At 37.9% G+C, this 115,343-nt stretch carries 115 protein-coding genes and 1 pseudogene (2 of these 116 cut by a window edge); 112 read left to right on the plus strand and 4 right to left on the minus strand.

The annotated features are described in order from the left end of the window. The 85 genes and pseudogenes from rpsP to GJU32_RS02085 form a co-directional block, all read left to right on the plus strand. Window positions 1-215: the 3' portion of a 30S ribosomal protein S16 gene (rpsP, locus tag GJU32_RS01665; RefSeq protein ID WP_053483320.1), read on the plus strand. The gene continues 58 nt to the left of window position 1, outside the view; 215 of the gene's 273 nt are visible here — the last part of the coding sequence; its start codon lies off the left edge, out of view; it ends in the stop codon at window positions 213-215. A gap of 15 nt (window positions 216-230) precedes the next feature. Continuing rightward, a complete protein-coding gene (locus GJU32_RS01670; RefSeq protein WP_134018983.1) occupies window positions 231-464 on the plus strand; it encodes a KH domain-containing protein in 234 nt (77 codons plus the stop codon). Window positions 465-856: 392 nt separating this feature from the next. Beyond that, entirely contained in the window at window positions 857-1,372 is a 516-nt protein-coding gene (gene rimM / locus GJU32_RS01675; RefSeq protein ID WP_155590210.1) for a ribosome maturation factor RimM, read from the plus strand. After that, a complete protein-coding gene (trmD, locus tag GJU32_RS01680) occupies window positions 1,372-2,109 on the plus strand; it encodes a tRNA (guanosine(37)-N1)-methyltransferase TrmD (protein ID WP_155590698.1) in 738 nt (245 codons plus the stop codon). Before rimM ends, trmD begins: the two co-directional genes overlap by 1 nt. 116 nt (window positions 2,110-2,225) lie before the next feature. Continuing rightward, window positions 2,226-2,570, plus strand: a complete 345-nt coding sequence (gene rplS, locus GJU32_RS01685) for a 50S ribosomal protein L19 (protein ID WP_155590211.1) — start codon at window positions 2,226-2,228, stop codon at window positions 2,568-2,570. Between the two features lie 104 nt (window positions 2,571-2,674). Further along, window positions 2,675-3,238, plus strand: coding sequence for a signal peptidase I (gene lepB, locus GJU32_RS01690; protein WP_155590212.1), 564 nt, complete (start codon window positions 2,675-2,677; stop codon window positions 3,236-3,238). Window positions 3,239-3,294: 56 nt separating this feature from the next. After that, window positions 3,295-4,170 carry a ribosome biogenesis GTPase YlqF gene (gene ylqF / locus GJU32_RS01695; protein ID WP_155590213.1) on the plus strand — a complete coding sequence of 292 codons (876 nt, stop codon included), beginning with the start codon at window positions 3,295-3,297 and terminating at the stop codon, window positions 4,168-4,170. A 165-nt stretch (window positions 4,171-4,335) separates the two neighbouring features. Further along, entirely contained in the window at window positions 4,336-5,097 is a 762-nt protein-coding gene (locus GJU32_RS01700; RefSeq protein WP_155590214.1) for a ribonuclease HII, read from the plus strand. Window positions 5,098-5,155: 58 nt separating this feature from the next. Further along, window positions 5,156-7,045, plus strand: coding sequence for a hypothetical protein (locus GJU32_RS01705; RefSeq protein ID WP_155590215.1), 1,890 nt, complete (start codon window positions 5,156-5,158; stop codon window positions 7,043-7,045). After that, on the plus strand, window positions 7,042-7,344 hold the full coding sequence (locus GJU32_RS01710; RefSeq protein ID WP_155590216.1) for an EscU/YscU/HrcU family type III secretion system export apparatus switch protein: 303 nt from the start codon (window positions 7,042-7,044) through the stop codon (window positions 7,342-7,344). The genes GJU32_RS01705 and GJU32_RS01710 overlap by 4 nt, the downstream gene beginning before the upstream one ends. A 162-nt stretch (window positions 7,345-7,506) precedes the next feature. After that, window positions 7,507-8,667 carry an ADP-forming succinate--CoA ligase subunit beta gene (gene sucC, locus GJU32_RS01715; protein ID WP_155590217.1) on the plus strand — a complete coding sequence of 387 codons (1,161 nt, stop codon included), beginning with the start codon at window positions 7,507-7,509 and terminating at the stop codon, window positions 8,665-8,667. 17 nt (window positions 8,668-8,684) lie between these two features. Continuing rightward, window positions 8,685-9,587, plus strand: coding sequence for a succinate--CoA ligase subunit alpha (gene sucD / locus GJU32_RS01720; RefSeq protein ID WP_054610302.1), 903 nt, complete (start codon window positions 8,685-8,687; stop codon window positions 9,585-9,587). A gap of 199 nt (window positions 9,588-9,786) precedes the next feature. Beyond that, complete coding sequence (gene dprA, locus GJU32_RS01725; protein WP_155590218.1) at window positions 9,787-10,683, plus strand: DNA-processing protein DprA; 897 nt, start codon at window positions 9,787-9,789, stop codon at window positions 10,681-10,683. Window positions 10,684-10,774: 91 nt separating this feature from the next. Then, window positions 10,775-12,853 carry a type I DNA topoisomerase gene (gene topA, locus GJU32_RS01730; protein WP_155590219.1) on the plus strand — a complete coding sequence of 693 codons (2,079 nt, stop codon included), beginning with the start codon at window positions 10,775-10,777 and terminating at the stop codon, window positions 12,851-12,853. Window positions 12,854-12,872: 19 nt separating this feature from the next. After that, window positions 12,873-14,186, plus strand: coding sequence for an FADH(2)-oxidizing methylenetetrahydrofolate--tRNA-(uracil(54)-C(5))-methyltransferase TrmFO (gene trmFO / locus GJU32_RS01735; protein WP_155590220.1), 1,314 nt, complete (start codon window positions 12,873-12,875; stop codon window positions 14,184-14,186). A 287-nt stretch (window positions 14,187-14,473) separates the two neighbouring features. After that, on the plus strand, window positions 14,474-15,373 hold the full coding sequence (gene xerC, locus GJU32_RS01740) for a tyrosine recombinase XerC (RefSeq protein WP_155590221.1): 900 nt from the start codon (window positions 14,474-14,476) through the stop codon (window positions 15,371-15,373). A 21-nt stretch (window positions 15,374-15,394) separates the two neighbouring features. Beyond that, window positions 15,395-15,940, plus strand: coding sequence for an ATP-dependent protease subunit HslV (hslV, locus tag GJU32_RS01745; RefSeq protein ID WP_155590222.1), 546 nt, complete (start codon window positions 15,395-15,397; stop codon window positions 15,938-15,940). Beyond that, window positions 15,940-17,340: an ATP-dependent protease ATPase subunit HslU gene (gene hslU, locus GJU32_RS01750; RefSeq protein WP_155590223.1), complete on the plus strand. Its 1,401-nt coding sequence runs from the start codon at window positions 15,940-15,942 to the stop codon at window positions 17,338-17,340. The genes hslV and hslU overlap by 1 nt, the downstream gene beginning before the upstream one ends. 87 nt (window positions 17,341-17,427) lie before the next feature. After that, on the plus strand, window positions 17,428-18,207 hold the full coding sequence (gene codY / locus GJU32_RS01755) for a GTP-sensing pleiotropic transcriptional regulator CodY (RefSeq protein ID WP_155590224.1): 780 nt from the start codon (window positions 17,428-17,430) through the stop codon (window positions 18,205-18,207). Between the two features lie 581 nt (window positions 18,208-18,788). Continuing rightward, window positions 18,789-19,181: a flagellar basal body rod protein FlgB gene (flgB, locus tag GJU32_RS01760; RefSeq protein WP_155590225.1), complete on the plus strand. Its 393-nt coding sequence runs from the start codon at window positions 18,789-18,791 to the stop codon at window positions 19,179-19,181. 3 nt (window positions 19,182-19,184) lie between these two features. Beyond that, window positions 19,185-19,646, plus strand: coding sequence for a flagellar basal body rod protein FlgC (gene flgC / locus GJU32_RS01765; protein WP_155590226.1), 462 nt, complete (start codon window positions 19,185-19,187; stop codon window positions 19,644-19,646). A 23-nt stretch (window positions 19,647-19,669) separates the two neighbouring features. Continuing rightward, a complete protein-coding gene (gene fliE, locus GJU32_RS01770) occupies window positions 19,670-19,975 on the plus strand; it encodes a flagellar hook-basal body complex protein FliE (RefSeq protein ID WP_155590227.1) in 306 nt (101 codons plus the stop codon). Between the two features lie 119 nt (window positions 19,976-20,094). Then, a complete protein-coding gene (gene fliF / locus GJU32_RS01775; protein ID WP_155590228.1) occupies window positions 20,095-21,690 on the plus strand; it encodes a flagellar basal-body MS-ring/collar protein FliF in 1,596 nt (531 codons plus the stop codon). A gap of 15 nt (window positions 21,691-21,705) precedes the next feature. Then, complete coding sequence (gene fliG / locus GJU32_RS01780) at window positions 21,706-22,719, plus strand: flagellar motor switch protein FliG (protein WP_004269301.1); 1,014 nt, start codon at window positions 21,706-21,708, stop codon at window positions 22,717-22,719. Continuing rightward, entirely contained in the window at window positions 22,712-23,500 is a 789-nt protein-coding gene (gene fliH, locus GJU32_RS01785; RefSeq protein WP_155590229.1) for a flagellar assembly protein FliH, read from the plus strand. The genes fliG and fliH overlap by 8 nt, the downstream gene beginning before the upstream one ends. A 5-nt stretch (window positions 23,501-23,505) precedes the next feature. Then, on the plus strand, window positions 23,506-24,831 hold the full coding sequence (gene fliI, locus GJU32_RS01790) for a flagellar protein export ATPase FliI (protein WP_155590230.1): 1,326 nt from the start codon (window positions 23,506-23,508) through the stop codon (window positions 24,829-24,831). Beyond that, complete coding sequence (gene fliJ, locus GJU32_RS01795; RefSeq protein ID WP_155590231.1) at window positions 24,832-25,281, plus strand: flagellar export protein FliJ; 450 nt, start codon at window positions 24,832-24,834, stop codon at window positions 25,279-25,281. 4 nt (window positions 25,282-25,285) lie between these two features. After that, window positions 25,286-25,894, plus strand: coding sequence for a MotE family protein (locus GJU32_RS01800; protein WP_155590232.1), 609 nt, complete (start codon window positions 25,286-25,288; stop codon window positions 25,892-25,894). A 25-nt stretch (window positions 25,895-25,919) separates the two neighbouring features. Next, entirely contained in the window at window positions 25,920-27,191 is a 1,272-nt protein-coding gene (locus tag GJU32_RS01805; RefSeq protein WP_155590233.1) for a flagellar hook-length control protein FliK, read from the plus strand. Window positions 27,192-27,193: 2 nt separating this feature from the next. Continuing rightward, window positions 27,194-27,883 (plus strand): flagellar hook assembly protein FlgD, encoded by a 690-nt coding sequence (gene flgD / locus GJU32_RS01810; protein ID WP_155590234.1) that lies wholly within the window; start codon window positions 27,194-27,196, stop codon window positions 27,881-27,883. A 15-nt stretch (window positions 27,884-27,898) separates the two neighbouring features. Next, complete coding sequence (locus tag GJU32_RS01815) at window positions 27,899-28,267, plus strand: TIGR02530 family flagellar biosynthesis protein (RefSeq protein ID WP_155590235.1); 369 nt, start codon at window positions 27,899-27,901, stop codon at window positions 28,265-28,267. An 86-nt stretch (window positions 28,268-28,353) separates the two neighbouring features. After that, on the plus strand, window positions 28,354-29,322 hold the full coding sequence (gene flgG, locus GJU32_RS01820) for a flagellar basal body rod protein FlgG (RefSeq protein WP_155590236.1): 969 nt from the start codon (window positions 28,354-28,356) through the stop codon (window positions 29,320-29,322). A gap of 101 nt (window positions 29,323-29,423) precedes the next feature. Further along, the gene (locus GJU32_RS01825; RefSeq protein ID WP_008180764.1) at window positions 29,424-29,645 is read left to right on the plus strand and encodes a flagellar FlbD family protein; all 222 of its coding nucleotides are present in this window, start codon (window positions 29,424-29,426) and stop codon (window positions 29,643-29,645) included. Continuing rightward, window positions 29,635-30,063, plus strand: a complete 429-nt coding sequence (gene fliL / locus GJU32_RS01830) for a flagellar basal body-associated protein FliL (RefSeq protein ID WP_155590237.1) — start codon at window positions 29,635-29,637, stop codon at window positions 30,061-30,063. Before GJU32_RS01825 ends, fliL begins: the two co-directional genes overlap by 11 nt. Before the next feature lie 31 nt (window positions 30,064-30,094). Further along, window positions 30,095-31,090 (plus strand): flagellar motor switch protein FliM, encoded by a 996-nt coding sequence (gene fliM, locus GJU32_RS01835; protein ID WP_155590238.1) that lies wholly within the window; start codon window positions 30,095-30,097, stop codon window positions 31,088-31,090. After that, window positions 31,083-32,306: a flagellar motor switch phosphatase FliY gene (gene fliY / locus GJU32_RS01840; RefSeq protein ID WP_155590239.1), complete on the plus strand. Its 1,224-nt coding sequence runs from the start codon at window positions 31,083-31,085 to the stop codon at window positions 32,304-32,306. Before fliM ends, fliY begins: the two co-directional genes overlap by 8 nt. 21 nt (window positions 32,307-32,327) lie before the next feature. Beyond that, entirely contained in the window at window positions 32,328-32,690 is a 363-nt protein-coding gene (locus tag GJU32_RS01845) for a response regulator (RefSeq protein WP_008180756.1), read from the plus strand. 10 nt (window positions 32,691-32,700) lie between these two features. Continuing rightward, window positions 32,701-33,375: a flagellar biosynthetic protein FliO gene (locus GJU32_RS01850; RefSeq protein WP_230874894.1), complete on the plus strand. Its 675-nt coding sequence runs from the start codon at window positions 32,701-32,703 to the stop codon at window positions 33,373-33,375. After that, entirely contained in the window at window positions 33,372-34,037 is a 666-nt protein-coding gene (gene fliP / locus GJU32_RS01855) for a flagellar type III secretion system pore protein FliP (protein WP_155590241.1), read from the plus strand. Before GJU32_RS01850 ends, fliP begins: the two co-directional genes overlap by 4 nt. Window positions 34,038-34,050: 13 nt before the next feature. Further along, complete coding sequence (fliQ, locus tag GJU32_RS01860; RefSeq protein ID WP_155590242.1) at window positions 34,051-34,320, plus strand: flagellar biosynthesis protein FliQ; 270 nt, start codon at window positions 34,051-34,053, stop codon at window positions 34,318-34,320. Between the two features lie 4 nt (window positions 34,321-34,324). Further along, complete coding sequence (gene fliR / locus GJU32_RS01865) at window positions 34,325-35,098, plus strand: flagellar biosynthetic protein FliR (RefSeq protein ID WP_155590243.1); 774 nt, start codon at window positions 34,325-34,327, stop codon at window positions 35,096-35,098. A gap of 1 nt (window position 35,099) precedes the next feature. Further along, complete coding sequence (flhB, locus tag GJU32_RS01870; RefSeq protein WP_155590244.1) at window positions 35,100-36,188, plus strand: flagellar biosynthesis protein FlhB; 1,089 nt, start codon at window positions 35,100-35,102, stop codon at window positions 36,186-36,188. A gap of 23 nt (window positions 36,189-36,211) precedes the next feature. Continuing rightward, window positions 36,212-38,245, plus strand: a complete 2,034-nt coding sequence (gene flhA, locus GJU32_RS01875) for a flagellar biosynthesis protein FlhA (RefSeq protein ID WP_155590245.1) — start codon at window positions 36,212-36,214, stop codon at window positions 38,243-38,245. Next, window positions 38,242-39,438 carry a flagellar biosynthesis GTPase FlhF gene (flhF, locus tag GJU32_RS01880; protein WP_155590246.1) on the plus strand — a complete coding sequence of 399 codons (1,197 nt, stop codon included), beginning with the start codon at window positions 38,242-38,244 and terminating at the stop codon, window positions 39,436-39,438. Before flhA ends, flhF begins: the two co-directional genes overlap by 4 nt. Continuing rightward, window positions 39,435-40,310 (plus strand): MinD/ParA family protein, encoded by an 876-nt coding sequence (locus GJU32_RS01885; protein ID WP_155590247.1) that lies wholly within the window; start codon window positions 39,435-39,437, stop codon window positions 40,308-40,310. Before flhF ends, GJU32_RS01885 begins: the two co-directional genes overlap by 4 nt. Next, window positions 40,311-41,465, plus strand: coding sequence for a protein-glutamate methylesterase/protein-glutamine glutaminase (locus GJU32_RS01890; RefSeq protein WP_155590248.1), 1,155 nt, complete (start codon window positions 40,311-40,313; stop codon window positions 41,463-41,465). It abuts the gene before it with no gap. 15 nt (window positions 41,466-41,480) lie between these two features. After that, window positions 41,481-43,538 carry a chemotaxis protein CheA gene (locus GJU32_RS01895; protein WP_155590249.1) on the plus strand — a complete coding sequence of 686 codons (2,058 nt, stop codon included), beginning with the start codon at window positions 41,481-41,483 and terminating at the stop codon, window positions 43,536-43,538. 27 nt (window positions 43,539-43,565) lie between these two features. Then, window positions 43,566-44,012, plus strand: coding sequence for a chemotaxis protein CheW (locus GJU32_RS01900; protein WP_155590250.1), 447 nt, complete (start codon window positions 43,566-43,568; stop codon window positions 44,010-44,012). Window positions 44,013-44,021: 9 nt separating this feature from the next. Then, complete coding sequence (locus GJU32_RS01905) at window positions 44,022-44,654, plus strand: chemotaxis protein CheC (RefSeq protein ID WP_155590251.1); 633 nt, start codon at window positions 44,022-44,024, stop codon at window positions 44,652-44,654. After that, window positions 44,654-45,160, plus strand: coding sequence for a chemotaxis protein CheD (locus tag GJU32_RS01910; protein ID WP_420798360.1), 507 nt, complete (start codon window positions 44,654-44,656; stop codon window positions 45,158-45,160). Before GJU32_RS01905 ends, GJU32_RS01910 begins: the two co-directional genes overlap by 1 nt. Continuing rightward, window positions 45,160-45,531: a hypothetical protein gene (locus tag GJU32_RS01915; RefSeq protein ID WP_155590252.1), complete on the plus strand. Its 372-nt coding sequence runs from the start codon at window positions 45,160-45,162 to the stop codon at window positions 45,529-45,531. Before GJU32_RS01910 ends, GJU32_RS01915 begins: the two co-directional genes overlap by 1 nt. A 273-nt stretch (window positions 45,532-45,804) precedes the next feature. Then, window positions 45,805-46,023: a hypothetical protein gene (locus tag GJU32_RS01920; protein WP_155590253.1), complete on the plus strand. Its 219-nt coding sequence runs from the start codon at window positions 45,805-45,807 to the stop codon at window positions 46,021-46,023. Window positions 46,024-46,378: 355 nt separating this feature from the next. Next, window positions 46,379-47,788 (plus strand): YfcC family protein, encoded by a 1,410-nt coding sequence (locus tag GJU32_RS01925; protein WP_155590254.1) that lies wholly within the window; start codon window positions 46,379-46,381, stop codon window positions 47,786-47,788. 49 nt (window positions 47,789-47,837) lie between these two features. Next, window positions 47,838-48,233 carry a nucleoside deaminase gene (locus GJU32_RS01930; protein ID WP_155590255.1) on the plus strand — a complete coding sequence of 132 codons (396 nt, stop codon included), beginning with the start codon at window positions 47,838-47,840 and terminating at the stop codon, window positions 48,231-48,233. 21 nt (window positions 48,234-48,254) lie between these two features. Next, window positions 48,255-49,477, plus strand: a pseudogene (locus GJU32_RS01935) (amidohydrolase family protein). 29 nt (window positions 49,478-49,506) lie between these two features. Further along, window positions 49,507-50,739 carry an amidohydrolase gene (locus GJU32_RS01940; protein ID WP_155590256.1) on the plus strand — a complete coding sequence of 411 codons (1,233 nt, stop codon included), beginning with the start codon at window positions 49,507-49,509 and terminating at the stop codon, window positions 50,737-50,739. Between the two features lie 446 nt (window positions 50,740-51,185). Next, window positions 51,186-51,956, plus strand: coding sequence for a FliA/WhiG family RNA polymerase sigma factor (locus GJU32_RS01945; RefSeq protein WP_155590257.1), 771 nt, complete (start codon window positions 51,186-51,188; stop codon window positions 51,954-51,956). Window positions 51,957-51,979: 23 nt separating this feature from the next. Next, complete coding sequence (locus GJU32_RS01950) at window positions 51,980-52,285, plus strand: RNA polymerase subunit sigma (protein WP_155590258.1); 306 nt, start codon at window positions 51,980-51,982, stop codon at window positions 52,283-52,285. A gap of 9 nt (window positions 52,286-52,294) precedes the next feature. Next, window positions 52,295-52,873 carry a hypothetical protein gene (locus GJU32_RS01955; protein ID WP_155590259.1) on the plus strand — a complete coding sequence of 193 codons (579 nt, stop codon included), beginning with the start codon at window positions 52,295-52,297 and terminating at the stop codon, window positions 52,871-52,873. A 156-nt stretch (window positions 52,874-53,029) separates the two neighbouring features. After that, window positions 53,030-53,749 carry a 30S ribosomal protein S2 gene (rpsB, locus tag GJU32_RS01960; RefSeq protein ID WP_155590260.1) on the plus strand — a complete coding sequence of 240 codons (720 nt, stop codon included), beginning with the start codon at window positions 53,030-53,032 and terminating at the stop codon, window positions 53,747-53,749. 101 nt (window positions 53,750-53,850) lie between these two features. Next, window positions 53,851-54,738, plus strand: a complete 888-nt coding sequence (gene tsf, locus GJU32_RS01965) for a translation elongation factor Ts (protein ID WP_155590261.1) — start codon at window positions 53,851-53,853, stop codon at window positions 54,736-54,738. 214 nt (window positions 54,739-54,952) lie between these two features. Next, complete coding sequence (gene pyrH, locus GJU32_RS01970; protein ID WP_155590262.1) at window positions 54,953-55,678, plus strand: UMP kinase; 726 nt, start codon at window positions 54,953-54,955, stop codon at window positions 55,676-55,678. Then, the gene (gene frr, locus GJU32_RS01975; RefSeq protein ID WP_155590263.1) at window positions 55,678-56,235 is read left to right on the plus strand and encodes a ribosome recycling factor; all 558 of its coding nucleotides are present in this window, start codon (window positions 55,678-55,680) and stop codon (window positions 56,233-56,235) included. Before pyrH ends, frr begins: the two co-directional genes overlap by 1 nt. 311 nt (window positions 56,236-56,546) lie before the next feature. Beyond that, window positions 56,547-57,341, plus strand: a complete 795-nt coding sequence (locus GJU32_RS01980; protein WP_155590264.1) for an isoprenyl transferase — start codon at window positions 56,547-56,549, stop codon at window positions 57,339-57,341. Then, a complete protein-coding gene (locus GJU32_RS01985) occupies window positions 57,338-58,138 on the plus strand; it encodes a phosphatidate cytidylyltransferase (protein ID WP_155590265.1) in 801 nt (266 codons plus the stop codon). Before GJU32_RS01980 ends, GJU32_RS01985 begins: the two co-directional genes overlap by 4 nt. A 63-nt stretch (window positions 58,139-58,201) precedes the next feature. Further along, window positions 58,202-59,347, plus strand: coding sequence for a 1-deoxy-D-xylulose-5-phosphate reductoisomerase (dxr, locus tag GJU32_RS01990; protein ID WP_155590266.1), 1,146 nt, complete (start codon window positions 58,202-58,204; stop codon window positions 59,345-59,347). A gap of 46 nt (window positions 59,348-59,393) precedes the next feature. Next, the gene (gene rseP / locus GJU32_RS01995; RefSeq protein ID WP_155590267.1) at window positions 59,394-60,659 is read left to right on the plus strand and encodes an RIP metalloprotease RseP; all 1,266 of its coding nucleotides are present in this window, start codon (window positions 59,394-59,396) and stop codon (window positions 60,657-60,659) included. A 152-nt stretch (window positions 60,660-60,811) separates the two neighbouring features. After that, window positions 60,812-62,518: a proline--tRNA ligase gene (locus tag GJU32_RS02000; protein ID WP_155590268.1), complete on the plus strand. Its 1,707-nt coding sequence runs from the start codon at window positions 60,812-60,814 to the stop codon at window positions 62,516-62,518. A 271-nt stretch (window positions 62,519-62,789) separates the two neighbouring features. Further along, on the plus strand, window positions 62,790-67,121 hold the full coding sequence (locus tag GJU32_RS02005) for a PolC-type DNA polymerase III (RefSeq protein ID WP_155590269.1): 4,332 nt from the start codon (window positions 62,790-62,792) through the stop codon (window positions 67,119-67,121). 340 nt (window positions 67,122-67,461) lie between these two features. Beyond that, window positions 67,462-67,938 (plus strand): ribosome maturation factor RimP, encoded by a 477-nt coding sequence (gene rimP, locus GJU32_RS02010; protein WP_155590270.1) that lies wholly within the window; start codon window positions 67,462-67,464, stop codon window positions 67,936-67,938. Between the two features lie 25 nt (window positions 67,939-67,963). Beyond that, window positions 67,964-69,103 carry a transcription termination factor NusA gene (gene nusA / locus GJU32_RS02015; protein WP_155590271.1) on the plus strand — a complete coding sequence of 380 codons (1,140 nt, stop codon included), beginning with the start codon at window positions 67,964-67,966 and terminating at the stop codon, window positions 69,101-69,103. Window positions 69,104-69,239: 136 nt separating this feature from the next. Next, the gene (rnpM, locus tag GJU32_RS02020; RefSeq protein WP_155590272.1) at window positions 69,240-69,518 is read left to right on the plus strand and encodes an RNase P modulator RnpM; all 279 of its coding nucleotides are present in this window, start codon (window positions 69,240-69,242) and stop codon (window positions 69,516-69,518) included. Further along, complete coding sequence (locus tag GJU32_RS02025) at window positions 69,515-69,823, plus strand: YlxQ family RNA-binding protein (RefSeq protein ID WP_155590273.1); 309 nt, start codon at window positions 69,515-69,517, stop codon at window positions 69,821-69,823. Before rnpM ends, GJU32_RS02025 begins: the two co-directional genes overlap by 4 nt. A 14-nt stretch (window positions 69,824-69,837) precedes the next feature. Further along, window positions 69,838-72,129 (plus strand): translation initiation factor IF-2, encoded by a 2,292-nt coding sequence (infB, locus tag GJU32_RS02030; protein ID WP_155590274.1) that lies wholly within the window; start codon window positions 69,838-69,840, stop codon window positions 72,127-72,129. Beyond that, complete coding sequence (locus GJU32_RS02035; protein WP_155590275.1) at window positions 72,129-72,407, plus strand: DUF503 domain-containing protein; 279 nt, start codon at window positions 72,129-72,131, stop codon at window positions 72,405-72,407. Before infB ends, GJU32_RS02035 begins: the two co-directional genes overlap by 1 nt. Window positions 72,408-72,473: 66 nt before the next feature. Further along, window positions 72,474-72,815 (plus strand): 30S ribosome-binding factor RbfA, encoded by a 342-nt coding sequence (gene rbfA, locus GJU32_RS02040; RefSeq protein WP_155590276.1) that lies wholly within the window; start codon window positions 72,474-72,476, stop codon window positions 72,813-72,815. Between the two features lie 301 nt (window positions 72,816-73,116). Beyond that, on the plus strand, window positions 73,117-74,028 hold the full coding sequence (gene truB / locus GJU32_RS02045) for a tRNA pseudouridine(55) synthase TruB (RefSeq protein WP_155590277.1): 912 nt from the start codon (window positions 73,117-73,119) through the stop codon (window positions 74,026-74,028). Window positions 74,029-74,040: 12 nt separating this feature from the next. Next, on the plus strand, window positions 74,041-74,994 hold the full coding sequence (ribF, locus tag GJU32_RS02050; protein ID WP_155590278.1) for a riboflavin biosynthesis protein RibF: 954 nt from the start codon (window positions 74,041-74,043) through the stop codon (window positions 74,992-74,994). A 167-nt stretch (window positions 74,995-75,161) separates the two neighbouring features. Further along, entirely contained in the window at window positions 75,162-75,431 is a 270-nt protein-coding gene (rpsO, locus tag GJU32_RS02055) for a 30S ribosomal protein S15 (RefSeq protein ID WP_054610354.1), read from the plus strand. A 585-nt stretch (window positions 75,432-76,016) separates the two neighbouring features. After that, window positions 76,017-78,131 (plus strand): polyribonucleotide nucleotidyltransferase, encoded by a 2,115-nt coding sequence (pnp, locus tag GJU32_RS02060; RefSeq protein WP_155590279.1) that lies wholly within the window; start codon window positions 76,017-76,019, stop codon window positions 78,129-78,131. An 83-nt stretch (window positions 78,132-78,214) separates the two neighbouring features. Next, window positions 78,215-79,438 (plus strand): M16 family metallopeptidase, encoded by a 1,224-nt coding sequence (locus GJU32_RS02065; protein ID WP_155590280.1) that lies wholly within the window; start codon window positions 78,215-78,217, stop codon window positions 79,436-79,438. 198 nt (window positions 79,439-79,636) lie between these two features. Beyond that, window positions 79,637-80,632, plus strand: coding sequence for an ABC transporter substrate-binding protein (locus GJU32_RS02070; protein WP_155590281.1), 996 nt, complete (start codon window positions 79,637-79,639; stop codon window positions 80,630-80,632). A gap of 17 nt (window positions 80,633-80,649) precedes the next feature. Then, complete coding sequence (locus GJU32_RS02075) at window positions 80,650-81,642, plus strand: FecCD family ABC transporter permease (RefSeq protein ID WP_155590282.1); 993 nt, start codon at window positions 80,650-80,652, stop codon at window positions 81,640-81,642. Next, window positions 81,642-82,424: an ABC transporter ATP-binding protein gene (locus GJU32_RS02080; protein ID WP_155590283.1), complete on the plus strand. Its 783-nt coding sequence runs from the start codon at window positions 81,642-81,644 to the stop codon at window positions 82,422-82,424. The genes GJU32_RS02075 and GJU32_RS02080 overlap by 1 nt, the downstream gene beginning before the upstream one ends. Window positions 82,425-82,435: 11 nt before the next feature. Next, window positions 82,436-82,930 (plus strand): HugZ family pyridoxamine 5'-phosphate oxidase, encoded by a 495-nt coding sequence (locus tag GJU32_RS02085; protein WP_155590284.1) that lies wholly within the window; start codon window positions 82,436-82,438, stop codon window positions 82,928-82,930. Window positions 82,931-83,584: 654 nt separating this feature from the next. On the opposite strand, the gene GJU32_RS02090 is transcribed toward GJU32_RS02085, so the two are convergent. Genes GJU32_RS02090 through GJU32_RS02105 form a run of 4 tightly spaced genes read right to left on the minus strand, consistent with a single transcriptional unit; the run spans window position 83,585 to window position 86,060 of the window. Continuing rightward, entirely contained in the window at window positions 83,585-84,199 is a 615-nt protein-coding gene (locus GJU32_RS02090) for an ABC-2 transporter permease (RefSeq protein WP_155590285.1), read from the minus strand. A 10-nt stretch (window positions 84,200-84,209) separates the two neighbouring features. Continuing rightward, complete coding sequence (locus GJU32_RS02095) at window positions 84,210-84,836, minus strand: ABC-2 transporter permease (RefSeq protein WP_155590286.1); 627 nt, start codon at window positions 84,834-84,836, stop codon at window positions 84,210-84,212. A gap of 2 nt (window positions 84,837-84,838) precedes the next feature. Next, window positions 84,839-85,681 carry an ABC transporter ATP-binding protein gene (locus GJU32_RS02100; RefSeq protein ID WP_155590287.1) on the minus strand — a complete coding sequence of 281 codons (843 nt, stop codon included), beginning with the start codon at window positions 85,679-85,681 and terminating at the stop codon, window positions 84,839-84,841. A gap of 1 nt (window position 85,682) precedes the next feature. Then, a complete protein-coding gene (locus GJU32_RS02105; protein ID WP_155590288.1) occupies window positions 85,683-86,060 on the minus strand; it encodes a GntR family transcriptional regulator in 378 nt (125 codons plus the stop codon). 142 nt (window positions 86,061-86,202) lie between these two features. On the opposite strand from GJU32_RS02105, the gene GJU32_RS02110 reads away from it, so the two are divergent. The 27 genes from GJU32_RS02110 to GJU32_RS02240 form a co-directional block, all read left to right on the plus strand. Continuing rightward, window positions 86,203-86,466, plus strand: coding sequence for a YlmC/YmxH family sporulation protein (locus GJU32_RS02110; protein ID WP_004224966.1), 264 nt, complete (start codon window positions 86,203-86,205; stop codon window positions 86,464-86,466). Between the two features lie 9 nt (window positions 86,467-86,475). Next, window positions 86,476-87,255, plus strand: coding sequence for an NAD(P)-dependent oxidoreductase (locus tag GJU32_RS02115; RefSeq protein ID WP_155590289.1), 780 nt, complete (start codon window positions 86,476-86,478; stop codon window positions 87,253-87,255). Continuing rightward, on the plus strand, window positions 87,249-87,839 hold the full coding sequence (locus GJU32_RS02120; RefSeq protein ID WP_155590290.1) for a dipicolinate synthase subunit B: 591 nt from the start codon (window positions 87,249-87,251) through the stop codon (window positions 87,837-87,839). Before GJU32_RS02115 ends, GJU32_RS02120 begins: the two co-directional genes overlap by 7 nt. Before the next feature lie 82 nt (window positions 87,840-87,921). Beyond that, window positions 87,922-88,959, plus strand: a complete 1,038-nt coding sequence (locus GJU32_RS02125; protein ID WP_155590291.1) for an aspartate-semialdehyde dehydrogenase — start codon at window positions 87,922-87,924, stop codon at window positions 88,957-88,959. 13 nt (window positions 88,960-88,972) lie between these two features. Beyond that, entirely contained in the window at window positions 88,973-89,872 is a 900-nt protein-coding gene (dapA, locus tag GJU32_RS02130) for a 4-hydroxy-tetrahydrodipicolinate synthase (RefSeq protein WP_155590292.1), read from the plus strand. 278 nt (window positions 89,873-90,150) lie between these two features. Further along, a complete protein-coding gene (locus GJU32_RS02135) occupies window positions 90,151-91,818 on the plus strand; it encodes a ribonuclease J (protein ID WP_155590293.1) in 1,668 nt (555 codons plus the stop codon). A gap of 154 nt (window positions 91,819-91,972) precedes the next feature. Continuing rightward, on the plus strand, window positions 91,973-94,264 hold the full coding sequence (locus tag GJU32_RS02140) for an FtsK/SpoIIIE family DNA translocase (RefSeq protein WP_155590294.1): 2,292 nt from the start codon (window positions 91,973-91,975) through the stop codon (window positions 94,262-94,264). A gap of 200 nt (window positions 94,265-94,464) precedes the next feature. Next, window positions 94,465-95,193, plus strand: coding sequence for a GntR family transcriptional regulator (locus GJU32_RS02145; RefSeq protein WP_155590295.1), 729 nt, complete (start codon window positions 94,465-94,467; stop codon window positions 95,191-95,193). A gap of 54 nt (window positions 95,194-95,247) precedes the next feature. Beyond that, window positions 95,248-96,333 (plus strand): BMP family lipoprotein, encoded by a 1,086-nt coding sequence (locus GJU32_RS02150; protein WP_155590296.1) that lies wholly within the window; start codon window positions 95,248-95,250, stop codon window positions 96,331-96,333. Window positions 96,334-96,707: 374 nt separating this feature from the next. After that, a complete protein-coding gene (locus GJU32_RS02155; protein WP_155590297.1) occupies window positions 96,708-98,255 on the plus strand; it encodes an ABC transporter ATP-binding protein in 1,548 nt (515 codons plus the stop codon). Next, window positions 98,255-99,301, plus strand: a complete 1,047-nt coding sequence (locus GJU32_RS02160; RefSeq protein ID WP_155590298.1) for an ABC transporter permease — start codon at window positions 98,255-98,257, stop codon at window positions 99,299-99,301. Before GJU32_RS02155 ends, GJU32_RS02160 begins: the two co-directional genes overlap by 1 nt. Before the next feature lies 1 nt (window position 99,302). After that, window positions 99,303-100,262 (plus strand): ABC transporter permease, encoded by a 960-nt coding sequence (locus tag GJU32_RS02165; RefSeq protein WP_155590299.1) that lies wholly within the window; start codon window positions 99,303-99,305, stop codon window positions 100,260-100,262. 174 nt (window positions 100,263-100,436) lie between these two features. Further along, the gene (gene yfmF, locus GJU32_RS02170; protein ID WP_155590300.1) at window positions 100,437-101,708 is read left to right on the plus strand and encodes an EF-P 5-aminopentanol modification-associated protein YfmF; all 1,272 of its coding nucleotides are present in this window, start codon (window positions 100,437-100,439) and stop codon (window positions 101,706-101,708) included. Continuing rightward, a complete protein-coding gene (gene yfmH / locus GJU32_RS02175) occupies window positions 101,705-103,006 on the plus strand; it encodes an EF-P 5-aminopentanol modification-associated protein YfmH (RefSeq protein WP_155590301.1) in 1,302 nt (433 codons plus the stop codon). Before yfmF ends, yfmH begins: the two co-directional genes overlap by 4 nt. Next, on the plus strand, window positions 103,003-103,731 hold the full coding sequence (gene ymfI / locus GJU32_RS02180) for an elongation factor P 5-aminopentanone reductase (protein ID WP_155590302.1): 729 nt from the start codon (window positions 103,003-103,005) through the stop codon (window positions 103,729-103,731). Before yfmH ends, ymfI begins: the two co-directional genes overlap by 4 nt. A 44-nt stretch (window positions 103,732-103,775) precedes the next feature. Beyond that, entirely contained in the window at window positions 103,776-104,033 is a 258-nt protein-coding gene (locus tag GJU32_RS02185; protein ID WP_155590303.1) for a DUF3243 domain-containing protein, read from the plus strand. A gap of 216 nt (window positions 104,034-104,249) precedes the next feature. Then, window positions 104,250-105,035, plus strand: a complete 786-nt coding sequence (locus GJU32_RS02190) for a DUF3388 domain-containing protein (protein WP_155590700.1) — start codon at window positions 104,250-104,252, stop codon at window positions 105,033-105,035. 16 nt (window positions 105,036-105,051) lie between these two features. Next, the gene (locus tag GJU32_RS02195) at window positions 105,052-105,984 is read left to right on the plus strand and encodes a helix-turn-helix domain-containing protein (RefSeq protein WP_196426557.1); all 933 of its coding nucleotides are present in this window, start codon (window positions 105,052-105,054) and stop codon (window positions 105,982-105,984) included. A 47-nt stretch (window positions 105,985-106,031) separates the two neighbouring features. Further along, complete coding sequence (pgsA, locus tag GJU32_RS02200) at window positions 106,032-106,610, plus strand: CDP-diacylglycerol--glycerol-3-phosphate 3-phosphatidyltransferase (protein WP_155590305.1); 579 nt, start codon at window positions 106,032-106,034, stop codon at window positions 106,608-106,610. Window positions 106,611-106,627: 17 nt separating this feature from the next. Beyond that, window positions 106,628-107,887, plus strand: coding sequence for a competence/damage-inducible protein A (locus GJU32_RS02205; RefSeq protein ID WP_155590306.1), 1,260 nt, complete (start codon window positions 106,628-106,630; stop codon window positions 107,885-107,887). Window positions 107,888-108,047: 160 nt separating this feature from the next. Beyond that, window positions 108,048-109,112: a recombinase RecA gene (gene recA, locus GJU32_RS02210; protein WP_155590307.1), complete on the plus strand. Its 1,065-nt coding sequence runs from the start codon at window positions 108,048-108,050 to the stop codon at window positions 109,110-109,112. A gap of 564 nt (window positions 109,113-109,676) precedes the next feature. After that, window positions 109,677-111,236 (plus strand): ribonuclease Y, encoded by a 1,560-nt coding sequence (gene rny, locus GJU32_RS02215; protein WP_155590308.1) that lies wholly within the window; start codon window positions 109,677-109,679, stop codon window positions 111,234-111,236. Window positions 111,237-111,355: 119 nt separating this feature from the next. Next, window positions 111,356-112,138, plus strand: coding sequence for a tyrosine-protein phosphatase (locus GJU32_RS02220; protein WP_230874895.1), 783 nt, complete (start codon window positions 111,356-111,358; stop codon window positions 112,136-112,138). Between the two features lie 229 nt (window positions 112,139-112,367). After that, the gene (locus tag GJU32_RS02225) at window positions 112,368-113,318 is read left to right on the plus strand and encodes an O-antigen ligase family protein (protein WP_230874896.1); all 951 of its coding nucleotides are present in this window, start codon (window positions 112,368-112,370) and stop codon (window positions 113,316-113,318) included. Between the two features lie 75 nt (window positions 113,319-113,393). Then, a complete protein-coding gene (locus GJU32_RS02230) occupies window positions 113,394-114,110 on the plus strand; it encodes a YveK family protein (RefSeq protein WP_155590311.1) in 717 nt (238 codons plus the stop codon). Beyond that, window positions 114,110-114,808, plus strand: a complete 699-nt coding sequence (locus tag GJU32_RS02235) for a CpsD/CapB family tyrosine-protein kinase (RefSeq protein WP_155590312.1) — start codon at window positions 114,110-114,112, stop codon at window positions 114,806-114,808. The genes GJU32_RS02230 and GJU32_RS02235 overlap by 1 nt, the downstream gene beginning before the upstream one ends. 9 nt (window positions 114,809-114,817) lie before the next feature. After that, window positions 114,818-115,343, plus strand: partial view of a glycosyltransferase gene (locus GJU32_RS02240; RefSeq protein ID WP_155590313.1) — the beginning only. Its footprint extends 560 nt past the window's final position; only the first 526 of its 1,086 coding nucleotides appear in the window; it begins with the start codon at window positions 114,818-114,820; its stop codon lies off the right edge, out of view.

Consider the following 115,343-nt stretch of genomic DNA (forward strand, 5'->3'; position numbering starts at 1 on the left):
TCGTAGTTGCAGACGCTCGTTCACCACGTGACGGTCGTTCAATCGAAACAGTTGGTACTTACAACCCACTAACTCAACCAGCTACTGTAAACATTGATGAAGAGAAAGCTCTTAAATGGTTAACTGACGGTGCAAAACCATCAGATACAGTACGTAACCTGTTCTCAGAACAAGGTATCATGGAAAAATTCCATAACCAAAAATTCAGTAAATAATCGGGGGCGACGTCTTTGAAGCAGCTGATTGAAGCAATCGTTTTACCGTTAGTCGATTATCCAAAAGAAGTTCGTATTGAGACGGATGAAAATGCAAATCGAATTGTTTATAAACTTTTTGTTCATCCAGAGGATAGAGGGAAAGTCATAGGCAAACAAGGGCGAGTAGCGAAAGCGATTCGTACAATTGTTTATTCAGCGGCAGGTAGTCACCATCAAAAGAAGACCTACGTCGATATATTGGATTAATAGAAAAGATTTTCACGCTCTTGCTACAAGTGCCAGTGAGTCCTGATAGGTGTGTTTACATGTCGCTTAGGAGTTCGAAGTGGCCTTTAGCATTGAAGCGTAAAATCTGGACTAAGAAGGAGGGAGCTTGTAGGTTCCTTCCTTTTTTTATCTTGTTTTAACAGCAGTATGTATCTATTGCTTCTATAATTGGGTGGAAAATAAAGCTATTATAAGGGTTACATCTAAAGGGTATTGCTTATATTAATAAATGACAAGACAAATCAGTCTTAGCTAAAACTACATTCTTCCGAAGCACATCTGCGAGCGGCGATAAAATGAAAGAACGGTAACTATTTATTGGGTGAGTAAGATGCTTTGTGGAGACAAGTTTTTTACGAGGTGAAAGTTAAATGGAATGGTTTAATGTAGGTCGTATTGTTAATACACACGGCATTCGTGGTGAGGTGCGTGTGTTATCGACAACAGACTTTGAAGAAGAACGTTTTGCAGTAGGAAATAAGCTTGCTGCCTTTAAAAAGGACGATAAGAAGCCGACATGGGTAACGATTCAATCGGTGCGTCGTCATAAAAACTTTATTTTATTAACATTTGAAGGTATGAGCAATATCAACCTTGTAGAACCGTTTAAAGAAGGCATGCTAAAAGTGACAAAAGATCAATTGACAGATGATCTACTTACAGAAAATGAATTCTTTTTCCATGAAATAATAGGCTGTACAGTTATTTCTGAAGATGGCGAAACAATTGGTCTTGTGACGGATATCCTGCAAACAGGGGCAAACGATGTGTGGGTAGTCAAAGGCTCAAAGAAGGAGCACTACATCCCTTATATAGAAGATATCGTGAAAGACATTGATGTTGTAGATAAAAAAATAGTAATTCATGTAATGGAAGGCTTATTATGATGAATATTCATGTATTAAGTCTGTTTCCTGATATGTTCTCAGGCGTTTTTGGAGCATCCATTTTAAAGAAAGCTCAAGAAAAGGGTGCTGTAAAGCTAGAGGTAACGGATATCCGCGCATATTCAGGGAACAAGCACAATCAAGTTGACGACTATCCGTATGGTGGTGGTGCGGGTATGGTATTAAAGCCTGAGCCTATGTTTAGTGCAGTAGAGACTATAACTGCTGGGAAACAGCCACGCATCATTTTAATGTGTCCTCAGGGTGAACGATTTACTCAGAAAAAAGCAGAAGAGCTAGCACAAGAAACGGAATTAGTTTTTCTATGTGGTCATTATGAAGGCTATGATGAACGTATACGTCAGCACCTCGTGACAGATGAGATCTCAATTGGTGATTTCGTGTTAACCGGTGGAGAATTAGGAGCCATGACCGTTATTGATAGTGTGGTCAGACTGTTACCAGGTGTATTGGGACAAAAAGATTCTCATATACAGGATTCGTTTTCAACGGGTCTGCTTGAACACCCGCATTATACACGACCTGCAGAGTTTCGTGGAATGAAGGTACCTGATGTTTTATTATCGGGGAATCACGCCAAAATCGAGCAATGGAGAGAGGAACAATCGCTGAAAAGAACTTTTGAGCGCCGTCCCGACTTATTGGAGCAATATCCATTAACAGACAAGCAAAAATTGTATCTAGAAAAACTAAAAAACAATCATCAAGATGCTTGATTGCCTGCTTTATTTATGGTAACATCTAATCTGTACTTCTATGTGAAGTACTGAATTACGGTGTTCCGCTGTGGCATAGAATGCGTGCAAGAGCATCTGTCTAAGGAGAGAAAACAATGTCAAACATTATTACAGAAATTACAAAAGCTCAGCTTCGCACTGATCTACCAGCTTTCCGTCCTGGTGATACTGTTAAGGTACACGTGAAAGTAGTAGAGGGTACTCGTGAACGTATCCAACTTTTCGAAGGTGTAGTAATTAAACGTCGTGGTGGCGGTATTAGCGAAACTTTCACAGTTCGTAAAATTTCTTACGGTGTAGGTGTTGAGCGTACATTCCCTGTACACACACCAAAAATCGCTAACTTAGAAGTTGTACGTCGTGGTAAAGTACGTCGTGCTAAACTTTACTACCTACGTAACCTACGTGGTAAAGCTGCTCGTATTAAAGAAATTCGATAATTATGACTTAAAAGTGAGGGGCTTGTGTTCAAGCCCCTTTTCTTTTTGCTTGTCAACTTAATTCACTATCATCTAAAATGGTGTTAGACAAGGGGGCATTCTCGATGGAAAAACAAGTGAAAGAAAAGAATGAATTATGGGAATGGACAAAAGCACTATTAATTGCATTTGCGATTGCTGCAATTATTCGATATTTTTTATTTACACCCATTGCAGTTGATGGTGAGTCCATGATGCCAACCCTTGAAGATGGCGACCGAATGATCGTGAATAAAATTGGTTATAAAATAGGTGAACCAAAACGTTTTGACATCGTTGTGTTTCATGCACCTGAACAAAAAAATTACATAAAGCGTGTAATTGGATTGCCAGGAGATACATTGGAATATAAGGACGATCAATTGTATATTAATGGTGATCCAATTGACGAGCCCTATTTAGATGCTTATAAAGAGCAAATTAACGGGGGAACTTTAACAGAAGACTTTACCTTAAAAGACATCGATGTTTCCTTGGACACTATTCCTGAAGGATATGTTTTTGTCATGGGGGATAATCGTCGAAATAGTAAAGATAGTCGACACATTGGCCTTGTTGAACAAAAGGAAATTATCGGTAACACTAGTTTGATTTTCTGGCCGTTTAGTGACATAAAAATTGTAAAGTAAGCATGAAAGGGAGAGCATAATCACTCCCTTTTTCTTTTAGTTTAGGAGGTATAGTTGTGACGATACAATGGTTTCCAGGGCATATGGCGAAAGCCCGACGTGAAGTAACGGAAAAATTAAAGCTTGTTGATATTATATTTGAATTAATAGATGCGCGTTTACCGCTATCCTCTCGTAATCCGATGATTGACGAAGTCATTAATCAAAAACCTCGTCTTTTAATTTTAAATAAAGCGGATATGGCGGACGAGCAAGAAACACGCAAATGGGTAGAATATTTTGCGCAGCGTGGTCATAAAGCGGTAGCGATTAATTCGCTTGAGGGTAAGGGCTTACAGCAAGTAACAAAAGCAGCACAAGAAATTTTGAAAGAAAAATTTGAACGTATGAAGTCACGAGGCATGAAACCTCGAGCTATTCGTGCCATGATTGTTGGAATACCAAACGTTGGGAAATCCACACTGATTAATCGATTAGCGAAAAAAAATATTGCTAAAACGGGAAATACACCAGGTGTGACAAAAGCGCAGCAATGGATCAAAGTAGGTAAAGAACTTGAACTGTTGGATACGCCAGGTATTTTATGGCCAAAATTTGAGGATCAAGAAGTGGGCTTTAAATTAGCTTTAACTGGTGCTATTAAGGATACCATCACGAATATGGAAGATTTAGCTGTCTATGGCTTGCGCTTTTTATCTGCTCATTATCCAAAGCGTATGGAGGAGCGTTATAGTTTAGAATTTATTCATGAAGAGTTAGTAGATACTTTTGACCATATTGGAAAACTGCGTCGTGTATTTGGTGCAGGTGGAGAAATTGATTATGATCAAGTAGCTCAGCTAATTGTTCGTGATATACGCGGCTTACAGTTAGGTAAATTAACCTTTGATTTTGTTGATGAACAGCTTGAGAAAGAAGCAGAACAATTATAAGTTTCAAAACTGTCACATGATCTTTTGTGACAGTTTTTCTTTTAGGAATGAATTTTCTTACCGATAATGACTATAGAGAGAAAAATAGTTTACAAGTTAAAGAGACTACATAAAGAACTGATCAATGATATAGTTTTAATGAGTAGAAGCAAGAAGGAGTACACAATGAAAACCATTAAAGAAATTACAACTGCATTGAAAGATGCGGAGGAATGGCAAGATTGGATGAAAGAAATTGTAGAGGATGAAAGAGCGGGCGTACAAAAGGCATGGCTGACTTGGCAAAAGAGACAAGAAAAAAAACGTCAATTACTGCAAGAACATCAAGCAAAAGTCGCTTTCGATTTAAGCTATGGAGGAGTAGATACATTCATTGCAGGTGTAGATGAAGCAGGGCGTGGACCACTAGCGGGCCCGGTGGTGACTGCAGCTGTTATTTTACCGACAAATTGTGAGGCACTTGTAGGATTAAATGATTCGAAGCAATTATCAAAGGATAAACGAAATGCCTTCGCAACCTTAATTAAAGAACATGCTATTAGTTATTTTATTCATTTTCAATCGGCCCAACAAATTGATGCACTGAATATATACGAGGCAACCAAACAATCAATGAAAGCAAGTGTAGAATCACTATCGACGAGGCCTAATGTTGTATTAGTAGATGCCATGACTTTACCCATTTCGATCCCTCAGGATTCGATTATCAAAGGAGATGCCAAGAGCTTAGCAATAGCAGCTGCATCCATTTTAGCTAAAACAGCCCGAGACGATTATATGGAACAATTAGATAAAGATTTTCCAATGTATGGCTTTGGGCAACATGCGGGCTATGGTACAAAGCAGCATTTAATAGCACTGGAAGAATACGGACCGACTATTCACCATCGTAAATCGTTTGAACCAATTAAATCCATGTTTCATTAAGGATAAAATAATGTATTGCCAATTACACTGAGGAGTAATTGATGAAAGGAGTATGTATATGACAGCCACATCATTTAATCCGATTCAACTGCAACAAAATGCGATCAATGCAACAAATCAACCACTTACTTTAAAACAAGGACAAGTATTTCACGGCACAATTAAGCAATTATATCCAGATCAGATGGCGGAGATACAAGTAGGCAATCAAAAATTTATAGCAAAACTAGAAGTTCCATTAAAAGCTGGTGATGCCCATTTCTTTCAGGTAACAGGAACAGATCCACAAACAGAATTAAAAGTGGTCACGGGACCGATGGCACAAGCATCTTCTCCAAATCAACAAATCAATCAGCTACTGGAATCCATGAATTTACCTAAAACGACAGAGATGCAACAGTTGTTGGGGCATTTTATGAAGGAACAGTTACCTATTTCCAAAGAGCAACTAATGCAGGCAGAAATGTGGTTAAAGGCATTACCAGAAGGCGTTTCAAAAGCGGATGCACTACAAGTCATTCAAAAAATGGTAGAGCTTAAAATGCCAATGACTAATGATGTTTTTCAAGCCTTACAAAGTGGGCAAAAGACATCTGGTATGACTACGACTATGGATAACTTCGCGCAGCTTTTAGCAAGAGATACAGCTTTACCTGAAGCAATTAAGCAAAATTTAATGCAGCAGTTACAAGCAATCGCTAAGCCCTTTGAAATTGAAACAGGCAGTCTAATTTTAGCTAGAGCTATACAGAGCTTAACGAATGATGCCGCGACGATGAGTGAGAAAATGCAAGCCTTAACAGTGTTAAAGGAGGCAGGTATATTTCCGCAACAAGCAACATTACAAAACTGGACGAATAGCAATGACCCAAAAGCAGCACAACCAATGCAACAGGCAGGCCAAGTTGTGCAAACGATCCTTGCTTCAAAACCTGAAAATGCTAGTCAGCTAATTGAGCAGTTGAAAACATGGACAGTGAACCAAAATTTTTTAACAAATGAGCAAAAGCAACAGGTGAACCAATTGATCGACCGTTTTAGTCAGTTACCTGTAACCAAGCAAACAGTAGAAGTTTTTGCTAAACAAATGCAGGAACAATTGTTAAAAGCGTTTGCCCAAAATACAGCTGATCGTTTATTTACACAGGATACGAATGCACTTTCGGTGAAAGATCATTTATTATCCCTATTTAGGCAAGAGGTAAATTCTCCATTACAGAATGAAGCATTCATGCGTAACCTTGTGCAAAAAAGCATTGATTCCAAGCAGCCTTTTATACAGCAAATAGTGACACAAGCAGATGCTCTTGTGCAAAATTCTATGGATAGTAAGGCGATGGAGCATGCCCTGAAAACCGTGTTAAAAAATTTAGGGATTAGTTATGAGGCGACACTTGCAAGCAAGTCAGCGGATTTACAAATGATTGCACATCAATTAAAGCCACAACTCCATACATTATTGCAGGAAACTTCTATTACACCTCAAATGAGGGAAGCAGCAGAAATGTTGATGACACGTATGAATGGTATGCAACTATCTTCAGGAGAAAATGGCCATCAGCATCAGCTCGTTATGCAAGTCCCACTAGAATTTTTCGGCAAGAAGATGGATGCAACATTACAATGGAATGGCCGCATGAAGGATGATGGCAAAATTGATGCTAACTACGCACGGGTATTATTTTATTTACAAATGGCATCAATGCAAGAAACGGTTATTGATATGCAGGTTCAAAATAGAGTAGTTACAGTAACGGTATTTAATGAAAATGTTGATATTCAGTCACTTGCGGAGCCATTAAAAGTAGCCTTAAAAGAAGGGTTGGCTGAAAAAAATTATCAACTATCAGGCGTTTTTATTAAACAATTTGACAAAGGTCAAACAGAGAAGATAAGTCCTGTAGTAGAACAGCGAGAAGAGCAAGGTGGGGTGGATATCCGCGTATGAGCGAAGAAAAGTTTACTCGAAAAGAGGCAATTGCGCTTACTTATAAATTAGGACAATTTGATAGTCCGACTGTTGTAGCAAAGGGAAAAGGGAAAATTGCCGAAAATATTTTAGCGCGTGCAAATGAGCATAATGTGCCGATTTATGAGGATCCTAACCTTGTACAGTTGCTTGGTCAATTAGATTTAAATGAGTCCATTCCTGAAGAATTATATCAGGCGGTGGCAGAGGTTTTTGCATTTATTTATCGTTTAGATCAACAACATGCAAGAAAATACAGAAAAAATGAAGTATTCTGACTGTTTTAGTAAGCTGTTTTAGTACACAAAATAGAAAAAAGCGTCATAATAAGAGAGAAAATTCGAACTAAAGACAAAGTGTAGACTTTATCAGAATGTTTCGTTAGAATAGTCTATGTTAGTAAAACAATTCTACGCAAATGTTTGATGGGAGGATGTATTATGAATATCCATGAATATCAAGGGAAAGAGATTCTGAGAAAATATGGTGTAGCTGTACCAAACGGAAAAGTTGCTTTTTCCCCTGATGAAGCAGTGAAAGTAGCGAAGGAACTTGGCGCAAATGTAACAGTAGTCAAGGCGCAAATTCATGCAGGTGGACGCGGTAAAGCAGGTGGTGTAAAAATCGCTAAAAACCTTGATGAGGTACGTACGTACGCAAAAGACTTATTAGGGAAAATTTTAGTGACTCATCAAACAGGTCCAGAAGGAAAAGAAGTAAAACGTTTGTATATTGAAGAAGGTTCTGATATCCAAAAAGAATACTATTTAAGTCTTGTATTAGACCGTGCAACATCTCGTGTTACGGTGATGGGATCTGAAGAAGGCGGTATGGATATTGAAGAAGTAGCGGAAACAAATCCGGAAAAAATCTTCAAAGAAGTAGTAGATCCAGTTGTTGGATTAACAAGCTTCCAAGCACGTCGTATGGCGTTTAATATGAATATTCCAGCAAACCTTGTAGGGAAAGCTGTTAAATTAATGTTAGGCTTATATCAAGCATTTATCGACAAAGATGCATCAATTGTAGAGATTAATCCACTTGTTGTGACTGGACAAGGCGAAGTAGTGGCACTAGATGCTAAATTCAATTTTGATGCCAATGCATTATATCGACATAAGGATATTGTCGAATTACGCGATTTCGACGAAGAAGATGCAAAAGAAATTGAAGCATCAAAATACGATTTAAGCTATATTTCATTAGATGGTAACATTGGCTGTATGGTAAATGGTGCTGGTCTTGCTATGGCAACGATGGATACGATTAGCTATTATGGCGGAAGCCCTGCTAACTTCCTAGATGTAGGAGGCGGCGCAACAGCTGAAAAAGTAACTGAGGCTTTCAAAATTATCCTTTCTGATGCAAACGTAAAAGGCATTTTCGTTAACATTTTTGGCGGAATTATGAAGTGTGATATTATCGCTGAGGGTGTTGTGACAGCTGCCAAAGAGATCGGTTTAGCTGTGCCATTAGTTGTACGTTTAGAAGGTACAAATGTAGAGCTTGGAAAAGAAATTTTAAATGCATCTGGTTTAAACATCGTTGCAGCGGATTCAATGGCTGACGGTGCACAAAAAATTGTGGGACTAGTAGGCTAAGGAAGGCAGGGAGAACAATGGCTGTATTTATTAACAAAGATACGAAGGTAATTGTACAAGGGATTACGGGCGAAACGGCTCTTTTCCATACGAAGCAAATGCTTGAGTATGGCACTAAAATCGTAGCAGGTGTAACACCAGGTAAAGGTGGACTTGAAATCGAGGGAGTTCCTGTTTTCAATACAGTAGCGGAAGCTGTAGCTGCAACAGGTGCTACAACTTCAGTTATCTATGTGCCTGCACCATTTGCAGCAGATGCAATTTTAGAAGCTGTTGATGCTGAATTAGAATTAACAATCTGTATCACAGAGCATATTCCTGTCCTTGATATGGTTAAAGTTAAACGTTATATGGAAGGTAAAAAGACTCGCCTAGTGGGTCCAAACTGTCCAGGTGTTATTACAGCTGATGAGTGTAAAATTGGTATCATGCCAGGTTATATTCATACAAAAGGTCATGTAGGAGTTGTTTCTCGTTCTGGTACATTAACATATGAAGCAGTACACCAATTAACACAAGCTGGTATTGGTCAAACAACGGCTGTTGGAATCGGTGGAGACCCTGTCAATGGTACGAACTTTATCGATGTTCTTGAAGCATTTAATAATGATCCAGAAACTTACGCTGTAGTAATGATTGGTGAAATTGGTGGTACAGCTGAGGAAGAAGCTGCTGAATGGATTAAAGCAAATATGACGAAACCTGTTGTTGGCTTTATTGGTGGACAAACTGCACCTCCAGGAAAACGCATGGGTCACGCTGGCGCTATTATCTCTGGTGGTAAAGGAACAGCAGCAGAGAAAATTAAAGCAATGAACGCAGCTGGCATCGAAGTAGCGGAAACGCCATCTGTAATTGGTGAAACACTAATTAAAGTAATTAAAGAAAAAGGGCTATACGAAAAGTGTAAAACCCATTAAAATGGAAGATGTAGCACATTGTGGCTACATCTTTTTCATTATTTTTACACAGTTTACCATACTTCATGTAACCTATTCCCTACTTACAGTGAAGAAGCTGACGATTTTGTGGCGAGTGTTAAAAATAGTAGATAAAATAGTTGTGTTGAAATTATCCTGCGGTCATTTATTTTCTTCTATTATAAAGGAGGTTTGTTAAATGATCCTTGCAGTAGATACACAGAGATTACTAGCTTTACATTATGTATACCCATTACCACTCCAAAAACTTCAGCAGTTATTGTCCCCAGTGAATATTTTAAACACTTTTGAAGACATTCATTATGATGAGATAGCAAAGGCTCTACAAATATCGGCAAGCAAAGCATGTCGAATCTCTCAAAGTTTTCGACAAGTTATGACAAAGTCATTTGAAGACGCCTATGCACGGGCCAATATTTTCCCCATCCCGTTTTATCATCCCTATTTTCCAGCGCAATTATTTGAAATACCTAGCCCGCCTACTGTATTGTATGTGAAAGGTCAGTATTCCCTGTTAACAAACAAAAAACAGATAGCTATTATAGGCTCTAGGAAGGCTACAGCGTATTCAAAGAGAGCGATAGATGTAATAGTCCCACCTCTTGTTCAACGTGGTTATACGGTCGTTAGTGGGCTTGCTAGAGGTGCTGATACGATGGCACATAGGGCAACAATTAATATGGGTGGTTACACAATTGCTGTGCTTGGACATGGTTTTAATTATCTCTACCCAACAGAAAACCATATACTTGCTAAACAAATGGCAGAGCAACAGTTATTAATGACAGAGTATCCACCTTATATGAAACCTGAAAAATGGCATTTTCCGATGCGTAATCGAATCATTAGTGGTTTATCGCAAGCTTTAATTGTGACAGAAGCTGCGTTAAAAAGTGGTACGCTTATTACCACAGAGCTTGCATTAGAGCAGGGTAAGGATGTATTTGTTGTGCCGGGTCCTATTGATGTAGCGCAATCCAGAGGAACAAATCAATTACTTTTAGAGGGAGCAATTCCGGTGATTAATGGTCATCAAATCCTAGAAACACTAGACCTCTTTTCTAACAAAAATTGAAAAAAAGTTGCATTATCTTAAAATCTGTTATACATTTTGCAACAGGTAACTTAAAAAATTAGTAATAGACCTCGCTAAGGGGGAGACATAGATGGCGGATTATTTAGTGATTGTAGAATCACCAGCAAAAGCAAAAACAATTGAACGATATTTAGGAAAGAAATATAAAGTAAAAGCGTCGGTTGGACACGTACGAGATCTACCACGTAGCCAGATGGGCGTTAGTGCTGAAAATAACTTTGAACCTAAATATATTACGATACGTGGTAAAGGACCTGTTTTACAGGAATTAAAATCTGCGGCTAAAAAAGTGAAGAAAGTTTATCTAGCGGCCGATCCAGACCGCGAGGGAGAAGCGATTGCTTGGCACCTTGCGACTGCGTTAAACATTGATATTCACTCAGATTGTCGTGTTGTATTTAACGAAATTACCAAGGATGCAATAATAGAGTCCTTTAAAAACCCACGTCCAATTAACATGGATTTAGTAGATGCACAACAAACAAGACGCATATTAGATAGACTTGTTGGCTATAACATTAGTCCGATTCTGTGGAAAAAGGTTAAAAAAGGATTATCAGCAGGTCGTGTACAATCTGTAGCACTACGCATGATCATTGATCGGGAAAATGAAATTAAAAACTTCCAACCAGAAGAGTATTGGACAATTGAAGGTGCTTTTGAAAAAGGTAAAAAAACATTTGATGCACTTTACTATGGGAATGGTAAAGAAAAAATTAAATTAACAAATGAAGAACAAGTAAAGGCGATATTAAAAGATGTCAAAGGAACAAACTTTAATGTTGTCAATGTAACTAAAAAGGAACGTAAACGTAATGCAGCGCCTGCCTTTACAACATCGTCCTTACAGCAAGAAGCAGCACGAAAATTAAACTTCCGAGCGAAGAAAACAATGATGTTAGCTCAGCAATTATACGAAGGTATTGATATTGGAAAAAAAGAGGGAACAGTCGGGTTAATCACTTATATGCGTACCGATTCCACACGTATTTCAGATACCGCAAAAGCAGAAGTAGTTACTTACATTGATGGTAAATATGGCAAAGAATATATTGCAACGGAAATAAAACAAACGAAGAAGGCTTCTAATGCGCAGGATGCTCATGAGGCTATACGTCCAACTAGCACAATGCGAACACCTGAAGAATTAAAGACAGTTCTTAGTCGAGATCAATTACGCTTATATCGCTTAATTTGGGAGCGCTTTATCGCTAGTCAAATGGCACCAGCAATACTTGATACGGTAGCAGTAGATCTTCAAAATGGTGATGTTTTATTCCGTGCGAATGGCTCGCAAGTTAAATTTGCAGGATTCATGAAGCTATATATTGAAGGAACGGACGATCAAACAGAAGAGACGACAAAGCTTTTACCTGAGATGGAAATTGGTGATCAAGTAAAATCGCTCGAAATTGAGCCTAAACAACATTTTACACAGCCACCACCACGATATTCCGAGGCGCGACTTGTTAAAACAATGGAAGAACTTGGTATTGGGCGCCCATCCACATATGCACCGACCCTCGATACAATTCAGCGCCGTGGCTATGTTGTATTAGACGCTAAACGCTTTATGCCAACAGAGCTAGGTGAAATCGTACACCAACTCGTACTAGAATTTTTCCCTGATATCATAAACATCGAATTCACAGCAAAAATGGAACAAGATTTAGATGATATTGAAGAAGGTAGTCGTCAATGGAAAAAGATTGTGGAAGAGTTTTACAAAGACTTCGAGGTTCATGTAAAACATGCGGATGAAGCCATGGAAAAAGTGGTGATTAAAGACGAACCTGCTGGAGAGGATTGTGAGCTATGTGGATCACCAATGGTCTATAAACTTGGACGATATGGTAAATTTATGGCTTGCTCAAACTTCCCAGATTGTAGAAATACAAAAGCAATAATGAAACCTATTGGTGTGAAATGTCCTTCCTGTGAAACGGGCGAAATTGTGGAGCGAAAAAGTAAAACAAAGCGTCTATTCTATGGTTGCAATCAATATCCTGAATGTGAATTTGTATCATGGGACAAACCAATTAGTAGACCATGTCCAAAATGTAGTGCATTATTAGTAGAGAAAAAGATAAAAAAAGGTGTGCAAATTCAATGTACGAAATGTGACTATGAAGAAGCGCCAACTCAATGATAGGAAGATGGTAAGAAACATGACTGAACAAGTAGTAAATGTAATAGGAGCAGGGCTTGCAGGTAGTGAAGCAGCATGGCAAATTGCAAAGCGTGGTGTAAAAGTAAAACTTTATGAAATGCGTCCAGTAAAGCAAACTCCAGCGCACCATACTGATAAATTTGCAGAACTTGTTTGTTCTAACTCATTACGTGCCAATGGCTTAACGAATGCTGTAGGCGTAATTAAAGAAGAAATGCGTATGTTAGATTCTGTTATCCTAAAGGCAGCAGACCAATGCTCAGTACCTGCTGGTGGTGCGCTAGCGGTAGACCGTCATGAGTTTGCTGGATATGTGACGGAGACTGTGAAAAACCATCCACTTGTAGAGGTTATTCATGAAGAGGTAACAGAAATTCCAGAAGGTATTACAGTTATTGCAACTGGTCCATTAACTTCAAAAGCTCTAGCTGAAAAAATTCAAGGTTTAACAGGTTTAGATTATTTATACTTTTACGATGCAGCAGCACCCATTATCGAAAAAGATAGCATAGATATGGATAAAGTTTATTTAAAGTCTCGTTACGATAAAGGTGAAGCGGCTTATTTAAACTGTCCTATGACAAAGGAAGAATTTGATCGTTTCCGTCAAGCGTTAATCGAAGCAGAAGTTGTGCCATTGAAAGAATTTGAAAAAGAAATTTACTTTGAGGGTTGTATGCCAATTGAAGTCATGGCATCTCGCGGAGAGAAAACGATGTTATTTGGTCCAATGAAGCCAGTCGGTCTTGAAGATCCAAAAACAGGAAAGCGTCCTTATGCTGTTGTGCAGCTTCGCCAAGACGATGCAGCTGGCACGCTTTACAACATTGTTGGTTTCCAAACACATCTAAAATGGGGTCCGCAGAAGGAAGTACTGCAGTTAATCCCAGGTTTAGAGAATGTAGAAATTGTACGCTACGGCGTAATGCACAGAAATACATTCATTAATTCACCGAAAGTTTTAGAGAAAACATATCAACTCCGTGAGCAAAAGAATATTTTCTTTGCAGGTCAGATGACTGGTGTTGAAGGATATGTTGAATCAGCAGGAAGTGGATTAATTGCTGGAATTAATGCAGCTCGTTTAGCATTAGGACAAGAGCAAATTGTTTTCCCATTTGAAACGGCATTAGGAAGTATGGCCCGTTATATAACAGAAGCCCAGTCGAAAAACTTCCAACCGATGAACGTCAACTTCGGTATATTCCCTGAGTTACCACCTGGTCGTCGTTCAAAACCAGAACGTGCTGAGATGCATGCAACGCGCGCAATAAGCACAATTCGAAATTTTGTGAATTCACAAACAATTTAATTGCCAAAAGCCTCTAAAAGTTGATATACTCTTAGAGGCTTTTTCTTTTTGTAGACAAAATGCTTAATTAGACGTATTTTATTATTTTGTATGGAGATTTTCTCAAAATATAACCATTTACACTTGCTATATTATGAAGATAGGTTTAGTGTCAATATGTATGTTTATTAATGATATGAAAAACGATACAAATTTGTAAGAGATGACAAAGGATTGTTTATTCGTTATATTACAAGTGTCGGTAATTTGAGAAAATTATTAATAAATCATTGGTGGTGAATCTTTCCATGTTAGTTTCGTCCCAAAATGCACTCGAACAGTTCATGCTTTACATCCAAGTTGAAAAGAACTTCTCTGTTCATACAGTGCGAGAATATGAATCAGACCTGCTAGATTTTTTAACCTTTTTACAAACGGAGGGCATCAATGATTTAGCGAGTGTTGAATATATACATGCACGTCTTTATGTAACAAAGTTGTACGATGAAAAAAGAGCGAGGGCATCTATTTCTAGAAAAATTTCCTCGATACGCTCCTTTTTTCGCTTTCTAAATAAACAGTACGGATTAGATGACGGAGCATTTCGTTCTCTTTATCATCCCAAAAAAGAATCAAGATTACCTAATTTTTTCTATGAAGAAGAATTGAAGCAGCTATTTGATGCGAATACTGGTGATGATTTGAAATCATTAAGAAATATAGCTATATTAGAGCTGTTGTATGCTACAGGTATTCGTGTGAGTGAACTGACTTCAATTCAAGTAGAGGATGTAGATTTTCATTATTCAATCATACGAGTAATGGGAAAAGGTCGAAAAGAACGAATTATTCCATTTGGTCAATTTGCGAGTTTAGCAATGCAGGACTACATAGAGCAAGCTCGTCCACGATTGATGAAAAAAACCAGTCATCAGCAGTTGTTTGTCAATTTGCGTGGTGGGGAACTTACTCCTCGAGGGGTACGTCATATTTTAAACGAAATGATTGACAAGGCCTCACTCCATACAAAAATTTACCCACACATGCTTCGTCATACTTTTGCCACACATTTATTAAATAATGGTGCAGATCTGCGAACGGTGCAGGAGTTATTAGGTCACTCACATTTATCTTCTACACAAGTTTACACACATGTAACAAAAGAGCATCTTCGTCAAACATATATGAATGCTCATCCAAGGGCATAATAGAGCTAAGGAGGAAGGCAGATGGGACAAATTCATGCAACAACGATATTTGCAGTTCATCATAACGGAGGCTGTGCTATGGCTGGTGATGGTCAAGTAACATTGGGAAATGCAGTTGTGATGAAAGGTACAGCAAGGAAGGTCAGACGTCTGTTTAATGGGCAGGTCCTTGCGGGTTTTGCAGGTTCCGTTGCAGATGCTTTTACACTTTTTGAGATGTTTGAAGGCAAATTGAATGAATATAACGGTAATTTACAGCGTGCAGCAGTTGAAGTAGCGAAGCAATGGCGCGGTGATAAAATGCTTCGTCAGTTAGAAGCGATGTTATTGGTAATGGATAAAACGACATTACTACTTGTTTCAGGTACAGGAGAAGTGATTGAACCAGATGATGGCATTTTGGCTATTGGCTCTGGTGGAAATTATGCGTTATCAGCAGGTAGAGCGTTGAAAAAATATGCAGGTGAATCGATGACTGCTCGCGAAATTGCTGAAGCAGCATTGGAAACAGCTGCTGAAATCTGTGTATTTACGAATCATAATATTATCGTGGAGGCGCTGAACTAATGACACAAAAAAATTTAACGCCAAGACAAATTACTGAGCATTTAGATCGTTATATTGTTGGGCAGAATGAAGCTAAGCGAGCAGTAGCCATCGCGTTACGTAATCGCTATCGTCGTTCATTGTTACATGAGGATATGAAGGCTGAGGTTATTCCGAAAAATATTTTGATGATCGGTCCAACTGGTGTCGGAAAAACGGAAATTGCCAGAAGAATTGCGAAGCTTACAAATGCTCCTTTTGTAAAAGTTGAAGCGACAAAGTTTACAGAGGTAGGTTATGTAGGACGTGATGTTGAATCAATGGTACGTGATTTAGTGGAAGCTTCACACCGTCTAGTAAAAGAAGAAATGATGGAGTCTGTTAAGGAGCAAGCGGAAGAGTTAGCAAATGAGGCAATCGTGAAACTATTGGTGCCTTCATTACGTAAAAAACAGGCGATGCAAAATCCGTTTGAAATGTTATTCGGTGGGAAAGAACAACCATCAACAGAAGATTCATCTTCAGATGAGACTGAAGTACGCTCGAAACGTGCACAAATAGCGATTGATTTACGCAATGGTAAATTAGAAAATGAGTGGGTTACTGTGGAGGTAACCGAACAAAACCCATCCATTTTTGATGCGTTACAAGGAACTGGGATGGATATGTCTGCTAATAGCGGCATGCAGGATATGTTATCTAGTTTGATGCCGAAAAAACAGAAAAAACGTCGTGTTCAAGTGAAGGACGCACGTCGTATTTTAACAATAGAAGAAGCAAATAAGCTGATAGATGCCGATGAAGTAGCGCAGGAAGCAATTACTAGAGCTGAGCAAACAGGTATTATCTTTATTGATGAAATCGATAAAATTGCAAGTAAAGAAGGAAATACTTCGGCGAATGTCTCACGTGAAGGTGTTCAAAGAGATATTTTACCAATTGTAGAAGGCTCTACTGTCACAACGAAGTATGGTGCGGTGAAGACGGATTATATGCTATTTGTTGCTGCCGGTGCTTTCCATATGTCGAAACCTTCGGATTTAATTCCTGAATTACAAGGACGTTTCCCAATCCGTGTGGAGCTAGAAAAATTAACAAAACAAGATTTTGTACGTATTTTACAAGAACCAGATCAATCACTCATTTTGCAGTATAAGGCATTGTTAGAAACGGAAGGCGTAGAAATTCATTTCACAACAGATGCCGTTGAACGAATTGCTGAAATAGCAACTGAAGTCAATCAGGAAACGGACAATATCGGAGCCCGTCGTTTACACACAATATTAGAACGTTTACTTGAAGAACTGTCGTTTGAGGCATCCGAAATTGCACCAGCAAGCATTCCAATCAATGCTGCGTATGTTGATCAGAAACTTGCGGGTATAGTAAAAAACAAAGATTTGTCACAGTTTATATTGTAAGATAAAACTGATTCGTATCATTCAGTAGAAAAAAACTTTAGAATATTTAGTAAATACTCTTCGGATTATTTTTAGGAGGAACATATAATGAATTTATTAGAAAAAACACGTAAAATTAACTCGATGCTTCAAGCTTCTGCTGGTAAACCAGTAAACTTTAAAGAAATGGCTGATACATTAGGGGATATTATTGATAGTAATGTCTATATTTTGAGCCGTAAAGGTAAATTATTAGGTATTTCAATTCACCAACAAATTGAAAATGAACGTATGAAAAAAATGTTCGAAGAGAGACAGTTCCCAGAAGAGTACACACATAGCTTGTTTGCAATTTCTGAAACATCATCAAATTTAGATATTAATAACGAACATACTGCTTTCCCTGTAGAAAACAAAGATTTATTCCAAAACGCTTTAACTACAATTGTACCGATTGTTGGTGGTGGCGAACGTTTAGGAACATTAATCCTTGCTCGTTTATCTTCACAATTTGAAGATGATGATCTAATTTTGGCAGAGTATGGTGCAACAGTTGTTGGTATGGAAATTTTACGTGAAAAATCTGAAGAAATTGAAGAAGAGGCTCGTAGCAAAGCGGTCGTACAAATGGCGATTAATTCACTTTCTTACAGTGAGTTAGAAGCAATTGAGCATATCTTCGAAGAACTTGATGGCAATGAAGGTTTACTTGTTGCTTCTAAAATAGCTGACCGAGTGGGCATTACACGTTCAGTGATCGTAAATGCATTACGTAAACTGGAATCCGCTGGTGTCATTGAGTCGCGCTCTTTAGGTATGAAAGGTACTTATATTAAAGTACTAAACGATAAATTCTTAAATGCTTTAGCAGAAATTAAAATGAAATAATTGCTCCTTTAAGAGGATAATGAAAGCGTCTAGATTAAATCTGGGCGCTTTTTTTGTGGGGAGTATTTACAATTTTGATCATAGTATCCTTTGAGTTTTTAGCAAAAATACAAAAATGCAGAATATGAATGTTTTTTATTTCTTTCCTCCTAATTTTGTTCGATTAATTGTCGATACAATTAGCACAAAAATAATCATTATATGTTACTTTAGGATAGTGGCGATTAGGTAGTGTGTTGTTAATTAAAGAATATTCTATCTATTGTCGAACTAGTAAAAAGGGACCTTAATTTAAATTAAGAATTAAAGGCGATAAAGCTCATAAAAAGGCAAATTTAATACTAAAATCGTAAACACTGTCGAAATAGTGTAAAATAACTAGAAATGAGTTGAGTAACGTTGAAGCCTAGAGGCACAAAGGGTACAGAAGTTTTGTCCTGGTTAGGCATCGTAAAAAATAGGGCGTATAGACTATTAAAAAGTGACAAAAGACAATAGACACTAGGTATCATCTTAATTACAATTGTATTATTGGATAAATTAACAAGTACATAGATTGGAATAAAATGAGGTGAACAGTTTTGAATTTATTTGGAGGAACTATTAGTAGCCTGGAAAATGGACTTTCCTATGCAACTTTGAATCATAAAACGATCGCAAATAATATTGCTAATGTCGATACGCCTAATTATAAGGCGAAAAATGTTAGTTTTAAGGATATGTTGGCAGAACAGAAGAATATAGCTATTTCTGCATATCGTACTGATAATAGACATTATGATTTTACGATTCGACAATCTACACCTGGTGTCAATAATGTCGAAAACTTGCGATATAGAAATAATGGGAATGCTGTAGACATGGATGCTGAGCAGGCAAAATTAGCAGAGAATCAAATTTATTACAACGCTTTAATTGACCGAGTTAATGGAAAATTAAACACATTAAATACCGTTATAAAAGGAGGTAAGTAATAGATGTCTATATTTCACGGGATGAATACCACTGCCTCTGCTTTAACAGCGCAACGGTTACGCATGGATGTCATTTCATCCAATATGGCAAACATGGATACTACTCGCGCTCGTCAAGTTAATGGGGAATGGGAACCATATCGTCGCAAGTCTGTGACATTATCAGCACAAGAAGGACGATTTTCAAATTTTTTAAATGTAGCACTTGGTAAAGATGCAAAAAGTGGTGTTGGTAATGGTGTAAAAGTTACTCGAATTTCTGAAGATCAAGAAACACCTTTCAAACTTGTTTATGACCCAACTCATCCGGATGCAAATGCAGATGGTTATGTTAATATGCCAAATGTTGATCCATTGAAAGAAATGGTAGATTTAATGTCAGCTACTCGTTCCTATGAGGCGAATGTAACTGTATTTAACGCGAATAAATCGATGCTTACAAAGGCTTTAGAGATTGGTAAATAAATAAGGAGAGAGGAAGATACATAATGACTATTTCGTCCGTTTCGCTAATGACACCTACTCAGGTTGTAAATGAAACAAATAAACTTAATACAACACCTTATGAAGCTCAACAAAGCTTCGCGAACTCGTTGAAAGAAGCAATAGCAAAAGTGAATGATCAGCAAATAACTTCTGATACGTTTACTCAAAAGCTAATTAAAGGTGAAAATGTGGAGTTGCACGAAGTAATGATTGCTTCACAAAAGGCGAGCGTTACATTAAACGCAACAATTGAAGTTCGCAATAAGGTGATTGAAGCTTACCAAGAAATAATGCGAATGAGTGTTTAATTTTATTAATCTAGATAAAGAGGCTTCTTTATCTAGATTAATAACCACTAATTTAGTGGACTCATTATGTTCGCAAATTATTGATGGCTAGGTTATTCACTATAACCGGAGGATTCATAATGAATGAACGATTGACGAAAATAAAAAACGACACCAGTCAATTTTGGACAAGTCGAAGTAAAAAGCAAAAAATAGTTATGATTGGCTCCGTAGTAGGCGTAATCGCAATAGCAGCAATTGTGACGTTTTTTGCTTCAAAAACTACATATGTTCCACTTTATAAAGATTTATCAACAAGAGAAATCGGGCAAGTAAAGGAAGCGCTAGATTCCCAAGGTGTGACCTATGAAATCGCTCCGGGTGGAACGTCTATTTTAGTGCCAGAACAGCAAGTAGACTCCTTGTTAGTACAGCTGGCTTCAGAGGGATATCCTCAAACAGGTACAATTGATTACTCATTTGCGAATAGTTCAGGATTTGGTATGACAGATAATGAGTTTAACTTGTTAAAAAAAGCAGCTACTGAAACTGAAATCGCTAAGCTTTTCAAAAATTTAGAAGGTGTAAAAGATGCGAAAGTAATGATTACTGTTCCTGAAGAGGGGGTATTCGTTACAGATGTTCAAGGAGAGGCAACGGCGTCTATTGTTTTAAATACAGACCCAGGCTATAAATTTACAGAACAGCAAATTACTACTATGTATAATTTGGTGTCAAAAAGTATACCAAATTTAAAAACAGAAAATATTGTGATCTCTAATCAATTCTCAGAGTACTTTGATTTGAATGCTGCTACTACTGATGGAACTTCCACAACGACAGCTGAAGGTCAATTGCAAATGAAAAAGTTAGTCGAGCGTGATTTACAACGTCAAGTGCAAAATATGCTAGGAACGTTGATGGGACAAGATAAAGTGATGGTTTCTGTCACAACGGATATTGATTTCAAGAAAGAAAATCGTGAAGAAAACCTTGTGACACCTGTTGATGAGGAGAATATGGAAGGTATCGCAATTAGTGCTCAACGAATTACTGAGCAATATTCTGGTACAGGAGGAGCAGCAGCCGCTGGAACACCTGAAGCTGAAACAACTACTGATAACTTCACTACTTATAACGAAGGTACAACAGGTAACGGTGATTATGAACGTACAGAGGAAACAATCAATAATGATGTTAACCGTATACGTAAAGATATCCAAGAAGCCCCTTATAAAATTCAAGATATTGGAATTCAAGTCATTGTTGAACCACCGACAGCGACAGATGCAGCGTCATTACCAGACGGTGTTCAAGAAGATATTGAGAAAATTTTAAGCACAATTGTTCGTACAACGATTTCAAAAGACGTGGCAACAGAACTTACACAAGAGCAAATTGATGAAAAAGTGGCAGTATCTGTACAACCGTTATACGGTAAGGCGACAGAAGTTGCTGACGAAAAACCAGTCATCCCATGGTGGGTTTGGGTCATTGGCGGTATCTTATTAGCTGTTATCTTATTGTTAGCATTCTTTATTATCCGTTCTCGTAAGCGTGCGAAGGAAGAAGAAGAGCTAAGTATCCTAGAAGAACAAGAAGAATTAATGATTGATGATATTAATGAAGAAATTGAAACGGAAGCTACAATGCGTCGTAAGCAACTTGAAAAAATGGCCAAAGAAAAGCCAGATGATTTTGCGAAGTTACTGCGTAGTTGGATTGCTGAAGACTAACTAGGAGGTTCGGCTGTGTCCAAGAAAGAAAAGGAATTAACCGGAAAACAAAAGGCCGCTCTCTTGTTAATTTCATTAGGGCCTGAGGTTTCCGCTTCTGTCTATAAACACTTAACAGAGGAAGAAATTGAACGTTTAACATTAGAAATTTCAAGTGTAAAAAAAGTAGAATCAAACGTCAAAGAAGAGATTATCGAAGAATTTCATAATATCGCATTAGCGCAAGACTATATCACACAAGGTGGTATTGGTTACGCCAAAACAGTATTAGAAAAAGCGCTTGGTGTGGAACAAGCGCAAACGATTATAAATCGTCTAACATCTTCTTTACAAGTGCGTCCGTTTGATTTTGCACGAAGAGCTGATCCATCTCAAATCTTTAACTTTATCCAAAATGAGCATCCACAAACAATAGCCCTGATTCTCTCTTATTTAGAGGCAGGGCAAGCGGGTGTTATTTTGTCTTCATTACCACAAGAAGTACAAGCTGACATTGCTAAACGTATTGCGGTCATGGAGTCGACTTCACCAGAAGTTATTAGTGAAATTGAATCTGTGTTAGAGCGTAAACTATCGTCAACAGTTACACAGGATTACACTGAAACTGGTGGTATTGATGCAGTCGTTGAAGTATTAAATGGCGTAGATCGACAAACAGAAAAAACAATTCTCGATGCCCTCGAAATACAAGATCCAGAACTTGCAGAGGAAATCAAAAAACGTATGTTTGTGTTCGAAGATATCGTTACGCTCGACAACCGTTCCATTCAGCGTGTTATTCGTGATTGTGAAAACGAAGACTTATTACTTTCAATGAAGGTATCAAGTGAAGAAGTAAAAGATATTATTTTCCGCAATATGTCACAACGTATGGCTGAAACATTTAAAGAAGAAATGGAAATTATGGGACCTGTACGATTACGTGACGTAGAGGAGGCACAATCCCGAATAGTTGCCGTTATTCGTCGTCTAGAGGATGCTGGAGAGATTATTATTGCTCGTGGTGGAGGAGATGACGTCATTGTCTAGAATCATCCGTTCTATTTACACACAGTCCGATAGCGATAATGTCAAGGAAATACAAATCCGTGATATGTTTGAACCGATTCAAGTAGCTCAAGATGAAATCTCGTCTCAGCATCAACCGACGATGGCAGAAATAATGGCAGAACGAGATCGCTTACTTGCAGAAGCTAGAGCTGCTCTGCAAGCAGAGCGTGAGATGTTTGAGCAAGAAAAGTCTCTACACTTCCAAGAGCTTGAACACATAAAGCTAGGTTGGGAAGAAGAAAGACCGAATCGAGTTCAAGAAGCTTATGATGAGGGATTTGGACAAGGCTATGAAGATGGTGTAAACAAGGCCAATGAAGCGATGGCCAAGTCACTTCAAACAGCAAACGAAGTAATTATTCAAGCGACAGAAAATGCACAAAAATATATTGATGATCAAGAAGCGGTGATTTTAGAGTTAGGCCTAACCGCTGCAGAACGAATTATAGGCACTTCATTAGAACATAATCATGAGTTGTTTGTGTCAATTGTTCGCAGAGGGTTGAAAGAAGCGAGGGAGATGAAAGAAATTAAAATCTATGTCTCGCCAGCTTATCATGCTTTAATTACTGCCAATCGTGATGAATTAGCAGAAATGTTCCCAATCGATGTACCATTTATGATTTTTGTTAATGAAGATTTGGACAATGAAACGGATTGCTATATTGAAACGAACCATGGTCGAATTGTTGTTAGTATTGATGAACAATTGAATGAACTTAGATTGAAGCTACATGAAATATTAGAGAGTAAGGAATGATCTAGATGAAAACGGCTCAATTAATCGAACATATTCCTCATATGCCAACTTTTAAAAAGTTTGGTAGAGTAACTAGAGTTGTCGGCTTGATGATTGAGTCGCAAGGTCCAGATAGTTCCATAGGTGATGTTTGTAAAATTCATGTGGAAACTGTAAACAATGGTCACCAAATCATATTAGCAGAGGTTGTTGGTTTTAAAGATGAAATTGTTGTCTTAATGCCATTCACCTCTTTACGTGAAATATCTATTGGCTGTCTTGTTGAAGGGACTAGTGCTCCACTAGAAGTAAAAGTGGGGCCGGAATTAATTGGAAAAGTGTTAGATTCTATGGGAAATCCAATTGATGGTTCCATATTGCCAAAGGGGCTAATGACAGTCCCAACTGAGCAAGACCCACCGAATCCACTAACTCGTCCACCGATTGATCAAAGACTAGAAGTGGGTGTGAAGGCAATTGATGGCATGTTAACGGTTGGTAATGGTCAACGTGTTGGTATTTTCGCTGGTTCTGGGGTCGGAAAAAGTACGTTACTAGGTATGATTGCGAGAAATACCCAAGCGGATTTGAATGTAATTGCTCTAATAGGAGAGCGTGGTCGTGAGGTTCGTGAATTTATCGAGCGTGATTTAGGCTCTGAAGGTTTAAGACGTTCCATTGTCGTTGCAGCCACTTCAGATCAACCCGCACTTATGCGGATTAAAGGAGCATTTACAGCAACAGCAATCGCCGAATATTTTAGAAATCGAGGCTTAAATGTCATGTTGATGATGGATTCCGTTACACGTGTTGCCATGGCACAGCGTGAAATTGGACTTGCGACAGGCGAACCACCTGCGCAAAAAGGATATACGCCATCAGTATTTGCGATATTGCCTAAATTACTAGAACGTACAGGAACCAATGAAAAAGGTTCAATAACAGCGTTCTATACCGTATTAGTAGATGGTGACGATATGAATGAACCAATTGCTGATACTGTGCGAGGGATTTTAGATGGCCATATTGTATTGGATCGAAACCTCGCCAATAAAGGTCAATATCCAGCCATAAATGTTTTAAAGAGCGTGAGCCGTTTGATGAATCATGTTGCAGAGCCAGAGCATAAAAAAGCGGCTGAACGATTAAGAGAACTTTATTATACATATGACAAATCTGAGGATTTGATCAATATTGGCGCTTACAAAAGAGGAACGTCGAAAGAAATTGATGAAGCAATTAATTATGAACCGCTCATTACAACTTATCTTAAACAAGGCTACTTAGACAAAGTGACATTAGAAGAAAGTGTCAATGAGTTAATAACATTATCGAACGGTGGTGCAAGATAGATGGTCAGTTATGTGTATCGTTTTGAAAAGGTGTTAACCATTCGTGAGCAAGAAAAAAACGAAACTGAAATGGCTTATAAAGAATCTGTCCGTTCTTTTGAAGAAATAGCAACCAGATTATATGATTTGCTAAAAAAGAAAGAAGACCTAATCGCGTTTCAGCAGGAGCGCTTAACCATCGGCTCATCTATTGATGAAATTCATCACTATAGTCGTTTTATTGATAGTCTTGAAAAAACAATTGCAGATGTGCAACAGAAAGTAATACAAGCTCGTGCAAAAATGAATTGGCACGAAGAAAAATTATTAGAAAAAAACTTGGAAGTACGTAAATTTGAAAAAATGAGAGAAAAGGATTTTAAACAATTTCAACAAGAGCAAGATCGTGTAGAAAGCCTTTTTTTAGATGAAATTTCATTGCAAACGTATAACAAGAGAGAAATCAGGTGATTTCATGGCAAAAAAAGACAACCGATTGACAGCAGAGTTAGCAGAAGTGCAACCAAAGAAAAAAACGGGGGGCTTCCTAAAGTTTTTTTCTTGGATTGTACTACCAATTATGTTTGTAGTAGCAGTTTTACTTGTTGTGGCAACGTTAATGAATACGAATGTCTTTGATTTAGGAAAAAAGGCAATAGGTAGTTTACCTTTTGTTCCATCAGAAGAACAACAAGCAAAAGATGCAGTCGTTCAAAACGACTCTAAAATAGTCAATTTACAGGCAGAGATACAAGACAAAGAAGCAGAAATTACACAGCTACAAAAAAAATTGGATACTACAACAACTGAAAAAGAGAAGTTAATGACAGAAAAAGAACAGCTTCAATTTGAAATTGAAAAATTAAATCGAGAGCAAGATGATGTAAAGCGTGATTTCAGCGATATTTTATCAACGTTTGATAAGATGTCTCCGAAAGCAGCGGCGCCTGTACTAATCAATATGAGTGATACGGAAGCACTGCGAATTTTAACGAATTTAAAACCTGATAAATTAGCGGCTATTTTAGAGAAAATGGATGCTAAAGATGCAGCAAAATATACGGAACTAATGGCTAAACAATAGGGTGAATGAAAGGAGGTGAGAAAAAGTGGATATAGCAATGATGCAAATGATTACTAAGTCAGTACCTACTAACACTGCAACGACAAAACCTACAACGGGTAGTAGCTCAGAAGGGAAGATCAATAGTATATCAAATAAGGATAATTCATCGAAGTTCGGGTCTGTATTTGGCAAAATAATGTCTTCTACAACTCAAACAAACGAATCTTCACAGGCAACAGCAACAAATGAATTAGCTGATTTACAATCGGTTTTAAATGCTGAGTCAATGGAAGAAGTACTAGATATACTAGGTATCCCTCACGATGATGGCTTATTAATGCTACAACTTGGTGAAGACGGTAAAGCAGTGGCAATGGATGAAATGCTTAATTTAGAAAATATACTGCATGCATTAGGTATTGATGCAGAGCAACTCCAAAAAATAGTGCAACAGCTATTAGGCGAAGAAAAGGAAGCTAGTGATGTTTGGGAGCTATTAACATTAGTAGATGCGCAAGCACCGATACTACAAGCACAACTAGGCGCTGCGTTACAAGGTGAAGGGCAAGTTACACCAAAAGAGGCAACCCAACTGCTTCAAGTATTGAAGCTGGCACAATTAGTAGGACAGAAAACCGACTTAACAGCTTCTCAAGAAAGCTTGTTAACTACAGTAAAAAGTGTTTTATCATCATTACAAACGCAACTAGGGGAGCTACAGGTAACAACGACTAAAACAACTGTCACATTGCCATTACAAGGCTTCCAACAAGTGGTTCAACAAGTTCAAGTGACGAAGCAGAGTGAGACAAGCACGAATGAAATGGTTACACCACAAACAGTGCAAACAAAACCAGACACATTCCATGTCACATTACCAACTGCCAAACCTGCCCAGTCAGAGGCTTTATTAAAAGAAATGCAAGCCATAATCAATAGAGCACAGATTTCTAATGCACAGGGTATAACACGTTTAACGATTAAACTATATCCAGAAAATTTAGGGACAGTTCGTATTGAACTAGTGCAAAATGATGGTGTTCTAACAGCACGTATACTTGCTTCTACAGCTCATGGACGTGAGTTAATTGATAGTCAAGCACACCAGCTAAAACAGGCTTTTGTTCAGCAGAACATTCAAGTAGATCGACTGGATATTGCACAATCACTACAGGATGCTGATCGCCAACAACGTGATCAAAGCTTCTTCAATAATTTCTTTAAGCAGCAACAGGATGAAGAACAGGAACAAAATGGTAGTGAGGACGAAGAAGGTAAGACCTTTAATGAATATTTAATTAGTGAGGAGGTGTAAAAATGGCAGATACAACAACAAAAGCGACAAATACAGCTATAACAGATGATCTTTACTACTCAAATTATAAAAAACCAACAAAGCAAACAGGTAATAGTGAGCTAGGTAAGGATGCTTTTCTACAATTGTTAATTACACAATTACAGCATCAGGATCCAACAAATCCAATGGATGACCGAGAATTCATTTCTCAAATGGCACAATTTTCTTCTTTAGAACAAATGCAAAATATGACAAAGGCAATGGAGTCGTTATTGGCATCACAGCAACAAACACAAATGATGAGTTATACAACCTTTGTTGGCAAGGAAGTTAAGTGGCATGAAATTACTGAAGAAAAAGATGATAAAGGGAACCCTGTTGTAAATGAAGGAACAGGGGTTATTGAATCGTTAAAATTTGTAGATGGCAATGTAGTGTTCATATTAGCTGGTGGGAAAGAAATAACTCCTGGTAATATTTCAGCCATCCTAGGTGGGTCTGGAACAAATGCCAATGGCGATAATACCGCACAGGAATCCCCACTTGCACAGGCAAGCAAATTGATTGGGAAAAATGTTACGTATAAAGATGGCGATCAAGAACTACAAGGGCGAATCGTCTCTGTATCAAAAAATGATGGCGCTATTTATTACGTATTAGACAATGATAAAAAATTAACGGATAAAGATTTTACAGTCATTAGCGAATAAAGGTGGAGAAAAGTGATGGATAAGTTTTCAATTCATCGTGTACCCTTGCATCCATCTATTCGCACAGCACAACCTACGCCAATTACATCACAGCAATCGTTTAAAGCCCATTTACAGGAAGCTACAAAACAAGAGCTGAAGGTAAGTAAACATGCACATGAACGTATAGTTGAACGTAAAATTGACATCTCTGAACAAGAATGGCAGGTTGTATCGGATAAGGTATTTGAAGCACACTCAAAAGGTGTCAAACAACCATTAGTCTTGATGGATCAAGCAGCTTTAATCGTCAGTGCTAAAAACGCGACTGTCATTACAGCAATGGATCGCACGGAAGCAAAACAACAGTTATTTACAAATATCGATGGCACGATTGTACTTTAAAGGCTGGACCTTCTTATGTAAGGAAGCCTTGGTGATGCTGATTGATAGAGGCACACCTATAAAAAACGAAGGGAGAACGAAAACTTATGTTACGTTCTATGTATTCAGGAATTTCAGGTCTTAAAAACTTCCAAACAAAGCTAGATGTTATTGGTAATAATATCGCAAATGTTAATACGGTTGGTTTTAAAAAAGGTCGTGTTCTTTTTAAGGACTTAATGTCTCAAACACAAGCTGGTGCATCTGCAGCAACAGCTACTCGAGGAGGCGTTAACCCACAACAAGTTGGTTTAGGTGCGCAATTGGCTGCTATTGATACGATACATGGTGGCGGTTCACTACAGGGAACTGGTCGTGGACTTGACTTAGGGATTGAAGGAGATGGCTTCTTCATGGTTGCTGATGCAAATGGAGCTCCAGACCCAGATAGTGGCTTTATTGATGAAGAAGGTTTTAACAATACCCTATTTACTCGTAATGGTGTTTTCTATATGGATAGCAATGGCTATCTAGTCAATGCTGATGGTAAATATCTAGTGGGCGTTACTGCTGGAGATGAAATCGTTATGGAAGCTGATGATGATGGTATCAATCCAGATGATGCACCCGTTGCTTCAGGTGATGAAGGTGCAAACTTATTTGACGATGATGGTGTATTAGACCCTGATGAGGGAGATGTAGGCCCAATTCGTATCCCAACAACGGCTAAAGAGATCCAAATAGGACCTAATGGTACGGTTGAATATGTAGACTTAAACGGAAATCGCAAATGGGCAGGACAGCTCGTTATGGCTAAATTCCCGAACGCTGGTGGTCTTGCTAAAGTTGGAGGAAATTATTATCAACAAACATCTAACTCTGGTGCTGCTTATGCACAGGTAGCCACTGTTGCAGGGATGGGTAAAGTAGTTCCCGGGACTGTAGAAATGTCCAACGTAGATTTATCTGAAGAATTTACAGAAATGATTGTTGCTCAACGTGGTTTCCAAGCAAATACACGTATTATTACAACTTCAGATGAAGTGTTGCAAGAGCTAGTAAACTTAAAACGATAATGATCGTGTAGTCCTTTAATTTATAACGGGCGTATTACAAAACATATTTTCATATGAGGGAGGGTCGGGCCGGCTCTCATACCAGACCCGGCCCTAATTCAATGATTGAACTAACACGTCTTAATGGCAAAGCATTCACATTAAATGCTTTATACATAGAAACAGTCGAATCATTTCCAGATACGACGATTACTTTAACAACTGGAACAAAATTAATTGTTTTAGAGAGTGAAGATGAGGTGCGACAAAAGGTAACTGCCTTTTATAACAATATACAAATACTATCCAACCCGCATCTACGAGGTGAAAAAGATGAAGAATAATAAAATGTTAACGATGATTATTATTTTACTAGTAGCAGTAATACTTGTTGGGGTTATTTTGTTTGTATTGCTTACACAATTTAATAAACCGACAGGATCTGTTGAACCCTCCATTGATGAGATTGTAGAGGCATCAGTGGAAATTCCCGAAATCACGACAAATCTTTCGGATAAAAGAGTTGTGCGCTTGTCATTAAAAATTCAAACGACAAGTAAAGATTCTGCTGCTGAATTAACAAAGCGTGTTTTCCAAGTGCAAAACATTGCCATTCAAGAGCTTTCTGAAATGGAGCAAAAGGATTTAGAAGGTAAGCAAGGGAAACAAATTTTCCAAAAATCATTAAAAACAAGATTGAATGAATTGATGCAAGAGGGAGAAGTTCAGGAAGTATATTTTACCTCCTTCATCACTCAATAAAACAGAAACTGCTTGAAATGGAGGTGGGCAAATGGCAGGAGATGTGTTATCTCAATCCGAGATAGATGCGCTGCTTTCCGCTATATCGACTGGGGAAATGTCAGCAGATGACATAAAAAAGGAGGACGAGGGACGTAAGGTTAAAGTATATGACTTTAAACGAGCGCTTCGATTCTCAAAAGATCAAATCCGAAGTTTGACCCGAATACATGAAAATTTTGCACGATTATTGACAACCTTCTTCTCTGCTCAGCTTAGAAGCTATGTGCAGATTACGGTTGCATCAGTAGACCAAATACCATTTGAAGAGTTCGTTCGTTCGATTCCGAATATGACACTCATAAATGTGTTTGAAGTGCCACCATTAGATGGTAATATATTGATGGAAATAAATCCGAACATTGCCTATTCAATGTTAGATCGTTTAATGGGCGGTAGTGGGGCGAGTCATAGTAATGTAGATAACTTAACAGAAATTGAAACAAAAATTATGACAAACCTTTTTGAACGCTCATTCGACAATTTACGTGAGGCATGGGAAAATGTTGCGGAAATTGATCCAATACTAGTGGAGCTTGAAGTAAATCCACAATTTTTACAAATGATTTCACCTAATGAAACAGTTGTCGTTATTTCGTTAAATACGATTATTGGTGAGACAAGCGGTATGATTAATATTTGTATCCCGCATGTTGTGTTGGAGCCAATTGTTCCAAATCTTTCAGTTCGCTACTGGATGCAAACAAATACAAAAGAGATGTCTCCAGAGCAAACAAAAATGCTTGAAACACGTGTGAAACAAGCTCAATTACCACTTTCAGTTGAATTAGGTTTGACTGACATCACCATTGAGGATTTCCTTACAATGCAAGTTGGCGATGTTATACAGTTAAATCAAAAAATTGAAGAACCTTTACTATTGAAAGTAGGGACATTGCCAAAATTCACTGTTCAACCAGGTAAGCAAGGCAAAAAACTAGCAATCCAAATTATCGACCCTTTGAAAGGAGGAGACGAAGATGAGTGATGAAATGCTCTCCCAAGAAGAAATTGAAGCGCTATTAAGGGGCGAGACGTTGGGGGATAACAACAGCGGCACTGATGCTTCTATAAATGAAGAAATAACTGAAATACGAGTAGAGGATTACCTTGATTCGTTTGCACAAGATGCATTAGGTGAGGTAGGTAATATTTCATTTGGTAGCTCTGCTACAGCACTTTCTGCGTTATTAGGTCAAAAAGTAGATATTACTACTCCAAGTATTTCAATGATTAATCGTAATAAATTAGAAGAGGAATTTCCTCATCCCTATGTGGCTGTACAAGTAGAATATACGATTGGTTTAACGGGTATGAATTTACTTGTTATTAAACAGTCGGATGCGGCCATTATTGCTGATTTAATGTTAGGTGGCGATGGATTAAATCCGAAGCCAGACTTAGGTGAAATTCAGCTAAGTGCTGTTCAAGAGGCTATGAATCAAATGATGGGTTCAGCAGCTACATCAATGTCGACAGTGTTCAACAAAAAAGTGGATATTTCTCCACCAACAATTGATTTAATGAATATCTCACAAGATGAAGGTCGAGAAAATATTCCAGAAGACGATTTACTAGTTAAAGTATCCTTTAGACTAAGAATTGGTAATTTAATTGATTCTAATTTAATGCAATTACTACCGCTTAAATTTAGTCAAAACATTGTAAAATCACTTTTAGGTGAAACAGAATCGATTGAAGAACCTGTGGCTGCAACCATTGCACCTGAGGCACCACCAGTTGCACCGCCGCCTGTTCAACAACAAGCACCTGTAACGCCGCCATCTACGCCGCCAGTTTATCAACAACAGGCAGCACCAATGCAGCAACCTATTTATCAGGAGCAACAACAGTTTGCGCAACCAGCAAGACCTGCACAACCTGTGAATGTGCAACAAGCACAGTTTGCTAGCTTCGATCCAAATGTAATCTCTCAATCTGAAGCTAGAAATTTAAATATGCTACTTGATATTCCATTACAAGTTACTGTAGAGTTAGGACGTACGAAACGTTCTGTTAAAGAGATTTTAGAACTATCAAGTGGTTCGATTATTGAACTAGATAAATTAGCTGGAGAGCCAGTTGATATTTTAGTCAATAGTCGTTTAATTGCTAAAGGTGAAGTCGTTGTTATTGATGAAAACTTTGGTGTACGTATTACAGATGTTTTAAGTCAAGCAGAGCGTTTAAATAATTTAAGATAGTTTTAATTGGAGGAGTTAACCATGTCTAAAAGAATTTTGATTGTAGACGATGCTGCATTTATGCGCATGATGATCAAGGATATTCTATCAAAAAATGGATTTGAAGTTGTTGGAGAGGCAGCAGATGGTTTACAGGCTGTTGAAAAGTACAATGAATTAAAACCTGATTTAGTAACAATGGATATCACAATGCCAGAGATGGACGGTATTGCGGCTCTTAAAGCAATTAAGGGCTCAGATCCAAGTGCAACTGTAATCATGTGTTCAGCAATGGGACAACAAGCAATGGTAATCGATGCAATTCAAGCTGGTGCGAAGGACTTTATCGTAAAGCCTTTCCAAGCAGATCGTGTAATTGAAGCGATTCAAAAAGCACTAGGATGATTGCATGAAAATGTTAAAATCATTTCGTTTCACGATGATTTTCGCATTTCTTGTATCCTTCCTGTTTTTGTACCCGACACCAACTTCTGTATATGCAGACACTGATACGAATAGTGTCACAGATTGCATTAAAAACCCAGAAGCTTGTAATGGAGATACGACTGATCCAGCTGCTAAACAAGAAACAAATGTATCAGCAGCTGGAGATATATCTGCATGGGAATACATAAAAATGGTTTTGGCGCTTATTTTTGTTGTAGCTTTATTTTATGGATTGATGAAGTTTTTAAATAAACGAAATTTAAACTTCCAACGTAATCAAATGGTACAAAATTTAGGCGGTTTATCGTTAGGTGCGCAAAAGTCAGTTCAGCTTTTACAAGTAGGTAAAACAATCTATTTGGTGGGTGTTGGAGAAGACGTTCAGCTGTTACGTGAAATTACTGATCCTGAAGAAGTTGAAGCGCTGCTAGCACTATATAACGAAAGGCAAGAACTTGCAGCAACATCACCGTATATTGCAGAAGTATTTTCTAAGTTTAAGAAAAAAGATAGAGAGAGTGTGCAAAATGAACAAAAGCAAGATTCATTTGGCAAACTATTTGAAAAAAAGATAACTGAAATGAAACAGGAGCGTAGTGACGAGATAGAGAGATGGAAGCAAAAGGAGAAGGATGATAAATGAATGATTTAATCAATGTTTTTTCCAACAGCGATCCAACCAACGTCTCTACTTCTGTTAAACTCTTACTTTTACTAACCGTTTTATCACTCGCACCGAGTATATTAATTTTAATGACATCCTTTGCACGTATCGTCATTGTTTTATCCTTTGTGCGTACGGCATTGGCGACACAGCAAATGCCACCAAATCAAGTGATTATCGGACTGGCACTATTTTTAACGTTCTTTATTATGGCGCCAACCTTTCAAGAGGTCAATAAAGAGGCATTACAGCCATTATTTGCTGAAGAAATAGGCTTAGAAGAAGCCTATGATCGTGCTAGTGTGCCATTTAAAGAGTTTATGAGCAAGCATACAAGACAAAAGGATCTTGATTTGTTTTTATCATATAATCAAGCAGAAAAACCAGCATCAGTGGAAGAAATCCCACTGACAATGCTTGTGCCTGCCTTTGCTTTAAGCGAAATTAAAACAGCCTTTCAAATAGGTTTTATGATTTTTATACCATTCCTAGTAATCGATATGATTGTTGCAAGTACATTAATGTCGATGGGGATGATGATGTTACCACCAGTAATGATTTCATTGCCATTTAAGATTTTATTATTTGTATTGGTAGATGGCTGGTATCTCGTCATGAAATCGTTACTACAAAGTTTTTAGGGGATGATACAGTATGACAGGTGAATTGGTTATTTCCATTGCAGAGCGTGCCATTATGATTATCCTTCTAACAAGCGGTCCGCTATTATTAGTTGCTTTAATCTCTGGTTTAGCGGTAAGTATTTTTCAAGCAACAACTTCTATACAAGAACAAACATTAGCATTTGTACCAAAAATTGTCGCAGTCTTAGTGGCCATTGTATTCTTTGGCCCTTGGATGCTATCTCAAGTTACTAGCTATGCGAGAGACATATTTGAGAATTTAACGCGTTATATAGGGTGAGTACATGAATGAATTAATTCCACATTTAACGGTTTTCTTATTAGTACTTGTGCGTGTCTCAGCATTTTTTGTCACGGTTCCTTTTTTTTCCTATAGAACCATTCCACCACAAGTCAAAATTACTCTCGCGCTGGTATTCGCTTGGATGATGTATTATACAATTGATGTTGAGCCGTTTGCATTTAATGATGATTACATATTATTAGTGGTGAAAGAAGCACTTGTTGGACTATTACTTGGTCTAATGGGCTATATCATCATGTCAGCAATTCAAATTGCTGGAAGCTTTATTGATTTTCAGATGGGGTTTGCCATTGCCAATATAATTGACCCGCAAACAGGTGCGCAAAGCCCATTAATAGGTCAGTTTTTTAATATGCTAGCACTTCTATTATTGTTAGCAATTGATGGCCATCATATGATTCTTAATGGAATTTACTATAGCTATCAATTTTTACCGATGGATCAATTTCCTAGTTTTGTAAATGAAAACTTCCCTCAGTTTATCCTGACAACATTCACAGCCGTTTTCGCAATAGCATTTCAGATGGCTGCTCCTGTTGTGGCGACTTTATTTTTAGTCGATTTAGCTTTGGGGATCACTGCCAAAACAGTACCGCAATTAAATATTTTTGTTGTAGGTTTTCCTATTAAAATCGGTGTTAGTTTTTTAGTGATGTTTACAATGATGGCTGTAATGATTCAAGTTATTCAAAAGCTTATTACGATAATGATCTACGGTATGCGTGATTTAATGGCCATATTAGGTGGTGGATGACATGAGGCTACTACTAAATTTAGATATACAATATTTTTCGGGTGAAAAAACAGAAAAGGCAACCCCTAAGAAGCGTCAAGATGCTCGAAAAAAGGGGCAAGTCGTCAAAAGTCAGGATATTTCTAGTGCCATTGTCATGCTAATGGTATTTATCTTTTTATTTTTCTTTGCAGGCTCTTTGCGCGATGAGCTATTAGCTTTTTTTAGGCAAACCTTTATTCATAACATACGCATCGAAACATTGACTATTGATAGTGTGATGCGCTTATTTTCAGAAACATTGATAGAAATGGCTTTTATTATTGTACCGATTATGGCGATTGCTTTTGTCGGGGCACTTGCAGGTAACTTTCTGCAGTTTGGCTTTTTATTTACATTAGAACCAATGAAGTTTGATTTAAAAAAGATGGATCCTATTAAAGGATTAAAAAAAATATTCTCCGTTAAGGCCATTGTTGAGTTGATAAAATCTGTCTTAAAGATAGGCTTTATAGGTAGTGTAACAACAATTATTATCTGGACAAATTTGCCAGAGGTTTTAGCGCTCTCCTTTAAAAGCCCATGGATGACGCTGATTACAGTAGGGAAACTTGTTGGCATTATGGGCATAGCAGCATCTTTAGTTTTACTTTGTGTATCCATTTTAGACTGGATGTATCAAAAACATGATTACGAAAAAAATCTTAAAATGTCTAAACAAGATATTAAAGATGAATATAAAAATAGTGAGGGTGACCCGCTGATTAAATCGAAAATCAAACAACGTCAACGCGAAATGGCGATGCGTCGTATGATGTCAGAGGTTCCAACAGCAGATGTTGTCATTACCAACCCTACTCACTATGCAATCGCCCTCAAATATGATGAGGAAAATATGGACGCCCCTCGTATTATTGCGAAGGGGACAGACTTTATCGCTCAAAAAATAAAGCTGATTGCCAAAGAACATGACGTAATTATGGTTGAAAATAGACCTTTAGCACGCGCTATGTATGATCAAGTAGAGATTGGTGATCAGGTACCAGATGAATTTTTTAAAGCAGTAGCAGAGATACTCGCTTATGTTTACCGCATTAAGCGAAAAATTTAAAGCTTTTAGTAGGAGGGACACAAATGAAAGTTCGCGATATTGGGGTTTTAGGTGCGGTTATTTTAATCGTTGCGATGCTCATCATCCCTCTTCCTCCATGGATGTTAAGTTTCTTAATTGTCATTAATATTACATTAGGATTAATTGTACTGCTAACAGCAATGAGTATGAAGGAAGCATTGGATTTCTCCATATTCCCTTCGGTTATTTTACTGTTAACCTTGTTCCGATTAGGGCTAAGTGTTTCCACAACTCGTGCAATCTTAGCAACGGGTGATGCAGGTTCCGTTGTTGAAACCTTCGGTGACTTCGTAGTCGGCGGAAATATTCTTGTTGGTTTAGTTGTCTTCTTAATTTTAGTGTTAATTCAGTTTATTGTTATTACAAAGGGAGCAGAGCGTGTAGCTGAAGTAGCAGCACGTTTTACACTTGATGCAATGCCTGGTAAACAAATGAGTATTGATGCTGACTTAAATGCAGGGGTTATTTCCGAAAAGGAAGCACGTGAACGACGTGAAAAAGTATCGGGAGAAGCAGACTTTTACGGAGCGATGGATGGTGCCACAAAATTCGTAAAAGGGGATGCCATTGCCTCGATGGTAATGGTTATTATCAACCTATTATTTGGTATCATCATCGGGGTTGTGCAAATGGGGCTTCCATTTGCAGAAGCAGCGACTCATTTTTCAAAATTAACCGTTGGGGATGGTATTGTATCCCAAATTCCTGCCTTACTTATTTCAACAGCTACAGGGATCGTCGTAACGCGTGCCTCATCTAAAGGTAGTCTTGGTCAGGACATTACAGGGCAACTATTTGCTCAAGCTAAGCTTCTTTATGTAGCTGGTGGTACGATTATTTTACTTGGCTTATTTACACCGATTCCTAACTGGGTAACGATTCCGATTGGTGGTTCATTAATTGCTGGAGCATATATGATGGAGCGTAAGAAACCAGAGGATGAAGAAGAGTTACTTGAAATTGAGGAAGAAGTGGCTACAGACGGTATGAAGAGTCCTGAAAATGTTGTGAATTTATTAAATGTGGACCCTATCGAATTTGAATTTGGTTATGGTTTAATTCCTTTAGTAGATGCTGCTCAGGGTGGAGATTTATTAGACCGTGTCATTATGATTCGTCGACAGCTCGCATTAGAATTAGGTATCGTCATCCCAGTAGTTCGTATTCGTGACAATATTCAACTTCAACCAAATGAATATCGAATCAAAATAAAAGGGAACGAAATGGCACGAGGAGAACTTCTACTAGATCATTATTTAGCCATGAGTCCAGGCGATGATGATTCCATTGAAGGTATTGATACTGTGGAGCCATCATTTGGACTACCCGCTAAATGGATTACAGAGCAAGTGAAAGAAGATGCAGAAATGTATGGTTATACAGTAGTTGACCCACCAAGTGTGGTGTCAACACACTTAACAGAAATCATTCGAGCAAACGCTAATGAGTTACTTGGACGTCAAGAGACAAAGCAGCTGATCGATCACTTACGCGAAACGCATCCAATTTTAGTGGAAGAATTGACGCCGACACCTTTATCTACTGGAGAAATCCAAAAGGTACTGGGCAAGCTTCTTAAAGAAAACGTGTCTGTACGTAACTTACCAATTATTTTTGAGACACTAGCAGACTATGCAAAATTAACAAGCGATACAGATATCTTAACTGAGTATGTGCGTCAATCATTGGCACGCCAAATTACGGCACAGTATGTCGGGGATAGCTCGGCATTAAAGGTCATTACAGTTTCAGGTAAAGTAGAAAAAATGATTGCTGATAGTATTCAGCAAACGGATCATGGAAATTATTTAGCAATGGACCCTCAAGACTCTCAAACAGTATTAGAGACTATTGCAGCTGAAGTAGAGCGTGTTTCCTTCATGGAACAATCCGCTATTATTTTAAGCTCTCCAGCGGTTCGTATGTATTTACGACAACTAACGGAGCGTTACTTCCCGCAAATTCCAGTGCTCTCCTATAATGAACTGGATGCTTCGGTTGAAATTCAAAGTGTTGGAGTGGTGAATGTTCAATGAAAATGAAAAAGTATTATGCATCATCCATACCAGAAGCGATGAAGCAAGTGCGGGCAGAATTAGGTGAAGACGCAGTCATTTTGAATTCAAAAGTAGTCATCACAAAGAAATTTTTCGGCATGGTTAAAAAGAAAAGTTTTGAAGTGGTTGCGGGTGTTGATGCAATGGAGCCAAGTCAAGTGGCTTCAGCACCAGCACCAGCTGTTTTACCTGTTGCAACAAAAGAAAACGCAAGGTTACAAGAGATTACAAATGCTATTCAAGCAAAAATTCATCAAGACCAACTACCACACGATGCAACTGTACATGAGGACACTAGCATTTCTGAAGAATTGAGGAAGGAAATTGCAGATTTAAAATCTTTAATGCAATCGATGCATAAAAAGACCACCCAAGCTCAATATCCCGATGAACTCTTACCCTTCATTGAATACTTAAGACAGCAAGAGCTAAGTGAAGAGCTCATCACAATGATAGGTGATGAGCTTTTTATGCATTTCAAAGAAGCGTCAGAAATTAACTTCTCCCAATGTAAATTAATAACGAAAAATTTACTACGTAAGAAATTAGAAGTCTTTCCAGTCGGTGGATTGTCCTATGAAAGAAAATATATAAATGTTCTAGGACCAACAGGTGTTGGGAAGACAACAACTATTGCCAAAATGGCAGCTAGAGCTGTATTAGAAAAAAAGAAAAAAATTGGCTTTATAACGACAGATACTTATCGAATTGCTGCAATTGAACAGCTAAAAACGTATGCTGGTCTTCTACAGGCTCCTGTTGAAATTGCTTACAATGCAACAGACTTTGAACAAGCCGTTAGAAAACTATCACATTTAGATTTGGTTTTTATTGATACAGCTGGTCGAAATTATAAAGAAGTTAAATTTGTTGATGATCTCCAACGCCTCATAAAATTCGATGATCAAGCAGAATCCTACTTAGTCCTTGCAATGACAACGAAAGAAAGGGATATGGAGAACATTGTAGACCAATTTAAACAATTACCGATTGAAAAGTTCATTTTCACCAAAATTGATGAAACAAATTCTATTGGCACAATGATCAATTTAATGATTAAATATAATAAAGGACTTGCTTACTATACGAATGGTCAAGAAGTACCAGAAGATATTGAAGAAGCTGATTTAGAAGCAGTACTTAATTTGTTTTTTCAAGGTGAGGAAAAATGAGGGATCAAGCTGAAACATTACGCTTGAAAATGATGAAATGGCAAGGTGAACTAGGTAGAGCAATCGCAGTTGTAAGTGGCAAAGGCGGAGTAGGTAAAAGTAACTTCACCATGAATTTTGCTACGACATTGGCTCAGAAGGGAAAAAGAGTTGCCATTGTAGATATGGATATTGGGATGGGGAATATCAATATTTTAATTGGTAAAAATGCTTCTTATAGTTTAAAAGATTATTTAGAAGGAAATAACACACTAGATGAAGTAATATTTGATGGGCCCTATGGATTAAAGTATATTTCAGGTGGGTCAGGTATGACAGGTGTTCTAGATTGGTCACAAAATATGTTTGATCGACTTATTTATGCATTTGAAGAGCTTCAAAAAAACTATGATTATATTTTATTTGATATGGGGGCTGGTGCGACAAATTGGTCGTTAGATTTACTCGCCTCAATTGATGAAATTATCGTCATTTCAACAGCAGAGCCTACTTCTATAACAGATGCGTACTCCATGATGAAATATATTCATGTTCGAGATCCAGATAAGCAGATTTATATTCTCTGTAACCGTGCATTTAGCAAAGAAGAAGGAATAGAAACAAATGAACGGTTAAAGTTAACAATGAAAAAGTTTTTGGATAAAGATGTTCTGATTCTTGGGTCATTACCTGAAGATCCTGTTGTGCGTAAGGCTGTGCGTGAGCAAGTACCCTTCTCACTTGCTTATCCAGACGCACTAATATCAAAGACATTACAACTCATAGTAGTTCGTTTTATGGACCATCGTGCAGAGGAAATTCACGCACATGACCAAACATCGAAAAAATTTTTAACAAAACTCAGAAGTATTTTCTCGAAAGGGCGTGATTAATTGGACTTTTTACATAAAAGCAAGCTATTAGTTGTGGATGATTCTGCTTTTATGAGAAAGCTGATTAGTGACTTTTTTGTTGGCAACTCTAAAGTGGAAGTAGTTGGAACAGCACGAAATGGAAAAGATGCGATCAAAAAAATTCAGTCGTTGAAGCCAACAGTTGTGACAATGGATATTGAAATGCCTGAAATGAATGGGCTCGAGGCTTTAAAAGAAATTATGACACAATGTCCAGTTCCAGTAGTAATGCTCTCGAGTACCACTCAACGTGGTACAGAAAATGCAATAGCAGCAATTGAGAGTGGTGCAGTAGATTTTGTCGCAAAGCCAAGCGGAACCATTTCTCTTGATTTACATAAAATTCAAAATGAGCTTGTCCACAAAGTAGAGCAAGCTGCGATGGTTCAAATTTCCAAGCTAAAAAAATCTTCTGGTAGTAAACGACAGCAAGAACCCGTGACAAGGGTGAGTACCGTAATAAAGGAACCGCAACAGTATGGTCGGACAACTACTTCTGCGAATGTTGTTCCTGCAAAGATAGCCAAAACAAAGCCACCGGTAGAATGGAATAAAACAGGAAAGAAAATTGTGCTAATTGGCACGTCCACAGGAGGACCTCGTGCGCTTCAGGAGGTCGTTACTAAAATTCCTAAGTCCATTCAAGCACCTATATTAATTGTTCAGCATATGCCTGCTGGATTTACCAAATCACTTGCTGCTCGTCTTGATCAGCTAAGTGAAATTGCTGTAAAGGAAGCTGAACAGGGCGATATTTTGCAAAATGGAGTGGCTTATATTGCACCAGGTGGTTATCATTTAAAGCTTAGAAAAGTAGGGACGACTTTTGGCATTGTTCTTGATAATCAAGAAGCGCCGAGATCTGGCCATCGACCTTCTGTAGATGTAATGTTTGAAGATGTTAGTCAATATAAGGATTTTGATAAAGTGGCAGTGATTATGACAGGTATGGGTCAGGATGGTTCTAATGGACTGAAAGCATTAAAAAACACTGGCAATGTCATGGCTATTGCCGAGTCAGCAGAAACTTGTATTGTATATGGAATGCCAAAAGCAGCGGTAGAAACGCAACTTGTTGATGAAGTTGCAGATGTAGATGATATTGCACAAACAATAATGAAATATTTGCCTTAAAAGGGGTGTCCTCTTATGGAAGTCAATCAATATTTAGAGATGTTTATCGAAGAAAGTAAAGAACATTTACAAGCATGTAGTGAACATTTATTAGAATTAGAAAAAAATCCAGATGATTTGGCGATTGTTGGGGAAATATTCCGCTCTGCACACACGTTAAAAGGTATGTCTGCCACAATGGGTTTTGAAGATTTAGCGGATTTAACGCATAAAATGGAAAATGTTTTAGATGCCATACGAAACGAGAAAATCCATGTAACACCTGAAATTTTAGACGTTGTATTTGAATCTGTTGATCATTTAGAAGAAATGGTGATGGATATTGCGAACGGTGGAGATGGTAAGCGTGATGTCTCATCAACTGTTGCACAGCTTAAACGTATAGAATTAGGTGAGGAAGCAGTACCTGAGGTGGTAGCAACAGTTGAGGCACCAGTTGTAGAAAGTGTTTTAGAATATGATAGCTTTGAACAAACGGTTATTTCACAATCGTCTGAACAAGGCTTCAATGCTTTTGAAATTTCAGTAACTTTACGTGAGGATTGTCTTCTAAAGGCTGCGCGCGTATTTATGGTGTTTGAAATTTTAGAAAAAGATGGGGATGTCATTAAATCAAGTCCAACTGTTGAAAAGCTTGAAGACGAACAGTTTGATCAAAAGTTTTATGTTGCATTTGTCACAAAAGAAACAGCAGAAGATATGCAGAAAAAGCTTATGAAAGTTTCAGAGGTTGAGGAAGTCGTTGTGACAACAATTGACCAAAAGAAATTTAGTGAAAGAGAATATGAAGTTCAACAAGAAGTAGCTGCGACTGCAACAGCAGTAGTTGAAGTAGAAGCTACACCTGCAAAAGCTGAGGCTGCTTCGAATCCAGCCAAAGCAGCTACACCTGCAAAAGCTGATAAAGCTCATGCACCTGTAGGAAATAAAACAATTCGTGTAAATATTGAACGTCTTGATATTTTAATGAACTTGTTTGAGGAGCTTGTCATTGATCGTGGTCGACTACAATCTATCGCTACAGAAGTGAATCATGGCGAGCTAAATGAAACAGTAGAGCGAATGAGTCGTGTAATGGGCGATCTGCAAACAATTATTTTAACGATGCGAATGGTGCCAGTTGAAACAGTTTTCAACCGTTTCCCAAAAATGATTCGTCAGCTATCGCGTGACTTAAATAAGAAAATCAATCTTGAAATTATTGGTGCTGAAACCGAACTAGATCGTACGGTCATCGATGAGATTGGAGATCCACTTGTCCACCTAATCCGTAATTCTGTGGACCATGGCATTGAGAATCCAACAGCTCGTCGTGCAAAAGGGAAGCCAGAAGAAGGAACTGTTGTACTACGTGCTTACCATAGTGGAAACTATGTCTTTATAGAAATTGAAGACGATGGTGCAGGCATTAATCGTGAAAAAGTACTAGCGAAAGCTATTTCAAAAGGTATTGTTACACAAGAACAATCTTATTCAATGTCTGATAAACAAATCAATGAGCTAATTTTAGCTTCAGGCTTCTCGACAGCAGATGTCATTTCTGATGTATCTGGTCGTGGGGTAGGTTTAGATGTTGTAAAAACAACGATTGAATCATTAGGTGGCAATATTTCAATTGAATCTACACAAGATGTTGGTTCTATCTTCTCGATTCAATTACCACTGACATTATCTATTATTTCAGTAATGCTTGTGGAGATAGAAAAGGAAATTTATGCAATTCCACTATCGTCTATTATTGAAACATCTATTATCCGTTCATCAGAGATTATGAATGCGCATAATCAAAAAGTAATCGACTTCCGTGGCAAAGTTGTTCCATTGGTATTCTTAGAGGAAATCTTTGAAGTACCAAGTAAAGAGCCACAAGATGAGGAATTCCATTCAGTAGTTATCGTCCGCAAAGGTGAAAAACTTGCTGGTTTAGTAGTTGATTCTTTCATTGGTCAACAAGAAATTGTCTTGAAGTCATTAGGAAATTACTTAACTAATATCTTTGCCATTTCAGGTGCAACTATTTTAGGTAATGGTAAAGTAGCCTTAATTGTAGATTGCAACGCACTAATTAAATAAGGTGAATGAATAAGAGAGGTGTAAAGTATGACAAACGCAGTGGAACAAGAAAATATTAAAGTAATTGTTTTTCAACTAGCAGATAAAGAATATGCAATTCCTGTTTCCCATGTACAAGGAATCGAAAAATTAATGCATATCACGCGTGTACCGAAAACAGCGAAATATGTAAAGGGTGTAATCAATCTACGAGGTGTTGTAACGCCGATTGTAGATTTACGTGAACGCTTTGAATTACCAATTTCTGAACATGAGGAAACAACACGTATTATCATTATTTCATTAGAAGATATGGAAGTAGGCTTTGTAGTAGATTCGGCTAACGATGTTATTGATATTCCTGCGAGTGCTATTGAGCCTCAACCAGAGGTCGTTGGCTCACTTGAAGAGGAATTTATTTCAGGCGTGGCTAAAGTAGAGAAACGTTTATTAATCTTATTACATTTAGAAAAAGTATTAAATCCACTAAAGTAGGGATCGATAATGACATTTAATCAAAAGATTACATCACTACATTTAGATGTATTAAAGGAAATTGGAAACATTGGTGCTGCGCATGCCGCGACAGCACTTTCCAATCTTCTTGGGAAAAAAATTGATATGCGTGTTCCAAAGGTAGAAATGGTGTCTTTTAACGATATGATGGAGTTGGCAGGCGGATCAGAAAACGTCGTTGTGGGTATTTACCTTCGCATTGAAGGTGATGCAGAGGGTAGTATGTTTTTTATTTTACCTATTGAACAAGCAAACCGTTTTATCCGTCGTCTCATTTTCGATGACACGTTTGACTTTAAAAAACCGCCTGTTTCAGAGTTAGGTCTATCAGCCATGCAAGAAATGGGCAATATTTTATCGGGCTCCTATTTATCTGCCTTATCTGACTTTACCAATTTAAAAATTTACCCAACTGTTCCTGGACTAAGTGTAGATATGTTTGGAGCTATTATCAGTATTGGTTTAATAGAGTTATCACATGTGAGTGATAATGTTATTGTTATAAATACATCCATTTTTGAAGAAGGTGTGGAAGACCACGAAACGGTAAGGGGTCATTTCTTCCTACTACCAGACCCCGACTCATTCGATGCGATTTTTAAAGCATTAGGGGTTTCGTGATGATGTTAAGCAGTAGTAGTGGGCAAGTGATTAAAGTGGGAATTGCACAAATGGATGTAGTAAAGCTACCTAACACGATTCGAACTTCTGGTCTTGGTTCTTGTGTTGGCGTTATTTTGTATGATGAGTCAAAAAAAATTGCTGGTTTAATCCATGTGATGTTACCAGATTCAAGCTTAGGAAGAGCTGAGTCGATCAATGTGGCAAAATTTGCTGATACAGGTGTTGCAGCAATGATCGATTTATTAAAGTTAGAAGGCGTTCAGAAATTCAAAATAAAGGCAAAAATTGCAGGGGGTGCGCAGATGTTCCAATTTACTTCCGATAAAGATACGATGCGTATTGGTCCCCGCAATGTAGAAGCTGTCAAATCTGAATTAAAGAGACATGGAATTCCTTTAGTCGCCGAGGATACTGGTGGAAATAGTGGTAGAACGATTGAATTTAACCCAGCAACGTCGATATTACATATTCGAACAGTTAACCAAGGAGTGAGCGAAATCTAATGTTTGGTTCAATATTTTACAACCTATGGGGAGCATTAATTGCCTTTACTATTTATTTTTTTAGTACCTTTCAAGAACCATACACTCCCCTTCGAGTCATCATGGGTTCTTTTATTGTAGCAATAATCGTATTTATCGTTATGTATATAGTACGTTTTCTAATTGCCTACATATTGTTTACGCCAGAGGTAAATGAGGAAGCAGTTGAAGGTGATCTAGAAGATAATGAACTTGATTCAACTGAAGGAGAAAAACAAGAAGTTCCAGCAGCTAATTCAACAGTTGAATTTCAAGATGAGAATTCCGAGGAAATTGCTCAAGTAGTACGAACGATGATGAATCGAGAAGAAGAGCAACAAGTTAATGCTTAAAAGAGAGTCGCGAATAGCGGCTCTTTTTTTGTCATTTGAGGAGTTTTACCATATGAAAAACTTAAGTAAAACTAATTTTTTTTATATTATTCATATATGCAGTCCTCATGTTAGCATATTTGTACAAAGGGAAAAGCACTTAATAAGAAAATTACAAATAAAAGATTTGTAGTTTATCATAACAAATGGCTTGTCCTGGAAGTCGATCAAAGAATAGGGTGAAATGAGGAACGTTTAAGGAACTAAAAACAAGTCACATGTGGAGGAATGGTGATGAAGCAAGAGTATTGGTTAATGAATGTGCTTCTTGAAAAAGGCTATGAAAAGGAGAATGATGTCAATGTCGGTACTACAACAGAGCTTTGTCATATCCTTATTAAAGAAGGGACCATAGCTAAAATCATATCAGCAGAACAAACTTTAGACACTACTATCGAAAAAATTGACGGAAAAATGAAATTACTCATGCCATCAAGAAGAATCCGTTGTTGATCAATGCATGCTCGAGAAGAATATATTAGCAGCATTAAAAATGATGACTACTGAAAAACGTGCAACAGTTTTATTAGATCAGTTATTACTTAATGGAACATGTTGCCTTTCGAAAAGACGGAATTTTCAAATAAAAAGTAGCTGGGTTTAAAAAACAATCACTTATAACAAAGTCCATTCTGATGATGTATCATATTACGATTTGTATTGTACTTATATGTTGTTTTTCAATATAAGAGAAACGTTAATGAAGGCCAACGAAATTCATCCTAGTTGCAAATATCGATAAATTTTTATTCAAATAATTTTAGTCAACTAAGAATGGCTTAGCGGACAAAGGGGAGAAAGTGGAGTTATGTCTACTGTACAGTCTAATGACCTTCAAAACAAGCAAAAGAAAAAAAGAGAAATAAACGTTTTCGTCCTTATTTTATCCATGTTAGTGATTGCAACGATCATTACCTATATTGTACCAACTGGTGAATATACAAGATCAGAAATGGATGGCCGAAGTGTAGTAGTACCTGATACGTATCAGGCTATAGAATCTTCACCGATTAGTTTGATGGGGCTCATAACGTCAATTCATACAGGAATGGTAGACTCAGCACCTATCATCTTTTTTGTATTGATTATTGGTGGAACATTAGGGGTATTATCAGCAACTGGAGCGGTTGAAGCGTTGATTGCTACAGCTTCGCGAAAGTTCGCTAAAAAAGAAAAATGGTTGATTCCAATCATTATGTTGTTTTTTGCATTAGCAGGAACATTGATTGGAATGGCTGAAGAAACATTAGCTTATATCGGTATTTTGGTACCTATTGCCATAGCACTCGGATTTGATGCTATTACAGGGGCAGCTATTGTGTTGGTTGGAGCATCTGTTGGTTTTATGACAGCAGTGTTGAACCCTTTTACAGTAGGGATTGCACAGGGAATTGCTCAATTACCACCGTTTTCAGGGATTGGTTACCGCATTGTGCTGTTTATTATTACGTATTTGATTTCTGTTTGGTACATTCAACGCTATGCATTAAAAGTGAAACGCGATCCTTCAAAAGGTTTTTTCCCAATAGGAAAGTATGACAAATTAGATGATACAGCCAATGTTCTACTGAGCACTACACATAAGATTGTACTAGGTTGTTTCCTGCTAAACTTTATTATTCTAATTTTCGGTGTTATTAAGTTTAGTTGGTACATTACGGAGATTGCTGGTATTTTTACTTTACTTGCAATAGTCATTGCATTTGCTGGAAAACTTTCTGCTAACCAAGCGGTGAATGCATTTATGCAAGGTGCGGGTGGTATTCTGTCAGGAGCATTAATCATCGGTGTAGCGAGAGCAATCGTTGTCGTGTTAACAGATGGTCATGTCATTGACACATTATTATTCCATGCATCTTCCTTAATTCATCATTTCCCGCCTGTATTAAGTGCTGTGGGAATGTATTTTTTACAGTTTATCCTTCACTTTTTTGTACCTTCAGGGAGTGGACAAGCAGCCTTAACAATGCCTATCATGGCACCACTTGCTGATCTTGTAGGTGTAACAAGGCAAACAGCTGTACTTAGTTTCTCTATGGGAGATGCCATTGGAAATATCATTTTCCCAACCAATGGACCACTTATGGCAGCACTTGCATTAGCCGGAATCCCATGGGTACGCTGGTTGAAATGGATTTGGCCACTCATTGTCATTCACATCAGCATCGGTGTGACTGCAGTCATAGTCGCACATTTTATCAACTATGGCCCGTTTTAATGCATGAAAATACCATAGAAAACCGCTATTTTCTAGGAGGGAAATTGATATGAATCAGCAAAACTTTATGAAAAAAGCACTTGACTTAGCTCAGAAAAATAAAAGAACGAAACACGGTGCTCCTTTTGGTGCAATTGTGGTTAAAGATGGACAGGTTATTGGATCCGGAGTGAATGAGGTTGCAGTAACCAATGATTTGACAAATCATGCCGAGATTCAAGCAATCCGTCAAGCTAGTCATGCATTGAAAACGACTAATCTAGAAGGTTGCGAGATATATGCAAGTACGGAACCTTGTTCGATGTGTTTAAGTGCCATTTATTTTTCTAAAATTAAAACAGTTTATTATTTAAATGCGAGTAACCCTAGCCAAGATTATGTCTACCATCAACTAGCTTTACCGCATAAAGAGAGAGCCATTCAGATGGTGCATCTAGAAAATTAATCTATTTAGGAGGAACAATCCATGACATCAACGGTCTATTGGTTAACAAATGTACGATTAGAAACGGGTTATCATTACGACAATGGTACCGTTACAGGGACAAAAACAGATCTTTTTATATACAAATTAAAAATGGGAAAATAAACCAAATTATAAGCATAGATCAGTCGTTAGTGACTGATTTACCTAAAAGAGACGCGCAAAGCTATTTAATGCTTCCTTCTTTTAGAGATATGCATATTCATATTGATAAAACATATTTTGGCGGTCCATGGAAGGCTCCTACAATTCCGACAGAAGGTCTTATCACAAGATTAAAAGAGGAAGAGGTCCTACTGCCAAGCTTACTACCTGTTGCAGAGGAAAGAGCGAAAAAGCTGTTGGATTTGGTGTTAAACGCTGGCTCAACACATATTCGTACGCATTGTAATGTGGATCCATATATCGGTTTGAAAAATTTAGAAGCCGTTTTAAAAGCAAAGGAAGCCTTCAAAGATAAAGTTGCTTTAGAAATTGTAGCATTCCCTCAACATGGGTTATTGCGTAGTGATTCGGTTTCTTTAGTAAGAGAAGCATTGCGCAGTGGGGCTTCTCTAGTAGGAGGCGTAGACCCTGCGACTATCGATGAAAATATTGAGAAATCATTACAAACGGTCATGGAATTAGCTGTGGAAGCAAACGCAAACGTTGATTTACATATCCATGATCCTGGTCATCTTGGCATTTTTACCTTTAAACGACTAGCTGCAATAACCGAGGAGGCAGGTTGGCAAGGAAGAGTAACGATTAGCCACGCGATGGCCCTTGCTGATATTTCAACTAATGAAGCGAGTGAAGTTGCAGAGTTACTAACTCATCATGGTATTGACATTACTTCATCTGTTCCGCTTGGAAATACAATTCCTATTCCTCTCTTAGATAGCAAAGGGGTAAAAATATCTCTTGGTGATGATAGTATAACTGATCACTGGTCTCCATTCGGTATAGGTGACAGCTTAGAAAAAGTGGGAACGTTAGCTGAACGTTTTGGTTTAAGTGATGAACGATCACTTGCACAAAGCCTAAAATATATTACTGGAGGCGTAACACCACTAAATAATGAAGGGCAACGAAGTTGGCCGAATGTGGGCGATGAAGCGAACGTTGTTTTTGTGGAAGCGAGTTGTTCTGCTGAGGCTGTAGCAAGAAGAGCAAGAAGAGTTGCAGTGCTCTTTAGAGGAAATGTAGTTTCGGGTAAGCTTTAATTATTGAAAAAGAAAGGATAAAATCTGAAATGAATTCTACTTTCTGGTTAACAAATGTACGTCTTGAAACAGGTTATCATTTTGAAAACGATATGATCACAAAAACTAATACCGCCTGTTCTCATTTACTAATCAAGGATGGAACAATTGCAGAAATAGTTTCTGCTGAAAATCAAATTAATGATGATTTCCCCAAAAAAGATATGAAACAGCTATTAGCACTACCCTCTTTTATAGAAAAACATTGTCATTTGGATAAAACACTCTTAAGCGATCAATGGCGCGCGGTCACACCTGTTAACAATATATTCGAACGTTTTGAGATAGAAAAAGAGGTACTTCCTACGTTACTCACAACAACACAACAACGAGCTGAGGAGCTGCTAGCCCGATATGTGCGAGCTGGAGTTACGCATGTTCGAACGCATGTGGATTTATATCCTGAGGTAGGTTTAAAAAATTTAGAGGAAGTTCAAAAAGCTTTACAAACTTTTGAAGGGAAGTTGTCATATGAAATCGTTGCCTTTCCACAACATGGTCTATTGCGAACAAATGCAACAAATTTAGTGAGAGAGGCACTCCAGTTAGGTGTAGGTTTTGTAGGAGGTGTCGACCCGGCTACGGTTGATGGTGATATTGAAGCTTCTTTACAACAAATGGTGGAACTTGCCGTCGAAGGAAATGCCGGGATTGACTTACATTTGCATGATCCAGATCAATTGGGTACTTTCACAATGAAAAGATTGGCCCAATTAACAAAAGAAGCTGGCTTACAAGGTAAAGTAGCTATTAGCCATGCTTTTGGACTTGGAGATGTTTCACGAACTGAGGCAGAAGAAATGGCAGACATTTTAAGTGATGCAGGAATTACGATTGTGACGAGTGTACCTCTACGTAGAAAATTCCCACCTGTGGGTTTACTACACAGTAAAGGCGTATCAGTTGCGATAGGTTGTGACAATATTTTTGATGTTTGGTCCCCTTTTGGTAACGGAGACCTTTTAGAACGAGCTGGTCGTTTGGCAAAAAATTCAGGTTGGGGAGATGAGCGTTCATTAGCCCAAACCCTTCGCTTTATAACAGGTGGTAAGACGCCTTTAGATCAAGATGGTAAACGAATGTGGCCAAAGATTGGCGATGAAGCAAGTATGGTATTTGTACAGGCAAGTTGTACCGCGGAAGGAATAGCTAGAAGGTCTAAACGTCAAGTTGTTTTGTACAAAGGAAGTATAGTAGCATGTGAACTGAACGCAGTTGATTAGGATATTGTTGTTTTGTCTGGGATCATTTAGAGTCGATCAGAATGTAAGAATTAACGTACTTTGCTATAAGCACCGTTACTCAAAAGTCATATAAAAAGAATCAAACAACTCCATAAACTAAAAATTTTATATTTTTAGAAAATTAGTTGAACTGTATCCAAGTTAACCAAAACGAGGATACAGTTTTTCAATGCAATAAAAAAACAAAGGAATATATTAGAGACTAAGAGAAACAAATGAAATTATAGTCGATTCTTGTTATAATATAGGAAAGATGGCAATAGCTTATCGATTTTTTTACTATTCGAGGCTCACGTCTAGATTAGCTCTAATGTGGATTTTTTACAAAAAATACTGAGAAATCCTGTTGAATGACAAACTTTATGAGCGCAAATAGTCAGTGGCAAACGGGCGAGAAAAAGCGTTTTTTTAGAGAGGTGGATTTCATGACACAACCAATTCTGAACGATGAGCAAAAACTATGGAATCGCTGGATACACGAGCGTGATCCAGATGCTGGAAATTTACTTATAAAAAAATACATTTCTCTAGTATCTTATCATGTCCAGCGTATTGGTGCGGGTTTGCCAAAGAGCGTATCACGAGACGATTTAACGAGCTTAGGTATGATAGGGCTTTTTGATGCATTAAATAAATTTGACATTAACAGAGATTTAAAATTTGATACATATGCTTCGTTTAGAGTTAGAGGAGCCATTATAGATGGTTTACGCAAGGAAGACTGGCTACCACGTTCAGCGCGTGAAAAAGCCAAAAAATTAGATGCTCAAATTGAGCAACTAGAACAAACATATATGCGTCATGTAACACCTGAGGAACTTGCGGAGCATATGGAAGTATCTGTTGAAGATGTTTATCAGACTGTGCAGGAGCATTTTTTTTCAAATGTTCTTTCGATTAATGAACAACAAGATCAAGAAGAAGCAGACGGCAAGTCATTTGTTATCCGAGATGATACAACAAAAACACCTGAGCAAGCTGTTATTAAATCAGAGTTACTAGGTGATTTAGCTGAAAATATTCAAAAACTCAATGAAAAAGAACAGATAGTCCTTAGTTTATTTTACACGGAGGAACTAACTTTGACTGAAATTGGTGAAATGCTGGAACTATCAACATCACGTATTTCACAAATTCATTCAAAAGCGCTATTAAAGTTACGTAAGCTCTTATCTAGTGAAATGATTAATGCTTAAATATCCTTAAGGGAGAGATTCCAATGAGTTTAAAAGGTGTCGAATTACAGATCGCTATTCCAAAAACGTTTGAAGCGGGGAAAATGGCAGATCAGGCACAGCAACAAGCGTTAGCCCAACAAGCACACGCGAATGAAGCATTAAAAAAAGAAGTAGAGCGCAAACAAAAAATTGTCAATACATCAGAAGGTATGGACGAAATTAGTGAGGATGAAGATGCGGGTGGCGAATATTTAACAGGTATTAATAAGAAGAAAAAGAAACAGGATCAACAAGAAAAACAGGCACAACATCCGTTTAAAGGGAATTTCGTGGATTTTAGTGGATAGGAGCTTTCAATGATACCCATACTAATAGCGGTACTATTCTTTTTACAACTACTTTCATTCTACTTCCTTATTATCTTAAATACAAAGCTAGCAAAATTTAAGGATTTAGAAAAAAAGCAAGAGCGCTTAATGAGGGAAATGGACGATACCATTAGTGTTTATTTAGCAGAAATGAAAGATGAAAATGACCGTCTTATTAAAGAATTACAAGATGTCTCACAGTCAGAAATAGCAGCGAGTAGTATGCAGCAAACAGAATACATTACGACGCCAAAGGAGAGGTCGTCTTCACCAGTAATGCAAGAAGCAAAAAGTGATAGCTCTATAGGTTTAGAAAAAGATTCTCGAATCTATGTACCTAAAAATATTGTAGCAAATGCTTATTCTCGTCAGCAACAAACAGGTTCAAAAATGGTACAACCAGCCCCTCCTCTAAAAGTAGAGGAGCAAAAGAAACAGGTAAAGGAGCTTACAATAGAACAGCAGGCTCTAGAATTAGCAAAGCAGGGAAAATCACCGGAGGAAATAGCGAAACAGCTGCAAAAGGGCAAAACAGAAATCGAGCTTTTACTGAAATTTCATCACTAAATTGTTGCGAATCAATCAAAGCTATGATATAGTTGCAAATGGTGTTATTAATACACACGCATTTTGATGTAGTAAGTGGTGCTCTAAGCTTAGGGTAGCTTGTTGCAGATGATAAATGCGGAGGATAAAAACCAAACATACTAGGAGGAAATTCACATGTCAGTAATTTCTATGAAACAATTACTTGAAGCTGGTGTACATTTCGGTCACCAAACTCGTCGTTGGAACCCAAAAATGAAGAAATACATCTTCGTTGAACGTAACGGGATCTACATCATCGACTTACAAAAAACTGTTAAAAAATTAGAGGAAGCTTATGACTTCATGCGTCAAGTTGGTCAAGACGGTGGTAAAGTTCTTTTCGTTGGTACGAAAAAACAAGCACAAGAAGCGATCAAAGACGAAGCTGAACGTTCAGGCAACTACTACATCAACCAACGTTGGTTAGGTGGTACTCTTACAAACTTCGGTACAATTCAAAAACGTGTTGCACGTATGAAACAAATCGAAAAAATGGAAGAAGAAGGAACTTTCGAAGTTCTTCCTAAAAAAGAAGTAATCCAACTTAAAAAAGAACACGAACGTCTAATCAAATTCCTAGGCGGTATCCGTGATATGCACGATCTTCCAGACGTAATGTTCGTGGTTGACCCACGTAAAGAACGTATTGCGGTTGCTGAAGCTCGTAAATTAAACATCCCTCTAGTAGGTATTGTTGATACAAACTGTGATCCAGATGAAATCGACTACGTAATCCCTGCTAACGATGATGCTATTCGCGCTGTTAAACTTTTAACTGCTAAAATGGCTGACGCTTTAATCGAGTCAAAACAAGGTGAAGAAGAAGCTCCAGTTGTAGAAGCTGCTGCTGAGTAATTCACGTTTACAAAAAGGTGATAAGTGGCTCAAAACCCTTATCACCTTTTTTAGAACCTATCATTAAATATTGTTCAACCAACTTGAGGAGGAAACACTAAATGGCAAACATTACTGCACAATTAGTAAAAGAATTACGCGAAAAAACTGGCGCTGGTATGATGGATTGTAAAAAAGCGTTAGTAGAAACTGATGGTAACTTAGAAGCTGCAATTGACTTCCTACGTGAAAAAGGTCTTTCTTCAGCTGCTAAAAAAGCTGACCGTATCGCTGCGGAAGGTACAACTTACATTTTAGAACAAGGTAACGAAGCAATCATCTTAGAAGTAAACGCTGAAACTGACTTCGTTGCTAAAAACGATAAATTCCAAGTATTAGTTTCTTCTTTGGCAGAGCAATTACTTACTGCTAAACCAGCTTCAGTTGAAGCTGCTCTAGAGCTTACAAATGCTGAAGGTGTAAAAATTGAAGACCAAATTTCAACAGCTATTGCAACAATTGGTGAAAAAATTACACTTCGTCGTTTCGAAATTAAAACAAAATCTGATGCAGATGCATTTGGTTCTTACTTACACATGGGCGGTCGTATTGGTGTATTAGTAACTTTAGAAGGTTCTACTGATGCAGCAGCTGCAAAAGATGTTGCTATGCACATTGCAGCAATCAACCCAACATATGTTTCACGCGATGAAGTTTCTGCTGAAGAAGTTGAACGTGAGCGTAAAGTATTAACTGAGCAAGCTCTAAACGAAGGTAAACCAGAAAATATCGTTGCGAAAATGGTTGAAGGTCGTCTTGGTAAATATTTCGAAGACGTTTGTTTACTTGATCAAACTTTCGTTAAAAACTCAGATCAAAAAGTACGTGATTTCGTAGCTTCAACTGGTGGTTCAGTAAACGGCTTTGTACGTTACGCTGTTGGTGAAGGTATTGAAAAACGTGAAGATAACTTTGCAGAAGAAGTAATGAGCCAAGTTAAAGGTAACTAATTTAGCTTGCATTTGATTCTAATCAAATAATATCTAGATTTTCTAGACAAAAAATGGGGAACACAACATAGCGTGTTCCCTATTTTTCCGAAATGAACGAAAAACGGATATAATTTTCTATTCTGCCTTATTCACAACTAGCAATTATTGTTAGTTATACTATAATGGAAAAGAGAATAGATAGGTATTAAATAAAGTCTTACGGAGGTTTACAATGAGTGTGCCGCAATATAAACGAGTAGTTATTAAATTAAGTGGTGAAGCGTTAGCTGGAGAAGCGGGCTTCGGTTTATCACCAAAAATAATCAAGTCTGTTGCAGAAGAAGTAAAAGAAGTGGTAGATCTTGATGTAGAAGTTGCTGTTGTTGTAGGTGGCGGTAATATATGGCGTGGGAAAATAGGTAGTGAAATGGGGATGGATCGTGCTGCAGCCGACTATATGGGTATGCTGGCAACAGTTATGAACTCCCTTGCTTTACAAGATGCTCTTGAGAAATTAGGCATTGAAACACGTGTTCAATCTTCTATTGTGATGACTCAAGTAGCAGAGCCATACATTCGTCGTAAAGCAGTTAGACATCTAGAGAAAAAACGTGTTGTAATCTTTGCAGCTGGAACAGGTAATCCTTTCTTCTCTACTGATACGACTGCCGCATTACGCGCAGCAGAAATTGACGCTGATGCGATTTTAATGGCTAAAAACAATGTCGATGGCGTTTATTCGGCAGATCCAAAAGTGGATGAGACAGCCGTTAAATATGATACACTCACATACTTAGACGTTATCCAACAAGGCTTACAAGTAATGGATTCAACGGCTTCAACTTTATGTATGGATAACGATATCCCGCTAATTGTTTTCTCAATTACGGAGCCAGGTAACATTAAACGAGCTGTACAAGGCGAAAAAATCGGAACAGTTGTTAGGAGGAACGCATAATGACTAAACAAGTATTAGAACAAGCAAAAGAAAAAATGAACAAAACAATCGCAGCATTCTCACGTGAATTAGCATCCATTCGTGCAGGTCGTGCGAACGCATCTCTACTAGATCGTATCACGGTTGACTACTATGGTGCACCAACACCAATTAACCAACTTGGTGGTATTTCTGTACCAGAAGCACGTTTACTTGTAATTACACCTTACGATAAAACAATTTTAGGTGATATTGAAAAAGCGATTATGAAATCCGATATTGGTATCACACCAACAAATGATGGCTCTGTTATCCGTTTAATGATTCCGGCTCTAACTGAAGAACGTCGTAAGGATCTAGTAAAGCAAGTGAAAAAAGAAGCGGAAGACGCAAAAATTGCTGTACGTAACGTTCGTCGCGATGCAAATGATGATTTGAAAAAACTTGAAAAAGCTGGCGAAATCACAGAAGATGATCTACGTGGCTATGGTGACGATATTCAAAAATTAACAGATGATTTCATTGTCAAAGTAGATCAAGTAGCGAAAGATAAAGAAAAAGAAATTTTAGAGGTGTAAACAAGACGTTTTACATGTCTATGATGGAACTTTTTGATGAGATGAAGGCGTCCTATACTTAACAGGACGTCTTTTCTCTTTATTGCTCATTGCAAATAGCTTACTCATAACGAGAAAGCATGTATTGAATATGAAAAGGTCATTAATTACAATCATCGATTTTTTAACAAACTCATTCTTTAATATGTGTATAGTTCTAAAATAAGCTAGTACATACATAGTCAATTTAGAGGGAAAAAAAAGACAAAAAGCGCTTTTGTTTGTTATGATAGGTTAATATACGTCCGATTAGTTGTAGTGGGGGAGTTAGCATGTTTAAAAAGCTATTAGGTAAACAAATAAATATGGATACACTATCATTGGAGGAGCGTGTGGCCCTTACTAAAAGCGAGCCGATTCCTGCCCATGTAGCGATTATTATGGACGGAAATGGACGTTGGGCAAAGAAACGGGCTATGCCACGAGTTGCTGGTCATCATGAAGGAATGAAGACGGTACGTAAGGTAACGAGATTTGCGTCAGATTTAGGTATTAAAGTCTTAACTGTATATGCATTTTCCACGGAGAATTGGAAGCGACCAAAACCTGAAGTTGATTTTCTTATGCGGCTACCTGTTGAGTTTTTAGGTTCTTTTTTACCAGAAATGATGGAGCGGAATGTGCGTGTCGAAATGATTGGAGACCCATCTCTATTACCTGCCCATACGCAAAAAGCGTTGTTTGAGGCAATGGAAGAAACGAAGCATAATACTGGACTTATATTAAATTTTGCGCTGAATTATGGTAGTCGTTCTGAAATGGTCAATGCCATGAAAGCGATGCTTCAAAAAGTGCAGGACGGTCAATTAACGATGCAAGACATAACAGAAGAATGTTTAACGTCTCATTTAATGACGTCTCATTTGCCTGAGCCAGATCTTTTAATTCGCACAAGTGGCGAAGTACGATTAAGTAACTTTATGTTATGGCAGCTCGCCTATACAGAATTTTGGTTTACAGATACATTGTGGCCAGATTTTAGTGAGGAAAGCTTACTGGAAGCGGTGGAAAACTATCAAAAACGTAATCGCCGCTACGGTGGGTTGAAGGGAGAAGAAACAACTTGAAACAACGAATTATCACGGCAATAATCGCAGCAGCGCTTTTTATTCCGTTCGTTATTTATGGAAAAGTACCATTTACACTACTTGTGCTTGCAATGGCTATTGTCGGTTTTTATGAAATACTAAAAATGAAAGGTATTTCCATTTTTTCTGTGCCTGGTTTTTTAGGGTTAGTAACCTTGATATTGCTTGTGATACCGAAGGACTGGAGTGAAAAGGTTGTAGAGGCAATAGGCTATTCATCCAATTTAATGGTTGTCTATGGCCTAATGATGTTACTACTTATTTACGTGGTCCTTGTAAAAAATAAAATTACTTTTGACGAAGTTGGTTTTATTTTATTAGGCGCATTTTATGTGGGATTAGGATTCCATTATTTAATTGAAACAAGAAATGTTGGGTTAGAGTATGTTGTTTATTGTTTATTAGTTGTTTGGACTACAGATTCAGGTGCCTATTTTGTAGGAAGAAAATTAGGTAGGAATAAGTTGTGGCCTGAAATCTCACCAAAGAAAACGATTGAAGGTTTTATAGGTGGAATTGTAATTGCTGTCATTTTTGCAGTTGGTATGCAACTCATTTACCCATTCGCAAATGGTTATATTTCACTTGTTTTTGTAACGATTTTTGCCTCTATTATTGGTCAAATGGGCGATTTAGTCGAATCAGCTATTAAGCGTCATTTTGATGTAAAGGATTCGGGCAATATTTTACCAGGGCATGGCGGGATTTTAGACCGCTTCGATAGTCTATTATTCGTTGTGCCTCTACTGCATTTTTTACATTTGTTTGGTAATTGATTTGTATACTGAATGACATCTTGCTAAATCATTTGCTTAGATAGAAAAAGGGGACAATTTGTTGTGAAAAAAATTAGTTTATTAGGTGCAACTGGTTCAATTGGTTGGCAAACCTACGATATTTTAAAAGAACAACGTGATGCTTTTCAATTAGTGGCTTTTTCTTCAGGGAAAAACATAGAGAAAACGCGCGAGATGATTGAAACATTAAAACCCGAGCTAGTTTCGGTTCAATTAGAAGAAGATGCACGTTTGCTTGCTAAGGATTATCCGAAAATCCAATTTACATTTGGGGCAAAAGGACTTGTAGAGGTTGCTACACATCCAGATTCAACTGTACTTGTTAATGCAGTGCTAGGAAGTGTTGGACTTGAATCAACATTAGCAGCTATCCAGATGGGAAAAACGATTGCCATTGCTAATAAAGAAACACTTGTCACGGCTGGCCATTTAGTAATGGCAGAAGCAAAAAAATATAAAGCAACGATCTTGCCTGTCGATAGCGAGCATTCTGCCATCTTCCAATCGATGAATGGTGAGAACCCGAAAAATATTGAACGTTTGATTATTACTGCTTCAGGTGGAAGCTTCCGTGATAAAACACGTGAACAATTAAAACATGTGACTGTCGCAGATGCACTCAATCACCCGAATTGGTCTATGGGTGCAAAAATTACAATAGATTCAGCTACAATGATGAATAAAGGGTTAGAAGTCATTGAAGCACATGTTTTATTTGATATGCCATATGATAAAATTGATGTACTTTTGCATAGAGAAAGTATTATTCACTCTCTAGTTGAGTATCATGATACTAGTGTGATTGCTCAGTTAGGTACACCAGATATGCGCGTTCCTATCCAATATGCTTTAAGCTATCCTGATCGTATACCATTACATAATGGTCAGCGACTAAATTTAGCGCAAATTGGACAACTACATTTTCAAGATATGGACTTTGAGCGTTATCCAGCTTTGCGTTTAGCGTATGAGGCTGGTCGTACTGGTGGTACTATTTTAACAGCAATGAATGCAGCAAACGAATCAGCAGTTGCAGCCTTTTTACAAGGGAAAATAACATTCCTTGAAATTGATGAGACGATTGAACGCGTGATGCAAGCACATCAAAACATCACAATACCTGATTTACAAACAATTTTACATGTGGACAGTGAGACAAGAAAAATAGTGTTAGACATGGTAAAATAACGAAAACACTGTATCGTTAACTAATCGCTATTAAAGGTGGGGTATTATGCAAACAGCCATTGCATTTTTATTAATATTTGGGATGCTCGTCTTCTTCCATGAACTTGGACACTTCTTATTCGCCAAACGTGCAGGTATTTTAGTACGTGAATTTGCCATCGGAATGGGTCCCAAAATTTATGGTAGAACGCATGGAGAAACAATGTATACCGTTCGTTTATTGCCTATTGGGGGATATGTACGTATGGCCGGCGAGGATATGGATGGCACTGAACTACAGCCAGGCTACCGAATCGGGCTTATAGTGGACGAAGATAATATTGTTAAGAAAATTATTTTCAATCAAAATAATAAGCAGTTGCCAGATTTATTGTTTTTAGAGGTTGAACGTGCTGATTTAGAAAAGAATTTATTTGTAGAGGGCTATGATGAAGAGGAACGTTTAGTTCGTTATCAAGTAGCAAGAGATTGTGTTCTCGCGGAAAATGGTCGTGAATTGGTCATTGCGCCACATGACCGTCAATTTAATGCTAAAACAGTTGGTCAACGAGCAATGACAATCTTTGCAGGTCCGTTGTTTAACTTTATTCTTGCATTTGTTATTTACTTAATGATTGGATTAATTCACGGTATACCAACATATGAGCCAATCATCTCTGAAGTAGTAGAAAATGATCCAGCTGCACAGGCAGGAATGCTTGCTGGGGATAGAGTAACAGCTATTGAAGGACAAGCAGTTGAAAAATGGCAGGATTTAGCCGCTATTGTTCAAGATCATCCGAACGAAGCTATTACGGTGACAGTTGAACGAGATGGACAATCTGTTAATTTAAATATGACTGTAAAAGAAGTCCAAGAACCGGATGGCGAAAAATATGGTCAAATTGGTGTTCGTTATGAAAGCCCAAGAGAATTTAATCCATTAAAGGCAGTGGTCTATGGAGCACAAGAAACTTATAATATGACCGTCAAAATATTTGAGCTTCTAGGTATGTTGGTAACTGGTAAGTTCACAATCGATGCACTCTCCGGTCCTGTAGGTATATATAAGGCAACAGAACAAGTGGCCCAATATGGTATTATGAACTTAATGAATTGGGCTGCAATGCTAAGTATTAACTTAGGGATTATGAACCTACTTCCATTACCAGCACTTGACGGTGGCCGTTTATTATTCTTTGGTTTTGAAGCTTTACGTGGGAAACCAATTGACCGTCAAAAAGAGGGAATTGTTCATTTTGTCGGAATCGTCCTATTGATGATTTTAATGGTTGTCGTTACATGGAACGATATACAGCGATTTTTCTTTTAATAAATGACTAGATATTTCTAGTGCTTTACAATTAAATGGAATTTGATCTTCTAGCTTTGAGCGCAATTTCTATGAAACATTGCGCTCAAAGCTAAATTTGTTTATGCTATTGAGAGTATAAACTTATCTATTTAAAAAAGGTGGAACACTGAATGAAGCAAAGTAAAACATTTATCCCAACGTTACGTGAAGTACCTGCTGATGCTGAGGTAAAGTCACATAAGCAATTACTGCGTGCAGGGTTTATTCGTCAAAATACAAGTGGGGTATACTCGTATTTACCGCTTGCAAAACGTGTGTTAACAAAAATCGAAACAATTATTCGTGAAGAAATGGAAGCCATCAACTCTATTGAGCTTTTAATGCCATCACTACAATCTGCTGAGCTTTGGCAGGAGTCAGGTCGCTGGGAAAAGTACGGCCCAGAATTAATGCGCTTGAAAGATCGCCATGACCGTGATTTTGCATTAGGGCCAACACATGAAGAAGTGATTACAACTTTAGTAAGTGATGAAATTAAATCCTATAAAAAATTACCGTTAACATTGTATCAAATTCAAACGAAATTCCGTGATGAAAAACGCCCTCGCTTTGGCTTACTAAGAGGAAGAGAATTTATTATGAAAGATGCGTATTCTTTCCACGCGTCACGTGAAAGCTTAGATGAAACATATGATGATATGTATCGTGCTTATTCTAATATTTTTTCTCGTCTTGGATTAAACTACCGTGCTGTTATTGCAGATGCAGGATCAATCGGCGGTAAAGGTACACATGAATTTATGGTGCTTTCTGAAATTGGAGAAGATACTATTGCATACTCTGATACTTCTGACTATGCAGCAAATGTCGAAATGGCTGAAGTAATCGTTGACTATCAACCAACTGATGAAGTTTTAAAAGAAGTTGAAAAAGTAGCAACACCAGATCAAAAAACAATTGAAGAAGTATCAGCTTTCCTCCATGTAGAGCCTGCCAATGTTATCAAATCTTTAGTTTTTGATGTTGATGGGGAGCTTGTTGTTGTCCTTGCACGTGGGGATCATGAAATTAATGATATCAAATTGAAAAACGCCCTTGATGCAGGTTCTGTAGAGCTTGCAAGTGAAGCAGCTATTCGCGATTTATTAGGCTGTGGCGTCGGTTCAATTGGTCCAGTAAAATTACCGGTAGACGTAAAAGTAGTAGCAGACCATGCTATTCAATCTATCCGTAATGGTATTGCGGGAGCAAATGAGGATGGATTCCATTTAGTCAATGTTAATCCAGAGCGAGATTTTGCTGTTAACGACTTCTTAGATATTCGTTTTATTCAAGAGGGAGATCCTTCTCCAGATGGACAAGGTATCATTAAATTTGCAGAAGGTATAGAAGTGGGTCATATTTTCAAATTAGGTACTACATACTCTGCTAAAATGAATGGTACTTTCTTAGACGAGCAAGGAAAGGCTCAACCGTTTATTATGGGCTGCTATGGTATCGGCGTATCTCGTATTCTAGCTGCTGTAGCTGAGCACTTCCAAGATGAAAATGGATTTACATGGCCAACACAATTAGCGCCATATGATATTCATGTTGTTCCAGTTAATACGAAAGATGAGGCACAAGTAGCATTAGCAGATGAGCTTTACGGCTTATTAAAATCATATCGTTTTGATGTGCTATTAGACGATCGTGCTGAACGTGCAGGTGTAAAATTTGCAGATGCTGATTTAATTGGTTTACCTGTTCGTGTAACAGTAGGTAAAAAAGCAACAGAAGGTATTGTAGAAGTGAAATTCAGACAGACTGGTGAAACATTTGAATGGAAAAAAGAAGAAGTAATTGATCACCTAAACGAATTTTTCCGTAAAAATTAAAAGCCTGTTACATGGATGGTCTTAAATGGAAGTCGATGCTTTTGATAGAGGCTAACATGTAATTTTGATAAGATAGGTATAAATAATTCGCGACACTTCTGCGGGATAGTGAGCCAAGCAAGAAACAACAGATGGTTAAAACTCTGTTAAGCTTGAAGAGCGCCCGCAGTGAGGGAGCGAATTTTTTTCTTGAATTGTCGTCATGCTTATAAGACGAATTAGAATATGAGGCTTAATAGACTGCCTCTTTCTGAAAGTAGGTGTCGATAGATTGGAACAGCAACAAGAGGCAAGAATGAGACTTCGCATGCTCTTGCAGCAACTAGAATTAACAGATGATGTGTACATGTCATTTTTTGAGGAAGGTGAATTATCACGCCTGACGGTCCATAAAAAGGATAGACTTTGGCATTTCACCATTAAATTAAAAGATATACTGCCGTTTCCGTTATACCAGCTTTTCCGTACGCATTTAAAGGAGAAATTCTCAGCAATCGCTCAAATTAATACAACATTTGAAACCCTAGAAAAAAGCGTGACAGAGGAACTTGTGCAAGCTTATTGGTTAAGTGTTGTGGAACAAATTGATGAGATGGCGCCAACGTTAAAAAATTGTCTTATTTCCCAAATGCCAATATGGAATGGACAAAAAATGACATTATCCTGCATGCAGGAAATGGAATTTATGATGCTGAAAACAAAGTATGCAGATAAACTGGCAGAAAGCTATGGTCAATTTGGTTTCCCTCATATGGTGATAGACTTTGTGTTACAAGAAGAGACAGAAGAAATGATTGCGGCACAGGAAGCATTTATAGAGCAGAAACGTATGGAAGAAGTGGCTTTAGCACAGCAAGCGGTGCAGGATTTCCAAAAACGTGAGAAAGAGAAGAAGGATAATCCAGCACTAGCGAACCTAGGTGATCGTCCATTCCAGCTTGGCATGCACATTAAAGACGATGAAATAATGGAAATTAAACGTATTGTCGAAGAAGAACGCCGTGTCATTATTGAAGGATTTGTCTTTGATACAGAAATTAAAGAGCTAAAAAGTGGACGCTCTTTATTACAAATCAAAATTACAGACTATACGGATTCCATCATTGTTAAAATGTTCTCTCGTGATAATGATGATGCAGAATTGATGCAACATCTGAAAAAAGGCATGTGGGTAAAAGTTAGAGGCTCTGTACAAACAGATACGTTCATCCGTGATTTAATCGTCATGGCTAATGATATTAATGAAATTAAAAAAGGCACAAGACAGGATTTAGCACCAGAGGGTGAAAAGCGTGTTGAATTACATTTGCACACACCAATGAGTCAAATGGACGCCGTTACACCTGTAGAGCGGCTTGTTGCACAGGCTGCAAAGTGGGGTCATCCAGCAATAGCAATTACGGATCATGCGGTTGCGCAATCCTTCCCTGAAGCATATGCAGCAGGGAAAAAACATGGCATCAAAGTAATTTATGGTCTAGAGGCTAATTTAGTCGATGACGGGGTACCGATTGCCTATGCGCCAGAGCATCGTTTATTAGCAGATGTAACGTATGTTGTCTTTGACGTGGAAACAACGGGGTTATCTACGGCTTACGATACAATTATTGAGCTGGCTGCAGTAAAAATTAAAGACGGAAATGTGATCGATAAATACGAAAGCTTTGCAAACCCACATCACCCACTTTCAGCAACTACCATTGAACTGACGGGTATTACAGATGATATGGTGCGAAATGCACCAGAAGTAGAGCAAGTGATTAAAGAATTTCATACCTTTATCGGTGATGCGATTGTTGTCGCCCATAACGCATCATTTGATATAGGATTCCTTTATACCGGCTATAAAAAGTTTGGCCTTGAGGGAACGATTCATCCAGTAATCGATACATTAGAGCTTGCCAGATTGCTTTATCCGACGATGAAAAACCATCGTTTGAATACACTTTGTAAAAAATTCAATATTGAATTAACACAACATCACCGAGCGATTTACGATACTGAAGCGACAGGCTATCTACTTTTACAACTTTTAAAAGATGCAGATGAATTAGCCATCAAATACCATGATGATTTTAATAAGCATATAGGTGGTGGTGACGCCTATAAAAAGGGTCGCCCAATGCATTGTACAATTTTAGCAGTCGATAACGCTGGTTTAAAGAACCTATTTAAAATCGTCTCACATTCCCATACGAAAACATTCTATCGTGTGCCTCGTGTTACACGGGCTGTACTTGAGCAATATAGAGAAGGCTTATTAGTAGGTTCAGGTTGTAGTAATGGTGAATTATTTGAAACGATGATGAATAAGTCACCTGAGGAAGCAGAGCAAGTCGCTCGATTTTATGATTATATTGAGGTACAGCCGAAAGCTGTATATGCACCACTAATTGAACGCAATGTAGTGCGTGATGAATGGACATTAGAGGATATTATCCGAAAACTTGTTAAGCTTGGAAAGAAGGTAGATAAACCTGTTGTTGCAACTGGCAATGTCCATTATTTAGATCCGACAGATGGCATGTTTAGGCAAATTCTCATTGGCTCACAAGGTGGGGCTAATATTTTAAATAGATCTAAGCTACCTGAGGTTCATTTTAGAACAACAGATGAAATGCTGAAGGAATTTGATTTTTTAGGACCCGATCTTGCAAAAGAAGTCGTTGTGACGAATGCTCAAAAAGTTGCAGCGAGTATTGGCGATGTAAAACCGATTAAGGATGACCTCTATACACCAAAAATTGAAGGCTCAGATGATGAAGTAACCAATTTAACCTATGAAATGGCCCATCGGATTTACGGTGAGGAGTTACCTGAAATCGTGAAAGCCCGAATTGAAAAAGAGTTAAAATCAATTTTGGGACATGGCTTTGGCGTAATTTACTTAATTTCTGCCAAGCTGGTGAAAAAATCGTTAGCAGATGGCTATTTAGTAGGTTCCCGTGGTTCTGTTGGTTCCTCGTTAGTCGCAACCTTTATGGAAATTACAGAGGTTAATCCATTGCCTCCTCATTATATTTGCCCTAATTGTAAGCATTCCGAGTTTTTTGACGATGGTTCGGTTAGCTCAGGCTATGATTTGCCAAATAAAGACTGTACGGAATGTGGAACACCCTATAAAAAAGATGGACAAGATATACCATTCGAAACCTTCCTTGGCTTTAAAGGTGATAAGGTACCCGATATCGATCTAAACTTTTCAGGTGAATATCAACCACAAGCTCATAACTATACGAAGGTACTATTTGGAGAGGACTATGTTTTTCGTGCTGGAACAATTGGTACAGTTGCTGAGAAAACAGCCTATGGTTATGTAAAGGGTTATGCGAATGACCATAATTTACATTTCAGAGGGGCAGAGGTCGATCGTTTAGTTCAAGGCTGTACAGGAGTAAAACGTACGACAGGGCAGCACCCTGGGGGAATTATCGTTGTACCAGATTATATGGATATTTATGATTTCTCGCCAGTGCAATTCCCTGCGGATGCGCAAGATTCAGAATGGCGCACAACACATTTTGACTTTCACTCGATTCATGACAATATTTTAAAGCTCGATATACTTGGACACGATGATCCAACGGTTATTAGGATGTTACAGGATTTATCAGGAATAGATCCAAAAACAATCCCAACTGATGATCCTGTTGTAATGAAAATTTTTAGTTCTCCAGAAACTTTAGGGGTTACAGAAAAACAGATTGGTTGTAAGACTGGAACATTAGGTATTCCAGAATTCGGTACTCGTTTTGTGCGTCAAATGCTAGAGGATACAAAGCCTTCTACATTCTCGGAGCTTGTACAAATTTCTGGACTTTCACATGGAACAGATGTATGGCTTGGTAACGCACAGGAATTAATTCAAAACGGTACATGTGTGCTGAAAGAAGTAATTGGTTGTCGTGATGATATTATGGTGTATTTAATTTACCAAGGTCTGGAACCATCACTGGCATTTAAAATCATGGAGTCTGTGCGAAAAGGGAAAGGCTTATCAGAAGAATTTGAAGCAGAGATGCTGGCCAATAAAGTACCTGGCTGGTATATCGAATCATGTAAGAAAATAAAATACATGTTCCCGAAAGCCCATGCGGCAGCATACGTATTAATGGCTGTACGTATTGCTTGGTTTAAGGTACACTTCCCAATCCTGTATTATGCAGCGTATTTTACAGTTCGTGCAGATGACTTTGATTTAATTGCTATGGTACAAGGCTCGCAAATGTTACGAGCACGCATAGATGAAATCAACATGAAAGGCTTAGATGCATCCACAAAAGAGAAGAACTTATTAACAGTGCTGGAGCTCGCACTTGAAATGTGTGAACGAGGCATGAGTTTCCAAAAAGTTGACTTATACCGTTCTCAAGCAAGTGAATTTGTCATTGATGGCAATACACTAATTCCTCCTTTCGATGCGATCCCAGGGCTTGGTACCAATGTTGCCAAAACAATTGTAGCTGCCCGTGAAGAGGGTGAATTTTTATCCAAGGAAGATTTACAGCAACGTGGACGTGTATCAAAAACACTTATTGAATACATGGACCAACTTGGTTGTTTAGAAGGCATGCCTGATGCCAACCAGTTATCACTTTTTTAGTGTAAGACCTGTTTTCTATGGATAGGCCACAGTGTATTTCAAATTTCTGACACAATATGGTTGTCTATAATGAAGGAAATTTGCATTGTACCGAGAACTGTGCTATTCTTATGGTAATAATTTGTTGATATTTTTCCAGCAAAAGAGTGGGGCATTCCCGCTCTTTTCTGTTGTTATACCGTAGCAAAACAAATTTTGACTAACAGCAGGTAAGACCGTAAAATTTCACCAAAGCAACTGGTGGAATTTCTGTTTTATTATGGTTCATTGCAGTGTTAATTGTTAACTTAAAGTAATGAACAATTCATACGCTAGAATTTGGTAGATACAGGAGGAAACAATGAGCAAAGTACCATCTTTAATTGAAGAGCTCGCTAAACCAATTGTGGATGAGTTAAATCTAGAACTAGTGGATATTGAGTTCGTAAAAGAAGGACGTAACTGGTTTTTACGTGTCTATGTTGATACGCCTGAGGGTGACATTGACATTGATCAATGTGCTCTAGTTAGTGAACGACTAAGTTTGCTATTGGATGAAAAGGACCCAATTACACAAAACTATTATTTAGAAGTTTCTTCACCTGGAGCGGAGCGTCCATTAAAAAAAGATACTGATTTTGAAAAAGTAGTTGGCAAATTTATTTATGTAAAAACCTATAAGCCCATCAAGGACATGAAGGAATTCCTAGGCTACTTAACATCATACGATGAACATACACTAGTGATGGAAGTGCGTATTAAAACACGTAAAATTACAGTAACAATTGAACAAGAAAAAATCGCATTGGCACGCCTTGCCATCGATTTTTCAGCATAATGCATATTTAGGAGTGAAAACAAAAATGAGTAGTGATTTGTTAGATGCGCTGAATGCGCTAGAAGAACAAAAAGGAATTTCAAGAGATGTGTTAATTGAAGCTATTGAAGCGGCATTAGTCACAGCTTACAAACGCAACTTTAACCAAGCACAAAATGTTCGAGTGGACTTAAATTTAGATAAGGGCTCTATTCGCGTATTTTCACGTAAAGATGTTGTGGAAGAGGTAGAAGATGATCGTTTGCAAATTTCTTTAGAAGATGCAAAAGCCATTAATCCTGCTTATCAATTAGAGGATATCGTTGAACAAGAAGTAACACCACGCAACTTTGGACGTATTGCTGCACAAACAGCAAAACAAGTTGTGACACAACGTGTACGTGAAGCAGAGCGAGGCTTAATCTACGAGCAATATGTTGATCGTGAAGATGATATCGTAACGGGTGTTGTTGAACGTTTAGATGCCCGAAATATCTATGTTGGTTTAGGTAAAGTAGAGGCTGCATTGCCAATCAATGAACAAATCCAAGGTGAATCATACCATCCTCATGATCGAATCAAAGTGTATATTACAAAAGTTGAACGTACGACACGTGGACCTCAAGTGATTGTATCTCGTACACATCCTGGTTTATTACGCCGATTATTTGAGATGGAAGTACCTGAAATTTATGAGGGTATTGTAGAAATTAAATCAATTGCACGTGAAGCAGGAGACCGCTCTAAAATTTCTGTCTATGCACATAATGAAGAAGTTGATCCAGTGGGTTCATGTGTTGGAGCAAAGGGCGCTCGTGTACAAACGATTGTCAATGAACTAAATGGTGAAAAAATTGATATCGTAGAATGGTCTGAAGATCCAGTTGTATTTGTAGCCAATGCATTAAGCCCATCGAAAGTATTAGATGTTCAAGTGAACGAAGAAGAGAAATCGACTACGGTTGTCGTGCCAGACTATCAATTATCGCTTGCAATTGGTAAACGTGGGCAAAATGCACGTTTAGCTGCGAAGCTTACTGGTTGGAAAATTGATATAAAGAGTGAGACAGATGCTCGTGAATTAGGTATTTATCCTTCTGCTACAAGCACCTTCATTCCTGCTGACGATGAAGAAAGTGATTTTGATGACGTGGCAGTTGACTTATATCAAGACGACGAAGAATAAGTAAGAAAGCCCGTGTGACAAGTTAGCTGACAGTATTCAGTGGGCCCCCTACGCCGACTGAATACTGTCAGAGCGTCAAGTAGAGCATGACTTGTCCACCTCTTACGACAAGCTTCAGAGAGGAATGGTGATTCTTATGGCTGTAAACAAAAAAGTACCTCTTCGTAAATGTGTAGCAACTGGAGAAATGCTACCAAAGAAAGAGCTGATACGTGTTGTTCGTTCGAAAGAGGGCGAAGTAAGTGTAGATGTCTCCGGAAAAAAACCTGGGCGTGGTGCATATGTCTCTAAATCAGAGAAGGCAGTTGACATCGCGCGTAAGAAAAATGTATTAGGGCACCAACTTGATGTGAAAATTCCTGAAGAAATATACGAGGAACTTCTTTTGCTTATTCGTAGGGAGTCAATTTTATGATGAATCAAGCAATATTTAATTTGCTTGGGATCGCGGCAAGAGCACGTAAAGTGATTTCAGGAGAAGAGTTAGTTGTAAAGGAAGTCCGCAATGGCAATGCTAAGATAGTACTGCTTGCAAACGATGCTTCTAAAAACTCTAGTAAAAAAATTCAAGATAAGTGCACGTATTACAACGTTGAGTATCATGTAATTGGAGATCGATATGATCTAGGACATGCTACAGGTAAGGAGGCCCGAGTGGCTTTAGCTATTACCGATAAAGGTTTTGCAAGTAAATTGTCTAGTCTACTCAACGAAAACTAATCGGGGGTGAGCAGATGACCAAAATCAGAGTTCATGAATATGCGAAGCAAGTGAATAAATCGAGTAAAGAGGTTATTGAAGCACTAAGTAAATTAAATGTGAGTGTAACAAACCACATGTCTATGTTGGAAAAAGACATTGTGTCAAAGTTAAACCAATCATTTAAAGCAACACCTGAGAAAAATGTAGCAAAACAATCAACTCAAAATATGTCCCAAAAACCACAATCGAATAGCCAGCAAAAACCACAGCATTCGGTTAAAAAGCAAGAAGGACCAAGGCAGCAGCAATCTGCTACTTCTAAGCCTAAAGCAAGCAATCAGCAACAAGCACAGCAAAACTCAAATTCGTCTAACGAAAAATCTAAGAATACAAAAGGTAATCAAAATAGAAATATGACACAAAATAATAATAATAACAATAATAATAATAATCGTCGAGGTGGCGGTGGTTACAACCAACGTCCAAAACCAGGAATTCATGGAGGCAAACGTCGCCATCCAAAAACGCATCAACCGTCTATACCAGTAAAACAAAAGGAACTGCCAGAAAAAATTACTTTTGTTGAATCGTTATCAGTAGCGGAATTAGCAAAAAAATTACACCGTGAGCCATCTGAAATCATTAAGAAATTATTTATGCTTGGGGTAATGGCAACAATTAACCAAGAATTAGATAAGGATGCAATTGAATTAATCTGCGCAGACTACGGTGTAGAAGTGGAAGAAGAAATTCGTGTAGATATTACGGATTTAGAAACACACTTCGAGCAAACAGAAGAAGTTAACGAAGCAGAATTATCAGAACGTCCACCAGTTGTAACAATCATGGGTCACGTTGACCATGGTAAAACAACATTATTAGATTCTATTCGCAATACTAAAGTGACTGCAGGAGAAGCTGGTGGTATTACACAACATATTGGTGCATACCAAGTAACAGAAGGCGACAAGAAAATTACTTTCCTTGATACACCAGGACACGCTGCTTTCACAACAATGCGAGCACGCGGAGCAAAAGTAACGGACTTAACAATTTTAGTAGTTGCTGCTGATGATGGTGTCATGCCGCAAACAGTAGAAGCGATTAATCACGCTAAAGCAGCTGAAGTACCAATTATTGTAGCTGTGAATAAAATGGATAAACCATCAGCAAATCCTGATCGTGTGATGCAAGAATTAACAGAGCATGGCTTAGTTCCTGAAGCATGGGGCGGCGAAACAATTTTCGTACCGATTTCTGCATTGAAAGGTGAAGGCATTGATACATTGCTAGAAATGATTTTACTTGTAGCTGAGGTTGGAGAGCTTAAAGCAAACCCAGATCGTTTAGCACTTGGTACAGTTATTGAAGCACAGCTTGATAAAGGACGTGGCTCTGTTGCTACGCTGTTAGTGCAAGATGGAACATTAAAAGTAGGAGATCCAATTGTTGTAGGTCATACGTATGGTCGTGTACGTGCGATGGTGAATGACAAAGGTCGTCGCGTGAAAGAAGCTGGCCCATCAACACCAGTAGAAATTACAGGTTTAAATGATGTACCTCAAGCTGGTGACCGCTTCGTAGTCTTTGAAGACGAGAAAACAGCACGCCAAGTTGGAGAAACTCGTGCGATGTCAGCAATCCAAGCACAGCGTTCAGAAAAACAACGTGTTACGCTGGATAACTTATTTGAACAAATGAGTCAAGGCGAAATGAAAGAGCTTAACTTAATTGTTAAAGCTGACGTTCAAGGTACGGTTGAAGCAATGGCTGCCTCATTAATGAAAATTGATGTAGAAGGCGTAAATGTGAAAATTATTCACACAGGTGCTGGCGCTATTACAGAATCTGATATTTCTCTTGCAGCAGCTTCTAATGCAATTGTTATTGGATTTAACGTACGTCCAGATGTTAATGCAAAACGTGCAGCAGAAGAAGAGGGTGTAGATATTCGTTTACACCGCATTATCTATAAAGTAATTGAAGAAATTGAACAAGCAATGAAAGGTATGCTTGATCCTGAGTTTGTAGAAAAAATCATTGGTCAAGCAGAAGTTCGCCAAACAATTAAAGTATCAAAAGTTGGTACAATTGCTGGTTCATATATAACTGATGGAAAAGTAACGCGTGATTCAGGTGTACGTGTAATCCGTGATAACGTAGTTATTTTTGAAGGTGAGTTAGATACGCTTAAACGCTTCAAAGATGAAGTAAAAGAAGTGGCAAAAGGATACGAATGTGGTATTACGATTACAAACTTCAACGATATTAAAGAAGGCGATATTATCGAAGCCTATATTATGGAAGAAGTTAAACGCGTCTAATGATCGTATATGCAGAGGTTGAATTCATCATTCAAACTGCCCATTCGTTAAAGGAAAAACGTGCTGTCTTGCAGCGTATGATCACTCGCACAAAGCAGAAATTTAATGTTTCTATTGCGGAAATTGACCATCAAAATGTATGGCAGCGTACGAAATTAGCACTTGTGGCTGTTTCTTCATCAAAAGATGCAGCTGAACGTGAAATAAATCACGCGCTCCATTATTTGCAGTCAAATCCATCATGGGAACAGCTTGATGTGTGGAAAGATTATTTATAAGCAATAGTAGATAGTTGTGTTGGCTATACAGCAACTATCTGTACATCGAAATAGAGGTGACAAATTATGTCTCTACGATCAAACCGTGTTGCTGAGCAAATGAAAAAAGAGCTTGGCGAAATTATTGGCCGTAAAATAAAAGATCCGCGTGTTGGTTTTGTGACTGTTACAGGTGTTGATGTAACAGGTGATTTACAGCAAGCGACAATTTATATTACATCTTTAGGCAATGAGCGTGAACGTGAAGAAACGCTTAAAGCTTTAGTAAAAGCTTCTGGCTTCATTCGATCAGAAATCGGATCACGCATTCGTTTACGACGTACACCAGAATTAATCTTCGAATTTGATTCATCGATTGAATATGGTAACCGTATTGATTCATTGTTAAGAGGTTTACACAAAGAATAAGCTGAAAAAAGTCTGCCACATGCATGTTTATGCAGGCAGGCTTTTTATCTTCATTCAGTAATGACACCCGCCTCTAAAGGTGATGAGTAGCATGTCAGTAGCTTTTTCAAGGTGTCCAAACTCAATGAATGAATGTAAAGCCGCTGGCAGATAAAAGAACTACACAATACAGGTCAATTGACCGTTGTTACAAGATGTGACAACGGTTCACTAACTTTGTACAAATAACACAATTAAAAATCCGGACATAATTACGCCAAGACGTAATTGATTAAAGAGAAGGCAATTTGGGAGGAGCAATATGAACGGCATTTTACCGCTTTGGAAGGAAAGAGGCATGACAAGCCATGATTGTGTCTTTAAATTACGAAAAATTTTACGGACAAAAAAAGTTGGGCATACAGGTACACTTGATCCAGGTGTTGAGGGTGTGCTACCAATTTGTATTGGCCAAGCAACTCGAATAGCCGAATATTTAACAGATGCGGGGAAGACCTATGAAGCTATCATTTCGATAGGACGTACAACGACAACGGAGGATGCAGAAGGCGAAACCGTTGAACAAGATAGTACAATGAAAAAATTTTCCCGTGAGCAGTTGTTAGAGGTTTTAGCTTCGTTAACAGGAGTTATTGAACAAACACCGCCCATGTTTTCGGCAGTAAAAGTAAATGGTAAGCGTCTCTATGAATATGCCCGAAAAGGCGAAACAGTTGAAAGGCCAACTCGTCAAGTAACGATTTATGCTTTGGAGCTTCTTGATGATCGTGAGCAATATGAGGGGCAAGAAATTACATTTGCTGTCCGAATCGCTTGTAGTAAAGGGACGTATATTCGTACATTAGCTGTGCAAATTGGCGATGCCCTGGGCTATCCAGCACATATGAAAGAGCTCGTACGCACAGCCTCAGGCACTTTTACGCGTGATAATTGCTTTACACTAGCACAAGTTGCAGAGCTGATGGATGCAGAGCAAGTAGCTACCTGTATTTTACCTGTCGAGTATGCATTAGCAGACTATCCATATATTGAGATGACTGCTACTAATGAAAAAGAAATTTTCAATGGACAAGTGCTTCCAGCAGATGCATTATTAAAGAGTCATGATAAAATTGTGTTTGGAATCAATGGCAAGGCAGTTGCGGTTTATCAAGCCCACCCTACGAAGGATGGTTTGATGAAACCACACAAGATGTTTCCGACGATAGAGTAGGAGGATTTTTCAATGGAGGTCATTCATTTAAAATACCCACATCAATTACAGCAACGAGAAAGCATACAGCCGTATTCATTAGCTCTTGGCTTTTTCGATGGTGTACATAGAGGGCATCAAGCAGTTATTAATGCAGCTAAGGAAGAGGGAGACAAACGGCAAATCCCAACTGCGGTGATGACATTCGATCCACATCCTTCATTAGTCCTTGGTGGACGTAACGAAAAGGTTTTTTATATTACGCTCTTACAACAGAAATTACAGCTTTTTGAAGAACAGGGTGTAGATAAAGTATTTGTCGTCCATTTCACATCTGATTTTGCAAAGCTTTCACCAGCAGCGTTTATTGATACATTTATTCGTGGATTAAATATTCAACATGTTACAGCTGGCTTTGATTATTCATTTGGAGCATTTGGTAAAGGAACAATGGAAGATATGCATGCATTAAGTAATGGCGATTATGGTGTTACAGTTGTTGAAAAGAAAACAGACGATGTTGAGAAAATCAGCTCTACCCGTATTCGTAAGCTATTACAAGAGGGCGATATGGAAGAAGCAACAATGCTATTAGGAAGACCATTTGAAATCACTGGGATTGTTGTACATGGTGATAAACGTGGCCGTACTATTGGCTTCCCTACAGCGAATGTCCAAGCTTTAGAAGGCACTTTTATCCCAGCAAGTGGTGTGTATGCTGTACGGCTGCTAGTGCAAAATAACTGGTATGACGGTGTTTGCAATGTAGGTTACAAACCAACTTTTAAAGATCCAAATGATAAACAATTATCTATTGAAGTCCATATTTTAAACTTTGATAAAAATATTTATGGTGAAGAAGTACATGTAGCATGGTATAAACGAATACGAAGTGAACGAAAATTCGATGGTATTGAAGCTTTAAAGACACAAATTGAAAAGGATAAACAAGAAGCGATTCAATACTTTAACAATCTTCAGTCGTAGTAACTTTAAGCATGTTACATCAGTCAAGTCACGTTTTTACTTGCTTGACCAATTGATTTATGGTAATATTCATAAGTGCATAATGCTTAACCTTAGCTCGGTATATCGATGACTCCAACGTTTACTGTGCTAATGGGGATTAATTATAATTTAGGAGGTCCATACAAATGGCTATTACAAAAGAACGTAAAAACGAAATTATCGCTGAGTACCGTACTCACGAAAGTGACACTGGTTCACCAGAAGTACAAGTTGCAGTATTAACAGCAGAAATTAACGCTCTAAATGCTCACTTACGTACACACAAAAAAGATTTCCACTCTGAGCGTGGTCTTCTTAAAATGGTAGGTCGTCGTCGTCACTTATTAAAATATCTTCGTGAAACAGACGTACAACGTTACCGTGAACTAATCAACCGTTTAGGCTTACGTCGCTAATTAAAAGCGGGAGTATCCCTGTATTAGACTGTAGACAAACTTTAGTTTGTCTACGGTCTTTTTTCTTGGGAATAAAAAATGGCGTTAATTAGCTATCACTTTTTTGCACAACTATGAACAATTGTCAAAAGCAATTTTCTATACATTGAAAGAATGCTATATTCTAAACACATTTCGCAACCAAATCTAAAAGACATAGGAAAATCGTTACATGTATTTTTACTGAGATCTAAATATGATTTCTAACATTTTACGTTTAAGCTTTACTAGAGAACTTACTTTCTTTATACTGATAGGATGTTGTATGATGAGCACCATGTTATAATGAATTTATTATGTTGCCAGCATCTTGTAAATAATTACTTTCTTCAAGAAGGAATCCATTAAAAATTCATATAACAAAAGTATAAAAATGCTTTTTCAAAAAATATAGAAATAAATCTTAAATAAATTGGCAATAACTGAATTTAAATGTATGATTATTTCATGAAATATTTTTTAGCATAGAACAAGCATTTTTGGTACACTTACAATTAGTACATACAGACGAAGTAAGTGTTTTTATAATAGAGAGGGGTTCATTGAATGAACGAAAAGAAAGTCTATTCCTATGAATGGGCTGGCCGTCCACTTGTAATCGAAGTTGGTCAGTTAGCAAAACAAGCAAATGGAGCCGTATTAGTACGCTATGGCGATACTTCTGTACTATCTACAGCAACAATGTCAAAATCACCGAAACCACTTGATTTTTTCCCATTAACAGTAAACTATGAAGAACGTCTATATGCTGCAGGTAAAATTCCTGGCGGCTTTATTAAGCGTGAAGGGCGTCCATCTGAAAAAGCGATTTTGGCAAGCCGTTTAATTGACCGTCCAATTCGTCCGATGTTCCCAGATGGTTTCCGTAACGAGGTTCAGGCAATTTCAATGGTTATGTCAAATGATCCTGACTGTACGTCTGAAATGGCAGCAATGGTTGGATCATCATTAGCGTTAGCTATTTCTGATATTCCATTTGGTGGGCCAATAGCAGGTGTACAAGTTGGTTACATTGATGGAGAGTTCATTGTAAACCCAACAGTGGAACAATCGAAACACTCAACAGTCCATTTATCTGTAGCAGGGAACAAAGATGCTATCAACATGGTAGAAGCAGGTGCACTTGAAGTGCCTGAAGAAATCATGCTAGAGGCAATTATGTTCGGTCATGAAGAAATTCAAAAAATTATTGCTTTCCAAGAGCAAATTGTGGCAGAGGTAGGAAAAGAAAAGTTACCTGTGACACTATTTGAAATTAATGAAGCGATTCAAGCCGACATAAAAGCAGCTTGTGAGACGGATATGCATGACGCTATTCAAACTGCGGAGAAACATGCACGTGATGAGGCAATTAAAGCTGTAAAAGACCGTATTATCGCTTCCTATGAAGAGCAAGAAGCAGATGAAGAAACAATGAAACAAGTTTATACAATTCTTGATAAAATGGTAAAAGATGAAGTACGTCGTCAAATTACAGAAGATAAGATTCGTCCAGATGGTCGTAAACTAGACGAGATTCGACCTCTTTCTTCTGAAACAGGCTTATTACAACGTACACATGGTTCAGGTCTATTTACACGTGGACAAACACAAGCACTATCTATTTGTACACTAGGCGCACTTGGTGACGTGCAAATTATCGATGGTTTAGGTGTAGAAGAGTCAAAACGCTTCATGCACCATTATAATTTCCCACAATTCTCTGTAGGAGAAACAGGTCCAATTCGTGGACCAGGCCGCCGTGAAATTGGTCATGGTGCTTTAGGTGAGCGTGCACTTGAGGCGGTTATTCCAGATGAATCAACTTTCCCATATACAATACGTTGTGTATCTGAAGTACTTGAATCAAATGGCTCAACTTCCCAAGCTTCTATCTGTGCATCAACATTAGCCATGATGGATGCAGGTGTACCATTAAAAGCACCAGTAGCAGGTATTGCTATGGGTCTTATTAAAAAAGATGAGCACTATTCAATTTTAACGGATATTCAAGGAATGGAAGACCATCTAGGCGATATGGACTTTAAAGTTGCTGGTACAGCTAAGGGTGTAACAGCTCTACAAATGGACATTAAAATCGATGGTTTATCTCGCAACATTTTAGAAGAAGCACTGACACAAGCTAAAGTTGGTCGTATGCATATTCTAGAATCAATGCTTGCTACTCTTTCTGAACCTCGTGAAAAGTTATCTGAATTTGCACCAAAAATTGTCATTGTGAAAATTAATCCTGATAAAATTCGCGATGTTATTGGACCTGGTGGAAAACAAATTAACAAAATTATTGAAGAAACAGGCGTTAAGATTGATACGGAGCAAGATGGTACAATCTATATTTCTTCTGCTGATGAAGCAATGAATGCGCGTGCAAAACAAATTATTGAAGACATCGTACGTGAAGCGAAAGTAGGGGAATACTACTTATCAACAGTGAAGCGTATTGAAAAATTCGGTGCGTTTTGTGAGATCTTCCCAGGTAAAGATGGATTACTTCACATTTCTGAAATTCAAGAGGAACGTACAAAGCAAGTGGAGGACGTCTTAAAACTTGGTGATCAATTACTTGTAAAAGTGATTGAAATCGACAAACAAGGTCGTGTGAATTTATCTCGTAAAGTAGTGATACAAGAGGAAAAAGAACGCGCTGAACAAGAGAAATAATAATAGTCAAAAGGCTGCGTATAAAGCGCAGCCTTTTTAAGTACAAAATAATACTAGAGATTTATACAATTGGGGGAGATTTTTTGGTTCAAGTACATACATGTCAGAATGGTGTTCGTATCGTGTCAGAGCAAATTGACCATGTAAGATCTGTTGCTTTAGGTATTTTTGTCAATGCAGGTTCTCGCTACGAGCTATCTGAAGAAAATGGCATTACACATTTTATTGAACATATGTTGTTTAAAGGAACAACAACTCGTTCAGCTCGTCAAATTGCAGAAGAATTTGATCGGATTGGAGGAGAGTTAAATGCCTTCACTTCCAAAGAAAATACATGTTACTACGCTAAAGTATTGGATCATCATGCAGAGCTTGCTGTCACAATACTAGCTGATATGTTTTTTAATTCTACGTTTGCTGAAGAAGAATTAGAAAAAGAACGACAAGTGGTATTAGAGGAAATATTAATGAGTGAAGATGCTCCTGATGATGATGTTCATGAAAAGCTGTGGAGTGTCATGTATCCGAATGATGCAATTGGCCGTCCGATATTAGGGACAGCTGCTACTTTGAAGAGCTTTACAGCAGAGGCTATACGACATTATATGGCCAAACATTATGGTCCAGAGTCTGTTGTTATCTCTATTGCAGGCAATATTTCACCACAGCTTGTACAAACGATTGAACATTTATTTGGACAATACAAGCCCTCTTCAATCGCAGTTGCTCCTGTGCTGACAAATCCACAATTTTATCCAGGGGAGATTACGAAAATACGTGATACAGAGCAGGCACATTTAGCTATTTCTTATCCAGCAATTGGCGTTAAAGATCCAGATATGTATAGCTTCATTGCACTCAATAATATTATAGGAGGCAATATGAGCTCTCGTTTGTTCCAGGAGGTACGTGAAGAGCGAGGGTTAGCTTATTCAATTTTTTCCTACCAATCCTGTTATGCGGATGTGGGAGCGTTTACGATTTATGGTAGTACCAGCCGTCAGCAGTTAGCACAGCTCCAACATACTATTGATGCTACTTTGCTAGATATTGTAGCTGGTGGTGTTACAGAGGAAGAGCTTGATAATGCAAAAGAGCAGCTTAAAGGTAGCTTTGTCCTTGGTTTAGAAGGGACTGGTGCACGTATGAATCGTAATGGAACGAGTGAAATTGTCCATCGTAGACACCGAAGTGTAGACGAGGTGTTAGCTTCTATAGACGCTGTCTCAATGGAGTCAGTAGATCGACTGATTGCAAAAATATTAAAGGCAGAGCCAGCCATTTCGATAATTGGCCCAAGCGAATAAAATAGTATAAAAAGATAATTTTTATCTAAGTTATAACAATTTATTCATTATATTAAAAGGAGAACTTTGAATATTTTCAAAGTTCTCCTTTTTTAATGTTTATTTTCTTATCAATTAAGCATTGATATTCTCAATTAACTTTGATAGTATAAATGATATTGAAAATCATTCGCAATTAAATTGGAGGATATTAATCTTATGAAAAAATGGCTTGCTGTCAGTACCCTGACATTATCACTAGCACTAGTTGGATGTGCAGAACAGGAAGAGAAAAGTGCTAACAAAGAAATAAAGGAAGAAGCAACAACACAACAAGAAACAGCAGATACAGCTGATGTACAAAAAGATGCATTCCAAGATGGGGTAGATGAAGAAGCGTTTCAAAAAGCATTAGCTAGCTTACCGCCGACAGTGCCAGAAAAAATTGTAACAACATCCGTTCCTTTAACAGAAATGTTACATCTTCTTGGGATTACACCAGTTGGAGTACCTACGTCTACAAATCCTATACCAGCAGACTTTGATTCAATTACAAAAATCGGTTCTCCAATGTCACCAGATTTAGAGGTAATATCGAGCTTACAAACAGACCTAATACTTGGGGCATCTTCATTACAAAGCTCGCTTGACCAAGCACTTCAGGGTATGGATTTACCGACAGCTTATTTACCAACTGATTCATATGATGACTTAAAATTAAGCTTTAAAGTGCTAGGTTCATACTTTGGTAAAGAAGAAAAAATGAATGAGATCCTACAAAATCTTGTAGCAAAAGAAAAAGAACTAGAAGAGAAAGCTCAAGGAAAAGAATTGCCATCTGTCATGCTAGTGATTGGCACATCTGATTCATTTATGGTGATGAACGACAAATCCTACTTGGGAAGTTTAGTTGAACGATTAGGGGCAGACAATATCGCAAAATCAGTATTAAAAGCAGAGTCAACCTATTCACCTATGAACCTAGAAGATATTGTGGTAGCTGATCCAGATATTGTTTTTGTATTGGCATCAGGTGATCACGGGGCAAATGAAGATAAATTCAAACAAGAAATTGAAAAAAATAGTGCTTGGCAACAATTATCAGCCTATAAAAATGACAAAATTTATATGCTTGATTACAGTACATTCGGGGTTACATCTATTACAAATGCTGAGACTGCACTAACAACGATTGCAGATTATTTCTATAAATAAGTTTGTGAGGTAGAGGTATGATTCATACAGCAAGAAGTCGCATGATTATTATCACGACCTTCGTGGTAACCATATTAGCTGCAATAATAGCAATTGGGTTAGGTAGTGTTCATATTTCCATACCCGATATTTTATCCACTCTCATCAATGGACGTGATAAAGAAGGCGTTTACACAACCATCATATGGGATATCCGCCTACCACGCGTATTGCTAGCATTAATCATTGGCGCAAGTATAGCAATTTCTGGTGCCTTATTGCAGGCAGTAATGGGCAATCCATTAGCCGATCCAGGATTAACAGGGGTAACAAGTGGTGCAGCTGCCTTTGTGTTACTCATTCTTTTAGCAAATCCAGAGCTAACACACTTAATTCCTCTTGCAGCCTTCGTTGGTGGTTTAATTGCAGCCGCAATTGTGTATGCCCTTGCGTGGAGACGTACAGGCATAACACCCATCACCATTATTTTATCGGGGGTTGCCGTAAATGCGTTGTGTGGTGGGGTCATTGGATTTTTATCGATACTTTATAGTGACCGTTTACCATCAGCTGTGCAATGGATGAATGGTAGTCTCGCTGCAAAAGGCAATGCATCCCTGCATATGATTTATGTGTATGCTATTATCGGCTGGATTCTAGCCATTTTTGCCATTCGCAAAGCCAATATTATTCGTTTAGGCGATCAGGTCGCAACTAACTTAGGTGAAAGTGTGACCCGTATTCGTATTATGTTATCTATTTTAGCTGTCTTTCTAGCAGCGATTTCAGTTGCTGCGGTTGGTATGATTAGCTTTGTCGGATTAATCGTTCCACATATGGCTAGGTTACTAGTTGGCTCTGATTATAAGTACATGTTACCGATGAGTATGGCCATGGGGGCGATTGTTTTATTGATTGCTGATACGGGTGGGCGGACATTATTTGCACCACTTGATATTCCAGCAGGTATATTAATGGCTGTCATCGGTGGACCTTACTTCTTATACCTAATGAGAAAGAGGGCGTTTTAATGTTAAAAATTGAACAGCTATCCATCAGTTATGAACAAAAGGAAGTTGTCCATAATTTTTCATTTGAAGTCAAAAAAGGGGAGATTCTTTCTATTATTGGACCAAATGGTTCTGGAAAATCGACGATATTAAAGGCCATTGCACGAATGCAGCCGTATAGTACTGGAAATATCCTGTTTGAGGGAGAAAATATGCGTCGCTTATCCTCAAAGGAAATCGCACGCAAAATGTGTATGCTTAGTCAACAAAACCAAGCACCAACCGATATATCTGTCAAAAATTTAGTCGCCTATGGTCGTTATCCACATAAAAAGTGGTTTGAGCGCCTCAATGTAGAAGATGAGGCTATTATTGATTGGGCATTAGAAAAAACCTATCTCTCACATTATAAAGAAAAGCCAATTGCCGCTTTATCTGGCGGGGAGGCACAACGTGCATGGATTGCCATGGCTTTAGCACAACGGCCCCAAGTGCTATTATTGGATGAGCCTACGACCTTTTTGGATATTGCTCATCAGCATGAAGTGCTAGAATTAGTGCGAGAGCTTAATCGTGAGATGGGTATGACAGTGGTGATGGTGCTTCATGATTTGAACCAAGCCTCTAGCTATAGCGATAAAATCGTGGTTGTAAAGGAAGGTAACCGAGCACAAATGGGAACACCCGACGAAGTCATGACTGAACAGATGATTCAGCAAATATATCGTATGGAAGCTGAAATTCAATATGTATCGTGGGATGACTCTCCACGGATTCAATTAAAAAATACTGTCAAGGTATAGGAGGAAATAGTATGCCAAAAGCAATTGATATTGAACAAGTAAAACGGGATTATGAAGCATTTATACAAAGTAAAAAAAACTGTGTGCTCAGTTTCGTAGATGGAGAAGGCAAGCCCTTTAGTAGCACTACACCATTTATACGACTGAACGGAAAGTTTTATATTTACATTAGCCGTATTGCCGAGCATTACCAACTGATGGAGCAATCAGAAGCGGTGGATTTAATTTGTGTAGCCGATGAAGCTGTGACAGCCAATCCATTTGCCACGGAGCGAGCTCGCTGGCAATGTCGGGCTGAAAATTTAGGAAATGAAGGCTATGAGGAGATATTTGCAGCCTTCGATCAACTATTTAATGCCAAAATGATGGAAATGTTACGATCACTCGATTTCTCTTTATTTGAGTTAACACCACTAGAAGGTCGCTATGTTGTTGGATTTGGTAAAGCTTTTACGATTGATATTGCCAATGACACATTAATTCATGTCGTGATTGATAAAAAATAGGTTGCCAATAGGCAACCTATTTTTTGATGTTGTTGAAAAAGATGATGTCACTAGCAGAAAAAGAACCTTTGGCAATGTGAGGAGGTGATTTCGGTTCCGCCAGCGTCCTTTCCAGGGGGCGTCCGATGAGCCGCTTCACTCACTCCGTTCGCTCCAGGGTCTCAGCTGTGACGCTAAATCCCCTAGGAGTGACGCTAAATCCCCTAGGAGTGACGCTGGCTCCACTCCAGTCACCATGTGGCAAAAGTGTCTTTTCCTGTCTTTTATACTAGCCGTAGCGATCAAAATAGCCCATTATTTGTATGATTAGAGAAAGGATAGGCTCTTATTTTCAATGGTGAGAAGGGATGAGTGACAACACCTCTCCATAAAATGAGTAGTGAATACCTTCCCTTTATTTGAAAACCTTTGCTAAAAAGAAACATTTTTATGGGTTGGAGTGGAAGGCTACTTGACTCCCGTGGGATAGCGAGGCTGGCGAGCCCCTGCACAGAGCGGTAGCGGAGGAAGCGGCTCGGCGCTCGCCCACAGGAAAGCAAGTAGCCTGCAACGGAAATCCATTTTCACCTTTCACAAAAATGCTATGGATAGTTTTGTTTTTCAACATTATGAAAAATAGGTTGCCGATAGGCAGCCTATTTTTTTGATGGGTGATTAGCAAATTTCTCGCGTCATATATAAATGAAGACATTTATGGAAAACAACAAAACTGATGAAGATACTAACAAGTGTCGGGATCACTAAGATGAATAAATAGCCTGATACTAGTGATAAGTAGTAATGCACAACAAAATTAGTGAGAATGATAAGTATTGTAGCCGTAAGCATTCGTAAAGTGTGCATTCGCTCCGTCTCATCAAGCTGTTGAATATAAAATTGACTACAGATGAGAAAAGAAGCGCTGCTAATAAATGCAAAATACATGGCAAAATGCTCTAAAAAGTTTTCTGCCGCTTCAGGTTGTGAAAAATACAGTGGCGCAATTAAAATGAAGAGCATTGTAATAAGGCCATAACAAAATAGGAAATCGGACTGCAATTGAATTTTCTTCGATAGAGGTAGGCTGTTTACGTAAATTTCCCATTTTACTTGACGATCCCCTCTATTTAAATTTTCAACGAGAGTGGCAGCAATAACGACAACAAATAATCCGATTGAAGGACTATCCGCAAAGGGTAAGTGAACAAAATTTAAGAGTGTGCAAATAGTCATTGAAAAAAGGATAGACCATTTTTGTACGACAATTCTTTGTAACAGTAGTGCGCGCATTTTAACCCTCCTAGAACTCTTTCCTCTTATAAATGACTGTAGAAATTAACGAGGATAGCCAGAGCATTAAAAGCCCAGCAAAAGGTGCTACATAGATAAATGGTTTTAAATTTAAAAATGTGACGGCCATATCGGGTATGTATTCGTTAAACATTCCAAATAAAAAGCCTGGAATAAAACAAAGTGCAATAAGGACTATTCTGCCTTTGATGGAGCCGAATTTAATATAGATAGGTAATAAAATGGCTAACAATGAAAGCGCAAATGCCACAATGAGATTAAACGTTAGGAAAAATTCTGTAGTATCTCCGTGATTGGTAAAAAGATTGATAAAAAAGATAATAGGTAGTGCAACAATAAGGCCAATTATCATTAGTAAAACACTAAGTATATATTTACTTAGAATAATATCGCCTTTACTAATTGGTAAGGTATTAGCATACTTATCCCAGCTGCTTTGTTCATCGTAAGCAAGGGCAGTTATAGCCTGAATGGTTACGATAAATACAATAACAGCAAGAAGCATTGCGCTTTGCTGCATAAATATCGCCATCGCAAGAAGAAATAGAACAACAAATGCCTGTGCCTTCATTTGACGTTGAATCGTCATTAAATCCTTTACGATAAGACCTACCATTTTCAAACACTACCTTTCACATAAAATAGCATAATATCTTCTATAGAAGGTTTTTCAAGCCTGAAAGCCTCGTTTACTTCATTTTTAAGCACTAAAGCTTCAACTCCAAATGCCCCATGACGTTTTCTCAGAATAGCATGCTCAGGCAATTCGTTTACTTCCTCGCTGTTACCTTTGAAAATACCATAATCATATAATAGTGCATCTTTACTTTCGCTCAACAATATTTCCCCATTATGAATAAGCGTAATATAATCAGCAATTTTTTCTAAATCACTTGTTATATGAGAAGAAAATAAAATGCTATGTGTTTCATCCTGCATAAACTCTAAAAATAAATCCAAAATATCATCCCGAATAATGGGGTCCAGCCCACTTGTTGGCTCATCTAAGATTAATAACTTTGGATGATGTGCCAATGCTAATGCAATCGACAGTTTCATCCTCATGCCTCTTGATAGTTCCTTTATCTTCTTCCTCTTTGGCACGTTAAATTGAGCTAATCGTTCAAAATAATAGCCTGTATCCCACGTTTTAAATACTTTTTTCATAATTTTGTCGAGCTGCGTCGCATTTAGCGTTTCTGGCACATGTAAATCGTCAAAAACCACACCAATGTCGGTTTTTATCGATAGTTCGTGTTCGACATGATCTTGACCAAATAGCAATATTTCGCCATATTCTTTTTTCAATAAATTCAGCATGCATTTAATAGTTGTTGATTTGCCAGCGCCATTTTCTCCGACAAAGCCCATCACTGTTCCTTGGGGTACTGAAAAACTTACATCTTTTAGGGAAAAGCCTTCAAAGACCTTATGTAAATCATGAATCTCAATGGCATTCATCTTAATTGTCCTCCTCTAACAGTAAAGATACTAGTTCCTTCAAATCTTCATTCGAAAGCCCAGCTATTTTCGCTGTTCTTACGGCTTTCTGCAAATGTTCCTCTACCTGCCGCAGTAGCTCCTCACGTAGAAAGTCTTGATTACGTTCGGTTACAAAGCTCCCTTTTCCAGCAACTGTTTCAATGAAGCCATCTCGCTCTAAATCGGCATAGGCACGTTTGGTGGTCATTACACTTATTTTCAAATCCTTTGCTAAAACTCGTATAGATGGTAGTACATCACCTGCTTGCAATTTATTCGCTAGAATTGCCTCTTTGAGCTGTATAGTGATTTGCTCATAAATTGGTTTATTACTCGCATTACTTAAATGAATATGCACAAATCTTCACCTCTTATAACTGTGTATATACACTATATACGGATTGAAGGTACATTGCAACATATTCCTACTTTTGGTAGGGGACACGATTTGCAAAAACTCTGCATATATTGGGGTAACGGCTCAAGGAGGGAGATGAGGCATGCTACTATCTGAGATGGTGGATAAAGAGTTAATTCAAATTGAGGGTGGCGTACATTTTGGCATTTTGGCACACACGGAATGCCTATTGGATGTGCAAACAGGAAAAATACATGGTTTTGAGATTGTTAAAGATAAATTACCATTCCAAAAAAAGAAAATGAAAGTTAGTGAAATGATACCTTGGCATGAAATTATTTTAATTGGTGAAGATCGGATTTTATTTAATAAGACATCTACAGTACAGTCAGAATATTTACAGTGAGGTGAGCTTTTGGAAAACGAAAAATGGCTTGTTATCGGTGAGGACTCAAGATTAAAGGAATTAGCTACGATGCTAAGAAGTCCATCGAGAACAGTGTTTTATAAAAGAACGACCGTTTGGAACGAGGAGTTAAATAAACTTGTTTTAGAATTTCAACCAACTAAAATCATCCTACCCATTCTTCCATTAAAAATAGAAGTAGAACAGCTATATGGCATATCACAAGTTAAATTTTATACAGGACGATTGACGATGCATTGGAAACACTTGCTAGAGAAAAATGAATCTATTTGCTATTTGCAGCAAGAATCGTTTATTTGGCAAAATGCTCGATTAACTGCGGAGGGATTTATCGCCACGTTTTACGGACTCGAGCAAAAATGTATTTACGGACAAAATTTTACGATCGCAGGCTTCGGGCGTATCGCCAAAATGCTCGCCTCTTTACTTGTTAAGATGGGTGCTAATGTTCATATTGTTGCACGTTCAGTTGTACAAGTGAGTGAAGCAAAAGCATATGGTTATAAAGCAACGAATTTAGATGATCGTCAATGGTCTATTACTGATGGCATTTTTATTAATACGATTCCAGCTAAATGGATTACAGAGTCATTTATAGAGCATGTTCCAGCAGTTTTATATGATTTGGCCTCAGAGCCAGGCTGTTTAGATATAGATGCTGAGCAATTACAAACGTATGTACTATTGCCGTCATTGCCTGGGAAATACTTTGCACATGATGCGGCTACAATATTGTGCAAGGCAATAGAGGAGGAAGAAAATTGTTAACGGGGAAACGAATTGGTCTAGGTATTACAGCTTCCCATTGTACGTATGAAGATGTCATACCTAAAATTCAAAATTTTATTGATGTTGGGGCAACAGTTATACCAATTATTACCCACTCCGTTTTACATGCAGCTACCCGCTTTGGTACAGGGGAGGAGTGGATTGCAAAAATAGAAGAATTGACAGGAGAAAAGGTTATTACTTCTATAAAAGAGGCGGAGCCATTTGGTCCATCCAACCCATTAGATGCAATGGTCATCGCGCCAATGACGGGCAATAGCATTAGCAAGTTTGCAAATGCTGCAACAGACAGCCCTGTTTTAATGGCAGCAAAGGCAACTTTGCGTAATGGTTCACCTGTAGTATTAGGTATTTCAACAAATGATGCACTTGGTTTAAATGGTATGAATATCATGAAGTTGTTAAATGCCAAAAATATTTATTTTATTCCTTTTGGTCAAGATGCTCCTCACTCCAAACCGAATTCTTTAATTGCTGATTTTGAGCAAATGGTGGATACTGTTCATGCAGCAATTACGCAGAAAATGCAATTACAACCGCTGTTGATACAATATTTCAAATAAATCATAGATTACACACAATTTTCAGTATTTTTGTGATACAATAGCACACATTATGGAACATGTATTCAAGGAGAGATGACAGATGACAAAGCAGTTAACAGTTGCGGTTGTTGGAGCAACAGGAGCAGTAGGTTCGAAAATGATGGAGCAATTAATTAAACGTAAATTTCCAATTGGAAATATAAAATTTCTAGCATCCGCTCGTTCAGCAGGGAAATCAATCGAATTTAATGGTCAAACATATACAATTGAAGAAGCGACACCTGAAGCTTTTGAGGGCGTCAATGTCGCTTTATTCTCAGCTGGTGGGTCAGTATCAGCTGTGCTTGCACCCGAAGCAGCTAAGCGTGGTGCAGTAGTTATTGATAATACGAGCCATTTCCGTATGGATCCAGAGGTACCGCTTGTCGTACCAGAAGTGAATCGAGGCGACTTAGCGAAGCATAACGGGATTATTGCGAATCCAAACTGCTCTACAATTCAAATGGTGGCTGCCCTTGAACCAATTCGTAACGCATTTGGTTTAACGAAAGTAATCGTTTCAACATATCAAGCAGTTTCAGGTGCAGGTATTTCTGCTATTCAAGAATTAAAGGCACAAAGCGAAAACTGGGAAGCAGGTAAAGATGTAGAAGCAAATATTCTACCGTCTGGTAGTGATAAACGTCATTACCCAATCGCTCGTAATGTCATTCCACAAATCGATAAATTCACAGATAATGGATTTACATACGAAGAAATGAAAATGATTAATGAGACGAAAAAAATCATGCATGCACCAGAGCTAAACGTAGCAGCTACTTGCGTTCGTGTGCCAGTCGTTTCAGGTCACTCTGAATCAGTTTATATTGAGGTAGAGAAAGAAGCGTCAATCCAAGAGATTTTTGATGTATTACGCAATGCACCAGGTGTGGTATTACAAGATGATATTGCAACACAAACTTACCCAATGCCTATTTATGCTGAAGGGGAAGACGCTACTTTTGTAGGACGTATCCGTCAAGATTTAGACAATAAAAAAGGATTCCACCTATGGATCGTTTCTGACAATTTATTAAAAGGCGCCGCATTAAACTCTATCCAAATTGCAGAAGCTATGCTTGAGGATAACTTACTATAAGAGGGGTGTAAGGATGAATTTAGGTCGAATTGGAACGGCAATGATTACGCCGTTCAAAGATGATGGCACGATTAATTATCCAGAATTAGAACGTATTATTAATCATTTGATTGACAACGGTACAGATTGTATTGTTGCTTGTGGTACGACTTCTGAAAACCCAACGATGTCTACTGAGGAAAAAATTGAGGTCGTTCGCTTTACAGTAGAGAAAGTAGCAGGTCGCGTACCTGTTATTGCAGGTACAGGGGACAATGAAACGGCATACTCTATTGCGATGACCCATAAAGCAGAAGAAAATGGAGCAGATGGCATAATGCTAGTAGCTCCATACTATAATAAGCCAAATCAACGTGGGATTTTTGCCCACTTTGAAACCATAGCTAAACAAACGAGTCTACCTGTTATGCTCTATAATGTTCCGGGGCGTACAGGTGTTAATGTTGCCTATGAAACTTCTGTTGCATTAAGCAAGATTCCAAACATTGCTTGGATTAAAGAAGCGAGTGGCAATTTAGATCAGATGGGTGATGTTATTGAGAACGTTGATCCAGATGATGATTTTTTAGTGTATAGTGGTGATGATGGTTTAACATTACCTCTAATGGCAATTGGCGGGGCAGGCGTCATTTCTGTAGCTGCCCATGTTGTAGGCAATGATATGCAATTAATGATTAAAGCGTTTGAAGAAGGAAATCATAAGCTAGCAGCCAAAATTCACCGAGCATTATTACCCTTAGTACGCGCGCTGTTCGCTCAACCCAATCCGTCGCCTATTAAATATGCGATGACAAAATTAGGCTTTGACACACTCAATGTACGTCTGCCAATGATGGAAATGACAGATGAAGAGAAAGCTAACTTTGACGGGATTTGGGATACGTATCAAGAAAAAGCGAGAAGTTTTAGATAAATAGAAACGAGGCTGATTACGCTATCAGCCTCGTTTTTGTATGATCTATAATAGAAATGCATCAAAAATCCATAACTTCTCATCCTCAAAAATACTTAAATGACTCTATTTGTACAGCTTATCCAATAGCTGCTTTTTCATCTACTAGCAATAAGCAAATAAAAAGAAAATCTATTTCCAATGTGAAACATGTATTTTTAATTTGTGCAAAAGCCTTGCAAACCGTATAATAAATGTTAAGTGGTTGCTGTTCGGGATATTTTTTAGGAGGAAATAAATTGACAAAAAAGAAAAATGAATTAATTCGTATCATCCCTCTTGGGGGTGTAGGCGAAATTGGGAAAGCAATGTACGTAGTAGAAATTGATGAAGAGCTATTTGTGGTGGATAGCGGCTTAATGTTCCCAGAAGATGAGATGCTAGGCATAGATATCGTGATTCCTGACATTACGTACTTAGAAGAAAATAAAGCACGTGTTAAAGGTATTTTCTTAACACATGGTCATGAAGATGCGATCGGCTCAATTGCCTATGTTTTACAAAAAATAAAGGCACCTGTGTACGGATCGAAATTAACAATTGCATTAGCAAAGGAACATTTAAAAGAATTACCTGCACCACATCAGGTGAAATTTTTTGAAGTAACAAACCGTAGTCGTATGAATTTCAACTCAACGTATGTAACATTCTTCCACACAACACATAGTATTCCCGATTCGTTAGGGGTAGTGTTCCATACATCTGAAGGGGCGATTGTTCACACAGGAGAGTTTAAATTCGATCAGTCCGCGACAGGTAAATTCAAACCTGATTTAGCAAAAATGGCACAGTTAGGAGAAGACGGCGTCTTTATTCTATTATCTGAGTCATGCGAGGCTGAACGACCAGGCTATACGACATCAGAAATTGTGATTGAAGAACAATTATCAAAAACATTCCACTCAGCACCAGGACGTATTTTAGTAGCTGTCTATGCATCGAATTTTATTCGTATTCAACAAGTTTTTGCCCAAGCACAGAAATCATTCCGTAAAGTTGTAATTGTGGGTAAACCATTGGAAAAAGCTGTTGATTTAGGTGTGCAACTTGGTCATTTAACAGTTGAGGAAGATACAATTATTCCAATTTCAGAAATGCAAAAATATCAAGATGATGAAATTATCATTATTACAACAGGTAATAGAGGAGAGCCTCTAGATGCATTAGAAAAAATTGTCCGTAAGCACCATCGTGACATCAAAATTAAGAAGGGCGATACGGTATTAATTACGTTTACACCTTCTCCTGGCATGGAAGTACAAATGGCTAATACAATGAACTCTATTTCAAAAGCAGGAGCTGAAATTTTGACTTCTAGCAAAAATGTTCATGTATCAGGACATGGTAGTCAGGAAGATTTGAAGCTCATGCTAAATTTAATGCAGCCTAAGTATTTTATTCCTGTACAAGGTGAATACCGTATGCTAATTGCCCACTCTAAGTTAGCACAACAGCTTGGCATGCAAAAATCACAAATTTTTATCGCCGATAAAGGGGATATTGTAGAATATAAAAATAATAAAATGCGCATGAGTGGTCGTGTACAAGCTGGTAACGTGTTAATTGACGGTATTGGTGTAGGCGATGTAGGTAATATCGTTCTTCGTGATCGTAAATTATTATCGCAGGATGGTATTTTCATTGTAGTTGTAACACTAAATCGAGCTCAAAAGAAAATTGCCTCTGGTCCAGAAATTTTATCACGAGGCTTTGTGTATGTAAGAGAATCAGAGGAATTAATGGTTGAGGCATCTGACATTGCTAGAAATGTAATTGAAAAATACGTTGGTAAAGAAACATTTGAATGGACGAACATTAAACAAGAAATTCGAGATACGCTCAATACGTATTTATTCCAAAAAACAAAACGTCGCCCTATGATTATTCCTATTATTATGGAATATTAACAGAACAAGCTCATCGTAAATGCTTTGAGGAAAAATAAATGAAAAAGGATTTTCTCCCAATCGCGGTGGAAAATCCTTTTTTTTGAAATATTCAAGTTCTACATGGTATGATTCGCTACATATATAAAATGGATTGCAGAAGAAGGTGAAATAGATGGCAGTTAGTAAGAGAAAAAAAGTGACTAAAAGTAAAGCAACAACTGAAAAAAAAGAAATGCATCCGCTTATGTATGAAATATTAGGTTTGCTCTTAATTGCGTTAGCAGTCATTATGATTTTTGAATACGGCATGATCGGGCGGATTCTACAAACAATCGCAATGTTTCTTGTAGGGAATTTACATTTTGCTGTTCCGTTTATGCTTATTTTTATTGCGTTGTTAATGATGATTGGTCGTAAAAAAGTGGGTATTAACGACCGATTAATACTTGGCATGCTGCTCATTATTATGAGCTTAACGATTTTTAGTCATGGCATATTATTTGAACAATTATCGAAATCAGGTGGGCTACTATCTGACTCTGTGCTACGTGAATCATGGCGAATTTTGATCGATACTGAAGGTATTATGCATCGAAGCAATGCTTTAGGTGGTGGAATGATTGGTGCTCTATTATTTAGTGGGCTCCACGTGTTATTTGAAGCATCGGGAGCAAAAGTCGTTGCTTGGGTTATTTTCTTTATTGGGTTAATACTTGTCACTGGTAAAGCATTAGTGCCTTATTTAGCAGAAAAAACGCCAGATCTGTTTGGTAAATGGAAAAAAAAGCACAGTGATAAGAAAAAAAATACACCTAAAAAACAGAACAATCGTCGTTCAAGGGTAGAAAGCGTGGATGAGATAGCAGCTGTTAATCAGACTTTGGATGTGTCTGAACCAGAAGAAGAAATTCCTCATGAACCGATTATCTCTGCATTTACGCAAAACGTATCACATGAAAGAGAAGTATTTGATACTCATACCATGTTGGAAAATGAACTAGATGAAGGTGCAGATGATGTCCACATTCAGGGCACAGATGCAGTGGAAAATGCAGACTATCAGCTTCCATCCTATAGTCTATTACAATTACCGCCACAACATGATCAAAGCGGAGAATATTCGGTGATTCAAGCAAATGCCAAAAAGCTTGAACAAACATTACAAAGCTTTGGAGTAAAGGCAAAGGTGACACAAGTGCATTTAGGACCAGCTGTCACAAAATACGAAATTTTACCAGATATAGGTGTGAAAGTAAGTAAAATTGTCAATCTGCAAGATGACCTTGCGTTAGCGCTAGCTGCCAAAGATATACGTATGGAAGCACCGATTCCTGGGAAATCAGCAATTGGTATTGAAGTCCCAAACAGTGAGGTAGCTATTGTGACACTGCGTGAGGTATTAGAATCGAAGGATAGTGCTAAGCCAGAAGCATTATTACAGGTAGCATTTGGTCGTGACATTACAGGACAAGCTGTTCTAGCAGAGCTCAATAAAATGCCACATTTACTTGTAGCTGGTTCAACAGGCAGTGGGAAAAGTGTTTGTATAAATGGCATTGTTGTATCCATACTAATGCGTACAAAACCGCATGAAGTAAAGCTTATGATGATTGATCCAAAAATGGTGGAGTTAAACGTTTATAATGGCATTCCCCATTTATTGGCGCCTGTCGTGACAGATGCGCGAAAGGCCTCACAGGCATTGAAAAAAGTTGTATCTGAAATGGAACGTCGCTATGACTTATTTTCTCACACGGGTACACGAAATATTGAGGGCTATAATGCACATGTTCAAAAGGTTAATGAGCAGACAGAGGAAAAGCACCCAAAATTACCTTATATTGTAGTCATTGTGGATGAGTTAGCGGATTTGATGATGGTAGCATCAGGTGATGTAGAAGATTCGATTACACGTTTAGCTCAAATGGCACGTGCAGCAGGCATTCATTTAATTATTGCGACACAAAGGCCAAGCGTAGATGTTTTGACAGGTGTGATTAAAGCGAATATTCCATCCAGGATTGCTTTTGCGGTTTCTTCAGCAATTGATTCAAGAACAATTTTAGACATGGGAGGGGCAGAACGCTTACTTGGACGTGGTGATATGTTATTTCTACCTGCAGGTGCTTCCAAGCCGAAAAGGGTACAAGGTGCCTTTTTATCAGATCAAGAGGTTGAGGCAGTTGTTCATTTTGTTATAGAACAGCAAAAAGCACAGTACCAAGAGGAAATGATTCCCACTGAAGAAGAGACGATTTTAGAAGAAACGGATGAATTATATGATGAAGCGGTCCAATTAGTTGTTAATATGCAAACAGCATCTGTATCTATGCTTCAACGTCGCTTCCGTATTGGCTATTCTAGGGCTGCGCGTATAGTTGACCAAATGGAACAACGCGGGATTGTGGGGCCACCAGAGGGCAGTAAACCTCGTCAAGTACTTATTCATCAATACGACAGCTAAACCAAAAAAATTGGACTCAAAATGGTGAGAGCCACGGTATTTTTGTCCAAATATTTGCAAGGGAAATAAAGAAAGAATGAATTCTATAACAGATTTTATTCAAAACTGTTTATTTCATTCTGTAAAAATGTTATATTTATGAACGATTAGTAGGAATGTTGTACATCAGATGTCTGATCTCTGATTTGGTGGTGATATATGTGACTATTAAAGCAGATCATCGTCATCTCTATCTTCAAGTAATCGATCGTTTAAAATCTGACATTGAGGCTGGCATTTTTAAAGAAAATGAAAAGCTGCCTTCAGAATTTGAATTATCGAAATCACTAGGAGTCAGTCGAGCAACACTTAGAGAAGCACTTCGACTGTTGGAAGAGGAAAATGTGATTGTGCGCCGACATGGGGTTGGGACTTTTGTCAACCCTAAGCCGTTGTTTACATCAGGTATCGAGCATTTATCGAGCATTTCTTCTATGATCGAGTCAGCAGGTATGGAGCCAGGTTCGCGTTTTTTAAAGGCGACTGAGCACGTGCCTTCTGAGGAAGATTTAAAACGCTTCCAATGTGATGGCGAAGATAAAATACTCACGATTGAACGTGTCAGAACAGCGGATGGTGAGCCAGTAGTTTACTGCATAGACAGGCTACCCGCAAGCTTCCTGCCTACTGACTTTGTCGAAAAAAAAGAAGTTTCACTGTTCTCTGCTCTTGAGCAATCAGGCAAAATTCATGTAGCCTATGCTGTAACGTATATAGATCCAGTTGGGTATCATGAACAAGCCTCACCGATTTTAAATTGTGGGCGTGAAACAGCTCTTTTAGTGTTAAAGCAGTTGCATTACGATGATCATGATCAAGTAGTGCTCTATTCAAAAAATTATTTCCGAGCTGATAAATTCAGCTTCCATGTAGTTCGTAAACGGGTGTAGAACATTTCTAAATTTTTTTCCTGCTAATTACAATACCTTTGGGGGGTTAATTAAATGAAAAAACGTAAATTTGGTTTAGTATTAACATCAGTATTAGCGGCAAGTGCTATTTTAGGTGCTTGTGGTGCGAAAGACGACGAAAAACCTGCAAAAGACAATGACAATGCTTCAGGCGGTGACAACACAGAAGAAGCTTTCTCAGTAGCAATGGTTACTGACGTAGGTGGCGTTGATGACAAATCATTCAACCAATCTGCATGGGAAGGTGTTCAAGCTTACGGTAAAGAACACAGTTTATCAAAAGGCGATGGTGGTTTTGACTACCTACAATCAGCATCAGACGCTGACTATGAAACAAACTTAAACAACTTAATTCGTCGTGATTTTAACTTAGTATTTGGTATTGGCTTCATGATGGCTGATGCTATTGATGCAGTTGCTGTTGAAAATCCAGATAGCCATTTTGCATTAATTGACGCTGAAGTTGAAGCAGACAATGTTGTAAACGTACTGTTCAAAGAACAAGAAGGTGCTTTCTTAGCAGGTGTTGCTGCAGCAAAAGTGTCTAAAACAGGTAAAATCGGTTTCGTTGGTGGCGTTGATATTCCAGTTATTAACCGTTTCCACGCTGGTTTCGTTGAAGGGGCTAAAGCAGTAAACCCAGATATCGATATTCAAGTAAAATACACAGGTGCGTTTGATAAAGCGGATCTTGGTAAAATTACAGCGAATAGCATGTACTCTTCAGGTGTGGATGTAATCTTCCATGCTGCTGGTGCAACTGGTAACGGTGTATTCTCTGAAGCAAAAGAACGTAAAGCTAAAGATCCAAATGCAGATGTATGGGTAATTGGTGTAGATGCTGACCAATACGAAGAAGGTAAAGTAGACGATAAAACAAACGTAACGTTAACTTCTATGTTAAAAGGTGTTAATACAGCAGTAGTAGATATTTCAAATAGAGCGAAAAATGGTGATTTCCCAGGTGGAGAAACACTGGTTTACGGTTTAGCTGAAGATGGAGTTAAACTTGCAGATTCTCGCGGTGCAATTCCAGAAGATGTACAAAAAGTAATCGATGAATATAAAGAAAAAATTGCTAAGGGTGAAATCAAAGTTCCAGAAAAAGTGGAAAAATAATTCATCTTTTGATCATCATAAGGGACTTTTAAGAAGGACCTTATGATGATTTTTCAATCTATCGTTATATTTAGATTATTCGAAATACTCTATTTAACTAGATTTATATGAACCTTATAGAGGTAGTCATTATGATTTTAATAATGTTGGTAATAAGTTAATAGAAGAAAGGTTTCTAACGATGACCTTTCCTGTATTAATTTAGCAAAACATCTACTTCTATAGGAGGATAAGATCAATAAATAAAATATAGCCTCTGGTAGAAATCTAATTACTGGACGTATGGCTTATCTGTACCAGCAATCATGTAGCAGCAGATACTATACGTTAGGCGAAAATACTTAATAATAGTGCCTATTAAGGGAGTGACAATTTTGGAATATGTGATTGAAATGCTAGGAGTCCGTAAAGAATTCGGTAATTTCGTGGCGAATAATAACATCACCCTCCAACTGAAAAAAGGCGAAATCCATGCATTGCTTGGTGAAAATGGTGCAGGTAAATCGACTTTGATGAACGTCCTTTTTGGTTTGTATCAACCAGAGGGTGGCGAAATCCATGTTCGTGGGAAGGCTGTAAAAATTACTAACCCAAATGTTGCCAATGATTTAGGAATTGGTATGGTGCATCAGCACTTTATGTTGGTAGAAAATTTTACGGTAACAGAAAACATTATTTTAGGCACTGAGCCTACTAAGATGGGGATTGTCAATATAAAGGATGCGGCTAAGAAAGTACAAGCACTTTCTGAAAAGTATGGATTGGATGTTGATCCAAATGCCAAAATCGAGGACATCACAGTTGGTATGCAACAACGTGTTGAAATTTTAAAAACATTGTATCGTGGTGCCGAAATTTTAATTTTTGATGAACCAACTGCTTCATTAACGCCGCAAGAGATTACAGAATTGATTCAAATTATGCGTCGACTCATTGCAGAAGGTAAATCGATTATTTTAATTACGCATAAGCTAAAAGAAATTATGGAAGTTTCAGATCGTGTTACCATTATCCGCAAAGGGGAAGGGATTGGCACTGTTGTAACCGCTGCCACAAATCCTGATCAACTTGCTGAAATGATGGTTGGCCGCCAAGTTGAATTTAAAACAGAAAAAACGGAAGCAAATCCAACTGATGAAGTACTTTCCGTTAATAACTTGGTTGTAACGGATTATCGTAACATCGATAAAGTAAAAGGTCTTAACTTAAATGTTCGCAAAGGTGAAATCGTAGGTATTGCTGGTATCGATGGTAATGGTCAGTCCGAATTAATCGAGGCTATCACAGGCTTACGTAAAGTTAAAAGTGGTACTGTCAAATTAAATGGCAAAGATATTACCAACTTGAAACCTCGTAAAATTACAGAGGATGGCGTTGGGCATATTCCACAAGACCGACATAAGCATGGTTTAGTTTTAGATTTCCCGATTGGTCATAATATTGCACTGCAAACGTATTACCAAGCGCCGATTGCTAAGGGCTTTGTAATGGATTATAAAAAAGTGTCTGAAAAAGCCCGCCAAATCATTGAAGAGTACGATGTACGCACAGGTAATGGTGAAATGACACCAGCTCGTGCATTATCTGGTGGTAACCAACAAAAAGCGATTATTGGTCGTGAAATTGACCGTAATCCAGATTTATTAATTGCTGCTTTACCAACACGTGGACTGGATGTAGGGGCTATTGAATTCATTCACTCTCGTCTAATTGAGCAACGTGATAAAGGGAAAGCCGTTCTGTTAATCTCATTCGAATTAGATGAGGTCATGAATGTATCGGATCGTATTGCTGTTATTTATGATGGACAAATTGTAGATGAGTTGAATCCGAAAGAAACAACAGAACAAGAGCTAGGCTTACTAATGGCAGGGCAAAGTAAAAAAAATAATAAGCATGATGCGAAGGAGGGGAACGACTAATGTCAAATCGTGTCATTAATATACTCGTTCCTATCATCTCTATCATTATTGGTTTGATTGTAGGGGCTATCGTCATGGTAGTCAGTGGCTATGACCCGGTACAAGGTTATATCGCTCTTTGGACAGGTATTTTTGGAGATTCATATTCAATTGGGAACACAATTCGTCAAATTACACCTTATATTTTAGCAGGTCTTGCAGTAGCATTTGCTTTCCGCACAGGGCTGTTCAATATTGGTGTTGAAGGTCAGCTTATTTTAGGTTGGCTAGCAGCAGCTTGGGTAGGTTATGCATTTGAACTGCCTAAAGTCATTCACATACCATTGGCATTGCTTGCTGCAGCAGCTGCAGGTGCATTTTGGGCCTTTATTGCAGGTTTCTTAAAAGCGAAATTTAAAGTTCATGAAGTTATTGCGACGATTATGCTAAACTATACTGCACTTTATATTGCAAACGCAGTAATTAAAAAATTGTCCGATGGTAGCTTCAAAACAGAACGTATTCATGAATCCGCTTCATTACGTTCTCCGTTTTTAAGAGAGCTTACAGACAATTCAAGTCTTCACTATGGGATCATTGTTGCACTTTTAATGGTAGCAGTTATGTGGTTCATTTTAGAAAAAACAACACGTGGTTACGAGCTAAAAGCAGTAGGTTTTAACAAAAATGCTGCTGATTATGCAGGTATGAGTGTCAATAAAAATATTATTTTAGCTATGACCATTTCAGGTATGTTTGCAGGTCTTGGTGGTGCAATGGAAGCTTTAGGTACGTTCCAGAATGCATCCATTAAACCTGGCTTTACAGGAATTGGTTTTGACGGGATTGCTGTTGCACTACTTGGTGCCAATACACCACTTGGGGTAATATTTGGGGCTTCACTTTTCGGTTCTTTGAAATACGGTGCACTAAATATGCCAAATGCTGCGGGTATTCCAGAAGAAATCGTATCAATTATCATTGCATTGATTATCTTCTTCGTTGCATCAGGCTATATTATTCGAGTAGGCTTGCAAAAGCTGAGCAAGAAAAAGGAGGGACAATAACATGAGCTTTTTAGAAATGTTATATTTCATCATCCCTTCAGCGATTCTTTATGCAACACCTTTGATTTTTACCTCCATCGGTGGTGTATTCTCTGAACGCTCTGGTGTTGTCAACATCGGGCTAGAAGGCTTAATGATTGTGGGTGCTTTTGTTGGTATTTATGTCAATTTAGAATTCGCTTCATCATTAGGTGCGGCAACAATTTGGGTAGCGATGTTAGCAGCTGTTGTGATAGGTGCGATTTTCTCTTTATTCCATGCCGTTGCTTCTATTTCTTTCCGTGCCGATCAAACGGTATCAGGGGTAGCAATTAACTTACTAGGCTTAGCTGCTACAGTATTCTTAGTTAAAATGATTTATGATAAAGGTCAAACAGATATGATTGACCAACCGATTCGTCGTTTTGGTATTCCCTATCTAGAAGATATTCCATTCTTCGGTCGTTTATTGTTCCATGATGTTTACAGTACATCCATCCTAGCTTTTGCTGTTGCAATAGGGGCATGGTTTATCATTTATAAAACACCGTTTGGGTTGCGTTTACGTGCTGTTGGTGAACACCCAATGGCAGCAGATACAATGGGTATTAACGTCAATAAAATGCGCTATATTGCCGTGATGATTTCTGGGGCATTAGGTGGTCTTGGTGGTGCAGTCTATGCACAAACAATTACACATGATTTCTCACATGCAACAATTGCTGGTCAAGGCTTTATGGCCATTGCTGCAATGATTTTCGGGAAATGGCATCCAATTGGTGCACTAGGCGCTGCATTATTCTTCGGTTTAGCACAAACATTAAGTATTGCAGGAAATCAAATTCCGTTAATCGAGAATGTGCCAGCAGTTTATCTGCAAATTTTACCATATGTCTTAACGATTCTTGCTTTAGCAGGATTTATTGGTAAAGCGAACGCGCCAAAAGCTAGTGGACAACCTTATATTAAAGGTAAACGCTAAGAAAAAAAGTCATTATCAAAGACTGAGCCAACTATGCTCAGTCTTTTTTTATGCAATTGGTTTATTTTTTAATTTTTCCCATACATACTTTGGATTCCTTTTGCAATTATAGACAATAGACATGTATAGTATGTGTAGTACATCGTTATATTAAGAAGGATAGGAGGGTTTCATATGTTTAAAACAATACCTTTTGCAAAAGGTGTCAATTTGCATATCCGACAAACAACCCAATTTAAAACTGTAAATTTTTCGATTAAATGGAGAAGAGCATTAACGGCTAAAAGTGCATCAGAACGTACGGTGTTAACAAATGTACTACAGCACAGCAATGCTAAATATAAGACAACTGCTGCTTTTCGAAGTTTTTTAGATGACTTGTATGGTACTGTTTTATATTTTGATACATCTAAGCGAGGTAATGAACATACGGTATTGATGAATGTAGAGACTGTGAATGATCATTACCTAGCAAATACAAGTGTGTTAAATGACGTACTTGGTTTATTGCACACGGCCATTTTTGAACCTAATTTAGAAAACGGTGTCTTTAAGGAAACGATTGTAGAACGTGAGAAAAAAACAGTCATTCAACGTATTGAATCTATTTTTGATGATAAATCTCGCTTTGCACAGGTCCGCTTACAACAAATTTTGAGACCAAATGAGCCTGCATCGATTTCAGCGAATGGTAGTTTAGAGGAAATTCAAAAAATTACACCTGCTTCCTTGTTTGAGGCTTATCAATCCATGCTAGCTAACGACAAAATAGATATTTATGTGGCTGGAGACATTAATGAAGAGGAAATTGTAGCGGAATTAAAAAAAGCGCTACCATTTAATGATCGCACACCTGAGGAAGTTCCAGCAGTACTTCCACAACAGCATCCTGATAACGATTATGTAAGAGAACAGCATGAAATGAAGCAAGGCAAGCTCCATATTGGCTTTAGCACGCCTATAAGATTTGGGGATGCAGACTTTGCCAAAATGCAAATCTTTAATGGCGTTTTTGGTGGCTATCCACATGCAAAATTGTTTATGAATGTTCGTGAAAAAGAAAGTCTTGCTTATTATGCTTCTAGTTCCTATGCATCGCATTATGGTCTCGTTTTTGTTGTTTCTGGTATTGAGGCTAAAAATGAAGAAAAAGCGCTGTCATTAATTAAAGAACAACTTGCGGTCATGCAGGATGGTGACATTACTGATTTAGAGCTGGAGCAAACAAAGGCCATGCTAACGAATCAATTAAAAGAGGCATTAGATTCTGCCCGAGGACAAATCGAAATTTTTGATCAATATAAGGATTTACCTGAGGAATTTTCTGTTGAAGCTTGGGCAAATAAGTGGAAAGCTGTGACGAAGGAAGATGTTGTTGCAATGGCAAAGCAAGTGCAGCTTGAAGCGGTCTATTTCTTATGTGGAAAGGAGCAAGCCGCACAATGAAAACAATTGAATTTAAACAATTAGATGAAACACTTTATTATGAAAAACTAGACAACGGCTTAGATGTTTATATATTGCCTAAAAAGGGCTTTTCCAAAACATTTGTGACGTTTACAACAAAATATGGCTCTGTCGATCGTACTTTTGTACCGGTTGGTGGAACAGAAAGTATTACTGTGCCAGATGGCATAGCACACTTTTTAGAGCATAAAATGTTCGAAAAAGAAGATGGTGATGTTTTCCAAAAATTTAGTGAGTATGGTGCTTCGGCTAATGCCTTTACATCTTTCACACGTACGGCTTACTTATTTTCTTCTACGGACAATATTTATAAAAGTACAGAAACTTTATTGAATTTTGTCCAAGAGCCATACTTTACAGAAGCTACTGTAAACAAAGAAAAAGGGATTATTGGGCAAGAAATTACGATGTATGATGATCAACCAGACTGGCGCCTATATTTTGGCACAATTGAAAACATGTATCATCACCATCCTGTAAAAATTGATATTGCGGGTACAATTGAATCGATTGATGGCATTACAGCAGAGCATCTATATACTTGCTACAATACGTTTTATCATCCATCAAATATGTTGTTATTTGTTATTGGCGCTGTAGACCCAGAAGAAATGATGACTTTTATTCGTGATAATCAAGGTAAAAAAGAGTTCACAGAGCCTACGCCAATTCAACGTTTCTTTGATACAGAACCAACAGAGGTAGCCATCAAAGAGCGTACATTAAACATGGATGTACAAAAGCCTAAAATTTATGTTGGTCTGAAAGCGAAAGAAACTAATTTGTCAGGTCAAGGCATGTTGAAGCATGAGCTTTCTGTTCAAATCGCTCTTGAGCTTATTTTTGGTCGTACATCTAATTTTTATGAACGTGTTTACGAAGAAGGGTTAATTGATGAGACGTATGCTTTTGATTTTACGTTAGAAAATGGCTTTGGATTTGGCATGATCGGTTCTGATTCAGCAGAGCCTGATAAGTTAGCAAAAGTGATAACAGAAGAATTAGCAAAGTATGATGGAGATGCCCAATTTGAAAGTGCTGATTTAGAAAGAATAAAACGTAAAAAAATTGGTTTCTTCCTACGTGCACTGAATTCTATTGAATTTATCGCAAATCAATTTACACGTTATTCCTTTAATGACATGAATTTATTTGATGTAGTACCAGTTCTTGAGGCATTAACAGTTGAGGATTTACACGAAGCATTTGCTTCCATTCAAGGTGAATCTCAACAAACTATCTTTAAAATTTTACCAAGTAAGCAGGCAACAGAGTGAAAAAATTTGCCCTTGTTTTAGGCGCATCAGGTGAGATCGGTCATGCTATTTGTCAACGCTTAGCTGAAGACGGTTGGTCCATCTATGTGCATTATTCAACTAACAAAAATGCGGCACAGACCTTATGTGATACGCTCTCTAAAATTTTCCCTGCACAAGAATTTATGCTTGTACAGGGGGATTTTTCAACATTAACAGGAGCGGAAATAGTAGCAGCGCAAATTTTTAATGTGCAGGCCATCGTCTTTGCTAACGGGCAAGCGCATTATTCATTGCTAGAAGATACAACTGTGGATGATATGGACGCTTTATGGCGTGTACATGTTCAAAATCCAATGCGACTGACAGCTCTACTATCTGAGAAACTACGCAAACATGATGTGAGTTATGTATTATTTATTGGCTCCATTTGGGGTGAGGCTGGCTCAGCAGGTGAGGCACTATATGCCACTGTAAAAGGTGCACAACATGCTTTTGTCAAATCTTATGCAAAAGAAGCGGCACTATCTCATATTAGAGTAAATGCTATTGCACCTGGTTTTATTAATACGTCAATGAACAGTCATTTAAGTCAAGAGGAGCTTGATTATATTCTGGAGGCTATTCCTTTAGGCTCCATTGGACAAACAAAGGACGTAGCTGAAATGGTACGCTTTTATTTGTCTGGTCATGCCGACTATGTGACAGGACAAATCATCAGATTAAATGGTGGTTGGTACATATAATATTCTCTTCTGCACATACTACATGTGTAAAGGAGGAGGAACATATGACCATTTTAGAAAACTGGCAAAAATGGACATCGTTTTTAGGGCAAAACGTTATGCAAGCTGAATCAAGTGGTATGCCAAAGAAAATGATTCAAACTGCAGCTGTTCAAATTGGGGAATATTTAGCGACAAATGTCGACCCTAAAAACGAACAAGAGCGAGTGCTGTCGGATTTATGGGGCGTTGCCTCTGAAGATGAAAAGCATGCTTTAGCGAATTGTGTCGTTAAGCTTGTACAAAATAAGCATGTGCAATAGATAAAAGAGGAGAGTCTATCTCCTCTTTTTTCTATACAAAAAAGTAATTAATCGGTGAAAACGGGAACGTATGTACATGCATTAAAAAAAATTAGTAAGTTTTTATAAATAACGCCATAATTCCATGTATTCTAACTTTCCATTACATAAAAAATCAGCTATGATGGAACTTATAAAAGATTTTTTACGTTAACTAATAGGAAGGGAACGAGTGTGTTGAGCGATTGGTACTTTGAATATGAAATTCAGGTGAATCGCCCTGGATTATTAGGAGATATTACTTCACTTTTAGGGATGCTTGGTGTCAATATTATTTCAATAAATGGTGTCGATGAGGATCGACGTGGTATGTTAGTGCATACAGACAATGATGAAGCAATTGAGCGTTTTCGCACAATTGTTTCGACAATGGAACATATTAACGTGACCAAATTTCGACAACCAAAACTTCGTGACCGCCTAGCTATTAGGCATGGTCGTTATATTCCTCGAGATGCAGACGAAAAAAATACTTTCCACTTCGTTAGAGACGAGCTTGGTATTTTAGTCGATTTTATGGCAGAGCTCTTTAAAAAAGAGGGGCATAAGCTGATAGGTATTCGTGGTATGCCACGTGTTGGGAAAACCGAATCTATTGTAGCAGCAAGTGTTTGTGCCAATAAAAAATGGATTTTCTTATCATCCACAATGATTAAACAAACAGTTCGTAATAAACTTGTGGGAGATGAATTTAGTCGTAACAATATTTTTATTTTAGACGGTATTGTGACTCGACGTTCAACTGATGAGCGACATCTTCAATTAGTGCGTGAAATGATGAATATGCCGTGCATCAAAGTTGTAGAGCATCCAGATATGTTTGTTCAGCATTCAGAATATAAGATAGAGGATTTTGATTATATCATTGAACTGCGTCATCACACTGATGAAGAAATTACTTATGAAATAATGGAAAAAAATCACATGTCCGAATCCGATTCATTTGGAGGATTTAATTTTTAATTTGATGTTAAAGTAGGTGTTATTAGTGGCAGAATTAGGGACTCGACTGAAAGAGGCGAGACTGTCTAAAGGCTACAGCTTAGACGATTTACAAGAAATAACAAAAATTCAAAAGCGTTATTTAGTAGGTATTGAAGAGGGTAATTATTCCATTATGCCTGGCTCATTTTATGTACGAGCTTTTATTAAGCAATATGCAGAAGCTGTTGGTTTGAATGCAGAGGAAATTTTAGAGACTTATAAAAGTGAACTACCAGCTACGCCAAATGACCAAGTGAGCCAATCGATGACGAATAGTCCAAGCAGAAGAAAGGTAACGAAAGGCCCTTCCAATAAAATGATGGAGGCTATGCCAAAAATCATTGTAGCTTTATTTATCGTTGTGATCATTGTGGCAATATGGGTGCTGTGGCAGTCAAAAAATAGTGCAGGGCCAAGTGAAGTAGAAAATCCTACTCCTCCTGAAATGGAATATGATACAAATGTCAATCCAATTGATAGTGAGAAGGATAAAAAAGATAAAGAAAATAAAGATGCACAGAAAGATGATAAAGAAAATACAGACTCTACAGAAGAAACACCAACTGATGAAGATCAAACTGATCAAACTGAAGAGCTAAAGCAAACAATTTCCGCGGGTACTGTTGAGACAGATGGAGCGACAACTTCTTATACTTTAACAGGTACTGATGCAATGAAAATTAAAATCGAAGTATCAGGTCCTACATTTGTCGGTATTCGAAACCAACAGCAACAAGAATTATTAACGGATTCACGTGTCTATAATGCTGGGGAAGTAGTTGAGTTCGATGCAACAACTCAAAACTTTGTTCGTATCCGTCTCGGTAATTCAACGCAAGCTAAAATCTATATTAATGACGAACTTCTAACGTATGCACAGCAAATTGTAACGCAAAATATCGTCATCAATTTCAATAAAGAACAGTAGTCATCGAGTGATGACTACTTTCTTTCATCATGAAAGGTGTTAGAAAAATGAACATTCCAAATAAAATTACCATCTCTCGAATCTTGCTTATTCCATTCTTTGTCATTGTTATGATGTTTGATTTTGGCTTGGGAACATTGACACTATTTGGTGCAGAGATGCCAATCCATCATTTTATAGGTGCACTTATTTTTATCTTTGCTTCAACAACTGATTGGGTGGATGGTTATTATGCACGTAAGTATAATCTTGTGACAACGTTTGGGAAATTTTTAGATCCCTTAGCGGACAAATTACTTGTTTCAGCAGCCTTCATTTTAATGGTTGAACTTGATATGGCACCTGCCTGGATTATCATCATTATTATTAGCCGTGAATTTGCTGTAACTGGTTTACGTCTCATTTTGGCAGGTGGGGGAGAAGTCGTTGCTGCAAATCAGCTTGGTAAAATCAAAACTTGGGTACAAATAGTAGCGATCGCTGCTGCTCTCTTACACAACACAATCTTTACGTTGGTTGGTATTCCATTTGATATGATTATGCTTTATATTGCATTGTTCTTTACGCTTTGGTCTGGGTGGGATTATTTCTACCTAAATCGACGTGTTTTACTTGAGTCTAAATAAGAAAGGTCTTGTGGATCATGAATGCTGAAATTCTTGCGGTTGGCTCAGAACTTTTATTAGGTCAAATTACGAATACAAATGCGAGATTTATTTCAAGTCAGTTATCCGAGCTTGGCATAAACGTTTTTTATCATACAGTCGTGGGAGATAATGCGAAACGTTTAGAACAAGCTATTGAAGTGGCAGAGTCTCGTGCTAATTTAATTATTTTTTCGGGAGGGCTTGGACCTACGAAAGATGATTTAACAAAGGAAACGATTGCTCGTCATCTTGGTGTTTCACTTGAGTTTGATAACGTTGCATTAACGTATATTGAGCAGTTTTTTGCCAAACGAGGGCGTTCAATGACGGAGAATAATCGTAAACAGGCATTAATTTTAGCTGGTAGTGAAGTGTTAGCCAACCACCATGGAATGGCACCTGGTATGATTTTCACAAAGAATGATTGCACGTATATGTTACTTCCAGGACCACCAAAAGAGTTGGAGCCAATGTTTCAATTTGAGGCCAAACCAAAGCTTGCTGCGATGCTGAATGATGGAGGGATCATTGCATCTCATGTTATGCGATTTTATGGAATTGGTGAGGCTGAGCTCGAAGTACGTGTTCAAGATATTTTAGATTCACAAACAAATCCAACAGTTGCTCCACTTGCTTCAGATGGTGAGGTAACATTGCGCGTAACAGCAAAAGCGGCAACAGAGCAGCATGCTCAGCAGCTCATTGCTGGGAAAGTTGCAGAGATACAGGCACTTGTTGGTGATTATCAATATGGTGTAGATGATGATTCTCTTGCCTCGAAAACGGTTGAAATGCTACTGGATAATAAGCTAACAATTGCTGCTGCGGAAAGTTTAACAGCTGGATTATTCCAATCTGAGCTCGCTGAAATTCCTGGGGTAGGAAATGCGCTTATTGGAGGCGTTGTTACCTATGCAGCTGATGCGAAAGTAAAACAGCTTGGCATTTCAAAAGAATTAATTGATACACATGGTGTTGTCAGTGGCGAGTGTGCTGCGGCAATGGCAAGTGCTGTGCGTGAAAAATTTGCTACAAATATTGGGATTGGTCTCACAGGAGAAGCAGGTCCCACAGCGCACGATCATCAGCCAGTAGGTACGGTTTGGATTGGTATTGCTATCGATGATGAGGAGCCACTTACATATTTACTTCACTTATCTGGCATGCGAAATACGAATCGACTCCGTGCAGTGAAATTTACATGCCATTATTTAATGCAGCTTTTAGAAGAACATGGTTATACAAAACGATATTAAATAGAGTAAAAATTAGGGATTTGGGTAGATGAAAACTATCCAAATTTTTATTTTGAAGAAAAAACGAATAAATGTTCGCTTTTTTCTTGCGTGTTTTCTCAAAAACAAGTATAGTAGAGATAGATAAAAACAGTGAACAGTTTTCGAAGGAGGAAAATGAATGAGTGATCGTAAAGCAGCCTTAGAGCAGGCTTTAAAACAAATTGAAAAGAATTTTGGTAAAGGTTCAATCATGAAACTCGGTGAAAAAACCGATTTAGAAATTGCGACATCTTCGAGTGGTTCGCTAGCACTTGATGCGGCATTAGGAGTTGGCGGTTATCCACGTGGACGTATTATCGAAGTATACGGTCCAGAGTCATCTGGTAAAACAACAGTTGCTCTACATGCTATTGCTGAAGTACAGGCAGCAGGTGGACAAGCAGCATTTATTGATGCGGAGCATGCATTAGACCCAATCTATGCTCAAAAATTAGGTGTCAATATTGATGAGCTATTATTATCACAGCCAGATACAGGGGAGCAAGCACTTGAAATTGCTGAAGCATTAGTACGTAGTGGTGCTATTGATATCATCGTTATTGACTCTGTTGCTGCCTTAGTGCCAAAAGCTGAAATTGAAGGGGATATGGGTGACTCTCATGTCGGCTTACAAGCACGATTAATGTCTCAAGCATTACGTAAACTTTCAGGTGCGATTAATAAATCAAAAACGATAGCTATTTTCATTAACCAAATTCGTGAAAAAATTGGTGTAATGTTCGGAAACCCAGAAACTACACCAGGTGGACGTGCGCTTAAATTCTACAGCTCTGTACGTTTAGAAGTTCGTCGCGCAGAGGCTATTAAGCAAGGTAATGATATTGTTGGTAACCGTACAAAAATTAAAATTGTTAAAAATAAAGTAGCGCCGCCATTCCGTACAGCTGAAGTAGATATTATGTATGGTGAAGGGATTTCTAAAGAGGGCGAAACAGTTGATTTAGGTGTAGAATTAGACATTGTACAAAAAAGTGGTTCTTGGTATGCGTATGGTGACGAGCGCTTAGGACAGGGACGAGAAAATGCCAAACAGTATTTAAAAGAAAATGTTGCTGTTTTGGAAGAAATCGCTAATAAAATTCGAGCTTCTTACGGTATTGCAGCTGCTTCTTATACAATTGCTGCACATGATGAGGAAGAGATGGATGAAGAATTAATGTTACTTCTTGAAGAAGAAAAATAAATCACTGCATTGTTTCCACTTTATTGAGGGAACAATGCATTTTTTTGTCTATATTCTTATATTTTTACACATAATAAGAGAGATGTTATATCCCTTGGAGTTTATTTCTAATGTACTGTTTTAATAATAATTGTATATATGAAGAAGTTTTTTCTAGTGTAAAAGTAATAGGGAAAAAATTCACTGAATGGATAGGGCTTACTTTTTTTCGGTTGGAGAGCGTTCAGACGCCCGACTATCCTTGACAGAGCTTGAGGCTAGCTATACAATTAAATATGTATAATTTCTGAATTATGACTTTAAATAGGCAGTACATTTTATCTTCATTTAGCAAATGTTTTATAGTGAAATGGACATCACACTTTTTAGAGATTTCCTTGTAATTGGTGGTTGTTCCTTTTCAATAGATGCATAAACAGCTACTGAATGAAGCTAGAGCCTTTGGCGAATTGAGCAGATTTTGTATAAGTACAAAGTCAACATCTGGCGTAATTTCGTCAAGGCGACATTGATGTATGCGCCGACTGAAACTGTAATACCCAAATAGCAAGAGGAGGTGTTCATATGGATGGAATTACTATCATCTCCGCTTTGCTTGGACTCATCGTTGGTGCCGCTGTTAGCTATATCTACATGAAAAAAGTGAATGACTCAAAAATCACTGGTGCTAAACATGTCGCTGAAACAATCGTTGAAGAAGGAAAACGAGAAGCGGAGGCAATGAAGAAAGAAGCACTACTTGAAGCCAAAGATGAAACTCACAAATTTCGTACTGAAGCCGAAAATGACATTCGTGAACGTCGTTTAGAACTTCAAAAACAAGAGAACCGTTTATTGCAAAGAGAAGAGAATCTTGATCGCAAGGATGATGCTCTAAATAAGAGAGAAGCAGGCTTAGAGCGTAAAGAGCAAGCTCTAGCTGAAAGACAACAGCATATTGAACAGATGGAGAGCAAAGTGGACGAGCTCGTTGCATCACAAAAAACAGAACTAGAACGTATTTCTGCTTTAACTAGAGAAGAAGCTAAATCAATTATCTTAAATGAAGTAGAAAAAGAATTGACAACTGATATTGCTGTGATGACGAAGGAAGCTGAAACACGTGCGAAAGAAGACTCAGATAAAAAAGCGCGTGAAATTTTATCATTAGCATTACAACGCTTTGCCGCAGATCACGTAGCAGAAACAACTGTATCTGTTGTGAACTTGCCAAATGATGAAATGAAAGGCCGTATTATTGGTCGCGAAGGTCGTAATATCCGTACACTGGAAACGTTAACAGGAATCGATTTAATTATTGATGATACACCGGAAGCGGTTATATTATCAGGCTTCGATCCAATTCGTCGTGAAACGGCTCGACTTGCACTTGAAAAACTTGTACAGGATGGTCGCATTCACCCTGCCCGCATTGAGGAAATGGTGGAAAAAGCTCGACGTGAAGTGGATGAACAAATCCGCGAAACAGGTGAGCAAACTACATTTGAAATTGGTATTCATAACTTACATCCAGATTTAATGAAAATTCTAGGCCGCATGAAATATCGTACAAGCTATGGACAAAACGTCCTAAAACATTCAATTGAAGTCGCACATTTAGCAGGATTACTTGCTGCTGAACTTGGTGAAGATGTAGCATTAGCTCGTCGCGCAGGCTTATTACATGATATTGGGAAAGCAATTGACCATGAAGTAGAAGGTAGCCACGTCGAAATCGGTGTGGAATTAGCAACAAAATATAAAGAACATCCAGTTGTAATTAACAGTATCGCTTCACATCATGGTGATACTGAAGCAACATCTGTCATTGCGGTATTAGTCGCTGCAGCTGATGCATTATCAGCAGCTCGTCCAGGTGCACGCAGTGAAACACTTGAAAACTATATCCGCAGACTTGAAAAGTTAGAGGAAATTTCTGAAAGCTATGATGGCGTAGAAAAATCTTATGCAATTCAAGCTGGCCGTGAAATTCGTATCATTGTACAACCTGAAAAAATTGATGATTTAGCATCCCATCGTCTTGCACGTGATATTCGCAAACGTATTGAGGAAGAGTTAGATTATCCAGGTCATATTAAAGTAACAGTCATTCGCGAAACACGTGCTGTGGAGTACGCGAAATAATATTGAAAGTTAGAGGTTTCTTTAGATTACTATCTAGAGAGCCTCTTTTTTAATATCAATAGAGTCATGTTTGAGGAGCGTCCATCATAAAAAAGAAGAAGACTAAATTTTGATTAACGATGAAAGATGTGATAATCATGATCGATCTCCATGCACATGTATTATATGGTGTGGATGATGGACCGAAAAATGAGATGGACTCCTTGTATATGCTAAGGCAAGCTGCAAGAGAAGGCATAACAGATATCATTTGTACATCTCATGCGATGCACCCACAATTTCATGTTCCATATAGCAAAGTAGAAGATCAGGTAAAGGACTTACAACAGTTATTGCAACATCATCAAATTCATATCACACTCCATACAGGCCACGAAATTCGCTTACATGAAGAACTTCCTACATTACTTCAGCAACAGCAATTGCATCCATTAGCACAGTCAAAATATATCCTATTCGAACTTCCTTCTAGCACCATTCCCGCCTATACGATAGAGATGATAAGGCAATTGAAATCATCTGGCTATAGACCAATTTTGGCACATCCAGAACGAAATTTTGCTATTAGAGAAAATCCGAAGAGACTGGATGCCCTTATTCAACAGGGCGTCTTCACACAGCTGACGGCGGGTAGTTTGACAGGGTTGTATGGTAAGGAGGTCCAGCGTTTATCACTCGCTTTAGTGAGGGCAAATTACATTCATACGATTGGTTCTGACGCGCACAATATCCGCACACGAAGTTTTTGCTATCAAGCAGCGCTCCATTATCTAGAAAAGAAGAAGGAGGTAGATACGATAAATCACCTCTTAAATAATAATGCAAGCGTTTTAGCAAACAAACCTATTTTTCCACTTGAATTAGGGGACATCGCTATAAAGAAACGATGGCCTATTTTTTAAACGTCTTTGTAGAATTGAGCGTGAGAATCACATGAAATTATTCTACACATTAATGTTTAGCTCACTTATTTTTATGAGCCTCATGCAACCAGTCGCTGGAATTTTCCATAAATCATCTTTATTATTCAGCCTGCTAATCATAATAGTATCAATACTCCTGCATAAAAAAATCATCATTCAAAATGTACAAGCTAGTGTTTTTTTTAGTTTATATACTTTTTTTTGTGTAATGTCAGCGGGTGTAAATCAGGATATGGCGTTATTGAAAAACAGTCTGCAATTAATGTGCATGTTTGTAGCTGTTTCCATTTTTTTTAATGACCTTGTGAAAGAGCGTGTTTTAGAAATTGTTTTAAATAGTGTTCTGATTGCTTATTTACCATTTTTAGTTTTATGTTTTCAGCAAGCGAATTATATGTTTGATGCTTTTGCAGGGGTATTTGAAAACCCGAATACAATGGGATTTTCAATGATTGGGTTAATGATTGTTGTGCTGATGAGGCTGTATAACGTTGCAATGCAAATGTTACATGGTCAACAACGTATAAAATGTATGCTGTCTTTTATGCTCTATACAATCATCTATTTAGTTGGTTTGTATGTCATTTTGCTATCAAATGCACGTACTTCATTACTAACAGTTGCTTTTGCTACAGTTGTTGTATTTGTGTGTATTGTCAAAAGCATGAACAAAACCTTCCTACCATTCATAAAGTTTATCGCACTCTTTACAGCCGTAGCTTTCACCGTTGTAATGATAATGATGAACATGAACATGATGCAAGAGGCGATACAAAGTATTCGATTAAAAATGGAGAAAAAGTCTATGAACATAACAGATGGCCGTCTAGAAATTTGGCAATATGTATTTGAGCATTTTAATTTCTGGGGACATGGTGTTGAATCACTATGGTCTATAGGTGTTTCTCATGCACATAATACATTTATTAATATTTTACAGGAAGCAGGATTGCTGGCACTCATCAGTTATTGTTTGTTTCTATTTGTAATCGCCAAAGGCTATCGTCAAATGAATGAACAGCTCATCGTGTTTACAGGTTTGGTCATAGTAGCAGTACTAGGTGTTTCCACATTTGAAATACTTTATTTTAATATGCTCCATATCCTTGTATTTGTTGTAAGTGGGAGCATAAGGGATCAGGGCAAAAAAACGATTTGACCGAATAAGCAGTAGGCTTGTTTAATATACTTTAGTAGCATGACCACTATTGCCTATTAGGAGGGGATCCATTTTGTGAATGAAGAAATGACAGTACAAGGTCTAGTAAAAGTATTGCAAAAACGCTGGTTCTTCATCCTAATGCTCATGATACTGTCAATTGTTACGGCTATATTGATCAGTTACTTTATTCAAACACCGATCTATGAAGCGGAAACCCAATTATTAGTCAATCAAAAAAGCTATGAAAATCAGCAACTAGTAGGCGCGCAGAATGTTGATACGGATCTTCGGTTGATTAATACGTACAATGTGATTATCAAAAGTCCTGTTATTTTAGCAAAGGTCATTGATGTGCTAGTACTTGATACGAGCCCCGAGGAATTAATGAAGCAAATCGAAGTATCGAGCGCCAATAATTCTCAAGTCGTAAATATTCGGGTACAGGATGAGAATGAAGAGAAGGCTGTAAAAATAGCCAATACGATTGCGGAAGTTTTTAAAGAGGAAATCCCTATATTAATGCATGTAGACAATATTAATATACTTTTTGTTGCTAAATCCAGTGAGTCTCCAGTACCTGTGAAGCCAAATAAAATACTAAATCTCCTCATAGCAGCCATCGGTGGTTTCAGTGTGGCAATTGTGCTTGCGTATTTTTTAGAAACGATTGATAAGACCATTAAAACAGAGCAAGATATCGAAGAAATTTTATCATTACCAGTAATTGGGATAGTGAGTAACATCGAACCGCTTACTAGAAAAAAATCGAGAGTCAGGGGGTCATCCTAATGTTTTTCAAGAGAAAAACAAAAAAATCACCAATGGCTCGCAAGTTGATTACTATTTCTGATATGACGTCAATTCCTTCAGAACAATATCGAACGATTCGTGCAAATATAAAGTTTTCACAACCTAATCAAGATGTGAAAACCATTTTAGTAACATCCTCCATTGCTGGCGAAGGTAAATCTACAAATGCAGCGAATATTGGTGTGGTATTTTCACAAGAGAGCAAAAACATACTTATTGTAGACGCCGATATGCGAAAACCGACCTTGCATCATACGTTCTATCTCGACAATATTCTAGGGCTATCTTCGGTATTATCACGGCAATCAACGCTACAAGAAGTTATTCAAGAAACTTTCGTAGAAGGGGTGGATATCATTTCGAGTGGGCCTATTCCTCCCAATCCTACAGAGTTGTTAGCTTCTGAAACAATGACCTCCTTAATGACTGAAGTGAAAGGAATATACGATCTCATTATTTTTGATGCACCACCATTACTTTTTTTATCGGATGCACAAATTTTATCGAATAAATGTGATGGCACCATATTGATTGTCAATACGGGTGTGGTTGGGAAGGCAGCTGTTGTAAAATCGAAATCAATCTTAACGGTTTCCAAGGCCAATATTTTAGGGGTTATCTTGAATAATTATAAAATAAAAGGTAGTACGTACGAGCATTATTATGGAAAAGAATAAGGGTGGAAAATGGCATTGAAAAAAATCTTGCATATTATCCCAACAACGGATTTCGGTGGTATTACGACGATGATAGTGGACATTTGGATGAATACGAATAAATCGTTGTACCATTTTGATTTCGTGTCGTTTAATAAAGGGCAGTACCATGAATTTTTTTTACAACAAGGTTCGAAGGTATTTTACGAAAAATTTATTACACAGCAAGGTCCGTTCTCTTATATGATGAATATTTATCGAATTCTAAAGCAACATGGATATGATGCAATTCACGATCATACAGGCTATCGAGCAGTATTTACATTGCTGGCAGCGCGTTTAGCAGGTGTTCAGTGTCGTGTGTTACATAGTCATACGAATGTTGCTGAAGAGTGGAATAATAAAGTCTTTTTAACTTTATTAAAAAAACTAAGTGTTTTTAATGGAACAAAATTAGTAGCCTGTAGTCAAAAAGCGGGGGAATTTTGCTTTGACGGAAGACCCTTTGAAGTACTAGCTAATCCAATAGATATTCAAAAAATAGAACGATTGTCAT

Source organism: Lysinibacillus cavernae (genome assembly GCF_009724685.1).
Lineage (GTDB): Bacteria > Bacillota > Bacilli > Bacillales_A > Planococcaceae > Lysinibacillus > Lysinibacillus cavernae.

Bases quoted from the DNA above. Each gene is read 5' to 3' on its own strand.
- fliI (WP_155590230.1), top strand. From the start codon at position 23,506: ATGAAAACGGCTCAATTAATCGAACATATTCCTCATATGCCAACTTTT.
- fliR (WP_155590243.1), top strand. From the start codon at position 34,325: ATGAATGAATTAATTCCACATTTAACGGTTTTCTTATTAGTACTTGTG.
- GJU32_RS02220 (WP_230874895.1), top strand. From the start codon at position 111,356: ATGAAAGATGTGATAATCATGATCGATCTCCATGCACATGTATTATAT.
- flhB (WP_155590244.1), top strand. From the start codon at position 35,100: ATGAGGCTACTACTAAATTTAGATATACAATATTTTTCGGGTGAAAAA.
- GJU32_RS01945 (WP_155590257.1), top strand. From the start codon at position 51,186: ATGACACAACCAATTCTGAACGATGAGCAAAAACTATGGAATCGCTGG.
- GJU32_RS02160 (WP_155590298.1), top strand. From the start codon at position 98,255: ATGTCAAATCGTGTCATTAATATACTCGTTCCTATCATCTCTATCATT.
- flgC (WP_155590226.1), top strand. From the start codon at position 19,185: ATGTCTATATTTCACGGGATGAATACCACTGCCTCTGCTTTAACAGCG.
- rseP (WP_155590267.1), top strand. From the start codon at position 59,394: ATGCAAACAGCCATTGCATTTTTATTAATATTTGGGATGCTCGTCTTC.
- sucD (WP_054610302.1), top strand. From the start codon at position 8,685: ATGGCTGTATTTATTAACAAAGATACGAAGGTAATTGTACAAGGGATT.
- GJU32_RS02165 (WP_155590299.1), top strand. From the start codon at position 99,303: ATGAGCTTTTTAGAAATGTTATATTTCATCATCCCTTCAGCGATTCTT.
- pgsA (WP_155590305.1), top strand. From the start codon at position 106,032: ATGAACATTCCAAATAAAATTACCATCTCTCGAATCTTGCTTATTCCA.
- GJU32_RS02150 (WP_155590296.1), top strand. From the start codon at position 95,248: ATGAAAAAACGTAAATTTGGTTTAGTATTAACATCAGTATTAGCGGCA.
- yfmF (WP_155590300.1), top strand. From the start codon at position 100,437: ATGTTTAAAACAATACCTTTTGCAAAAGGTGTCAATTTGCATATCCGA.
- trmFO (WP_155590220.1), top strand. From the start codon at position 12,873: ATGACTGAACAAGTAGTAAATGTAATAGGAGCAGGGCTTGCAGGTAGT.
- rplS (WP_155590211.1), top strand. From the start codon at position 2,226: ATGTCAAACATTATTACAGAAATTACAAAAGCTCAGCTTCGCACTGAT.
- GJU32_RS01710 (WP_155590216.1), top strand. From the start codon at position 7,042: ATGAGCGAAGAAAAGTTTACTCGAAAAGAGGCAATTGCGCTTACTTAT.
- truB (WP_155590277.1), top strand. From the start codon at position 73,117: ATGAACGGCATTTTACCGCTTTGGAAGGAAAGAGGCATGACAAGCCAT.
- yfmH (WP_155590301.1), top strand. From the start codon at position 101,705: ATGAAAACAATTGAATTTAAACAATTAGATGAAACACTTTATTATGAA.
- GJU32_RS02225 (WP_230874896.1), top strand. From the start codon at position 112,368: ATGTCAGCGGGTGTAAATCAGGATATGGCGTTATTGAAAAACAGTCTG.
- GJU32_RS02070 (WP_155590281.1), top strand. From the start codon at position 79,637: ATGAAAAAATGGCTTGCTGTCAGTACCCTGACATTATCACTAGCACTA.
- trmD (WP_155590698.1), top strand. From the start codon at position 1,372: ATGAATATTCATGTATTAAGTCTGTTTCCTGATATGTTCTCAGGCGTT.
- fliQ (WP_155590242.1), top strand. From the start codon at position 34,051: ATGACAGGTGAATTGGTTATTTCCATTGCAGAGCGTGCCATTATGATT.
- GJU32_RS02090 (WP_155590285.1), bottom strand. From the start codon at position 84,199: ATGCGCGCACTACTGTTACAAAGAATTGTCGTACAAAAATGGTCTATC.
- GJU32_RS02080 (WP_155590283.1), top strand. From the start codon at position 81,642: ATGTTAAAAATTGAACAGCTATCCATCAGTTATGAACAAAAGGAAGTT.
- GJU32_RS02025 (WP_155590273.1), top strand. From the start codon at position 69,515: ATGATGAATCAAGCAATATTTAATTTGCTTGGGATCGCGGCAAGAGCA.
- GJU32_RS01700 (WP_155590214.1), top strand. From the start codon at position 4,336: ATGAAAACCATTAAAGAAATTACAACTGCATTGAAAGATGCGGAGGAA.
- fliL (WP_155590237.1), top strand. From the start codon at position 29,635: ATGAAGAATAATAAAATGTTAACGATGATTATTATTTTACTAGTAGCA.
- fliJ (WP_155590231.1), top strand. From the start codon at position 24,832: ATGGTCAGTTATGTGTATCGTTTTGAAAAGGTGTTAACCATTCGTGAG.
- rnpM (WP_155590272.1), top strand. From the start codon at position 69,240: ATGGCTGTAAACAAAAAAGTACCTCTTCGTAAATGTGTAGCAACTGGA.
- GJU32_RS01950 (WP_155590258.1), top strand. From the start codon at position 51,980: ATGAGTTTAAAAGGTGTCGAATTACAGATCGCTATTCCAAAAACGTTT.
- GJU32_RS01955 (WP_155590259.1), top strand. From the start codon at position 52,295: ATGATACCCATACTAATAGCGGTACTATTCTTTTTACAACTACTTTCA.
- dprA (WP_155590218.1), top strand. From the start codon at position 9,787: ATGATCCTTGCAGTAGATACACAGAGATTACTAGCTTTACATTATGTA.
- GJU32_RS01815 (WP_155590235.1), top strand. From the start codon at position 27,899: ATGGATAAGTTTTCAATTCATCGTGTACCCTTGCATCCATCTATTCGC.
- rimP (WP_155590270.1), top strand. From the start codon at position 67,462: ATGAGCAAAGTACCATCTTTAATTGAAGAGCTCGCTAAACCAATTGTG.
- flhA (WP_155590245.1), top strand. From the start codon at position 36,212: ATGAAAGTTCGCGATATTGGGGTTTTAGGTGCGGTTATTTTAATCGTT.
- rimM (WP_155590210.1), top strand. From the start codon at position 857: ATGGAATGGTTTAATGTAGGTCGTATTGTTAATACACACGGCATTCGT.
- GJU32_RS01925 (WP_155590254.1), top strand. From the start codon at position 46,379: ATGTCTACTGTACAGTCTAATGACCTTCAAAACAAGCAAAAGAAAAAA.
- GJU32_RS02085 (WP_155590284.1), top strand. From the start codon at position 82,436: ATGCCAAAAGCAATTGATATTGAACAAGTAAAACGGGATTATGAAGCA.
- GJU32_RS01905 (WP_155590251.1), top strand. From the start codon at position 44,022: ATGACATTTAATCAAAAGATTACATCACTACATTTAGATGTATTAAAG.
- dapA (WP_155590292.1), top strand. From the start codon at position 88,973: ATGAATTTAGGTCGAATTGGAACGGCAATGATTACGCCGTTCAAAGAT.
- infB (WP_155590274.1), top strand. From the start codon at position 69,838: ATGACCAAAATCAGAGTTCATGAATATGCGAAGCAAGTGAATAAATCG.
- fliY (WP_155590239.1), top strand. From the start codon at position 31,083: ATGAGTGATGAAATGCTCTCCCAAGAAGAAATTGAAGCGCTATTAAGG.
- lepB (WP_155590212.1), top strand. From the start codon at position 2,675: ATGGAAAAACAAGTGAAAGAAAAGAATGAATTATGGGAATGGACAAAA.
- GJU32_RS02075 (WP_155590282.1), top strand. From the start codon at position 80,650: ATGATTCATACAGCAAGAAGTCGCATGATTATTATCACGACCTTCGTG.
- GJU32_RS01825 (WP_008180764.1), top strand. From the start codon at position 29,424: ATGATTGAACTAACACGTCTTAATGGCAAAGCATTCACATTAAATGCT.
- GJU32_RS02125 (WP_155590291.1), top strand. From the start codon at position 87,922: ATGACAAAGCAGTTAACAGTTGCGGTTGTTGGAGCAACAGGAGCAGTA.
- GJU32_RS01895 (WP_155590249.1), top strand. From the start codon at position 41,481: ATGGAAGTCAATCAATATTTAGAGATGTTTATCGAAGAAAGTAAAGAA.
- fliP (WP_155590241.1), top strand. From the start codon at position 33,372: ATGAATGATTTAATCAATGTTTTTTCCAACAGCGATCCAACCAACGTC.
- GJU32_RS01845 (WP_008180756.1), top strand. From the start codon at position 32,328: ATGTCTAAAAGAATTTTGATTGTAGACGATGCTGCATTTATGCGCATG.
- codY (WP_155590224.1), top strand. From the start codon at position 17,428: ATGAATTTATTAGAAAAAACACGTAAAATTAACTCGATGCTTCAAGCT.
- GJU32_RS01930 (WP_155590255.1), top strand. From the start codon at position 47,838: ATGAATCAGCAAAACTTTATGAAAAAAGCACTTGACTTAGCTCAGAAA.
- GJU32_RS02140 (WP_155590294.1), top strand. From the start codon at position 91,973: ATGGCAGTTAGTAAGAGAAAAAAAGTGACTAAAAGTAAAGCAACAACT.
- GJU32_RS02100 (WP_155590287.1), bottom strand. From the start codon at position 85,681: ATGAATGCCATTGAGATTCATGATTTACATAAGGTCTTTGAAGGCTTT.
- tsf (WP_155590261.1), top strand. From the start codon at position 53,851: ATGGCAAACATTACTGCACAATTAGTAAAAGAATTACGCGAAAAAACT.
- recA (WP_155590307.1), top strand. From the start codon at position 108,048: ATGAGTGATCGTAAAGCAGCCTTAGAGCAGGCTTTAAAACAAATTGAA.
- GJU32_RS01705 (WP_155590215.1), top strand. From the start codon at position 5,156: ATGACAGCCACATCATTTAATCCGATTCAACTGCAACAAAATGCGATC.
- nusA (WP_155590271.1), top strand. From the start codon at position 67,964: ATGAGTAGTGATTTGTTAGATGCGCTGAATGCGCTAGAAGAACAAAAA.
- frr (WP_155590263.1), top strand. From the start codon at position 55,678: ATGACTAAACAAGTATTAGAACAAGCAAAAGAAAAAATGAACAAAACA.
- fliF (WP_155590228.1), top strand. From the start codon at position 20,095: ATGAATGAACGATTGACGAAAATAAAAAACGACACCAGTCAATTTTGG.
- flhF (WP_155590246.1), top strand. From the start codon at position 38,242: ATGAAAATGAAAAAGTATTATGCATCATCCATACCAGAAGCGATGAAG.
- sucC (WP_155590217.1), top strand. From the start codon at position 7,507: ATGAATATCCATGAATATCAAGGGAAAGAGATTCTGAGAAAATATGGT.
- GJU32_RS01850 (WP_230874894.1), top strand. From the start codon at position 32,701: ATGTTAAAATCATTTCGTTTCACGATGATTTTCGCATTTCTTGTATCC.
- GJU32_RS01900 (WP_155590250.1), top strand. From the start codon at position 43,566: ATGACAAACGCAGTGGAACAAGAAAATATTAAAGTAATTGTTTTTCAA.
- pnp (WP_155590279.1), top strand. From the start codon at position 76,017: ATGAACGAAAAGAAAGTCTATTCCTATGAATGGGCTGGCCGTCCACTT.
- GJU32_RS01910 (WP_420798360.1), top strand. From the start codon at position 44,654: ATGATGTTAAGCAGTAGTAGTGGGCAAGTGATTAAAGTGGGAATTGCA.
- GJU32_RS01980 (WP_155590264.1), top strand. From the start codon at position 56,547: ATGTTTAAAAAGCTATTAGGTAAACAAATAAATATGGATACACTATCA.
- GJU32_RS02235 (WP_155590312.1), top strand. From the start codon at position 114,110: ATGTTTTTCAAGAGAAAAACAAAAAAATCACCAATGGCTCGCAAGTTG.
- GJU32_RS02205 (WP_155590306.1), top strand. From the start codon at position 106,628: ATGAATGCTGAAATTCTTGCGGTTGGCTCAGAACTTTTATTAGGTCAA.
- GJU32_RS01915 (WP_155590252.1), top strand. From the start codon at position 45,160: ATGTTTGGTTCAATATTTTACAACCTATGGGGAGCATTAATTGCCTTT.
- GJU32_RS01940 (WP_155590256.1), top strand. From the start codon at position 49,507: ATGAATTCTACTTTCTGGTTAACAAATGTACGTCTTGAAACAGGTTAT.
- GJU32_RS01920 (WP_155590253.1), top strand. From the start codon at position 45,805: ATGAAGCAAGAGTATTGGTTAATGAATGTGCTTCTTGAAAAAGGCTAT.
- rpsO (WP_054610354.1), top strand. From the start codon at position 75,162: ATGGCTATTACAAAAGAACGTAAAAACGAAATTATCGCTGAGTACCGT.
- GJU32_RS01800 (WP_155590232.1), top strand. From the start codon at position 25,286: ATGGCAAAAAAAGACAACCGATTGACAGCAGAGTTAGCAGAAGTGCAA.
- GJU32_RS02110 (WP_004224966.1), top strand. From the start codon at position 86,203: ATGCTACTATCTGAGATGGTGGATAAAGAGTTAATTCAAATTGAGGGT.
- rpsB (WP_155590260.1), top strand. From the start codon at position 53,030: ATGTCAGTAATTTCTATGAAACAATTACTTGAAGCTGGTGTACATTTC.
- rny (WP_155590308.1), top strand. From the start codon at position 109,677: ATGGATGGAATTACTATCATCTCCGCTTTGCTTGGACTCATCGTTGGT.
- pyrH (WP_155590262.1), top strand. From the start codon at position 54,953: ATGAGTGTGCCGCAATATAAACGAGTAGTTATTAAATTAAGTGGTGAA.
- xerC (WP_155590221.1), top strand. From the start codon at position 14,474: ATGTTAGTTTCGTCCCAAAATGCACTCGAACAGTTCATGCTTTACATC.
- GJU32_RS01885 (WP_155590247.1), top strand. From the start codon at position 39,435: ATGAGGGATCAAGCTGAAACATTACGCTTGAAAATGATGAAATGGCAA.
- topA (WP_155590219.1), top strand. From the start codon at position 10,775: ATGGCGGATTATTTAGTGATTGTAGAATCACCAGCAAAAGCAAAAACA.
- hslU (WP_155590223.1), top strand. From the start codon at position 15,940: ATGACACAAAAAAATTTAACGCCAAGACAAATTACTGAGCATTTAGAT.
- GJU32_RS02095 (WP_155590286.1), bottom strand. From the start codon at position 84,836: ATGGTAGGTCTTATCGTAAAGGATTTAATGACGATTCAACGTCAAATG.
- GJU32_RS02035 (WP_155590275.1), top strand. From the start codon at position 72,129: ATGATCGTATATGCAGAGGTTGAATTCATCATTCAAACTGCCCATTCG.
- flgG (WP_155590236.1), top strand. From the start codon at position 28,354: ATGTTACGTTCTATGTATTCAGGAATTTCAGGTCTTAAAAACTTCCAA.
- fliE (WP_155590227.1), top strand. From the start codon at position 19,670: ATGACTATTTCGTCCGTTTCGCTAATGACACCTACTCAGGTTGTAAAT.
- ribF (WP_155590278.1), top strand. From the start codon at position 74,041: ATGGAGGTCATTCATTTAAAATACCCACATCAATTACAGCAACGAGAA.
- flgD (WP_155590234.1), top strand. From the start codon at position 27,194: ATGGCAGATACAACAACAAAAGCGACAAATACAGCTATAACAGATGAT.
- rbfA (WP_155590276.1), top strand. From the start codon at position 72,474: ATGTCTCTACGATCAAACCGTGTTGCTGAGCAAATGAAAAAAGAGCTT.
- hslV (WP_155590222.1), top strand. From the start codon at position 15,395: ATGGGACAAATTCATGCAACAACGATATTTGCAGTTCATCATAACGGA.
- GJU32_RS02185 (WP_155590303.1), top strand. From the start codon at position 103,776: ATGACCATTTTAGAAAACTGGCAAAAATGGACATCGTTTTTAGGGCAA.
- fliM (WP_155590238.1), top strand. From the start codon at position 30,095: ATGGCAGGAGATGTGTTATCTCAATCCGAGATAGATGCGCTGCTTTCC.
- GJU32_RS02000 (WP_155590268.1), top strand. From the start codon at position 60,812: ATGAAGCAAAGTAAAACATTTATCCCAACGTTACGTGAAGTACCTGCT.